At 34.8% G+C, this 115,343-nt stretch carries 84 protein-coding genes, 1 tRNA gene and 1 pseudogene (1 of these 86 cut by a window edge); 40 read left to right on the top strand and 46 right to left on the bottom strand.

Annotated elements, in window-relative coordinates:
• Nucleotides 1-264 precede the first annotated feature (264 nt).
• The 4 genes from PC_RS05470 to PC_RS05455 all read right to left on the bottom strand — a co-directional run bounded on the left by PC_RS05470 (nucleotide 265) and on the right by PC_RS05455 (nucleotide 4,179).
• The gene (locus PC_RS05470; protein WP_011175684.1) at nucleotides 265-939 is read right to left on the bottom strand and encodes a thioredoxin domain-containing protein; all 675 of its coding nucleotides are present in this window, start codon (nucleotides 937-939) and stop codon (nucleotides 265-267) included.
• A gap of 439 nt (nucleotides 940-1,378) precedes the next feature.
• The gene (locus tag PC_RS05465; protein WP_011175683.1) at nucleotides 1,379-1,858 is read right to left on the bottom strand and encodes a peptidylprolyl isomerase; all 480 of its coding nucleotides are present in this window, start codon (nucleotides 1,856-1,858) and stop codon (nucleotides 1,379-1,381) included.
• 109 nt (nucleotides 1,859-1,967) lie between these two features.
• On the bottom strand, nucleotides 1,968-2,762 hold the full coding sequence (gene proC, locus PC_RS05460; RefSeq protein WP_011175682.1) for a pyrroline-5-carboxylate reductase: 795 nt from the start codon (nucleotides 2,760-2,762) through the stop codon (nucleotides 1,968-1,970).
• A 448-nt stretch (nucleotides 2,763-3,210) separates the two neighbouring features.
• On the bottom strand, nucleotides 3,211-4,179 hold the full coding sequence (locus PC_RS05455; RefSeq protein WP_011175681.1) for an alpha/beta fold hydrolase: 969 nt from the start codon (nucleotides 4,177-4,179) through the stop codon (nucleotides 3,211-3,213).
• A 1,242-nt stretch (nucleotides 4,180-5,421) separates the two neighbouring features.
• Here PC_RS05455 and PC_RS05450 point away from each other — a divergent pair.
• Nucleotides 5,422-8,736, top strand: a complete 3,315-nt coding sequence (locus PC_RS05450; protein WP_044045020.1) for a hypothetical protein — start codon at nucleotides 5,422-5,424, stop codon at nucleotides 8,734-8,736.
• A gap of 34 nt (nucleotides 8,737-8,770) precedes the next feature.
• Here PC_RS05450 and PC_RS05445 read toward each other — a convergent pair whose 3' ends face one another.
• On the bottom strand, nucleotides 8,771-11,095 hold the full coding sequence (locus PC_RS05445; RefSeq protein WP_011175678.1) for a hypothetical protein: 2,325 nt from the start codon (nucleotides 11,093-11,095) through the stop codon (nucleotides 8,771-8,773).
• Nucleotides 11,096-12,766: 1,671 nt separating this feature from the next.
• Here PC_RS05445 and trhA point away from each other — a divergent pair.
• Nucleotides 12,767-13,435 (top strand): PAQR family membrane homeostasis protein TrhA, encoded by a 669-nt coding sequence (gene trhA, locus PC_RS05435; protein WP_052278660.1) that lies wholly within the window; start codon nucleotides 12,767-12,769, stop codon nucleotides 13,433-13,435.
• Between the two features lie 30 nt (nucleotides 13,436-13,465).
• Here trhA and PC_RS05430 read toward each other — a convergent pair whose 3' ends face one another.
• Nucleotides 13,466-14,860, bottom strand: a complete 1,395-nt coding sequence (locus PC_RS05430) for a protein kinase domain-containing protein (protein ID WP_011175674.1) — start codon at nucleotides 14,858-14,860, stop codon at nucleotides 13,466-13,468.
• A gap of 266 nt (nucleotides 14,861-15,126) precedes the next feature.
• Between PC_RS05430 and PC_RS05425 the strand changes: the two genes are divergently transcribed.
• The gene (locus PC_RS05425) at nucleotides 15,127-15,945 is read left to right on the top strand and encodes a glycosyltransferase family 92 protein (protein ID WP_181679069.1); all 819 of its coding nucleotides are present in this window, start codon (nucleotides 15,127-15,129) and stop codon (nucleotides 15,943-15,945) included.
• A gap of 553 nt (nucleotides 15,946-16,498) precedes the next feature.
• Here the strand turns inward: PC_RS05425 and PC_RS05415 are convergent.
• Both PC_RS05415 and PC_RS05410 read right to left on the bottom strand, forming a co-directional pair.
• Entirely contained in the window at nucleotides 16,499-17,506 is a 1,008-nt protein-coding gene (locus PC_RS05415; RefSeq protein ID WP_011175671.1) for a 1-aminocyclopropane-1-carboxylate deaminase (ACC deaminase), read from the bottom strand.
• 13 nt (nucleotides 17,507-17,519) lie between these two features.
• Nucleotides 17,520-18,752 carry a hemolysin family protein gene (locus PC_RS05410; RefSeq protein ID WP_181679068.1) on the bottom strand — a complete coding sequence of 411 codons (1,233 nt, stop codon included), beginning with the start codon at nucleotides 18,750-18,752 and terminating at the stop codon, nucleotides 17,520-17,522.
• A gap of 354 nt (nucleotides 18,753-19,106) precedes the next feature.
• On the opposite strand from PC_RS05410, the gene PC_RS09950 reads away from it, so the two are divergent.
• From PC_RS09950 to PC_RS05395, 3 genes are all read left to right on the top strand, one after another.
• Nucleotides 19,107-19,958 (top strand): glycosyltransferase family 92 protein, encoded by an 852-nt coding sequence (locus PC_RS09950; RefSeq protein WP_181679067.1) that lies wholly within the window; start codon nucleotides 19,107-19,109, stop codon nucleotides 19,956-19,958.
• A 368-nt stretch (nucleotides 19,959-20,326) separates the two neighbouring features.
• On the top strand, nucleotides 20,327-22,393 hold the full coding sequence (locus PC_RS05400) for a thioredoxin domain-containing protein (protein WP_044045450.1): 2,067 nt from the start codon (nucleotides 20,327-20,329) through the stop codon (nucleotides 22,391-22,393).
• Between the two features lie 138 nt (nucleotides 22,394-22,531).
• Nucleotides 22,532-24,604: a tetratricopeptide repeat protein gene (locus PC_RS05395; protein WP_044045016.1), complete on the top strand. Its 2,073-nt coding sequence runs from the start codon at nucleotides 22,532-22,534 to the stop codon at nucleotides 24,602-24,604.
• A gap of 321 nt (nucleotides 24,605-24,925) precedes the next feature.
• On the opposite strand, the gene typA is transcribed toward PC_RS05395, so the two are convergent.
• Nucleotides 24,926-26,746 carry a translational GTPase TypA gene (gene typA / locus PC_RS05390; RefSeq protein ID WP_011175666.1) on the bottom strand — a complete coding sequence of 607 codons (1,821 nt, stop codon included), beginning with the start codon at nucleotides 26,744-26,746 and terminating at the stop codon, nucleotides 24,926-24,928.
• 322 nt (nucleotides 26,747-27,068) lie between these two features.
• Here typA and mgtE point away from each other — a divergent pair, with 322 nt between their 5' ends.
• Nucleotides 27,069-28,478, top strand: a complete 1,410-nt coding sequence (mgtE, locus tag PC_RS05385; RefSeq protein ID WP_039359094.1) for a magnesium transporter — start codon at nucleotides 27,069-27,071, stop codon at nucleotides 28,476-28,478.
• Nucleotides 28,479-28,569: 91 nt separating this feature from the next.
• Here the strand turns inward: mgtE and PC_RS05380 are convergent, their stop codons facing one another.
• A complete protein-coding gene (locus PC_RS05380; RefSeq protein ID WP_011175664.1) occupies nucleotides 28,570-29,532 on the bottom strand; it encodes a hypothetical protein in 963 nt (320 codons plus the stop codon).
• A 142-nt stretch (nucleotides 29,533-29,674) separates the two neighbouring features.
• Between PC_RS05380 and PC_RS05375 the strand changes: the two genes are divergently transcribed.
• A complete protein-coding gene (locus PC_RS05375) occupies nucleotides 29,675-30,373 on the top strand; it encodes an SAM-dependent methyltransferase (RefSeq protein ID WP_052278658.1) in 699 nt (232 codons plus the stop codon).
• A gap of 41 nt (nucleotides 30,374-30,414) precedes the next feature.
• Here PC_RS05375 and PC_RS05370 read toward each other — a convergent pair whose 3' ends face one another.
• The 4 genes from PC_RS05370 to PC_RS05355 are packed head-to-tail and all read right to left on the bottom strand — an operon-like array spanning nucleotide 30,415 to nucleotide 32,972.
• A complete protein-coding gene (locus PC_RS05370; protein ID WP_011175662.1) occupies nucleotides 30,415-30,993 on the bottom strand; it encodes a hypothetical protein in 579 nt (192 codons plus the stop codon).
• Nucleotides 30,994-31,024: 31 nt separating this feature from the next.
• Nucleotides 31,025-31,987 carry a hypothetical protein gene (locus PC_RS05365; RefSeq protein ID WP_011175661.1) on the bottom strand — a complete coding sequence of 321 codons (963 nt, stop codon included), beginning with the start codon at nucleotides 31,985-31,987 and terminating at the stop codon, nucleotides 31,025-31,027.
• A 9-nt stretch (nucleotides 31,988-31,996) separates the two neighbouring features.
• Nucleotides 31,997-32,431, bottom strand: coding sequence for a tetratricopeptide repeat protein (locus PC_RS09945; RefSeq protein ID WP_052278657.1), 435 nt, complete (start codon nucleotides 32,429-32,431; stop codon nucleotides 31,997-31,999).
• Nucleotide 32,432: 1 nt separating this feature from the next.
• A complete protein-coding gene (locus PC_RS05355; protein WP_011175659.1) occupies nucleotides 32,433-32,972 on the bottom strand; it encodes a hypothetical protein in 540 nt (179 codons plus the stop codon).
• A gap of 363 nt (nucleotides 32,973-33,335) precedes the next feature.
• Here PC_RS05355 and ruvB point away from each other — a divergent pair, with 363 nt between their 5' ends.
• The gene (ruvB, locus tag PC_RS05350; RefSeq protein ID WP_011175658.1) at nucleotides 33,336-34,334 is read left to right on the top strand and encodes a Holliday junction branch migration DNA helicase RuvB; all 999 of its coding nucleotides are present in this window, start codon (nucleotides 33,336-33,338) and stop codon (nucleotides 34,332-34,334) included.
• A gap of 30 nt (nucleotides 34,335-34,364) precedes the next feature.
• Nucleotides 34,365-35,228, top strand: coding sequence for a SpoIID/LytB domain-containing protein (locus PC_RS05345; RefSeq protein ID WP_011175657.1), 864 nt, complete (start codon nucleotides 34,365-34,367; stop codon nucleotides 35,226-35,228).
• A gap of 120 nt (nucleotides 35,229-35,348) precedes the next feature.
• Here PC_RS05345 and PC_RS05340 read toward each other — a convergent pair whose 3' ends face one another.
• Nucleotides 35,349-37,361 carry a glycogen debranching protein gene (locus PC_RS05340; RefSeq protein WP_011175656.1) on the bottom strand — a complete coding sequence of 671 codons (2,013 nt, stop codon included), beginning with the start codon at nucleotides 37,359-37,361 and terminating at the stop codon, nucleotides 35,349-35,351.
• Between the two features lie 632 nt (nucleotides 37,362-37,993).
• Between PC_RS05340 and PC_RS05335 the strand changes: the two genes are divergently transcribed.
• From PC_RS05335 to PC_RS05305, 7 genes are all read left to right on the top strand, one after another.
• Nucleotides 37,994-38,497, top strand: coding sequence for a CesT family type III secretion system chaperone (locus PC_RS05335; RefSeq protein ID WP_011175655.1), 504 nt, complete (start codon nucleotides 37,994-37,996; stop codon nucleotides 38,495-38,497).
• Nucleotides 38,498-38,813: 316 nt separating this feature from the next.
• Nucleotides 38,814-39,290, top strand: a complete 477-nt coding sequence (locus PC_RS05330) for a single-stranded DNA-binding protein (RefSeq protein ID WP_011175654.1) — start codon at nucleotides 38,814-38,816, stop codon at nucleotides 39,288-39,290.
• A 256-nt stretch (nucleotides 39,291-39,546) separates the two neighbouring features.
• Nucleotides 39,547-41,046 (top strand): leucyl aminopeptidase, encoded by a 1,500-nt coding sequence (locus PC_RS05325; protein WP_011175653.1) that lies wholly within the window; start codon nucleotides 39,547-39,549, stop codon nucleotides 41,044-41,046.
• Nucleotides 41,047-41,051: 5 nt separating this feature from the next.
• Nucleotides 41,052-42,119, top strand: a complete 1,068-nt coding sequence (gene asd / locus PC_RS05320; protein ID WP_011175652.1) for an aspartate-semialdehyde dehydrogenase — start codon at nucleotides 41,052-41,054, stop codon at nucleotides 42,117-42,119.
• A 301-nt stretch (nucleotides 42,120-42,420) separates the two neighbouring features.
• Complete coding sequence (locus PC_RS05315) at nucleotides 42,421-42,654, top strand: hypothetical protein (RefSeq protein WP_181679066.1); 234 nt, start codon at nucleotides 42,421-42,423, stop codon at nucleotides 42,652-42,654.
• A 106-nt stretch (nucleotides 42,655-42,760) separates the two neighbouring features.
• Complete coding sequence (holA, locus tag PC_RS05310; protein ID WP_011175650.1) at nucleotides 42,761-43,792, top strand: DNA polymerase III subunit delta; 1,032 nt, start codon at nucleotides 42,761-42,763, stop codon at nucleotides 43,790-43,792.
• A gap of 8 nt (nucleotides 43,793-43,800) precedes the next feature.
• The gene (locus tag PC_RS05305; protein ID WP_044045009.1) at nucleotides 43,801-44,517 is read left to right on the top strand and encodes an SAM-dependent methyltransferase; all 717 of its coding nucleotides are present in this window, start codon (nucleotides 43,801-43,803) and stop codon (nucleotides 44,515-44,517) included.
• A 296-nt stretch (nucleotides 44,518-44,813) separates the two neighbouring features.
• Here PC_RS05305 and PC_RS05300 read toward each other — a convergent pair whose 3' ends face one another.
• From PC_RS05300 to PC_RS09940, 5 genes are all read right to left on the bottom strand, one after another.
• On the bottom strand, nucleotides 44,814-45,200 hold the full coding sequence (locus PC_RS05300) for a hypothetical protein (protein ID WP_011175648.1): 387 nt from the start codon (nucleotides 45,198-45,200) through the stop codon (nucleotides 44,814-44,816).
• A 17-nt stretch (nucleotides 45,201-45,217) separates the two neighbouring features.
• Nucleotides 45,218-47,308 (bottom strand): hypothetical protein, encoded by a 2,091-nt coding sequence (locus PC_RS05295; protein WP_011175647.1) that lies wholly within the window; start codon nucleotides 47,306-47,308, stop codon nucleotides 45,218-45,220.
• Nucleotides 47,309-47,520: 212 nt separating this feature from the next.
• Nucleotides 47,521-48,678, bottom strand: a complete 1,158-nt coding sequence (gene hemW, locus PC_RS05290; RefSeq protein WP_011175646.1) for a radical SAM family heme chaperone HemW — start codon at nucleotides 48,676-48,678, stop codon at nucleotides 47,521-47,523.
• Complete coding sequence (locus PC_RS05285) at nucleotides 48,662-49,120, bottom strand: hypothetical protein (protein ID WP_039359086.1); 459 nt, start codon at nucleotides 49,118-49,120, stop codon at nucleotides 48,662-48,664. Before PC_RS05285 ends, hemW begins: the two co-directional genes overlap by 17 nt.
• A 232-nt stretch (nucleotides 49,121-49,352) precedes the next feature.
• Nucleotides 49,353-51,167, bottom strand: coding sequence for a cytochrome c biogenesis protein (locus PC_RS09940; protein WP_181679065.1), 1,815 nt, complete (start codon nucleotides 51,165-51,167; stop codon nucleotides 49,353-49,355).
• 350 nt (nucleotides 51,168-51,517) lie between these two features.
• On the opposite strand from PC_RS09940, the gene PC_RS05275 reads away from it, so the two are divergent.
• On the top strand, nucleotides 51,518-52,249 hold the full coding sequence (locus PC_RS05275) for a dienelactone hydrolase family protein (RefSeq protein ID WP_011175643.1): 732 nt from the start codon (nucleotides 51,518-51,520) through the stop codon (nucleotides 52,247-52,249).
• Here PC_RS05275 and PC_RS05270 read toward each other — a convergent pair.
• Nucleotides 52,246-54,621, bottom strand: a complete 2,376-nt coding sequence (locus tag PC_RS05270; RefSeq protein ID WP_011175642.1) for a hypothetical protein — start codon at nucleotides 54,619-54,621, stop codon at nucleotides 52,246-52,248. The two genes, PC_RS05275 and PC_RS05270, sit on opposite strands and share 4 nt — an antisense overlap.
• Nucleotides 54,618-55,280, bottom strand: a complete 663-nt coding sequence (locus PC_RS05265; protein ID WP_011175641.1) for a hypothetical protein — start codon at nucleotides 55,278-55,280, stop codon at nucleotides 54,618-54,620. The genes PC_RS05270 and PC_RS05265 overlap by 4 nt, the downstream gene beginning before the upstream one ends.
• A 140-nt stretch (nucleotides 55,281-55,420) precedes the next feature.
• Between PC_RS05265 and PC_RS05260 the strand changes: the two genes are divergently transcribed.
• From PC_RS05260 to lpdA, 3 genes are read left to right on the top strand one after another with little or no spacing between them, the layout of a single operon-like run.
• Nucleotides 55,421-58,093 (top strand): 2-oxoglutarate dehydrogenase E1 component, encoded by a 2,673-nt coding sequence (locus tag PC_RS05260; protein WP_011175640.1) that lies wholly within the window; start codon nucleotides 55,421-55,423, stop codon nucleotides 58,091-58,093.
• Nucleotides 58,090-59,253 carry a 2-oxoglutarate dehydrogenase complex dihydrolipoyllysine-residue succinyltransferase gene (gene odhB, locus PC_RS05255; RefSeq protein ID WP_044045007.1) on the top strand — a complete coding sequence of 388 codons (1,164 nt, stop codon included), beginning with the start codon at nucleotides 58,090-58,092 and terminating at the stop codon, nucleotides 59,251-59,253. The genes PC_RS05260 and odhB overlap by 4 nt, the downstream gene beginning before the upstream one ends.
• 20 nt (nucleotides 59,254-59,273) lie before the next feature.
• Complete coding sequence (lpdA, locus tag PC_RS05250; RefSeq protein WP_011175638.1) at nucleotides 59,274-60,671, top strand: dihydrolipoyl dehydrogenase; 1,398 nt, start codon at nucleotides 59,274-59,276, stop codon at nucleotides 60,669-60,671.
• 147 nt (nucleotides 60,672-60,818) lie between these two features.
• Here the strand turns inward: lpdA and PC_RS05245 are convergent, their stop codons facing one another.
• The 8 genes from PC_RS05245 to yidC form a co-directional block, all read right to left on the bottom strand.
• Nucleotides 60,819-61,883, bottom strand: coding sequence for a coiled-coil domain-containing protein (locus PC_RS05245; protein ID WP_181679064.1), 1,065 nt, complete (start codon nucleotides 61,881-61,883; stop codon nucleotides 60,819-60,821).
• A 101-nt stretch (nucleotides 61,884-61,984) separates the two neighbouring features.
• Nucleotides 61,985-63,160 (bottom strand): coiled-coil domain-containing protein, encoded by a 1,176-nt coding sequence (locus PC_RS05240; protein ID WP_044045005.1) that lies wholly within the window; start codon nucleotides 63,158-63,160, stop codon nucleotides 61,985-61,987.
• A 427-nt stretch (nucleotides 63,161-63,587) separates the two neighbouring features.
• Nucleotides 63,588-64,292 (bottom strand): iron-sulfur cluster assembly accessory protein, encoded by a 705-nt coding sequence (locus PC_RS05235; RefSeq protein WP_011175635.1) that lies wholly within the window; start codon nucleotides 64,290-64,292, stop codon nucleotides 63,588-63,590.
• Nucleotides 64,293-64,428: 136 nt separating this feature from the next.
• On the bottom strand, nucleotides 64,429-64,695 hold the full coding sequence (locus PC_RS05230) for a 2Fe-2S iron-sulfur cluster-binding protein (protein WP_011175634.1): 267 nt from the start codon (nucleotides 64,693-64,695) through the stop codon (nucleotides 64,429-64,431).
• Between the two features lie 131 nt (nucleotides 64,696-64,826).
• Nucleotides 64,827-65,951, bottom strand: coding sequence for a prolipoprotein diacylglyceryl transferase (locus PC_RS05225; RefSeq protein ID WP_011175633.1), 1,125 nt, complete (start codon nucleotides 65,949-65,951; stop codon nucleotides 64,827-64,829).
• A gap of 65 nt (nucleotides 65,952-66,016) precedes the next feature.
• Nucleotides 66,017-66,091 (bottom strand) — tRNA-Pro (locus PC_RS05220).
• A 134-nt stretch (nucleotides 66,092-66,225) separates the two neighbouring features.
• Complete coding sequence (dnaA, locus tag PC_RS05215) at nucleotides 66,226-67,581, bottom strand: chromosomal replication initiator protein DnaA (protein ID WP_011175632.1); 1,356 nt, start codon at nucleotides 67,579-67,581, stop codon at nucleotides 66,226-66,228.
• Nucleotides 67,582-67,646: 65 nt separating this feature from the next.
• Nucleotides 67,647-70,160 (bottom strand): membrane protein insertase YidC, encoded by a 2,514-nt coding sequence (gene yidC / locus PC_RS05210; RefSeq protein WP_044045002.1) that lies wholly within the window; start codon nucleotides 70,158-70,160, stop codon nucleotides 67,647-67,649.
• 384 nt (nucleotides 70,161-70,544) lie between these two features.
• Here yidC and PC_RS05205 point away from each other — a divergent pair, with 384 nt between their 5' ends.
• The 14 genes from PC_RS05205 (at nucleotide 70,545) to PC_RS05140 (ending at nucleotide 89,601) form a co-directional block, all read left to right on the top strand.
• Nucleotides 70,545-72,512: a bifunctional serine/threonine-protein kinase/formylglycine-generating enzyme family protein gene (locus tag PC_RS05205; protein WP_011175630.1), complete on the top strand. Its 1,968-nt coding sequence runs from the start codon at nucleotides 70,545-70,547 to the stop codon at nucleotides 72,510-72,512.
• A 72-nt stretch (nucleotides 72,513-72,584) separates the two neighbouring features.
• Nucleotides 72,585-73,070 (top strand): low molecular weight protein-tyrosine-phosphatase, encoded by a 486-nt coding sequence (locus PC_RS05200; protein WP_232086062.1) that lies wholly within the window; start codon nucleotides 72,585-72,587, stop codon nucleotides 73,068-73,070.
• Between the two features lie 70 nt (nucleotides 73,071-73,140).
• Nucleotides 73,141-74,082 carry a 4-hydroxy-3-methylbut-2-enyl diphosphate reductase gene (ispH, locus tag PC_RS05195; protein WP_011175628.1) on the top strand — a complete coding sequence of 314 codons (942 nt, stop codon included), beginning with the start codon at nucleotides 73,141-73,143 and terminating at the stop codon, nucleotides 74,080-74,082.
• Nucleotides 74,083-74,153: 71 nt separating this feature from the next.
• On the top strand, nucleotides 74,154-75,191 hold the full coding sequence (locus PC_RS05190) for an autotransporter domain-containing protein (RefSeq protein ID WP_011175627.1): 1,038 nt from the start codon (nucleotides 74,154-74,156) through the stop codon (nucleotides 75,189-75,191).
• A 333-nt stretch (nucleotides 75,192-75,524) separates the two neighbouring features.
• Nucleotides 75,525-75,863, top strand: coding sequence for a DciA family protein (locus tag PC_RS05185; RefSeq protein WP_011175626.1), 339 nt, complete (start codon nucleotides 75,525-75,527; stop codon nucleotides 75,861-75,863).
• 35 nt (nucleotides 75,864-75,898) lie between these two features.
• Nucleotides 75,899-78,406 (top strand): DNA topoisomerase (ATP-hydrolyzing) subunit B, encoded by a 2,508-nt coding sequence (gyrB, locus tag PC_RS05180; protein WP_011175625.1) that lies wholly within the window; start codon nucleotides 75,899-75,901, stop codon nucleotides 78,404-78,406.
• Between the two features lie 87 nt (nucleotides 78,407-78,493).
• Nucleotides 78,494-81,064, top strand: a complete 2,571-nt coding sequence (gyrA, locus tag PC_RS05175; RefSeq protein ID WP_011175624.1) for a DNA topoisomerase (ATP-hydrolyzing) subunit A — start codon at nucleotides 78,494-78,496, stop codon at nucleotides 81,062-81,064.
• Between the two features lie 2 nt (nucleotides 81,065-81,066).
• Nucleotides 81,067-81,744, top strand: a complete 678-nt coding sequence (gene tmk, locus PC_RS05170) for a dTMP kinase (RefSeq protein WP_011175623.1) — start codon at nucleotides 81,067-81,069, stop codon at nucleotides 81,742-81,744.
• Nucleotides 81,741-82,850: a DNA polymerase III subunit delta' gene (locus PC_RS05165; protein WP_011175622.1), complete on the top strand. Its 1,110-nt coding sequence runs from the start codon at nucleotides 81,741-81,743 to the stop codon at nucleotides 82,848-82,850. The genes tmk and PC_RS05165 overlap by 4 nt, the downstream gene beginning before the upstream one ends.
• A gap of 612 nt (nucleotides 82,851-83,462) precedes the next feature.
• Nucleotides 83,463-84,890: a DUF7507 domain-containing protein gene (locus tag PC_RS05160; RefSeq protein WP_011175621.1), complete on the top strand. Its 1,428-nt coding sequence runs from the start codon at nucleotides 83,463-83,465 to the stop codon at nucleotides 84,888-84,890.
• 91 nt (nucleotides 84,891-84,981) lie between these two features.
• A complete protein-coding gene (locus tag PC_RS05155; RefSeq protein WP_011175620.1) occupies nucleotides 84,982-86,076 on the top strand; it encodes a DUF7507 domain-containing protein in 1,095 nt (364 codons plus the stop codon).
• A gap of 200 nt (nucleotides 86,077-86,276) precedes the next feature.
• Complete coding sequence (locus tag PC_RS05150; RefSeq protein ID WP_011175619.1) at nucleotides 86,277-87,332, top strand: chorismate-binding protein; 1,056 nt, start codon at nucleotides 86,277-86,279, stop codon at nucleotides 87,330-87,332.
• Nucleotides 87,329-88,891, top strand: a complete 1,563-nt coding sequence (gene menD / locus PC_RS05145) for a 2-succinyl-5-enolpyruvyl-6-hydroxy-3-cyclohexene-1-carboxylic-acid synthase (protein WP_011175618.1) — start codon at nucleotides 87,329-87,331, stop codon at nucleotides 88,889-88,891. Before PC_RS05150 ends, menD begins: the two co-directional genes overlap by 4 nt.
• On the top strand, nucleotides 88,891-89,601 hold the full coding sequence (locus PC_RS05140) for an alpha/beta fold hydrolase (protein ID WP_011175617.1): 711 nt from the start codon (nucleotides 88,891-88,893) through the stop codon (nucleotides 89,599-89,601). The genes menD and PC_RS05140 overlap by 1 nt, the downstream gene beginning before the upstream one ends.
• 179 nt (nucleotides 89,602-89,780) lie before the next feature.
• Here PC_RS05140 and PC_RS11225 read toward each other — a convergent pair.
• From PC_RS11225 to PC_RS11220, 3 genes and pseudogenes are all read right to left on the bottom strand, one after another.
• Nucleotides 89,781-90,516, bottom strand: a pseudogene (locus PC_RS11225) (IS982 family transposase); the annotation flags it as partial.
• 339 nt (nucleotides 90,517-90,855) lie between these two features.
• Nucleotides 90,856-95,373 carry a leucine-rich repeat domain-containing protein gene (locus PC_RS05130; protein ID WP_011175615.1) on the bottom strand — a complete coding sequence of 1,506 codons (4,518 nt, stop codon included), beginning with the start codon at nucleotides 95,371-95,373 and terminating at the stop codon, nucleotides 90,856-90,858.
• Nucleotides 95,374-95,604: 231 nt separating this feature from the next.
• Nucleotides 95,605-95,742 carry a hypothetical protein gene (locus PC_RS11220; protein ID WP_181679063.1) on the bottom strand — a complete coding sequence of 46 codons (138 nt, stop codon included), beginning with the start codon at nucleotides 95,740-95,742 and terminating at the stop codon, nucleotides 95,605-95,607.
• Nucleotides 95,743-96,809: 1,067 nt separating this feature from the next.
• On the opposite strand from PC_RS11220, the gene menB reads away from it, so the two are divergent.
• From menB to PC_RS05115, 3 genes are read left to right on the top strand one after another with little or no spacing between them, the layout of a single operon-like run.
• The gene (gene menB / locus PC_RS05125; protein WP_011175614.1) at nucleotides 96,810-97,637 is read left to right on the top strand and encodes a 1,4-dihydroxy-2-naphthoyl-CoA synthase; all 828 of its coding nucleotides are present in this window, start codon (nucleotides 96,810-96,812) and stop codon (nucleotides 97,635-97,637) included.
• A 20-nt stretch (nucleotides 97,638-97,657) separates the two neighbouring features.
• Complete coding sequence (menA, locus tag PC_RS05120; RefSeq protein ID WP_011175613.1) at nucleotides 97,658-98,560, top strand: 1,4-dihydroxy-2-naphthoate octaprenyltransferase; 903 nt, start codon at nucleotides 97,658-97,660, stop codon at nucleotides 98,558-98,560.
• 18 nt (nucleotides 98,561-98,578) lie between these two features.
• Nucleotides 98,579-99,712: an AMP-binding protein gene (locus tag PC_RS05115; RefSeq protein WP_011175612.1), complete on the top strand. Its 1,134-nt coding sequence runs from the start codon at nucleotides 98,579-98,581 to the stop codon at nucleotides 99,710-99,712.
• A gap of 8 nt (nucleotides 99,713-99,720) precedes the next feature.
• Here PC_RS05115 and PC_RS05110 read toward each other — a convergent pair whose 3' ends face one another.
• Genes PC_RS05110 through PC_RS05100 form a run of 3 tightly spaced genes read right to left on the bottom strand, consistent with a single transcriptional unit; the run spans nucleotide 99,721 to nucleotide 101,210 of the window.
• Nucleotides 99,721-100,134 (bottom strand): acyl-CoA thioesterase, encoded by a 414-nt coding sequence (locus tag PC_RS05110; protein ID WP_011175611.1) that lies wholly within the window; start codon nucleotides 100,132-100,134, stop codon nucleotides 99,721-99,723.
• A gap of 33 nt (nucleotides 100,135-100,167) precedes the next feature.
• Nucleotides 100,168-100,896, bottom strand: coding sequence for a bifunctional demethylmenaquinone methyltransferase/2-methoxy-6-polyprenyl-1,4-benzoquinol methylase UbiE (ubiE, locus tag PC_RS05105; protein ID WP_011175610.1), 729 nt, complete (start codon nucleotides 100,894-100,896; stop codon nucleotides 100,168-100,170).
• Between the two features lie 44 nt (nucleotides 100,897-100,940).
• A complete protein-coding gene (locus PC_RS05100; protein ID WP_011175609.1) occupies nucleotides 100,941-101,210 on the bottom strand; it encodes a hypothetical protein in 270 nt (89 codons plus the stop codon).
• Nucleotides 101,211-101,571: 361 nt separating this feature from the next.
• On the opposite strand from PC_RS05100, the gene PC_RS05095 reads away from it, so the two are divergent.
• On the top strand, nucleotides 101,572-102,357 hold the full coding sequence (locus PC_RS05095; protein WP_011175608.1) for a carbonic anhydrase: 786 nt from the start codon (nucleotides 101,572-101,574) through the stop codon (nucleotides 102,355-102,357).
• A gap of 91 nt (nucleotides 102,358-102,448) precedes the next feature.
• Here the strand turns inward: PC_RS05095 and PC_RS05090 are convergent, their stop codons facing one another.
• From PC_RS05090 to PC_RS11215, 6 genes are all read right to left on the bottom strand, one after another.
• On the bottom strand, nucleotides 102,449-104,446 hold the full coding sequence (locus PC_RS05090) for a DUF3604 domain-containing protein (RefSeq protein WP_011175607.1): 1,998 nt from the start codon (nucleotides 104,444-104,446) through the stop codon (nucleotides 102,449-102,451).
• 135 nt (nucleotides 104,447-104,581) lie between these two features.
• Nucleotides 104,582-106,141: a ribonuclease Y gene (rny, locus tag PC_RS05085; RefSeq protein WP_011175606.1), complete on the bottom strand. Its 1,560-nt coding sequence runs from the start codon at nucleotides 106,139-106,141 to the stop codon at nucleotides 104,582-104,584.
• 536 nt (nucleotides 106,142-106,677) lie between these two features.
• Nucleotides 106,678-108,051, bottom strand: coding sequence for a hemolysin family protein (locus tag PC_RS05080; protein ID WP_011175605.1), 1,374 nt, complete (start codon nucleotides 108,049-108,051; stop codon nucleotides 106,678-106,680).
• 373 nt (nucleotides 108,052-108,424) lie between these two features.
• Nucleotides 108,425-108,871 (bottom strand): rRNA maturation RNase YbeY, encoded by a 447-nt coding sequence (gene ybeY / locus PC_RS05075; protein ID WP_042279539.1) that lies wholly within the window; start codon nucleotides 108,869-108,871, stop codon nucleotides 108,425-108,427.
• A gap of 237 nt (nucleotides 108,872-109,108) precedes the next feature.
• On the bottom strand, nucleotides 109,109-109,267 hold the full coding sequence (locus tag PC_RS10470; RefSeq protein ID WP_011175603.1) for a small basic protein: 159 nt from the start codon (nucleotides 109,265-109,267) through the stop codon (nucleotides 109,109-109,111).
• A 33-nt stretch (nucleotides 109,268-109,300) separates the two neighbouring features.
• On the bottom strand, nucleotides 109,301-109,474 hold the full coding sequence (locus PC_RS11215; protein ID WP_162831831.1) for a hypothetical protein: 174 nt from the start codon (nucleotides 109,472-109,474) through the stop codon (nucleotides 109,301-109,303).
• 241 nt (nucleotides 109,475-109,715) lie between these two features.
• On the opposite strand from PC_RS11215, the gene PC_RS05070 reads away from it, so the two are divergent.
• A complete protein-coding gene (locus PC_RS05070; RefSeq protein ID WP_011175602.1) occupies nucleotides 109,716-111,221 on the top strand; it encodes a hypothetical protein in 1,506 nt (501 codons plus the stop codon).
• Nucleotides 111,222-111,230: 9 nt separating this feature from the next.
• Here the strand turns inward: PC_RS05070 and PC_RS05065 are convergent, their stop codons facing one another.
• The 4 genes from PC_RS05065 to rnr form a co-directional block, all read right to left on the bottom strand.
• Nucleotides 111,231-111,650: a DNA polymerase III subunit chi gene (locus tag PC_RS05065; RefSeq protein ID WP_039358900.1), complete on the bottom strand. Its 420-nt coding sequence runs from the start codon at nucleotides 111,648-111,650 to the stop codon at nucleotides 111,231-111,233.
• Entirely contained in the window at nucleotides 111,640-112,296 is a 657-nt protein-coding gene (locus PC_RS05060; RefSeq protein WP_011175600.1) for a DUF502 domain-containing protein, read from the bottom strand. The genes PC_RS05065 and PC_RS05060 overlap by 11 nt, the downstream gene beginning before the upstream one ends.
• A gap of 5 nt (nucleotides 112,297-112,301) precedes the next feature.
• Nucleotides 112,302-113,009, bottom strand: a complete 708-nt coding sequence (locus tag PC_RS05055) for a DUF502 domain-containing protein (RefSeq protein WP_011175599.1) — start codon at nucleotides 113,007-113,009, stop codon at nucleotides 112,302-112,304.
• Between the two features lie 121 nt (nucleotides 113,010-113,130).
• Nucleotides 113,131-115,343 carry the 3' portion of a ribonuclease R gene (rnr, locus tag PC_RS05050; protein WP_232086061.1) on the bottom strand. The gene runs 61 nt beyond the window's last position, so the window shows 2,213 of its 2,274 coding nt (coding positions 62-2,274); its start codon lies off the right edge, out of view; the stop codon is at nucleotides 113,131-113,133.

Below are 115,343 nucleotides of genomic sequence, written 5' to 3'. Positions count from 1 at the left end.
ACACGCCACAGGGACCTCAGAAATTTTTTTAATTAATTATTAACCGAACCGGGATTGCCGTTTAGGCTTTTACCAACCTAAGAAGCCATCCGACAACCTAGTAGAACATTGACTATTGTTAGTGAGTGCTTAAAAACCCATAATTCAGATTAATCAAGTTTTTTAATGAAAACATTTTTTGTACCCCATAAACAATTACAAATAATTATTCATTAAGATGTTAACAAAAGCAACCATGATTAGCTTCTCATGGCCTTATTAACATTAGGTTGAAAATCCAAAAATACTTTTAAACCAGGACTTTTTTTTTGGTTTGGCTTTACCTTCCAAAACATCGATTGCTTCAGAAATTGCTTCTTCTTTTGCTTGCCCACCTTTAAAAATTTCAAATTGCTTATTATTTTTATTGACAACGATCACTGAGGGAGTTGCGTCGATTTGATACTTTTTGACAATTGAATCAAAAAAATCAATTCCCTTACTAATATCTTCGTAGGCAAGTTCTTGAAAATTTAACTTATTACATTTAGCTATTTTTTCAACGTCAGAATCTGTGGGTTTTTGATTTTCTTTTGTTAAACAGATTAAGGCTTGGCGAGCTTTGAGATAGTTTTTCTTTTCAAAAATCAAAAATGAGAGGTGATAAGGAGAAAAATTAGAGCTTTGACGATTGATTGGATAATCAATGAAATAAAATGCCGCTTTATTTTTAAATTTATCATACAGATTTTCTAATCTAGGTTCTAACTTTTTACAAGACCTGCAAAACCAGTCTGAGACAATATAAATTTCGATAGGGCTATCACTTTTACCAAGGACAATACGTTGTTTTAAGTTTTTTTCACAAATTTCTTCCTTTGCTGTTAAGCCTATACTCATGAGAAGAAAGAAACTGAATATAAAATGAAGGGCGATAGACTTGAATGTGTGAAAATTCATATAACCTCCTAAGAATTAATTCAATCGTAATCATCAAAAATAATGATGACAATTTTGATAACTCAAATTTGTAATATATGGTTTATATTTGCATAAATGACAATCTTTTCCAAGAGTTATACAATAAACTTAAAATATACTCTAAAGCTTCAGGTTTTTATTGAAGTTAGCGTTAAGTTTGTAAAAACCCTTCTTCAATACGTTGACGTTAGCAAATTCCTAGCTTTAATAAACAATTAGTTTTAGCTAATTCTTAGTTCTTTTGATAACATTCTGTTTGATTGAAAAATGTCTATTTTGAAGCATAAAAGTGTAAAGACTTGTTAAAATTGAAAATAAATTTCCTATCTTAAGATAATTTCATGATCAATGAGTTGAAAATTCATTCTAATTCAGCATCGACTCAGAATTTAAGCGATGCTGAATCCTTTTACAAAGTTTACTCTTTAATAGTAATATTGATAATTTTTTGTTCTTCCACTGGACGATCTCCAGGACCTGTTTGGGTGTTTTCGATTTTTTGAACGACATCATAACCTTTAATGATCTCTCCAAAGATCGTATGTTTTTTATTCAACCAAGGTGTAGCAGCTGTGGTAATAAAAAACTGGCTTCCATTAGTTTTTGGGCCAGCATTTGCCATTGCTAATAAGCCTGGGCGATCAAACTTTACGTTATCAGAAACCTCATCTTCAAAAGGTTTATTCCAAATCGATTCCCCTCCACGGCCGGTTCCTGTGGGATCTCCTCCTTGAATCATAAAACCTTTGATTACTCGATGAAAAATAACTCCATTGTAATAACCATCTTTCGCGTGCTTAATAAAATTTTCTGTTGCTTTAGGAGCAACATCAGGTCTTAAAGCGACTTCAATTGTTCCTTGAGTAGTTTCAATTTGAGCAATAGGTTGATTAGGCATAGATTCCTCTTTAGCTTGTAGGGGGGTTAAGGTATGAATAAGAAAAGTTGAAAGTGTAAAAAAAGTAAAAGTGAATAAATTCATTTTCCCTCATTTTTAAATTGTTATTCTAATTCTTTAAAGAATCAGAAACTTGTTTTATTTTATTGAAAGAAGCAAGAAAAGTATGGATGATCCCACTTCTAACACCGTAATCTTCAAAAGTTTTTAATCCTTCAATTGTCATTCCTGCAGGTGAAGTAATTTGCCACTTTAAATCTGCTGGATGTTTATCAGTTGTTTCTAAGAGTGCTAGGCTTCCTTTAAGCATTTGGAAAATGAGGGACTTTGCGTCAGTCATTTGAAATCCCATATAAATTCCAGCTTCAATCATGGATTCAACAAGAGCAAATATAAAAGCTGGCCCAGATCCAGTTAGAGCCGTTAATGCATCAATTTTAGATTCTGGAAGCCAATAAACTGAACCTAACGGATCAAAAAGAGCTTTTAACTGCATTTTTAGCTTATCAGTTAATTGATCATTCTCAACTAATCCAATGACTCCTTTTCCGTGAATTAAAGCTAGATTAGGCATCATTCTTACAACAATCGATTGAGAGAAACGATGTTTTAATGTTTTATAATTTATTCCAGCTAAAATACTTACAATAGTTTGATGGGGTTTGAGTAGGGGAGCTAATCGTTCCGTTAAATCGTCTAAATTTTGAGGTTTGACAGCCACAAGAATTAAGTCTGCTTCTTCAATAGCTGAAAAAAGATCTGCATAAGCGGTTGCTTGTATTTGTTTAGTTAAAGATTCAGCGGTGGCAGGATAATGATCATATAAAGAAATTTGATGATTCATAGACAACCTTTTGGCAATTCCAGAACCCATATTTCCACAGCCAATAATTGTGATATGCATTTTTATCTCCTCAATCTTAATGGACATTTGCAAAGTAATTAGTTAAAAGTCATTTTGATAAACATCGATGATTTTATGAGAGGTGAAAGAAGGTTTAAAAAAAACATTGTATGAATAGCAAATTGTCACACAACATACCAATATCTAAAATTAAGATCATTAAAATTTTCGGAGAGGTAACCATGCGTGTTTTTGTTACAGGAGTGACTAGTTATATCGGTCTTGCCTGTCGCAAAAACATTTAGTTTAGAAGAAAAAATTCATACTCTTTCATTAAAGAATTAACAAAAAAGTTTTGAAATTTAGCTAATGAAATGATGTTAGATTCTCAAGTCAGTCATTCTGTATCAAACGTTTATTGAATGGACATATTCAATATGCCTTTTTTATTAGTGAAATAAAACTTCAATGATTAAGTTTGGAAAATAACTCAGCAAATAGAAAGATTTTAATCGCTATTTGAACGATCAATATGTTTGCCAAGAAACTCCAAAATCGTTTCTGTTACTAAAATGGGTTTTTCTTCATGAGGAATATGGCCACAGTTAGGAATTAAAAGGCAATCGGCTTGTGGAAATTCTTTAACAAATCTTTCATAATGGGTAATGGGAATTAATTTGTCTTTATCTCCCCAAATAATTAACAAAGGATGTTTGAGAGAATGGTATCGTTGGCTTAAATCGACTAACTTTTGTTTGTCAAATTGTTTTAAGGTTGTTAAGGACGCCTGTGTTCCGCCTGGAAATTGATATGGGAAAGAATAAGCTAAAACTTGTTCCTCAGAAACAGTATCTGGATCAAATACAATTTGCTTCAATCCAATCCTTATGACTGGCGGAGAAACAAAGGAAAACCATAAGGGGTCAAGGTGCCTTGTTAAATAAAGATAAAAAGGAAGATCAAGAGGATATCCTAAAGCATTAATTAGTGTTAAAGAGCTCACTTTTTCAGGGTAATCTAATGTTAAATTTAAAGCTAAGCCACCTCCCATCGAACTTCCGATTAAATGAGCGGAAGAAATTTGTTTTGCATCCATAAAAGATTTTAACTGTTCGATAAAGAAATCGGCATCATACGCAGCATTTAAGGGTTTATCACTTAATCCATATCCGATTAGATCAATTGTCCAAACATGATAACCAGCTTGTGTTAGAGGTTCTATTAAGTACCTCCAAGTAAAAGAATGAGCACGAAAACCGTGGATAAGTAAAAGGTGTTTAGAGCCAGATCCATGTTCAGTGTAATGGACTTGCCAATTTCCTTGCGGAGTTTGCCATTCCCAAAATAATTTTCCTTTTTTTAGCTCGTCTTGTTTTTCCGCTTCCAACAAGGAAATAGCTGTAAAAAAGTACAAGGTAAATAATACTGCCAAAATAGTAAAACTTGGAAAAATGAAACGATAAAGAAATTTTCTCATTTTATGCTCACAAACAAAAATCTTTAGTTAATCATACTTAGGGTGGCTAAATCGGATAAAGCCTTTCTTGCGATTTCACTTTCGACAGAGAGTGCAAACTTAGATCAAGAGATTTTCAAATTCGTATTAAATAAGGTTTTGAGTGTAACAAAGAAACAAGATTCTACTCTATTCAAGCCTAAAATTGTATGTATAATATTTCCAAAAAAAACACCAATCCTTTGAAGAAAAATTGACAGCCCAACAAATTATTTAAAAATTTTTATTAGATTTATTTTAATTATAATAATTCTGTTTAATATTTTAATATTTAATGCCATCAATCAATATAGAATAATTTTAAAAAACTAATACATTAGAAAAATTGGTTTGGCTTTGCGCGCTAAATGAAGTTTTCTTACTTATTTTTTTGCGAAGGAAGTCTCAATGACACATTGATATGCCTCAATTGCCAATCCATAACAGGCAAAAAGAATGGGTTCATCTATAAGAGAAAATAAAATCATTTATGTTTTTCTCGTGAAAGACAGCTCGCGATCCATCTGCAAACAAAGTGATTTCAAAAAAAAATCAGGGTGAATGCGGTAAGCATTACTTGGAAGAGTTTCATTAGAAAAAATTTGCAGAAATTTTGATGCTCCTATGTCATGGTTGTTAAAGTTTATAAATAAAATCATTAAAGCACACTCAAAGTCTTTAAATGCAAATGTAACTTATATGGAAGAGATTGAAGTAACTGAAGTTGAGCTTGATGAACAACAATGAAGCTGTAATAAAGAAAAAAAATTAAGCGTTATGGCTTGTTTACTAAGCTGTAACAAAACAATTTTTGGCGATGCATATAGGGAAAAATAATAAAAATTCGCAAAAAATTAGTTACTTTAATTTATCATCTTTTTTGGAAATTTCTAATTTTTTAGATAAAATTTTTTTCTTCTGGCTATTTTTTTTAACTATTTATTTTTTATCAATCTTTTTTAATTAAAAGATTGATAAAAAATCCTATCCATAAAAATTTCTATTTTCATAGCTTCCTACTAATAAAGAGTAAATAAATCGTTTTTTTTGCATTCAAATATTTTATTTTATAATTTATAAAAATTTTAATATTAAAAAATACAAATAAACACTTTGATAATTAATAATTTAAATAAATATTATTTCTTTAATTTATTTTTTTTAATTATTAAATAAAAAATAAATTATAATTAAAATATAACACTATTAACAAGTGGTATGTTTATGAATACAGAAAATTATTTTTCAAAAGATTCATTAAATTTATGGGACAAAGAATCTACAAATATAGGTAAGTTAGAAAAACATCAAACATTATTAGAGCCACAATCAGAAAAATGGGTAGGTAAATTAAATAAATATATTTTAGAAGGAAGTATAACATCTAAAGATGTTGATCGTATTGAGAAATATATAAAAAAAAAGGAGGGAAGAGAGAAAAATGTTTTATTAGTTTGTAATAAGTTAGTTTGTATAAGTAGAATAGCTATAAGAGAAAAGGTTATTAAAGATAATACAGAAGGAAAAAATTGTAAAGAGTTTATAGGAAAAATTTCAACAATATTGGTTGATTGTTCAATCGATGATATCTTAAAAAATATTTCGGATCCAGATTTATTCAATAAAATTATCGAAGAAAAATTAAAAGGGGAAAAATTAGACTTTGAATCAATTGAAAAAATAATTGATAAAAAAATTGAACTAGGGGATAAATCGGGAATTAACGAAAAATTGATTAGCTTAATACAGGATTTAAATACTGAAGAATTCTTAAAAATCGCAAATAAATTATTCGGATATAAGCAATTTAAAAAAGAAAATTTAGATGAAATTGTTAAATTTAAAATAACAAAAACTTCTGATATTAATGATAAAATATCTATTATAAATAAGTATAATAATAGTAAAGATATAATAGATGATGTCATTCAGCAGTTTAAACCAGCTAGTCCAGAAGAAGGAATAAAAATTGCTGAAGAATGTACTTTATCTTCAGAAAACAGATCTATTCTCTTTCAAAATTTTTTGAGTGCTAAAGAAGAAGTGAAATTAGAGGAAGCTCTTGAGTTTCACGAAAAATTAGGCTTATCCTTAGAAGATTTAGCAAAACAGCTCCCTTTGTTATTAAAAATTTGCGATATGGAAAAAAATGATTATCTTGCAAACGTAAAAATTAAAGAAGCTTTAACCAACCCTCAAGTAAATTGCCATTTTGCTTCGCATCTCTGCATTGCCAAACCACAGTTATTAGTGACCTTGTTTGGAGAACAAGGATCTTTTAAGGATATCTTCAAGATTGATAAACAATTAGAAGTTTTAAGAAATGTGGTGGCTCAAACAAAAGATTTTAAGGAATTTGAAGAAAATTCGCTACAGGATTTAACGATTGAACTTTTAGACAAAGGACAGGAAGATAAGGATTTGCTAGACGAAAATGTGTTTTCTTGTTTAGTAGCTATCAACAAAAGAGATCACATTTATTGTATTGAAAATATGGTATCATCTGATGCTATCTGTGGAATAATAGACACTCCTCTTTTGCTAGCTTTGCAAAGAGAAGAAGGACGTGCGGAAACAACTACTTATTCTGATATTTCGTCAAGTTGGAGAAAAGAAAAGAAAGAACAATACTTAGATGCGTTATTGAGCGATCCCTCTACACAGCAGCTTGCTTTGACACGTATCGATACAGGTAACCAACAAGAGCCTAGCGAAAGGATTGAATATATTTTAGAGAACCTCGATAAAATTCCTTTGGATGATGCCATTGAAGCAATCAAAAAAGATTTTAAAAAACTCTCCGACGTAAGTGATTCTTTATTGGTTAAAATTCTAACAAATTTCAATTTAAATGCGATCAAAGGTGTGAATGAAGAAACGAATAAAAAAACTTTAAACATCTTCGCAGAAGAATATCCTAATTTAGTTCCAACCTTACAAAAGCTAATAGAATCTAGTGGCAAAAATCATTATGCTTTAGCAAAAAGCTTATTTTCCATTGCCTATTTGATAGACAATATGCCAAAAAAAGGTGATCAAAACAAATTTCGGGAATTATTAGAAAAAAAAGAAATACAAGCATTAATTATCCAAATTGCCACTATGAGGAAACCGGACGAAGCTCGATTTTTTTTGATGAATCGCTTTATGGAAAATATATCGAAGCCATCTTCTGATGATGATGCATACAATTTAATAGAAGATTTAAAGGCAACTCAAAAACAAGTTGAAGCTCATAAACTAATAAAGCTACAAGTATCTCCATTTTATCATCCTTTCCAAAAAGGTTTAGGGGAGTTATTCGGTGCAAATAAAGACTTTATTAGTGATACGGATTACCTACCGACCATTTTAGAAACTTTACAAGATATTCATCGAGATCCTCTTTTAACGGAAAGCGAAAAGAAATACCTAGTAGATTTTATCCTAGGAAAAGTTCCTTCCCAAGTAATGCTCGATTCCAAACAGATAAAAAAAAATTTAAGCAGTGTAAAGGCAATTTTACGCTTAGGAGGAGCTAATTATTTATGTCAAGCAAGTTTAGAAAAAGCATTCGAAGGAGATCATGAAACATTATTAAATCGACTGGGAGGGCAGTGCTTATCTGAATTAATGAAAGGACATTTATCCGATACAGTTTCTTTACAGCTTATTGAAAAAATCAATAAGTCTAGAGATTTCAGTTGGGTTTTAAATATTGCTGTAAAATTAAACATGTTAGATTCTGATAAAAAAGATGCTCATCTCAAAATGTTCGCTGAAGCTCTTAAAGAAGATGTAGAAGGGCAATTTGTTGAAGAAAGATTCAATAAAAGTCCTCATTTATTAGCTTTAGCTAAAAAATTAGAAGAAAAAAAACAAAATGATTTTATCGAAGAGTGGAAAAAACCCCTTTCTGAAGAACCTTTAACAGTCGCACAACTGCTTGGAGAAACTGCTAAAACAGGAAGTAAAGTACTTAATGAACAGCAAGTGGCCAAGTATGAAGTGTTCTTTACTGATGACTTTTTAGATCTTGCGCAAATGGGAACTGAAGTTGTTGGAAGCTGTTTAAATATTAAAACAGGTAAATCAATAGACGTGATGACAATTCTAGGGAATGCGATTGATGGGAAAACGAGAATGTTGGCAGTAAAAACAACTCAAGATCCTCAACAACCTTTGCAAGGACGCGTGATGCTGAGACTTTTGTGGGATGAGGAAGGTAAAACTCCTGTAATTATCATGGAAGGAATTCGAACTCGCAAGCCAGGAGACCAAGAGGAAGCTCAAATTGTCGATCAGGCCTTACTAGAAGCTTCAATTAAAGTTGCTGAAAAGCTGAAGGTTCCTTTGATTTGCGGATTTACTGTTAAACCTCAGCCTGATGTTGATTATGAACAATATCCTCATCAAGTGCAATCTTTGGCTCCCAATAGATCCCCATCAGAGAAATTTGATCCTCTTGAGGAACAAGGAGAGGGAGCAGTTGAAAGAACCCCAGAAGAATTGTCCGGTTTATATACTCTCAAAAAGACAAACACAATATGGAAGCCTTAAGGAAGCCTTAGATAAGCTCTCTTGAGTTACAACATTAGTCCGGTGACCAAAGGATTTGAGTCTTTGAAATTGTAAATTTGCTACTTTGGCAAAGCTCATCCTCTCCTAGAGCTCCTACAGCATTACAACATTCAATAGGAGCTCTTCCTCCTAGAGAAAGAATAGGTCGAGGATAAGTTGGATAAGTTTGATCTGAAGAAGAGTAGGTTTTCACAAGAGAGCAGTTCATCTTTTTAGCTTTTTGAATGGCGGCAGTCATGATCGCCTTTTCCATTTGTTCATATGGAGTGGAAAATGTTTTACTTTCTTCATAAGGAAGAGAACTAAATAAAGTATCTAGTAAAAGAACACAATTTTCTTGATCGTCTATTAAAAAACTAAGCTTAGCTCTGGCAATCATTTTGCCATTCTTCCCACTTTTTTCTTTGATGCAAAATATTTTATTTTTCCCATTAAGAGGGATAGCTAAAAAACTTTGATTGTCTTCTGGATTACCTCTGACAGATAAGCAGCTTCCAGCAACTTCTGTTGTGCAAATAAAAATTTCTTCGATTTGATCCGTTTCTTCCAAAACGCATCCCTCTAGTGTTAATCTCGGAGATGCATTTAAAAAATCGGTGATTAAACCCTTAATTTGATTTTCTTGCCAAAGATTCATCAAGTTTGAATCGATCTTATGCAAATTGTGAAGGTGAGGACTCAGATTTCCTTGATATCTTTTTTTTGCGTACTCTCCAGAAAAAACATCTAAAACGAGCTCCTTAAGGGAATTTAAAATAATCTTTTTTTCTTTAGCTTTAGGTAGGTTTTGTAAATTTTTTGCGTAGACAATTAAAGCTTCTGGAATTCGAAATAACCCAAATGTTCGTATGTAATGGTCGAAAAAATCATCTAAATCTAAATCCTTTAGCCGGAGATAATTATTAAAAATAGAAAAAAATAGCTCTCTCAAATTTAAGGAGGATAAGCAGTTGTTTTCAAAAAGTTTTGGTTCTTGGAGGCTCAGTAGGTCACGCAAAGCATATACATTAAAAAGGAAAAACCGCGCAGTTGCACTAGCTTGTAAAATGCCAAAAAGTTGGTTTTTAGTCTTTGTTGTATAGCTGGTCGATAGTTGTAATGATAGTAAAGTTGATAAGCTTACGAGATGGTTTCGCTTTTGAAAAGAAGTATATAAATCTTGAGGAATTTTAAAAAGGTCGTAAATCATGAGAAATAAAGAAGGGGGTTGGTTGAGGGGATATTGATTTAAGAGCTTTTGAATAATTTCAGGTTCCATTAGATATGCTGTGAGCTGATATCTTAAAGAATGTTCAGATGATGCAATGAGAGGAACAATCGATGCAACGTAAGCTAATTCTTTTTGTGAAAAATTGCACTTTGAAATATGTTCCAAAAGAAATCCTAGCCAAATACATAATTCTTTCCTCGAATAGAAAAAGTCATTCATAAAATTGCATTGAGACAAAAGAGAACTTAAAGATTCTTTTTCTTTAAAACATTTTTCCCATTGACTTTCAAGTTTTGAAATAACGAGTTCTTCCGCTTCGCTTTCCATTTTGATTTGATCATATGTCTTAAGAATCGAGATAAAGCTCGATTGTTTAGCTAATTCTTCTCTTGTTTTAGCGAAAAAAGCAGCTTTCCAGTTTGAAATCAATCTTGGATATAAAGAAACTGCGTTAAGATAACAATCTAGCTTCTGTAACGACGAAATAGTTTTGATATTTTCAATTTTATAAAGCATTTCCTCTGGATAAATAGCTAATAAATAGCGAATTATTTCAATTTGATGACGAGGATCATCAATTTTAAGATGTTCAATGATAGCTATCAAAGTTTCGGGATGGATTTGGCTATTTTTTTTAAGCAAAGAAATCATTTGATCCGAACTTATATGCGACTTGACAATTTGATTTTGATACTTTTTCAATAACTCAAGAAATTGTTGAGGATGCATATCATTCCACACATCCAATATTTCATACATATCAGTGGATGAAAGAGAAAGATCAGATAACATTTCAAAAAAGCTAAGAGGGATGCTTTCTTTGATGATTTGCTTAAGGAGGCTGTTAAAAGATTGTAGACCATCCTCGTTTGTTATTAATTTATTTGTTGCAGCAATATTGAGAGATTTTTGCACATAAGAAATAAATTCTTTTGTATGATTAATATTTTTGGTTATTTTTCCTATGATCATAGGTGATAAATTGAGCCGATTATCTAAACATGGATTTTGTAATAGTGTCGTTAAAAAAACTGCAAAAGTTTTTTTATTTTCTTCGTTTTTTATTAAGAACTTGGGTGCCTCTAATAACAAGTGATCGATGTGTTGAAAAATCGTTGAAAACTGCATAAACCAAACCTCGTGAAGAAGATAAAAAATTTATTACAAGCCATTTAGGATTATTAATCAAGAGGGTTTGTTTTTTCGGTATCCACTCTACTTCGATCTAAATAGAGCGCTTTTAGAAGCAAATGAGAAAAAAGCACCTTAAATGACAATCTTTTTATTTAATCCATCGTTTTCTTTAAATTTATTTCCAAATCAATTTCCCTGGCATAATTAACTCAGCTTATGTCATTTTATTCTAAATTGCGATCAAAGAAATAAGAAATCCTTATGTAATAATTTCTATTTAAAAATTTAAATTTTAATTGTTTTTAATATTTGATATATCCCTATAAAAATACTTGTTTTTATCAATAGGTTTTTTAAATTGTCAGTAGGGATAAAAAAATTTATTTAATGATTTTTTTTGGAATTTTGAGTAGCATGCAACTTTTTGGAGAATTGACATGATACGTTTTATTTTTAATTTTATTTTATTTGGGATTTTGTTTTATCTCATCTATTTATTTTTCCCCGAAGCCTTTGATATGCTTGTGTCATGGGTCAATCAAATCTACATTTTTTTGAGAGAGGTCTTTATTCAATTATCTAGCAAAGTTCACACCTTAAAGAGGGAGCATATTAATTCACTTTATTTAGCCTATTTTCGCTAAGTATTTGAAATGGATTTGATAGAAGATAAAAATTTGCAGGTCTTTTATAAGATTTGCAAATTTTTATTAGGAGTTTGATAGAGATTGTATAATTTTAACTCCAGAAGTAGTGCCGATCAAGAAGTGCCAACTTCAATAAATTTTAAAGTACACTTCAAGTCCTAGCTGTCTCTAGAAGATTTAATTAGTGAAAATAAATTTTTTATAAATTGAACATCTGCAGCTGCTGCTAGGGCTGGACCAAATCCTATAGAAATTTTGACAAATGAAATTCCTTTATCCAAAGCTATTTTACAAGCCGTTAGTTTTTTCCATTATTTAGATAGCAGGTTTCTAAGATCAATTTAAGGCGAATAGGAAAAGTAAGTTCTATAAGATAGTTGAATTTGGCTTCAATTTTTTTTCTTCTAGCCAACCCAAATTCATAACAAAGTCGATTTTATCCGCTCTTTTTCATTGGCTTCTGCCAATTCTAAACATTTGAGCCTTGTTGAAGGCGTCACTTATCGGAAGATCTGCAACTGTAATAATTTTGATGGAAGAATAGGGCAGGATAAAGCGGGCAAGAAGGAATCCAGTTTAGTTAAAGACAAATACCATAAAATTTCCATGGAAGCGCTTCTCAGAGTAGTCGGTCGATATCTTTCGCGGTTGCATACGGTATCAACTGGCTATACTCAAACATTTTGGCAAAACTTTCAACATTTTGCCTATTTTATTCTTTTCAAAGCTTTTTTGTTAACATGATTCAGAATTTTCTGATATCCTTAATAATAAAAAGAAACTATAAGAACACTTCTTCCTAATAAATTGTACTTACTCTTACTATAGGAAATAGAAATTTATTTGCTCCAACTCTTCAGCATTTGCATATTTGACATTCTTGTTGTTTCTTTTTTGACATTTGTGAAGCAAAGCAAATAAAGAAAAAATTCAAGCCCTTTCTCTTCTTCATATTGGGTTGTTTTGTAAAATGTTTTTTTTATAAAAAATTTATATCAAATTTAAATTGAAGAGATTAATGAAACAAAGTGAACAAACCATTGAAAACGAAGATTATTTATGGGCTCAAGGACTTATTCTCAAAGATGAATGGGCGAATTATTTGACCCATGGACTGGGCTTAATGTTAAGTTTATTTGGCTTAATTTTCCTAATGATAAAGTCATTTTCAATGGAAGATTATTGGAAAGCTTTAAACTTTTTGATTTACGGATCTACATTAGTTCTACTTTATTCAGCTTCTACTCTTTATCATTTTTTTAAAGATCCTTCTTTAAAAAAATTATTTAGAAAAGTCGATCATTGTGCAATTTATTTACTTATTGCCGGATCTTATACGCCTTTTACACTAATAGCCTTACAGGGGTTTTGGGGATGGCTATTATTTAGTATTGTTTGGATTTTAGCCTGCTTTGGTGTCATTACTAAAGCTTTTTTTATTCAGCGATTTAAGACAGCCTCAACCTGGCTTTATCTTGGAATGGGATGGTTAATCATCATTGCTTTTGAGCCATTATTCAATTCCGTCTCCTCCGAAGGTTTATATTGGCTTTTTATTGGAGGAGGATTTTATACGGTCGGAGTCATTTTTTATGTATTAGACCGTATTCGCTTTTTTCATGCCATTTGGCATCTTTTTGTGATGGGAGGAAGTATATGCCATTTTTTTGCAATTTTATTTCTCTAAAAATTTAAGCTTAGTTTTTTAACCATTATTTTAAATGTAAATAATTTCTTCTTCACAGAAAGCTTTTTTGTGTTTCAATATGTATTTAAAAGCTTGACTTGCTGTCCAACGCGTCCTAGGATCGGGATTCAATAAGTTAAACAACAAATGGTCAAGAGGCGTTGGAGATTTTAAAGAAGTAATCGTTTGTCTAAAATCACAAATTTCTTTTTTTAAAAAGTCTAAATATTTCTCGTCAGATGAGATTGCTTTATACCAAGGATATAAACTTTCATAAAAGAGCAACCAAATAATACAAGCGGCTCCCCACATGTCTTTTTCCTGGCCAAATGGCCTTTCCAAATCTTCAAATATTTCTATAGGTAAATATTGAAATGTACCGCAGCGTCTCATTAATTTTTCTTTCTCCGTTATATGACAGGAATATCCAAAGTCTATAAATTTAAGTTGTAAATTCTTAATAAGAATATTATCGGGTTTAATATCACGATGGAGATAACCATTAGAATGGAAATCGTTTAAAAATTGTAAAAGTTGGAACATACAATTATATTTTTGATTGCTTGTGAGCTTTTCTCTCTTATCGATTAAATTGTTAAGTAATCCCCTTAAATCTTTAGGGCAATATTCCATGATAATGACTTGCCTTTCATCAAAAGATAGATTTGCTGGATAGTAATGAATGGAATACGTTTTAACGACTTGTGGATTACTAGCTAAATTTGTAAGAAAACGTTCTTCATTGATTTGCATTTCTTTTAATTTTTTTGCCTCAGGATCCCTTTTTAAAATTGTAGTAATTGCCGCAGCATATAGTTTAGGTATCCCAGTTAGTTGAAAGATTTTATAAACATTTTTGTGTCTTCCTTGACTAATAACTGTGGATGGATGAGATAAGAATAAAATAAAAATGGCATGATTGTGAATTTCTAAACAAAAATTCGTATCGAAGTAGGAATTGAGTGCGGTTAACGCGATTTGATGCCAAATAGGACCGGTTATAGTAGCTGGTTTTAATAAAGGCAGATTTTCTGAAAGAAATTCAAAAGTTGAGGTAAGTTGAGTTTTTGTTAAAGGAATTTGCAATTGAAGTAACAAATCAATGTTAGAAAACTTTAGAAAAGGAGTCAAAGTTTTTGAAGCTTGTAATTGCACATTTTTTACTGTAATCGCAGATGTAATAACTTGAATAATATGATTCCTTGAACTTTTCCAAGTTGATTGAGTTACCGAGAATTCGTTAACAATCACTGGAGCTAAATCTTTTATTTTTGTTAAAGTTTCTAAATCAGAGCTGGAATCATTACTATCAATAGAACAAAAAGAAAAGGTTGAGCTTTCGCTTGAAAGATCTGTGTAAGAAGAGCTTGTGCAATTATTCCGATGATTCATTAAAGGCATTGATAAACAATTCCGCATTTGCATACATAGATCCTTTTGACTAAAATTTAGTGTTCGAGTAATAGCAAGATTTGAGCAGGGACTGATTTAGAGTTTATTTTGAATATTTATCAAATAAGCGACTAAATTAAAAAAGTCAAACCTTATTGCACCATTAAATAATTAAAATAAAAAATTAATATTTTTTTTATCTCAATGAGATGCATATATTTAAATTAATAAATTTAAATTTTATGTTTAATAATATAAAGCGTAAATATTCAAAATTAAAATTAATATTTATATTTATTTTGTGTGCCTTTCAAAAAATTGAAGGGATCAAGGCACAAAAAAGTTTAGCTATATGTACTCTCTTTCAAAATGAATCTAAATATCTTCCTGAATGGATCGAGTTTCACGAAAACCAAGGAGTATCTCATTTTTTCCTTTACAATCATTTCTGTACTGAAGATTGGCAAGACATCCTTAAAAAATACATAGATAGGGGCTTAGTCGAAGTTATTAATTGGCCTTATGAATATGCCACCGCAGCTGATTGGACACGCATTCAATGCCGAGCCTATATGGATGCAGCACTTAGATCGAAAGGAAGATATCAATGGTGTGCTTTTCTCGATAGTGATGAATTTCTTTTTTCAGTCGAAGGATTATCTTTGTGTGAAGTATTAAAAGAATATAAATATGCTCCTGGTGTAGTGGTTAATTGGGTTATGTACGGAACCTCCCACGTTGAAAAAATTTCTGAAAGCGAAAAAATGCTCGACCTTTTAATTTGGAGAGCTCCTCTTGATTTTCCAGCAAACCTTCATTTTAAAACGATCGCAAAACCAGAAGAAATTAAAAATTGTTTTAATCCTCATGGGTTTATATTTCATAATGAAAAAAATGCTGTCGACGAAAATCACCAGCCAAAAGCATTTTCTGATTGGAATTCTTTTTCGGTCAATAAGCTTCGCATTAATCATTACTGGTCTCGTGATAAGGAATTTTTTTATCAAGTAAAAATTGCCCGAAGATTTAAGTTTTTTGAGGGAGGGGAAGAGCCAATTGCTTTTGAAGCAGCTATGAATGTTGAATATGATCCTATTTTATCATCAAAAAAAGATTAGACTATAGATTAAAAAAATGTGAATAGCTTTTCGAATTAATCATCCAGATTGCTGTTCCAAAATCGCGGGATTTCGGACAAAATGGCTAAATTGTTTCTCGTTTAAATCAATAAGTTGCGTATCAATGAGAGGGGAAAGCCTTTTATAATGAAAGCAGTGGCTATTAATAAATCCTTGCCCTTAAACGGGCCCTTCATCTTGAGTATTTTGAAAAATTCTGCAATGAATTAAGCTCTCTAGTTCTTGACGTTCGGTATCAATTATTTGAAGAGACAAAAAAAGTTTTTTTGGGAATCCACAGGTAATATTTTCACCAAATTTCGTTAAATCATTTTTTAAAAATCCTAAGCATTGAGGGATAGAAAGTATGTGTATATTGTCTTGTTTAAATCCCAAGGTCTCAAGCTTGTAAATATAATTTGACTTAGAACATTTTTATTATATATATAATATTGTTATTTTTTCGTATTAGCTGAGTTAGCAAATTTTAAATAAATTTTAATTTTAAAGTTATTTTTAACTAAAAAATAAATGCTTTTTTCAATACAAATTTTTATTCTTGAAAAGCTTCTCTTAATTGATCCTGAAAACCTGCTAGTAGGCTAAGCGTACCTCCCGAATGAATGATCAAAATAAGACCTTCTAAAGCAGAAGAGTTAATGATTTTTTTGGATTCGTGAAAAAGCTTTCCTGTGTAAATAGGATCAGTAAAAAAACCTTCAACTCTAGCTAATTGGATAATATCCTTAAAGGAATGAGAATAAAGTTGCCCAAATTTTTTACCTTGTTTGGGTCTATAGAGTTGAAAATTTGAGGGAAATGGAAGTTGAGATGTCCCTATCAATTGCTCAAAATAACGATGAAAGCTTGCCAACTGTTTGAGAAAATAAGCTTCATTTTCAGCCATTAAGACCACATGAATTTGTGTTTTTTTGCCGATCCAATAATAGGCTAGAATTAAAGCGATAGCAGAGAGCCCTGTTCCTGAGTCTATAAAAAGATGATTGAATTCTAGTTGCGTATCTGTTTCGTTTTGAATGATATCTAAAGGAAGCGTTAAAGCTCCTGGAAAAGCTTCAGGGATGCAAGCGCCTTCTGGTAAAATACAAATATTCTTTTTATCTTTAGCATAAAAATAAGCTTGTTCCAGAACACTTCTCCATTCTTCTTTTGAAAACCAATGAATAGAGGAAGCGGGGGTTAGAAGCGATGTGAAAAAGCAGTTACCTTTAAATTCTCTTTTGGGGTCACCTCTTAAGAACAAGGTAGCTTGAATTTTATTTTCAATAAGAAGTTGTAGAAAGCTAAGAACATGGTTAGAGTAGGCACTGCCAATGACAACAACTTCTTCAACTTTGTTGTGAATAAGAAAAGGGATCAAGGTTCGGTATTTGCGTATTTTGGAGCCTGAAATCCCGAATCCAAGTTCGTCTTCTCGTTTTACAAAGCAACAGCAGTTTGAAGAATTAAACGAGGACAAGGCATGAATGCGTGAATGACTTGGATAAGGCTGCTGATCAATGTTTTGAAGAATCTTTATTAGTTGTTGAATTTTCTCCATATCTATAATTTCTTTAAGAAAGATAATGAATGAGTACTTTTTCTACACGCCTTCCATTCATTTTTACAACTCGAAAGCGGAATTTTTGCCAAGTAAAAGTATCTCCAATATTAGGAATGCTTCCGATTTGTCGCATACAAAACCCACCGAGTGTTCGATAAGTTCCTTTTTCTTCTTCAGGAAGACTATCAAAATCAAATTGTTCTTTTAGTTCATCTATTGGTAGCATTCCATCAACTAACCAAGAGCCATCTTTTCGTTGAATGATTTGTGTTTCTGGTAAAATAGAAGTAGAGGGTACATCGCCAACAATGGATTCTAACACATCATGCAATGTAATAAGCCCTTGTACTCCTCCATACTCATCAGTGACAAGTGCTATATGATCAGGAGTTTTTTTAAATAAGTCCAATAATTGAACCACGCGCATATTTTCAGGTACAAACAAAGGGGCTTTAACAAGAGTTTTTAAATCAAATTTTCCAGTTTTTAAAATTTCATTGAGGACATCTTTTGTGGTAACTAGACCGATAACTTTATCTAATTCTCCATCGCAAACAGGAAAGCGATTATGTGGAGAAATGTTGATTTGTTGGAGAAGCTCTTCTGTATGATGATTTAAGTCTAACCATTCGATATCCATTCGAGGAATCATAAGAATTCCCACGCGTCTATTTCCAAGTCGAAAAATGCTTTCAACCATATCATGTTCTGCTTCTCTAATCACACCTGCTTGAGAGCCTTCTTCTAAAATAAGTTTAATTTCTTCTTCAGTAATTTTGTCATGAGTTTTACCCCTAGCAAGCAATTTCGCAATGTACTCGAACGAAACTACAAATGGATAGGTAACCCAAATTAAAAATTGTATGCAGTAAGCACTTACAGGAGCAAGTTTTTTCCAGTAAAGAGCCCCAAAAGTTTTTGGGATCATTTCAGTTGCAATTAGCATTGTTAAAGTCAATACAATAGAAGCAAAGGCTAAAGTATGATCGCCAAAAATTTCTACCACTTTCGCACCTACTCCCGCCGCCCCAAATGTGTGGGCAGACGTATTTAGAGTCAAAATGGCTGCTAGGGGGCGATCAATTCGATGTTTAAGTTCTTCTAGAATTTTTCCAGCTTTGGGTTTTTTTTTCTTTAAAAGTCCAATGTAACCATTCGTGCAACAGAGTAAGACTGCCTCTAAAATGGAACAAGTAAATGAAACAGAATGAGAAAAGACGAAATAGAATATTAGAGCTGCCATGATTATTATTTGATTGTTAAAAAGCATAGAAATTGAAAAATTAGAGTTTCAGAAAAAAACTTAAATTTTACAATCTACGAAAATTTAACAATTTGCTAATCCTCAAATTTTATTGTTTGTTTAGAAACCAGTATTAACTAACTTAGATGGATGATCCAGAGTAATAAGCGTTTTTAATGCCTATTATATAGATTGTCTATTTTGATACCATAATTACTCTTCCTCTGTAAAGAAGATGGATTGAAAGATTTAAATTGCTTAAGTCAGTCAATGAAGGTTTTTGAGATTAATTTGTTGAAACAAATAAAAGAGTTTCTTTATGTTAATCAGTTTAGTAAAACTCTAATGGCGTATATGAATTACTTTTTAAGTATTATTTTTCTATTTTTTATAAATACTTGTGAAGGTTATATTTACGATCTTTCTGTCTGCGCTATTTTCAAAAACGAAGCCCCTTATTTAAGAGAATGGATAGAATATCATCGTTTAATAGGTGTGAAGCATTTTTATTTATATAATCATGACAGTACAGACCACTATGATTGCATTTTAGAGCCTTATATTCAGTTAGGGATAGTTGAGCTTGAAAATGCCATTAATTATCCTGATTTTAATGGAACACAAGTTGATTGTTATAATAGATGTTTGATTAAAAGCAGAGGAGTTTCTACATGGGTTGCTTTTATTGATATCGATGAATTCATTTTACCAGCTTTAAATGTAGATTTAGCTTGGCTTCTTTCTCATTATATAAATTATGCAGGAGTCGCTTTAAATTGGCGCTGTTTTGGAACGTCTCAAATTGCTAATTTAAAGGAAGATGAGCTTATGATTAGTCAATTAGTCATGTGTTCGCTCCCTGACTATTCTGCAAATGTTCATGTCAAAAGTATCGTGCGCCCAGAGTTGGTCGTGCAGTTTTGTTGTCCGCATAATCCAGTTTATGTACCAGGTTATTATGCTGTAGATGTAGATAAGTTTCCTCAAGAAGGTCCTTTAAGTCAAACTGTTAAGCTTAACCAAATTAGAATTAACCATTACTGGACTCGTGATGAACATTTTTTTACTCAATATAAAAAACCTCGACGGTTGGCCTGGGGTGATTCAGAGGCTCAAATTTACTTATTTTTAAAAGATTTAAACGTTGATCGCGACGAGACTATTTTAAGGTATATTTCAAGATTGAAAATAGCAATAGAAAAGTAATTTTTTTAATCCCTACCTCACCTCACCCTCACAAAATTGATAATGATTGCTAGCAGTACAGATTCTTTAATATATAGGCCTACTCAAAAGTTTCTTAAGACCATTTTTGAAACAAAAAAAATTAATTAAGTAACCACTGTTGAGTTTATTGAAAGAACAAGCTATAAAAAAAATTCAATTTATAGAGAGTCTTTTTTCGAGGTTTATGGCTTAAATTAAATGCATCTCATTTTTGTTATGACGTCTCGCACAATTGTGAGAAACATGTTATTGGATAGATGGGATATAATCGTTTATTAAAAAGCTTTAAAAAATATCAAAAACAGGCTCATTTATTTCCTAAACTCTCTTATAATAGATGTCGGCGTATGTCAGATAAACCTCTTTATACTAATCGTTTAATTCATGAGAAATCTCCCTACTTACTACAACATGCTCACAATCCTGTTGATTGGTATCCATGGGGAGAAGAAGCCTTTCATATTGCGAAAACTCAAGATAAACCTATATTTCTTTCGATTGGTTATGCGACTTGTCATTGGTGTCATGTAATGGAACGAGAGTCTTTTGAAGATATAGAAGTGGCCGATTCAATGAACCAAACTTTTGTGAGCATTAAAGTCGATCGAGAAGAACTACCAGAAGTAGATAGTTTATATATGGAATTTTCTCAGAGTATGATGGCTGGGGCAGCGGGATGGCCACTGAATGTTATCTTAACACCTGATCTTCAGCCCTTTTTCGCGACTACTTATTTGCCATCTCATAGTAGTCATGGAATGATGGGTTTGATCGATTTAATTCAACGAATTGCGGAGCTTTGGTCAAGTGAGGAAAGAGAAAAAATCATCACACAAGCAGAGAAGATTGTTGAAGTGTTTTCGAAGGCTGTTCATACCACAGGAGAAGATATTCCTGATGAAGAACAAATTTCTATCACAGCAGATTTATTATATAAAATGGCTGATCCAACTTATGGTGGAATTAAAGGAGCTCCGAAATTTCCAATAGGTTATCAGTATAGTTTTATGTTGCGATATTATGCAAATATGAAAGATAGTCGTGCCCTTTTTCTTGTTGAAAGAACCCTAGATATGCTTCATCGGGGGGGGATTTATGATCATTTAGGGGGAGGCTTTTCTCGTTATAGTATTGATGAAAAATGGCTTGTTCCTCATTTTGAAAAAATGCTTTATGATAATGCAATTCTAGCTCAGAGCTATTTAGAAGCTTGGCAATTGACTAAAAAAAATCTTTATAAAGAGGTTGCTCAGGAAATTCTGAACTACATATTGCGTGACATGACTTATTCAGATGGAGGATTTTATTCCGCTGAAGATGCAGATTCGGAAGGGCATGAAGGATTTTTTTATACGTGGAAAGAGGAAGAGGTAAAAGAAATTCTAGGGGATCATAGCCAATTATTTTGCGAATATTATGATATCACCGCAGAGGGCAATTTTGAAGGAAGAAATATTCTTCATACTCCTTTAAATTTAGAAGAATTTGCTTCTAAACATCAGCAAGATATTGATCAATTAAGAATTATATTTGACAATCAACGGAAAAAGTTGTGGTCTGCCAGAGAAAAGCGAATCCATCCTCTAAAAGATGATAAAATATTAAGTTCTTGGAATGGACTAATGATTTATTCTTTTGCTGAAGCAGCATTTACATTTGACTGCCCCCTTTATCTAGAAGCAGCAGTTAAAGCGGCCCGCTTCATAAAGAACAAACTTTGGAAAAACCAGAAATTATTACGCCGGTGGAGAGAAGGACAAGCGATGTTTCAAGCTGGTTTAGATGAATATGCTTTTATGATTAAAGGGGCACTATCTTTATTTGAAGCTAACGCTGGAACGGAATGGTTAGAATGGGCAATAGAAATGGCGACTTTATTGAAAGATCAATATAAGGCCGAAGAAGGGGCTTTTTATCAAACTGATGGAGGTGATAAAAATCTCTTACTAAGAAAATGTCAATTTTCTGATGGAGCCGAGCCTTCTGGAAATGCTGTTCACTGTGAGAATTTATTAAGGCTTTATCAATTAACGAATGAAGAAGATTATTTAGCACAAGCTGAAGATATCTTTAAAGGTGTTAAAGAATATTTAGAAAATTATGCCCCAGGGTATTGCTATCACGTCATGAATTTGCTACGTTATTATGATGATACAAGCCCTACAATAGTCATTGCATTAAATTCTACAAGAGAACATGAACAGGCTATTAAACAATTACTTTATCAAAATTTTATTCCTCATAAAGCAATCATTTGGCAAACACAAGATTTACAGTTGGAAGAAATTATTCCTTATGTAAAAGAGCAAGAAGCGCGTGATGACCAAACAACTTTATATATTTGTTACGAGGGTGCATGTCAACAACCTATCATAGATTTAAAGCAGATGAAAGAAGCTATTGAAAAACTTTGAAACACGCCTTAAACTTTTTTCCAAGAGATGGTACTCTACAGAAAAATATTTATATTTTTTGCTTTAAGAGTTTATAATTAAACGTTTCTATAAAAACCGCAGAATTAGTATAATAGGCTTCTTTAACCATGGCGGATAATGACAGCAATTTATAAAAAACTTTTGGAAATTCAAGATGCTCAGACATTTGAACACTTGGATTATTTCAAAGATTCACAAATGTGGACTACAATGACGATTGATGAACGGTCTTTATTTGCCCGTTTATTGGTCTTGCAAGGAGCCTCACAACTTGCTGAAGGCAATCATCAAGTCTTGGGCAATTTTGAAATTGCTAATCAAGTAACTAATTATTCTCCGGCTATTCTTTATCAACAAGGACTCGTTTTTGCTGCTTATCCAGACAATTTACGCTGCCTAAATTATGCTCATCAAGCTTTTGATCAAGCAACCCAAAAGGATTCGTCTTTATTTGATGCTTGGTATCAAGGTGCCTTAGTTTTGTTAAAAATAGGTATGTTTGAAAATGATTTTTATCACTTAACGGAAGCCCAGCAAAAATTTCAAAAAGCTTCTAATATGCTTATTGAGAATTCACCTGTTGAAAAAGAATTTTATTGGAAATGGGGTCTCTGCTTAGCTGTTTTGGGTCGTTGCTGTGGCGAACCAAATGATTTTTACCGTTCGGTCGAAAAATATCGAAAAGCAGAAGAAGTGGGATCTGCTAGCGAGGAATTTTATATTGATTATGGGCATGCTTTAGCCGATTTAGCTTCTTTATTAGATCAGTCCACCTACTATCATGAAGCATTGCAATGTTTTAATCGCTCCACTCAAATAAATCCTTTGAATTTTGAGGGCTGGTACCAGCAAGCCTGTTGTTTACTTCGTCTTAGTGAAACTTCATTAGAACCTTTTTTTATCGAACAAGCGGATGAATGCTTTGCAAAAGCTTCTGAATTAGACGCGCTAAATAGTTTGCTATGGCTGAAATGGGGCCAAATGGAAATGCTTTTTGGAAAAGCAACTCGAGATTTAAAGAAAGTGGAAGAAAGTTTGAATAAATTCCAAAAAGCAAATGACATCGATCCGAATCATCCTCATGTTTTAAGTAGTTGGGCTGAAACAGAACTCTTTTTAGGAGCTCAGCATGAAAAATTAGATTGGATTCAATCTGCCAAAACAAAAATTACAAAAAGTTTGGAAATTAATCCTGAGTCTCCAGATGGGTGGTATCTTTACGGCTCTTGTTTAAATGAGTTGGGCCGCTATTTTGGTGAGGAGGTTTACTATCGTCAAGCAATTGAAAAATTTCAGTATGGTTTGTCCCTGACACGACAAAACCCACTTCTTTGGTATGGACTCGCTCTGGCCCACTTTGCGATTGGAGAGTTGAGTGAAGATCAATTATTTTTTGAAAAGGCAGTTCATTACTGTTCCCGTGTTATCGAGTGTGGCGGAGGAGTTTTTGCTCAATTTTGGAATGACTGGGGCGTCTCTCTCATGAAATTAGCAGAAATGACAGGCCAACGACATTTAGTCGAACAAGCAATTGAAAAATTTGAACGAGCACTTAAACAGCCTCTCGTTGATCTCGACATGACTGATTTAGATTTAGAATGGGTCTATAACTATGGTTGTGCCTACGATTTATTGGGTGATATCACTGAAGAGCCTCAATATTTTGAAAAGTCTATTCAAATTTTATTACAAATTTTAGAACTTGATCCCGATTATGTTCAAGCTCGATACAACCTTGCAATGGCTTATTCCCACTTGGGAGAAGCTTTGTGCGATATCGAGCCTTACTTTAAAGCGATTGAACATTTTCAGTTAATCCTTGAACAAGATTCTGAGGATGAAATCATTCATATGGATTTCGGCGTTTCTCTGATTAATTTAGCGATCTTGGTTCATGACATTCATCATATTGAAAAATCTCATGGCTTTTATAGGCAAGCTGAAAGTCATTTAATGCAATCGATTGCATTAGGCAATACGCAAGCTTATTATCAGATTGCTGGTTTATATTCATTGACAGGGCATTCGCAGCATACCATGCATTATCTTGAGAAAGCGTTAAATTCCGGAGCTCTTCCTCCGTTGGAAGATTTACTTCATGATGAATGGTTAGAAGGTGTTAGACAAACTCCCGCTTTCAAACAATTTATTAATCAACTTTCCAGTCAACATTTTAATGATGACAAATAAATGAGTTTACATTTTTTAAACTTACTAGAAGATAAATGATGCAGCTCATGTTTTTTAAAGTTTTTTCGTGAAAAAACCTTACTTTTTATCCTTATTATTAGGAATTCATTTCTATTGCTTTTAATTATCCTTAAAATTAGTTAATAATCTAGAAAAGATAGGGCAGATTTGCTAGTTGATCTAGGTTTATTTCAGTTTTTAATGAAGCAAGAGCCCAATTTCATCACGAGTTACTTTGAGCCATTAGCCTAAAAAAAGAAAGTAAGCCTTTTATTTAAAATTTTAACTCATCTTACACATGGTAAGATGAGTTAAAAAAAGTTAGGCTTTTCCACCAGCTCGTTTGCGGTCATTCTCTAAAAGATGACGTTTTCGCATACGGATGCTGTCAGGAGTGACTTCGATTAATTCATCATCTTGGATATAATCAATTGCCTGTTCAAGAGTAAACCGGCGAGCAGGGATTAAGATAATGTTTTCATCACTTCCAGAAGCTCTGACGTTTGTCAATTGTTTTCCTTTAGTTACGTTGACCACTAAGTCATTATCGCGACTATTCTCTCCAACGACCATTCCTTCGTAAACCTCATCCCCGGGAGCAACAAACATGACTCCACGATCTTGTAAATTAAAGCAAGCGTAACCGCTGGTTTTGCCTGGTCCATTAGAGAGTAAGACACCCCTTGTACGACCAGGAATAGTTCCTTTCCAAGGAGAAAAGTTTTCAAAAACAGACGTCAAAATTCCGAGACCTCTAGTCGCGGTTAAAAAGTCATTGCGATAACCCATGAGCCCTCTTGTAGGAATCAAAAAGTCTATAGCAGTAATTCCATTTTCATCTGTATCTAGTAGTTGAAGTTCTCCTTTGCGTCGGGAAAGTTCTTCAATCACTGTTCCTGAGTAGTCTTGTGGAACCTCAATATGTACCCGTTCAATCGGTTCGTATTTCTCGCCATTGACTTCTTTAATAATAACTCGAGGTTTAGAAATGCTAAACTCGTATTGTTCACGGCGCATAGCTTCTACTAAAACAGCTAAGTGAAGCTCTCCGCGACCTGATACAGTAATTTTATCTTGATCTCCGCTCTCATCTTCGATTCTGAGGGAAATATTAGCGCGTTTTTCTTTTTCTAAGCGATCGCGAATTTTATTCATTGTAACGTGTTTACCACTACGACCAACAAATGGGCTATTATTAACTGTCATATCGACGGAAACTGTAGGTTCATCTAGCTTAATACGAGGAAGTCGAACAATTTTTTTAGGATCGCAAATTGTGTCACCAATTGTCACTTCTGGAATACCTGATAAGATGACAATGTCGCCTACGCCAGCTTCTTCCATTTCAACTTTTTCAATTCCTAAATGCCCTTCAATACGGGTAATTGTGCATTTGGTTTCCACCCCATTTTCATCGATATGAATGAGCTGCTGTCCTTTTTTGACAGTCCCTTCTAAAATTTTTCCACAAGCTTGACGGCCAACATAATCATCATAAGTAATTGTAGATACATGCATTAAGAAAGGATTTTCGAGGCTACCTTTAGGCTGTTGTACGGCGTAAGTAATAAGTTCAAATAAAGGACGCATATCTTTATGTGTATCGTGCATGTGGTGCATCGCAAATCCTGATAACCCTGATGCATAGCAATAGCGGAAATCAAGTTGTTCATCTGTTGCACCAAGTTCACTAAATAGATCAAATGTTAAGTCTAATACTCTATCTGGGTTGGCATGAGGTCGGTCAATTTTATTTAAGACGACAATAGGTTTAATGCCCATTTTTAATGATTTAGAAAGAACAAAGCGGGTTTGAGGCATCGGTCCCTCTTGGGCATCTACAAGTAGTAGGACTGAATCTACCATTCCTAAAATACGTTCGACTTCACCTGAGAAATCAGCGTGTCCTGGAGTGTCAATAATATTAATTTTGAAATCATCAAAGTAAACAGACGTATGTTTAGCAAAAATAGTAATTCCACGTTCTTGTTCTTGATCATATGAGTCCATAACGCGTTCGCGAACTTGTTGATTATCGCGAAAAATTTTAGACTGTTTAAGCAAAGCATCTAACAATGTTGTTTTACCGTGGTCAATGTGCGCAATGATCGCAATATTACGGATTTTTTCAGGAGAATACATAAAGTGATCTTTTAGTTTATGAGGCTAAACTTTTCAGCCAGGTTAATAATTCAAACATTTTATATAAATCATAAATGATAAGCTTTCAGAATTTAAAAAATCAAGTTTAAAATTCCTTTTAGAGGTATTCTCTAATTTATTTTTAACTTATTTGTGTAAACAATATATCCTCATCAATTTCTTTAATTGAATTAACATTTATAAGAATGTTAAAGCCATGTATAGTTGTGCTAGGCTTATTAATTGTTTAAGGAAGAATGTGGAATTAAATCACTCAAATGAAAATGAAAAATTTGAAGAGGCGAGTGTCTCAGGAAATCTAATGGATTCTCGAAGAAGCCAATTAGACGATGTCCTCAATGAAAAGCTTGAGCAAGCCTTTCATAAGCCCACTTCTCAATTCATGCTGCATGATATTGCTAAAATTGCAAGTGAACATGATCCTATCGACCTTGCGTATGCTGTCACAAGGCTTCCTCCCAATGCACGTGTTGTTGTGTATGAAAACTTACCTGATTTAAATGCCAAGATCATTTTTATGATTAATGTTGGCAGTACGACCCGGACCTCCATTTTTTCACAAATTAATGATCAGGAAATTAAACGACTTTTAGAAAGGATGCCTCCTGATGAAGCGACATGGCTTTTAGACGATATGTCGAATCGGCGAATGAAGCGAGTATTGGATTTATTAGAACCAAAAAAAGCAATGCGCATTCGAGAGCTTTATAAACATGAAAGAAATAGTGCTGGTCGTATGATGACGAATGAATTTTTTTCATTTCATATGAACACCACAATCGGAGAAGTTGCTGCAGTCATCAGAGATAATCCAGGAATTGATTTAACACGTCGAATTTTTGTATTAGCAGATGATGAGGAACTAGTCGGTTTTGTCCCGGCCCGTAATTTGATTGTCAATCCTCCTTACATTCCAATTCGACAAGTCATGCGTCCAATCCTTCATCAAATCAACGTAGAAGATTCTCGTGATGAAGCCGTTGATATTGTGGAGCGCTATAAAATTTCTGCTTTACCTGTTGTGGATGAGCAAAATCATTTGCTCGGCGTGATTACCTATGAAAATGTTTTAGAAGCTTTAAAAGATATTGCTGATGAAACCATTGCTAGTTTTGCTGGTACAGCCGAAGATTTCAGTGAACATGAACCTATTTTTAAAAGATTTTTGTGGCGCGCTCCCTGGTTAATTGTAACATTGTGTGCAGGGCTTGTCACAGCAACAGCTTTATCACACTTTAAAGACCGAAATTGGTTTACTTTTGTCGCTCTCTTTGTCCCTTTAATTGCCGGAATGTCTGGCAATGTGGGCATTCAGTGTAGCACAATTTTAGTTAGGGGAATGTCTACTGGAGAACTTTCGCATGGTTCTCGCCGAGAAGCCATTCTTGAAGAACTTAGTATTGGTGTCTTAATTGGAATTATTTTCGGTTTAGTTTGTGGGGTATTTGTTTACTTACTTAATCGTTTCGATGTTCATTATGCTGGCTCAAGTCCGCTTGTGTTAGGCGCAATCGTCAGTTGTGGATTACTCGGAGCCTGTTTGATGGCGACACTATTAGGTTCATTATCGCCGTTTTTCTTTGCTCGTTTTCGCATAGATCCAGCCGTTGCTTCTGGACCTATTGTTACGGCCTTTAATGACGTTTTATCTACTCTGATGTACATCTTCATTGCCAAAATGATTAGTACATTTTTTCTCCCAACAATGTAATTAAATTAGTGTTGATTAGAAAATGATGAATTCGAAACTAAGCGAAAATGATGTTTTCGCTTAGAAAAAAAGCATATTTTTATCTAGCAATTTAAGCTTGATTGAGTTGAATATCTGTGATATCAGTCGGGTGGTAGTTAGGCAAAGTCACAGGTGTTTTGTAAGAAGCTACTTTCTTTTGAAAAGTAGAAAGATGATTTAAAAAATCGTTTTTTCGTTCTTCAAAATGATTATTCGTTAAAGCAGCTTTTTTGAATTTTTTTAGCTCTACTTGCAAATTTTTTAAGTTTTTTTTTGCAATATTTGTTCGTAGTAATTCTTTTAAAATCAAAAATTTAGCATCTATATTGGCTAGATCTTGTTTTGGAGTGCCGATTTTCCTAGCTTCATTAGCAAAATCAGTAAAAAGATTAACATCAGCTTCTCCCTGGCAAAGATTTTGATAATGATTTAAGTAAGTGTTAAAACTTCTTCGAATCTCTCCAAAATAAGGAGATAAGGTTGCTTCTCGAAAACAATCCATTATTTCCCGTAATTGTTCGATATCTTTTTTTAGATGACTAAACTCCGGTCCATCAAGTTTTTTTAATTCATCCTTCATTTGAATAAAATACTTTTTTCGACATGTTGTTCCATTGCCCAAATGCCTTAAATTCTCAACAACGTGCCAAGCTTTTTCATCGTAATATTTATCAATGCGATGCTTAGCAAAGGTACAAGCCCCTAACAAGAGTGTAAAACCGGTAATAGTTGAAAGAGCCGCCATGGCTTTACCAAATATAAGCGGTATTAACACAGCAATTGCTAATGCTAAACTAGTAGAGGTTGTTAAAAACGTAACATCATGCTTATTTAGGGCGATAATATTTCTCTCATACCATCCCTTAAAATGTTTAGGCCACACATCATCTTGGATCCAAGTTTGCAAGGAGTTGAATGTCTTTTGAATCCACTGTTTAGAAATTATTGTATAATTCCTTACAAATGTATATGCAGTTTGTAATCCATGTTGCACATTTGTTTGCGTTTGACTAATTAAAGATGGGACTGTCATTATTTTTCTCTTATAATAAAGTTGTTAAACACCAATACCATTTATTTCTAATTTATGATAAAAATTGTCCTTTTCGTTCACCTATTTATGACAAAAATGAAAATGTATGATCCATTAAATTAAAATTTCTTTGAGATTCCAGATGTTTCAGCAATTCAAATCGTTAGATGAGATAGTGTATCTTACTTGGATTAAACTAAAAGTTATAGTGATTAATTTTATTGAATTTATGCGTGTGATTTTCCATTATTACGGTGAACTCAAATTTTTAAAAATAGATCTCAAGCTTATCATATCTTACTTTTTTAACAATCCTTATCAAGTGAGCAAACAATTTTTAAGTTCCAAAAGATCTAAAAATCTTTATGCTTATGGGGAAACCCCTTTGACAACTTTAGAGTTAATCGCTAAAGAATGCCAATTATCTGTAAGAGACACTGTGTTTGAGCTGGGATGTGGAAGAGGACGTACCTGTTTCTGGCTTCATCATTTCATCGGTTGCCAAGTCGTTGGAATTGATTATGTACCGCAATTTATTGAGCGAGCAAATGAGGTTAAAGCTTTATTCCATCTTTCTGGTATCGAATTTCGTTTAGAAAATTTTTTGGAAACTAACTTTTCTCGCGCAACTATTATTTATCTCTATGGATCTTGTTATTCTACTTCATTTATTAAACAACTGGTTTCTCATTTGGAAACACTTCCCCTAGGAACAAAAGTCGTGACGGTGAGTTATCCTTTGACCAATTATCAAAAAAAACCTTCATTTAATTTGCTCAAGCAATTTCCGGCCAAATTCACTTGGGGAGTTGCTGAAGTTTATTTACAAATTAAAAAGTAAACCTCTTTTAAAAACTATTTTTAAAGAGGTTTACTAACTGCTTAAGCCGCGTTAGCTAATTGTTCAATCACACGCTGAGAAGCTTGATGAGCACGATCAGCAGTAGATAGAGCGCGATCAAACTCTTGATTTTCCCGCTGAAGTTCTTGAGAATGGTCTTGAATTAAAGCACCCACTGTCTGATACTGGTGATCATGGTGTTCAACTCTTCCCCTAGACTTATTATCAAGATGTTCACGTGTTGTACTAATAGTCTGACTGATTCCTTGTCCAATTTGAGCTCCTGCTCCCCCAGCAAATGCTCCAGCAATCGCTGCCACACCCGCAAAAGCTGCAGTTACGATAGGAGCGCTGCGGTCATATTCAGCTAATTTTTTTTCCACTTTTTCTGTTTGACGATCTTTTTCAATCAAACGTAGTTGATAAGACAGCCTTTTATTTTGGAGGCGTAGTTGACCTTCAGCCATACCAAAATCTAAAAAAAGGATATCAATGCTTTTTTTTCCCATTTCGTTAATTAAAGCAGGGCTTAAGGTGATTAAGTGTTGGTATTGACTTGGGAGGTTTGTTCCTTGACCTACTTCAGTCGTCCTTGTAATACTTTCAACTTTAATAGTCATAAAGACTCCTTATTTTATCATTAAATTAATTTTAAGTTGCAGAAACATTTCTTCTCATTCTTTCCAGACTTTTGATAAGTTTAATTAACATTTCTTTGAAATAGGCGTCAGTTTCGGCGATAGTGCCCATTTTTTCACGGTAGTCGTCCGTCCAACCTTTTGTTAATTCAATATCATGTTTATGAGAAGTTAATACTCCTTTTGTTTGGTTGCTCTTTGCATTGATATAGCCTTTTCCACCAGCTGAAAAAGCAGTCAGTAAACCTGTGAAGAATGCTCCCATTTTGGCGGGTATAGCCAAAGCTGTTGCGGCCCCGGTCAAGATGGGCATGCTAAAACTCAGAGTGATAACCATCGCTGCCACCCCACAGATAAAAGTCGCTGCAATCGCTATTTTTTGTGCTGTATCTAAATAACCCGCAAGCTTTTCATCTTTTTTGAGTGCTTCTTTAATTTCCTCTAACGTTCGTTCTTGAATCTTGCGTAGGTTTTGTAATTGATCAAAGGAGTTTTGCGAAATTTCTGCCTGATCTCTTTCCAGTTCTAGTTGAGCTTTTAAAACAATTGCCATCACTTGATCAATTGTTTTACTTTCCATTTGTGCCAAGTTTCTAAGTAAGTCTTTGGAAGGAAGATTTGATATTTGAGAATGACTCGTTATTTTAGGCACAAATCCCTCTAAACTTGCTTCCTGAAAAAAAGCAGGTTTATCTATTTCAGGAATAGGATGGATGGGGGCAGCTCTACGAATATCCTCATCAGATGGAGTATGGGTCGATTGAATGTTCATGGCTTTTGAAAAAAAACATTGATAGCTAACTTGTTCAGTTGCCTTCAAAGAATCTGTGTTTTCGCCGATCTCCAAAGTATCTGAATGAAATAATTCATGAATAGTTTTGCTTTTTCTGTGGTTAGTCTGGGATTCACCAGATTCAATTTCAGTAGAGTGAGTCACATAAACAGATGATAGAAGCTCAGATTTTTTAACTGACATAATAAAATCCTAATTGTTTTTAGGGCTGCTTTCCCATTGAGTTTTCATGAGAGCGACATGTTTTAATATTTGTGCATTTTGAGGAGCACTCAAACGAGCCGCTTCTAACGCTTTTAAGCCATCATCAATTTGATTGAGAGCAAAATAACAATCAGCTGCATAAATGTAAAGATAAGGATCTAATTGCTTATTGTAAAGGGATTGCGTGTGAATATAACAATTTAAGGCTTCAGAATAATCTTGCTTCATTTGTAAGCAAGCACCTAAGCCTTTCCAATATTTTGGCTCATTATGATTTACCACCGTCAGCAAACGAAAGAAGAGTGAGGCTTCTTCATATTGCCGGTCTCGATAAAGATGATAGGCCATATAATGCAAATTTTTAGTTTTTGCCATTATCTCTTTTTTTTCAAGGTCGACTAAGCGGTAATTAGATGCGGTCATCTTATCTTCCCATTGCAGCGAGGGCCGCCCTCTTGGGTTTGTCTTCGTACTTCATCGCTTGTGTCGCTAAAGTCAAATAACGATTAGATTCATCTAGATACATTTGCATTTTTTGGGTATGTTGCTTGTTTTCTTTATCCCATGCATCAGCAGATAAACCTAGATTTTGCAAAAAACGCTCCCTTTCTTCGGCATTAAAATGGGCTTTGGGATGCTCAGTTTTGGAATCCATCGGTATATTGATGCCCATTCCTTTTGCAGTGTTTAATTTTTCTAGAAATTCGGCTTTGTTTCTTAAGTCCACTTTTCCCGTCGACGGATCTATGGAGTTATTAATTTCTTGAATAATTTCATTAACAAACTTGATTCTATCTTGTTTTTGGCTAACTTCTGCTGCAAGATGATCAATTTTCTTTTTGATTTTTTCACTTTCAGAAGCGTAGAATACAACGGCTTCTAAAGTGACTGGGGTGGATAAGATATCATGGTTGGGAAGTCGAATAGCCAAATCTTCTTCGATCATTTTGGTTTGTTGGGTCATAAAACCTCCATTTTGAAAAAATTTTAACTTAAAAGGTTAGTATTATTATAATTAAGATTAATTATATCACATCCGTCTAATTAGGTAAATATTTAACTTTAATTTTAAATTTTAATTAAAATATTTCCAATCACTATAAGTTTCTTATTGAGTGGACAGTTTTTTAGGCCTAATCTCCATCAATAAAAGGAATAAAAAATATTTTAATCTAATCCTAATTAATTAAGTGAGTTGAGTATACTTGTGTATAATCCCTTCAATTTTGTATCTTATTCTCATCCAGATCAAATTCAATTCTTATTTGAAAGCTTTGCATAGGCAATCAGAATTGAAAAGTTTTAAAGCTTGAAGGCAACTCCATTCATGAATAAAAATTTTATTGAATCTAACCTAAATAAGCAAGAGCTCTCTTTTGAAGTTCCTTTACGCCCTCAGTGTTTAACTGACTTTGTCGGTCAAGATTCAATTCGTGATCGATTAGAGGTTCATATTGGAGCCGCTAGGCAACGAGGAGAGGTTCTAGGGCATTGTTTATTTAGCGGTCCTCCTGGGCTTGGTAAAACGACTCTTGCTTCTATTCTTTCTAAAGCAATGGAATCAAATTTAGTTTTAACTTCTGGGCCTGTTATTGAGAAGGCAGGAGATTTAGCCGGTATTCTAACCAGTCTAAAAACTGGGGATGTATTATTTATTGATGAAATCCATCGTTTAAATCGGTCCGTTGAAGAATATTTATATCAGGCAATGGAAGATTTTGCGTTAGATTTAATGATTGATAGTGGTCCCAATGCACGCAGTATTCAGGTAAAACTTAACCAATTTACCTTAGCAGGCGCTACAACTCGTTTAGGATTGCTTTCAGAACCTCTTCGTTCCCGATTTGCTTTTACATGTCGTCTTGAATATTATGATCCCATGATTTTACAAAAAATTTTGTTGAGAACAAGCCGAATTTTAAATGTCAAAATTGATTCGGAAGCTGCTTTGGAAATTGCCAAAAGATCTCGAGGAACTCCTCGGGTGGCTAATCATCTGCTTCGCTGGGTTCGTGATTTTGCTCAAATAAAAGCTAACAACTACATTGATCTTTCTGTTGCCAATCGAGCTTTGACCATGCTTTCCATTGATGAAAAGGGACTGGATGAAATGGATAAAAAAATGTTACAGACAATGATCGATCATTACAGTGGAGGGCCTGTAGGAATTAACGCTATCGCCGCATCAATTGGGGAAGAGCCTTCAACTGTTGAAGAAGTTTATGAACCTTATTTAATTTTGCAAGGGTTGTTAAAACGAACTCCCAGAGGACGAGAAGTGACTTCCTTAGGCTATCAACATATCGTAGGATCTTCACAAAGATAAAATAAATGACAAATAAATAGGAGAAAGAAGATGGTATTAATGAGATTTCTTCTGCTTGCTTTAACGGTTTTACCGTTAACTGTTCAGTTACAAGCGGGAATTTGGAGTGATGTTGTCGAGACTTTTAAAGGGAAAAATAAATCTACTGCTCCCACAACACGCATCTTAATTACGCATGATGTGGAAAGGGTTAATTTAGAAGTCAAAGGGAAGTATAGTTTATTTGACCCCTACACAGATTCTTTTATTAGCTCTCGCTTTATTGGAAAAAATCGAGTGGTAGAAGCATTAAGAGATGGGCTAAAATGGGGGGAATCTTTTCCGGGTTTATATCAAATTAAAATTAGGCCAGACGATACCGCTACTCGCATAATCATTAACAATAAAGAATATAAAGGTTCGATCTACATCTATGATATTGGAGGGAGTATCAGTATTGTGAATCAAGTTCCAGTAGAAGATTATATTTGTCAGATTTTATCTGTTTATGAAAATAATCAAATCCATCCGGAAGCCTTATCTGCACTGGCGATTATAGCTCGGACTAATGCCTACTTTCAAGCAGTAAACCCTAAAAATACTTATTGGGCGGTGGACGCTCAAAAAGTAGGTTATGAGGGAACAGCTTTTGTGCCGGCTGAAGTGGAAGATGCTGTTCGTTTAACACGTTATATGATCATGAGCCGCACAGGCGTTTACGAAGGAATTGCTACCCCTTTTGCAGCTCAAATAAACGGACAGTTATTTGGCGCACAGGCAGCCAAAGAAATTGAATCAGCCAAAATTTCTTTAGAAGAAGCTAATAAAATGGCTGAAAATGGATCCCATGCTGCCCAGATTCTTGCCAAAGCATTTCCTGGTACCACGATTATGTTAATCGAATATGCCAACTAATTTCTTTTTGCCGATGTTGGTTTGGTAACCAGCATCGACTTTCCTTTCTATCTATCTACTTCTTCTTTTAGCGCAATAGAAGTATATGAAGGAATTTTAAGTGTGTTTGAATTGACACGTTTACGACCTATCTACTTCTGCTTTTAGCGCAATAGAAGTGTATGAAGGAATTTTAAGTGTGTTTGAATTGACACGTTTACGACAACTTTCTTCAAAAAAATCTCCTGGAGCCACGTTATGGGTATTGACTAACCAAACCCAATGCATTCCTTGCCTTGCAGGAGGAATAGTAACTGTTAAAACAACGTGAGAGGCATTGAAAGCAACATAGAGATCAGGGCCTTCATGTGGAATATTAAGTGAAAAAGCAATGAATTTATTGTCATTTTCCCAATCGGGGTTGAAAGGCACTTGCCCATGCCAAGTGACATCCGTTTCTTCTAAAAATGTATCACGTTTAAGGAGAGGATAATTTTTTCTAAACGTGATTAATGATTTAAAAAATCGGAAAACACTTTGTTTCTCCAGAAGTTTATCCCATAAAAACCAATTCAATTTATTGTCTTGACACCAGGTGTTATTATTTCCATCTCTTGTATGCGCGTATTCATCACCCATTAATATCATGGGGATTCCTTGCGAAACCAATAAGGCTAATAAGAAATTACGAATTTGTCTTTCTCGTAAAGCGACAATTTTTTTATTATTAGAATGCCCCTCTATTCCACAGTTCCAGCTATCATTGTGATCAAATCCGTCTCTATTCTCTTCGCCATTATCTAAATTGTGCTTGTCATTGTATGTTACTAAATCTGCCAGGCTAAATCCATCATGAGCTGTGATGAAATTAATGCTACAACAAGGAGTTCCTCGCCAACCATAAAGATCTTGTGATCCGCTTAATGCTGTCGCAAAAGCTGTTTTATGGCCTGAAGTTCCTTTAATAAAACGCCTCACGATATCTCGATAATGACCGTTCCACTCTGCCCAACGTTGGCCGGGATAAAATCCACCGACTTGGTATAAGCCACCTGCGTCCCAGGCTTCAGCGATCAATTTGGTTTGTGATAAAATGGGATCGTGTGAAATTGCTTCGATGAGTGGGGATGGATTGAGTGGCGTGCCATTTTCAGACCGGCATAAGATGGAAGCTAAATCAAAACGAAATCCATCCACTCGCATTTCTGTCACCCAGTAGCGAAGCGATTGGATAATAAATTCTTTGACGATCGGATGATTGGCATTAAAAGTATTTCCACAACCTGAAAAGTTTAAATAATTTCCTTGTTCATCGATCATATAATAAGCATGTTTATCTAACCCTCGAAAGGATTGGATGGGTCCCATTTGATTTCCTTCAAATGTATGGTTATAAACTACATCTAAAATGACTTCAATTCCATGACGGTGAAGTTCTTTAACCATTGTTTTAAATTCAACTAACGTTTTGTTTTCTTGGATTTCACTTGCATACCTATTCATCGGAGAAAAAAAATTTACTGTAGAATATCCAAAGTAATTCACTAATTTTTGCTGAGTTTTTGGATTAATTTGTAAGGCTTCTGATTCGTTAAATTCGTAAATAGGCATTAATTCAACAGCATTTATTCCTAACTCTTTAAGATAAGGGATTTTCTCAATCACTCCCAAATAAGTTCCTGGGTGGGAGACTTGACTCGACTGATCCTGTGTTAGCCCCCGTATATGCATTTCATAAATAATTAAATCTTTTGAAGGAAGTTTAGGAGATGGTATGCCTTCCCAATCAAAAGTTGTTAACGGAATAATTCTACCAAGAGGGGAGTACGGTTTCGCATTTCCCCAATCAGGAGAGCTATAAATAGATTTTGCGTAAGGGTCTATTAATAAATAATTTGAGTTTTCTACAGGTACTCTAAAAGCATACAATGTGTAAGGAGGAAGCGATTCAATTGCTATATGCCAAACGTTTCCTGTTTTATTTAATGAAGGCTCCAATTCTATTTCTTTAAAAGGATTTAAAGGATCATTTTCGTTGAATAAACAGAGAGAAATTTTCTCAATATTTTTAGCATAAAGAGCAAAATTAACCTTTCCTTCTTGTATATTTGCACCAAAAGGAAAGGGGGATCCAGGTGTTATTTGTATATTCATCTGAGTTTTGGGGGGAAAGAATTAAAATATTTATTGACTATCCTTTTCATACAGGATCAAAAAATTTATTCCAACAGATTAAAGATGATGAATTTAAGCTAAATTATAAAAATTGTTAAAATTAATAATTAATAAATTAAGTTTGTGCTTATCTTGTTTGTTTATATTATTGATTTTTAAATATTTAAAAATATTTAATTTAATTTTCTAAATTTTAAATTATAAAAGAATTTGATTCAAATTTTTATTTATTTATATAATTACAGAAAGAATGATTAATATTGATTTGCTTGGTGTGCACAGTTGAGTAAAATAAAAATAAAAATAACAAAATTTGGATTATTTTTTATTTACTTTTAAAGTACAGTCAAGCATCTTAAGATTATTCATTCAGACTCTTTATCCGGATTTCCGTTATAAAGCGCCAACCTAGAAGAAGAATAGGTAAAGCATTGCTTTTGTCATTAAATATTCATCAAAAATCTAGCAATAGATGACGTGATGATTGTTTAACCTGATAAACATTGTTGTAAATGGTTGTGAATTTAATATAATAAAGAGTCAAAATAGTAAGTTAAAATTAGATAACCCGTAGAAAAAATCGGTGTGTTATCTAACCTGAGGAGGTTATTATGTCGTTTGAAAATGCAAAAGAAAATCTTAAAGAATTCGGGAAAGAACTTGGCTTAGAGGGATTAGAATTTGATGAAAATAATACGTGTATTTTGGGAATCGATGATGAGTTTTCGCTACACTTAACTTATGAGCCAAATTCTAAACGTCTATACCTTTACTCCCCTCTTCTTGATGGTCTCCCAAGAGATGAAAAAACGAAATTAAGGCTATATGAGCGTTTATTAGAAGGTTCTATGCTAGGTGGTCAAATGGCTGGTGGTGGAGTTGGAGTAGCAGTAAAAGAAGAACTCATTCTTATGCACTGCACATTGGATATGGAACATGCAGTTTCTTCTGCATTAAGAGCTTTTGCTCCCCTTTATGTTGAAACAGTCGAAAAATGGCGCAAAATTTGTAGCGAAGTTTCTGAAGGTCGTGATGAGGGTGCAAATGCTTCCAAATCCCTCCCTCCACAAATTACAGGTGGCGGAAAACAAGGTCAAGGATTTATCAAGATTTAATCCTAAAAAGGGGTACTTACTCCAAATGACATGAAACCTCGAGGAGTTGCTATTAACTATTTAGTTAAAAGCAGCTCTTTTTTTTAGAAGGGTTTACTTTAAATTTATTCCTAAGAATTTTTCTTTCCAACACCCTTTGATACTTGACCGCAGTGCGGTTAGTAAACTTAGATTATTCTCTATTTCCTCATTTTATTCCTATTTTCTCATTTAAAGTTTTGAGTTTTTAAATACTCAAAATTAAGATTTGTGATATCTTTATTATCTCAAGGACGAAGTCTATTATTTGAACATATAAATAATGAGGGAATGAGATATGTTTATTGTAAATATTGCCGGTCGTTTAGGTAAAGATCCTGAAGCACGTTTTACGCCCAGTGGACAAAAAGTGACTGCTTTTACCATTGCAACCAATCATAGAAAGGGAAAAGAGGACATTACTATCTGGGTGCGTGTTACTGTTTGGGGGGATCGTTTAGATAAAATCATTTCTTATTTGAAAAAAGGAAGTGCTGTTATTGTTGTTGGTAAAATGAATCCTCCTTCTAGCTATACAGATAAAGAAGGGCGCACACAAATTAGCTTAGAAGTGACAGCTGATATGATTGAGTTTAGTCCTTTTGGAAATCCTGATCGTGCTGAACAAGGTAATGTTGCTACGCAAGGCTCTGAGCAAATGCCTTATGATCAAAACGCTTATAATCGCCCACAACCTAATTATGGATCTTACTCAGCTACAGGGCAAGGGCATAGTCAACACACGACTATTGATGATGATGCTTTACCTTTTTAAAAGGTTTTTGCAAACATTGCGAATGATGACAAAAAAATTTGTATCATTCGCATATAATCTATAAATAAAATTCATCTTACTGATTTTCTCATTAATAAAAATAAATTTTAAAGTTGAGCTAGTTTGTTTTTTAAGATCATTTTGCAGGCAGATTGTTAAGAAATGATGCAGGAAAATTCACCTTATAAACGGTTCGAGTTTGCAAATTTACTTTTGGTATGCGATATAGATTTTTCTTTAACCTTTGGAGTATTTCATGGAATTTGCCTTAACTTTACACATTGAAAAAAGAAAAAAAGCTGATGTTTTAGTACTTCCTTTTTGGAAAGGCACATCTCAGCCAGAAGCAGCGATTGCTTTGCATCCTTTAAAATTATCATTAGATTCTGTGTTTAACACAGGAGATTTTAAGGGAAAGGAAGGGGAGACCTTATTTTTATATGTAGAAGGATTAGTAGAAATGCGAGTGGCTTTGCTCGGTCTTGGTGAGAAAAATAAAGTATCAACCGAAGCTTTAAGAAAAAGCTATGGGTGTCTAGCAAAAGCTTGTTTGGGAAAGAAGTTAAAAACGCTTAATATTTTAATGCCTGAGTTTAATAAAACAGAAGAGGATGCATTTATTAAAGCAATAACAGAAGGTCTTTTATTACCTAACTACGTTTACGATCGACTGAAAAGTAAGCAAGAAGAGGATGATGAAGTGACTTTATTACAGAAAATTAACTTTATCAGTTCGAATAAACACGTTTTAGCTCTTGCTGAAGAAGTTGCTGCAATTTGTGATGGTGTTTATTATACGAGAGATTTAATCAATGGGAATGCGGATGAAATTACTCCTCAATACTTGGCCAAATGTGCCCAGGGTTTATCCCAAGAGTATCCCCAAATTAAGACCACCGTGTTTGATAAGAAACGATTGGAAAAAGAGCAAATGGGCCTTCTCCTTGCTGTTAATCGGGGATCAAATTTAGATCCAACTTTGATTATTATGGAGTATAAAGGAAATCCTAAATCAAAAGATCATACCGTAATTATTGGAAAAGGAGTTACTTATGATACTGGTGGGCTTAATATTAAGCCAACGGGAGGAATAGAAACCATGAAATGCGATATGTCGGGCGGTGCTGCTTGTTTTGGGACTATGCTAGCTGCCTGTCATTTAGATTTAAAGGTGAATTTAACAGCCATTATTCCAGCAACAGAAAATAGCGTGGATGCTGCGAGTTTTAAACCTGGTGATGTTTATCGAAGCTATTTAGGTAAAACTGTTGAAATGACCAATTCAGATGCGGAAGGACGTTTAATATTAGCTGACGCCTTAGCTTATGCGAGCCAAAATTTGAAGCCTTCTCGTTTAATTGATATCGCTACATTAACAGGTGCTATTGAAATTTCGCTAGGTTCAGAAGCTTCGGGATTGATGAGTACAGATGACCAGTTAGCGAAAAGTTTGATTCAGGCAGGAGAAAATACACATGAGCGTCTCTGGCGTATGCCTCTTTATGAAGGATATCAAGAAAAACTTAAATCAGATATTGCCGATCTTAAAAGTTGGAATGGCCGTTCAGGAAGTTCCTGCGTAGCAGCAATGTTTCTCAAAAATTTTGTTGGAAAAGATATTCCTTGGGCACACTTGGATATTGCAGGAACAGCTTATGTGACAGAACCTAAAAAATACATGCCGAAATATGCATCTGGAGTTGGTGTGAGATTACTTGTGGAGTTTTTAAAGCAGCTTTCAATGGTAAAAAATTAATTTTTATGATGAGCGGAGATTTCTTCTTTCGTAACAAAATTCCTGTTGCGATTTTAGGGGCCACAGGTTGTGTAGGGCAAAAGTTCGTGCAACTTTTAAGCAAACATCCGTGGTTTGAAATTTTTGCTCTATGTGCTTCTGAAAAATCAGCTGGGAAAACTTATCAAGAAGCTGTTCATTGGACTTTGCCTACTCCAATTCCAGACGAAGTCAAACAAATGCAGGTGCTTACTTGCGAAACTTCTTTAGATTGTCAGCTAGTTTTTTCTGCTCTAGACTCATCGATTGCCGGATTTATTGAAACCCGCTTTGCTGAAGCTGGCCATCTTGTCATTTCTAATTCTCGCAATCATCGAATGGAAGCGAATGTGCCTCTAGTGATTGGAGAAGTCAACCCAGAGCATCTAGAGCTAGCCAAATCCCAACCTTTTCAACGAGGCATGATCATTACCAACCCTAATTGCTCCGTTATTGGAATGGTTATGGCTTTAAAACCTTTGATGCCTTTGGGGATAGACGCTGTTCATGTTGTCACCATGCAAGCAATTTCTGGGGCTGGATATCCTGGTGTGGCAAGTTTGGATATCAATGATAATATTATTCCTTTTATTAAGGGGGAGGAAGGCAAGCTTGAAAGCGAACCTTTAAAAATTTTAGGGGATTTACAGGGCACTACTCTCCAGCCTGCTTCGATTAAAATTAGTGCTCAATGTAATCGTGTACCTATCATAGATGGGCATGTTGCATGCTTATCTATCAAATTAAATGGCTCTGCATCTCCTGAAACTATCATTCAAGCGTGGCGTGAATTTTCTGGTGAGCCACAAAAATTTCAGTTGCCTTCAGCTCCCTTACATCCCATTTATTATTTTGATGATCCTTTTTATCCTCAACCCAGATTTCATCGACTTTTAGATAAAGAAATGGCTGTTTCTATTGGTCGTTTACGTCCTTGTTCTCTAATGGATTATAAATTTACTCTGCTTTCTCACAATATGACTCGAGGAGCAGCAGGATCGGCTCTACTCAATGCCGAGCTTCTTGTTAAAAAAGGCTGGGTTTACTGGTCTTAAATCATAATCATTTTATTTTCAAATACATATAAATTTCTTTTTTACGTTGCTTTTGTTGGCACACGCTTTGCATTGCTATATCCAAGTCCTTGAATTTCTTTTAAAACCTAAGTTTTAGACATCGCATAAGGAGGTGCCAGATGGCTAAAAGAAAACTAGGTTGAAAAGATTACTTAAAAGGTAAGTGGAAAACAGGAGTCAGAAAAATTTAAGAAAGAGGAATTAGAAAGCTAATTAATTTTTTTATCTGACTCTCCTTCAACAATCGTCCATCAGTAAGATGAGCTCATTCAGGAGGTGTATGATGGTTGTCAAAAATTTTGTTCAGGCATCGACAGAAAATAAACAGATCACAAAACTTACTTCCAAAAATGAAATAGGTATAGAAGCGACTATTGAAGAACAAGTGAATGAAGTTTTGGAAATAAAAGGACAAGATGCTTCAAAAAATCTTTCTAGATCCCATCGCATTCAAACAGCTGAAGGATGGAAAAGAGAGCAACTTCGCCGACGATTAGAAAAGCGAAAGGTCTGAGGTTGAAAGTTTTTCTCTAATGAGCTATCCTTACTCTTCTTAATTTGTTAACAGATCAGCTATTGTAAATTTATAGATAGCGTAGAGTAAGGATCTCTCATTTATTGTGAAATACGATAATAGCCGTGCTTTTGAAAAACATTTAGAAGGAGCGGCTCCCCACCATTTTAGTCGGCTATACTTTATTTTAAGCAAAGATCCTGTTGAGCAGCAGGAAGCCGTTGAACATACTCTTCATGCCTTACACCCCTCTCCAAATGTTTTAGAAGAATCAATTGAGATAATAGATGGAACGCAAACTACGTTAGATATGTTGTTTTCAGAGCTCTACTCGCATAATTTATTTGCAGATAAACGCCTTTTTTGGATTCAAAACGCAGATAAGTTAAAGAAAAATCTTATTGAGGCTTTAGAAAAATATTTTCCCCAAATTCCTTCCTCACAATATTTAATTTTGAGTGCTCCTAGCTGGAATAAGCAAACTAGTTTTTATAAGGCTGCGGAAAAAGAAGGGATTATTTTAGAATTAACGGAACCAAAACCCTGGGAAAAAGAGAAGAAATTAATCGAATGGGCGTCTAAACAATTATCAGCTAAACGAAAAATTATCCCTTATCAGGTCTGCCAGCTTTTGGTTAAACAAACAGGCTTAGATTCCTCTCTCCTCATACAAGAAATAGAAAAATTGCTTTGCTATATTGGAGATCGAAATGAAATTACTCAGCAAGATATCATTAAAATTTGCAATTATCAACCTTCCGATACTATTTGGCAGTTAGGAGAAGCTCTTTTTAAACGGGATGGTTTGGCAGCGATTTTGATTGCACAATCGCTTTTGACAGAGGGACAATCACTTTTACCTTTACTTCGACAAATTCGCTCTCAGTTTCAAACGCAATTTCATATTTGCGTTATGTTAGCTAATGGGAAAGCTGCCCAGGAAATCTCTCACGAATTTCCTTATTTAAAAGGAAATCTTTTAGATCGAACCATTCAGCAAGCCCAAAGATATGGATTGGATTCACTGAGACAAGGAATTTTATTTATTGATAATACCGAAATGCGTGTAAAAAATTCGCATGCTGATGAAAAATTATTGATGGAACTATTAATGATTCAATTAACCCGCACAATTTAGTGATATTTATGAGTGATAAACCTGCTTTACTTCTATTACCTAACCTTTTAGGTGATCATCGTCATGCTGAAGTTTTTTTACCAGCTAGTGTTTCGAAAGCCGTTCAATCCATTGATGGCTTAATTGCTGAAAGCGAAACAGAGGGAAGACGTTATTTAAAACGATTTGCAACCAAAAAACCAGCAGTTGAAATTCCGATTGCTTTGTTTAATGAACATACTCCCGATGAACATATAGACTTTTTTTTAGAACCAATTTTAAAAGGGGAACGATGGGGATTAGTTTCTGATGCAGGACTTCCTTGTATTGCAGATCCTGGTTCAAAATTGGTGCATCGTGCCCGCCAACAAGGAATACACATTCAAACTTTTGTAGGGCCTTCTTCTTTATTAATGGCGCTTATGCTATCTGGGTTACCAGGTCAAAAGTTTTTCTTTCATGGTTACTTAGACAAAGAACCTACTAACAGGCAAATTCAGTTAAAAAACCTTGTTCACAGAGCACAACAAGATCAGGCAACTCAGATTTTTATGGAAGCCCCTTATCGAAATGCCCACACACTAGAATCGACTTTAAAATCCTTGCCTGATCAGGCTTGGTTATGTATTGCCTGGGATTTAACTATGCCTACACAAGGAGTCATTTGCCAAACGATTGAAAGTTGGAAAAAAAGCACTCTTCCTAATCTAGAAAAAAAACCAGCAATTTTTCTTGTGCATGTTTAATCTATTTTTGGTTTTTTAATAAACTGATTAATCGACTATAGGTAGATTTAAGAGAAAAAGAAAAGTTACGATTTTTAAAACTTTTTAGTGTCAATCATAGCATGCCTTATTTATTCAATATGGCTGTGCTTTTTGTTACCCATGATTTTTTAAAATCTTGATTTTTTTCTCTTTTTTCTTTATGGAAAATACTTATGAAAACCAATATTGATCTATGTACAAATGCTACCATTTAATAACCCTTGTTACATTTTTTTAAGTATTCATTCAAAAATCTTGTCAACAAAGTAAAGCTATTATTCTTCATGCATTTTTTTAGAAAATTTTTCTAAATAATAATTTTGAAGTTCGCTGTCCTGTGAAAATTTGAGAGAGCCTCCAACTTTGTCAGCAATTTTTTCTTTGAATAATTTTGTTGTGAGGTAAGTAAAAGTAATCTCTTCTTCATTTTCTCCAATCAATTTAAATTGTCGAGGAGGGACTTTCTCAGAATCCTCGTCTATAAAATTGGCTGTTTCATAATAAAAATAAGCTCCGCGATCTGTATCAAGCCATTCGCAACGTTGCTCAGAATAATTTCTAGTTTTATAGGAAAAAAACTTAGGTTGAATGGCAACAGGATTATAGGCTTTTCCAAGATCGGAAGACTCTACATAATAGACAGCATCAAATATTTTATTCATAAAGCACCATTCCTTATTTATTTCCACATCTCACTGGTAAAATATTTCCCCACAACAAATAATTCCTCAATACTTTTACTCTTATAACCTTTTATGTAATGTTTTCCTTTTTCTTCTATAATAAGATTTTTATCTTTTAAGTCATCAATAAGCATTTGTTTTTTATTTTCGCTTGAAAAAAGTATTTTATGAAGTTTATCAGGTGGGAGCCGATCCCGAATCATCACTTCATTTTTTATACTATTTTCGTCTAATGATTTTGTAAATTCGATGAGGTTATTTCGTTTACCATAGTGTTCTATAGACTTACTTCCATAGCGATCTTGATTATAGGCATAAGCTCCAGTATTAATAACTGAAAGATCATAAAGTAACTGATATTCTCCGTAATGTGGATAGCGTTGGATAAGACTGCTAGGCCTCTCTTCATAACTTCCAGTCGATTCTATCAATTCTTCCCGAAGTGTATTTACCATTTTTTGATTAATTAACCGACTAAAAACAAAACCTGCTCCTCCATGTCTATGATCTTGTCCAGCACTTGTTCCATCAAAGTTATGGCCTTTCTCAAATCTTTCCTGAGAACATAAAGAACCTTGGGTCAGCACAGATACTAAAACTTCTGGATCACCTGTAAAACCAGCCATTAAGCCAATTGCTCCTTCGTGACGCATTAAATCTGCTAAATTAGATACGCTCCATACAGAAGCATTGGGAGCAATTTCTACTTTTTTCATCCTTCCTTCACCTGATAAATAATCTTTAAAAACTTCCTTCATATCTGGTTGTCGGTCAATTATCATTTGTTTAAGGCTTTCGATAGAAATTTCGTATGTGTCTTGCAAATTCTCTAATGGATAGGCTTCTTGAGGATAAAATGTACGAAAGAGCAACATAATCTTTTTTCTTTCTTCTTCTTCCAAACTTTCAACTCCAAAAATAGGCCCTAATCCCATCACGGTGGAAATTTCGCTCATTTGTTCTAACCCTGAAGAGGTGTTTTTATTAACTTCAATTACGATACGATCACGCATAGAGTGAAATTCATTATCTGCAGCAACGCGAATCACTCCAATATCTTTGAATTCAATTTCTATTGCTTTTCCTAGCCTCATCCCTTGACTGATGTCACTGCTGTAGACATCGCTTATTTTTTTAAAATATCCATTATCCACATCGCGTATCGTTAACTGGCTTTTCAAATGTTCTGGCAAGTTTTTAATAAATTCTTCTTTGTTTTCGCGAATAGCTTTTATCGTGCTGAGTAGTTTTTCCTTAGCAAAATGACTGATATGGAAATTAGCCACTAATTTTTCTTTTCCATCCAAATTACGTTTTCTAATGGATAACATTCCACGCTTTAATATACCTGAATCTAAATGATCAAATTTAGCCCCATCATCCGGAGTAATATTAGCGTTTTTTACATAGTCATCAACTTTGGATTCTAATTCATAAAGAGGATGGGTATGGGGGATTGTTATTTCGTTTGCAATTTTTGCGCGAATTTCAAAAGCTTGGCTATAATTTTTCTTTTTTTCGTATAATTCCGCAGCTTTTTCCCAGCATTGATGCGCTCTAGTGAGAAGCTCTAGCTGTGTGGGATTTTTTTGATATAATTCAACTAAAGATTGACCCACCTCTAGGAAAGATTCAGGAAGAACGTTCTCTTTTTGCCATAACTTATCAAAAAGGACATAGCTATTGCTGAGTTCATTTTTTGGTTCGGTTGTATGCAATGAAGAAGGCATGTGGCTTTGAAGAATTTGTAGAGATAATTGATAACTTTCTTGTGCATTTTGAATGAGTAACCTGCTAGAATCTAATGCTGTGAAAATATCTTGAGAATTCGCAGTATTCCAAACTTTTTTAGATAACTCGTCATCTTTAGAAATTATTTTAATTTTTTCGATATCTTCTTTAAGTTTTGCCATGCTATGGTCTAACTTTGTTAATGCATCATGCATGATAACAAATTCTTTACTGTTTTTTGATGTTTTAAGTTGTTCGTAAATCTTGTCGAGTTGAATTTTATTTTGAATCACATGCTCGCAGTTAGTCTGATAGCTACGAGGAACATCTGAAAAACTAGAATCGTTTTTTATCATGGTTGTTTGCCTCTTTTATTTCTTATTCAGAAATGCAAGTTGCATGCCATTTTGTAAAATTTGCTGATACTAGAATAAGCAGGGATTTTTTCTTTTACATTTTTAACTTAAAAATCGATTGAATTGAAGCTAGTGAAAATGATTTAGACGCTCTTTATTGAGTTCTGAATTGGTAAATTGTGCTTAAGTAAAACAGCAAATTTTCATAAATCCTAAATCAATTCAGAAGCCACTGTGTCATAAAAAAGAACACCTTTTTTTGTTAAGCTTAAAATTTGATTCGATTGGGTGAGAAAACCATCCAAAATGAATTGTTCTATTGTTTCTAACGTTTCTTGTGATAGTTTCCCGTGCCTTTGCTCGAAATCTGCGATAGAAATTCCTTGGCAGAGCCGAATTTGAATGACAAACAATTCCTTTAAATGGGCAATGGGATCTAATTGCTCATTAAAATCAATCGGGGATTGATTAAGAGTTAATGATTGATGATATTTTTTTAAGTTAGCGACATTGCGAAAACGTTTTCCTTCCCAATAACTAAATGCAGAGGGACCAAATCCTATGAAGGGGCGTGCTAACCAGTAGCCTGTATTGTGTTTAGAATAGAATCCTGGCTTTGCAAAAGCGGAGATTTCATATTGTTCTAATCCAAAACTAGTTAAGTGCTCGATGGCAGCATTATACATGGCTAAACTGGTCTCTTCATCGGGTAATAGGGGACGTACAAAATTTTGTTTTTTAAAAAAGACTGTAAAAGGTTCGATTGTGAGATTGTATAAAGAAAGATGAGATAGAGGAAGGGTACCAATCTCTTGTAAAGTCATTTCCCAATGTTTGAGGGACTGACGCGGTAAATCGTACATGAGGTCGATAGAAAGATTGGTGATGCCTGCTTCATATGTTTCTAAAACGGATCGTTTTGCTAAGGAAGGACTATGCAAGCGGCCTAATAGATGAAGAAGTTCTTGATCTAGAGTTTGAATGCCGATGCTGACTCGATTAATTCCCGCCTGAGCGTAAGCTCGCATAAGGGAGAAATAACCATTTTCAGGATTTACCTCCAAAGTAATTTCAGTTGTTGAGTAGTCAAAGGGGAGATCTTGATGTATCGTTTCTAGTACAGCCTGAATGCGATCTGGGCTGAATAAGGAAGGAGTTCCCCCACCAAAATAAATAGAGATAATACATTTATTTATTAAGAGAGGAAGCATACGCTTCCACTCTAATTTTAAAGCAATCAGTAATTGATTTTTTAAAGGCTCTTGATCAGGAAGGACATAAAAGTGGCAGTAATTACACTTTTTTGTACAAAAAGGGATATGAAAATAAAGACTGATTTCCGATGAAGTGGGGTTACCAATCGTTAGCATCTGGGTCTACGATTCCTCCACGCCGCCATCGATTGCGATCACTGAAATAGGATTCGTCATCTTCATCATCCTCTTCCTCATTTTCGCCATCTTCATCATCTTCCCTTGCGCCAATTGTATTTTCAACTTCAATGGCATCTGTTTCCATATCGAAGCCAGTTTCATTTCCACCCATCGTTTCCCCAATGTCAATATCTGGGATTGTAGGCATATCATTGTAACCGGCTCGACCAGGGATTCGCTTGGGAGTGATATATTCTTCCGCTTCTCCACTTTCTTTAAGAAATTGCAGCCTTTCTTTTTCTTCTTCGATTTTTGTCCTAACAGCTAAAATTTCTTCTTTGTGTTTATCTACATCTTTTTTGGGAACTAGTCCAAGTTTTAACCATTGTTCGAGATCATTAAGCTCTGTCTCGAGTTTTTTTAATCTTTCACTTTTGATATGTTTCATGATACTTCCATTAATTAAAATCTGTCCACGTTTCCACATTGTTTAAAGAGATAGCCATTAATCTCAAAAAAACCAATTTATGCAGATAACGAAATGACGTGGAACGGAAATAGTAGGGTTTTTGGCAACTTTTTTCAATCTTTTTAAATAAATAATGAAGGAATTAAAAGAAAGGCTTCTCTTTTTAAAAAAAAATTCCAGGAGAAACTAGAGAGGAAAAAAATCAAGGCTTATCCTCCTTTTTATTTGAATGAATTGATCTAATTTTGAGAATGGATAGTGAAATTAAGAAAAGAATTTCACTTAGCAAGAAACTGTAGTAATATTTCTCTCCTCCAGAACCAAATCCATAGCTATGAAGTCCTGTCCCTAAAATGTAGTTGACTCCATACCAAGTAAAGCTAATCGCTAAAAATCCAATGACAGCCCCAAACGCTAGACCAAACTCTCTAATCTGATGAAAACGATAGGCATGAATACAGATGAGATATAAACAAATCGAAATAAATGCCCAAGATTCTTTGGGATCCCAGTCCCAAAAGCGGCCCCAACTCTCAGCTGCCCAAACACCTCCTAAAATTGTACCTGTAATTAAAAAAGCTGTTCCCACATATAAAGTTTGTAAAATTAACTGTGCTAAAGTGCGCATGGTTGAAGTTTTGGAAGAATGCATCAAAGCTAAACAGAGATAAAAATGGCCTAATACAGAACCTAAAATAAAGATACCGTAACTTCCTACAACAATTAAAACATGAATAAGAAGCCAAAACTGTGAGTCTAAAACAGCTTGTACTTGGTCTAAACTTTGATTGAGATCGGTAACTTCAAGGATAACTAATAAAACAAATGAGGAAAGTGAAGCGCTAAATAAAACAAACGTATTTCGTCGTAAAAAAGCTAAAGTAAGGCTAAAGAGAGTTGCCACCCAAGGAATGTAAATGACTGTTTCAAACATATTTGTCACGGGAGGGCGATTTAGAATATAGCAACGACATAGTAGTAAGCCAGTATGAAGCATAAAAGTAACAATTAAAAGCATAAGAATGCTTTGTTTTACTTTTGGATTTAAAATATTTTTAAAGCACATCAAAAAAATAGCTGAAAAACCGTACAAAACAATGAGCAGTTTGATCCAGGGGAATTGATAATACGCATATTCAGCATAAAGTTGATTCAATGTCGGATAATAGAGCGCCTTACCCGCAGCTTCCTGATAAGGGTGTCCCGCAATTGTTGCATACGCTTTTTTTAAAGAAAAGCCAAGATAATGGTATGTTTTTTTTTGATCATTGAGATTTTCATGGCTGACAGCTTTTTCCCATGCAAAATAGGCATCGCGAATTCTCTCAAAGTTTTCGTTAGAATAAAGAGTAAAATTACCAATAGGTTTTAAGCAGTTGGTTCGTTTGTCAAAAATTTTAATTTTAAAAGCTTTTAAAGAGATCCAGTCTCCCTCTCCATATTTTCCTGGAAGGGCTTTAAATAGCGTTCCTGCTTGTTTTAAACGTTCAACCAATGGAAATTCTTGTTCTAAAGTAGCTTCAATTTGTTGAGGGGATAACTCTTGTACTTGCAAAGACTTTAATCGTTCTTGAAATAGCTGTTCTTGTGGGTTTTCTTGCTCAATCAAACTAAATTGTTTGAGCTTCTGAACTAGTTGAGAAAACTCTGCCCCTTCTTTATTTGTCAGATTTAAAGAGAGAGTAGGAGTAAGAGAGTTCAGTTCTTGATAATTAAATCGATTACTTAAGATATCTAAATTCGCTAGTTGTTTAATTTCTGCTGAAGAAATCCAAAAAAGAGGGGTACATATAAACGATTGATGTCCTAAGCGATCTAACCGCCAAAGAAAAGGTAATGCGGAAGAACAAGGAGTGCGAAAAGTTTTTAGATCTTCATTTTTAATCGATTGCGAATGATAAAAATCGTATAACCATAGCCTGGCGTAAACATCAGCAGGCCGAAAACGCCCTTTATAAAGGACTGGAAAATCTTCTATTTCCCCTTTAAGATCTCCATATAGGCTTATTCCACTCATTAGAATTAGCCACAATAAGCTTATTTTTAGTGAGTTAGGAAAATTTTGAAAAAAAATTATAAATTTATTTTTAATAATCGAAATATACAAACTTATCCTTATCATATGGCTAATTTTTGATTAAAGACTTGATAAAGCTCGTGGAGAAAAATAAAAATTTATTTCTGTTTAAATTTTTGGATTCTAGTTAGAAAAAGAGCTTCGAAAATAATTTTTAAATATATTTAAACAAGTATTGCTGAAATAGCAATAAAAAGTGAATATTTAAAGAGCTTAAGAAAGCTAATTCTCTTTAGGTACATTAAAAAAATAACAAGTATTAATTTTTATTTAATGAGAAAGGGTTTGCCATGAAAGATCGTGAAATCGTCTATGAGGTAGATAATCAAATATTCAAAGGATATTTTGTTAATTTTTCTGAAACAAAACAAAAAAAACCGGCTATTTTAATTGCACATACATGGATGGGAAGAAATGCGTTTGTGTGCGAAAAAGCTCAAGAATTAGCTAAATTAGGGTATATCGGTTTTGCAGTGGATTTATATGGTGAGGGAAGAGTAGCGCAAAATGGGGAAGAAGCTGGCGCATTGATGAAGCCTCTTTTCATGGATCGGCAACTTCTGCAAAAGCGTATTTTTGGTGCTATGCAGGCTTTAGTTCAACAACCGGAAGTTGATGCAGGAAAGGTTGGCGCAATTGGATTTTGTTTTGGAGGGTTGACAGTGATAGAACTATTACGTAGTGGGGCTGATGTGAAGGGTGTTGTCAGTTTTCATGGTATATTAGGAAGTCAAAAAGAGGGGAATAATGTGAAAACCGCTTCGATTGCAAAATCTATAAAAGGTTCCTTATTAGTGTTGCATGGATACCACGATCCCTATGTACCTGTAGATAATGTACTCCATTTGCAAAAGGAAATGACCGATGCCAATGTAGACTGGCAATTTAATACTTATGGAAATGCTGGGCATTCTTTCACAAATCCTGAAGAGAACGATAAAAAAGGTGGAAAGTTTTATGAGCCTAAAACGTGTGATCGAGCTTGGCTTGCCATGAAAAATTTTTTTGAGGAAATCTTTTAATCCCTTTTCCGGTAAGGTTTCAGCCAAAATAGAAGAACTGTCCCTATGGTCACGATTAATCCACCTGGATAAGTTAAAAGATATTTAGCTGGATCTTGATTGACAATGATTTGCACATGATTAGCCGTTTGTGGAGAAGCTGTTGTCATTCCCGCCAAGTAAAAGCGAAATCCGTCCCAGGTTTCATAAACCTTATTCATGCTCAAGGTTAAGGCCTTTTCTTCTTGATTATTATTAGTAATTAAAACATCCCCCTCATAACTATAAGTTTGTTGCGTATGAGGATAATTAATTTGCCTTGCTTGTCGAAGCCTTAAGCGATAAGGAAGCGAAATTTGTTGAGGTTGAAAACGAATAAGGTACTGTCCATTTAAAATGGGCCATTTCAATCCAGTTGCTGACTCATCGTAGGCGAGGGAAACAATTTGTTTTTTTTCATTTTCTATAGCCTCTAAGAAAAGAGCTGGGCGATTATTCTCTTTTTTTTGCAGGGGTTCTTTTGTTTGATGATAGTAAGTCAAAGGTGTCTCTAATAAAATTTTTTCTTTCGCTGTAGGATGCATCGCGTGTAAACGTTCATAATTTTCTTCACCAACTTCTCCTCTTTGAATTAAAGTATGATAATCAATGTCATAGGCTTTAAAATAAGCCGAGAGTAGCTGGGCTTGATAGAGCACACTTTTTTCTTCAATGAGGGGAGGGGGTAAATAAGAGGAAGCAGAAAAAATTTGTTGGGTAAGATGAGTTAATAAAATTTCCTTTTTGCTTTCTTTTGTTACTAAAGTTTTCAAACCAGGCCATGATTTTTCATGCAGAATAACAAGCAAATCTTGATCAGCTTGTAAAGTTTTTTGAAGATCTTCAAAAAAAAGACACGTCCATTGACATCCATGATAATCCTCTTTTGGAATTAATTCCCAATTTAAATGAGAAAGGGACTCCTGTAAAGTGGGAGACGCTAGAGATAAAGAGGAAAAAAGAGGGGTGTGGCTGTCATTCCAGACATGCAAAAATTCCACAAAGGCATTAACAAAGTTATGCCCAGACCGTTGGCAAGCTTGTTGAAATAATTTTAAAGGAGGAATAAGCGTGTTTGTTGAAGAAAAAACTTGTTGAAGTTGATTCTGTAAAAAATATTCATCAGCTTTTTCTTTGTCTAGGCGACTTGCCGGGAAAGAAGGAAATGGAATTTCTGCTTGAACAACATAACCTCCATGCCCTTGTGCATAAGCAATCAAGTTATAAAATTGATTTTGTTTAAACGATTCTTCATGAACTCTCCCATATTTATCAAATGCAAATAAATAGGTATTTTTTTGCCGATCTTCTACGATGAGAAGGGCAGGGGTTGGGCGAATCAAATCAACATTGAAAGGAGCGGAAAGAGTCCATGAGTTTTTATATTGCATATAAAGTGAATGATTGCCTTGAAGCGCAATTTGAATGGATTGTTCTATATCGGAAGGTGTTTTCCAAGATAAATTAAGCGTTGGAGGCGCCAATCCTTGAATGGAAGAAAAGTTCAAATTCAAATCAAAGTGAATCTTTCTTTGTTCAAATAAAATTCCTTTTTCTAAAGCAAGTTGCAAAGGAATCTCTAATTCAATGTCTGGTTGGGTTTTGGAAGTGAGTCGAACTGTTAAATTTTCCAAATAAAAATTCTTTAAACTTTCTTTTAAATGATCTGTTCGTAAAGCTAAGGCTAGCCAAGCAGAAGTAGAGGTTGATAAAGGAAGGAGAATCCCTTTGGGAAAAGGAATGTCTGTCTGCCAGCTTTGAATAGGAAAAGGAGGAATACCTGAAAAATAAGCTTTTTCTCCTTTAATCCAGGTTTCCCATTGTTCATTGACATGAGGAGCATGTCCTAAAATTTTTAATTTTAAAGTGGGAAATTGCTCGAATTGATGGAGATGGGGTCCTTCTTCTAAAGCCACTTTGCGAATCTCTTGACGAGATGTTTCAAAAGGAGGATTTAATTGTTCTACTTTCAGTGCGAAAGTATGGGGAATCAAAAGCGTTTGGCTTCCACTTCCTTCTGTTAAACTTAGATTTCCTTGTATTCCCATTTGTTGTTTAATTATTGTTCCTCCAATGACCATCAATAATCCAAGATGCGTAATGAGAAAAGGAATATGCTTTTTTTGAAAAGGCCATCGGCGAAGAGCAGAAATAAGGATATTGACAAACATCAAACCCAGTAAACTTAAAAAGAAAGGGCTATGATAAGTCCATTCAGCGGCGAAGAGGTGAGAATTAGTATAAGTTTCTAAAATTGTACCGGCAATCACAATTAAGGCGAGAGCACTAATCAAAAAAATCGCCAGATAGACGCCGCCTAAAAAATGAAAACAACGTCTAGTCCAATTGTTCATGGGGAAGGAAGTTCTTCAATAAGTTCAAAACTATTAGCAAACTGAAAAAAAGCTTTACGTTGTTTATTAATCAAAGAAGCCGGGCCAACAATTTTTATGGTATAATCTGCTCTCATCAAGCGGTATTTTAATTGATCTTTTCGATTATTTAATTGCCTGTCATATTCAGGAGATAAATGCATACTCCAAGCCAACATTTTTTGCAATTGCCCTTGATAAGTTCCTTCTGCTTCTAAGCAAAGTCCAATAAATCCTCCATGTGATTGGGTTGTCACATTGACAGACAAAAGGTCTAAATCTTCAAATTGTTTTTTCCAGCGTTCAATTTGGGCCAGGGGAGGAATTCTTAATTGTCGTTCATTAATAGGAAATGTATGAATTGTGATACGTGCTTGATCATTGCCTTCTTTAGCATAAAACTCGCAAATAGACAAAGTCGTATCGATTAAGGAGTCTTTTAAAGAAGGGTCTTGACGTATCCAAGATTGAGGAATAAGCGCTCTATAAAGAAGAATTCTTTCTTGGCCTTTCATCTCTTCACAGGCACAAAACGTTTGCCAAAAGTAAGAAGGAGGTAAATGCGAAGTTGATCGAGAACAACTACAAAAGAAAATTAAAAAAAATAAAATCCAAGCGCGTGGTTGAAAAAAGTTAGCCATTGTTTTTAATCGTTATATTTAGGACTCAGAGTTTATTCTTTCAAAATATTTATCACTAAGCTAAATCTTTAAATAATCAGAGATATTTCAAAAAACTGATCAGATTGGGCGAATACAAGGATTTAGATAGGGGATGATGAATGGATGGCCATCCAATCGTTGAAGGGGAGCTTGCAAATATAGAGCTGCTTGAAAATTTATATCAAGATTACCAAAAAAAATATGACAGCTTAGATCCTTCTTGGCATCGTTATTTTCAGGAATTAGAAACAGCTTCTTCTTTCACAACTACTAATAAACAATCCTCTTCTTCCAATCATGTGGATCATGTAATTGATGTATTGCGCCGGGATGGTCACTTAATATCTTCAGTAAATCCCATATCATTAAATCCTTCTTCATTTACATTTTCTCTAACAGAATATCTAAAGCCATGTGTTGATACACAAGCTATTATTCAAACTTCCAAGTTTGAATATTTACGTAAGATTTATTGCGACCGCATCGGATTCGAGTATAAACATCTTAATGATAAAAAAATGGAAGTATGGATACAAGACTTTATAGAACAGCAATTTTTTAAGCAAACTTTGACCAAAGAGCAAAAACAACATGTTTTAGCATGTTTAAGTCGATCCGAACTTTTTGAAACTTTTTTACACACTAAATATATTGGGCAAAAACGGTTTTCTTTGGAAGGGGCAGAGACCTTAATTCCTATGCTAGATCTGTTGATCGAAGCAGGAGCTGAACAAGGAGTTCAAGAGTTTTTAGTTGGAATGGCCCATCGAGGACGATTAAACGTTTTGGCGAATATTCTTAACAAATCTTTAGATACTATTTTTTCCGAATTTGGGGAAGAATACATTCCGACTTCTTTAGAAGGAATGGGAGATGTGAAATATCACAAAGGATATACTGGGGAAAAAATTAAAACCCGATTGGGTAAATCAATCAAGATTTCTTTAAGTCCAAATCCTAGCCATTTAGAGTCTGTCAATGCAGTTGTTGAAGGAAAAACACGAGCTAAACAATTTTTAGCTGGTGGTGAAAAAGCCCGGAAGAAAATTATTCCCATTTTAATCCATGGAGATGCTGCCGTATCTGGGCAAGGTGTCGTTTATGAGACTCTACAGCTCTCCCAGTTAAAAGGCTATGAAACGGGTGGAACCATTCATTTTGTGATTAATAACCAGATTGGATTTACCACTATCCCACGCGATTTGCGTTCAACAAGATATTGTACAGATATTGCCCGCGCATTCGGCTTGCCTATTTTTCATGTAAATGCCGAGGATCCCGATAGCTGCGTTCAGGTAACTTTGCTAGCTTTAGAAATTCGGCAACGATTTCATTGTGACGTTTTCATTGATTTGAATGGATATCGAAAATATGGGCATAATGAAGGAGATGAACCTGCTTATACCCAGCCTCTAGAATGTCGTTTAATCAAAGGTAAACAATCGATTCGGAAAATGTATTACGATCAACTGTTAGTTCAGGGAATTTTGGATCCTCAAATGATGGATCAGCTGGAAGCAGCTTATAAAGCAGGATTGCGGGAAGTACATGAAAAAATAAATCAGCCACAGGCAATTTCTTCTGTCGTTAAACAGCCCTTCTCAATTCCTCAAAGTTTTTTTCAATCTGTTGAAACTGGCGTTAACTTGGAAAAACTCATATCATTGGCAGAGCGTTTTAGTCAAATTCCTCAAGGATTTACCCTTCACCCTAAAGTTGACTATTTGGTAAAAGAAAGACTTCGTCAAGTGAAAGAAAATAAACTTATTGACTGGGGACTTGCTGAGCATCTAGCTTATGCCTCTCTCTTAGAAGAAGGAGTATCAATACGCATATCTGGCCAAGATTGTTGTCGTGGCACTTTCAGTCATCGCCATGCGATTTGGGTCGATCAACATACAGAAAAGGATTATTATCCACTTGCTCATCTAAAACAAGGACAAGGTAAGTTTGAGATCGTTAATTCACCTCTCTCGGAAATGGCCGTCTTGGGCTTCGAATATGGATATAGTGTCGTTTGTGTAAAAGGTCTAAATGTATGGGAAGCTCAATTTGGTGACTTTAATAATGGAGCACAAATAATTATTGATCAATTTATTGCAAGTGCTGAACAAAAATGGGGACAAAAGTCAGGATTAATTCTCTTTCTTCCTCATGGACTTGAAGGGCAAGGGCCTGAGCATTCTTCAGGGCGACTTGAGCGATTTTTAACTCTTGCAGGACATGACAATCTTCAAATCGTTAATACCACAACTCCCGCTCAGTTCTTTCACTTACTCCGTAGACAGGTGAAACATCAATTTGAAAAACCTTTGATTGTATTTACCCCTAAAGGTCTCCTTCGCTATCCGAAATGTGTCAGTGCATTGCATGAATTCACACAAGGTACATTTCGAGAAATTATTGATGATGTTTTTGCCAATCCATCAGAAATTAAACGTCTAGTTTTATGTTCGGGAAGAATTTATTATGATTTATTAGCTGAAAGAGAGAAATTGAATCAAAAAGAGATAGGTTTTATCCGCATTGAGCAATTGTATCCTTTGCATATGGAAGAGCTAAAAAAATTAATTTTTCAATATCCTCATATTCAAGAGGTTGTTTGGGCTCAAGAAGAACCTCAAAATATGGGGGCATGGAGCTTTATGTTTCCTTATCTTAACGAGTTAATTTCATCTTCTATTCAGCTAAGTTACGTAGGTCGGGAGCGAAGCGCCACTCCAGCAACCGGATCTTATTGCCTTCACAATCAGGAACATGCAAACATTTTAAAACAGGTCTTCAAAACATGAGAACTGACATTAAAGTCCCCTCTATGGGCGAGTCGATTACAGAAGTAATGATTGGTCAAATTTTAGTGACTAATGAAACTTTCGTTAAAACTGACGCCGAAATTTTAGAGCTAGAAACCGATAAGGTTAATCAAGTGTTATTTGCCCCAAAAACGGGAGTAATCACCTTATCTGTACAAACTGGAGATCGCGTTAAAATTGGAGCTTTGATTGGATTTATTGAGGAAGAGTCTCAAATAGAAAAGAATGTCCCTCAAAAAGAGGACAAAGAAATTTCTGCTGAAATTCTTGAACAAAAAGATAGTATAACATCTAGCAAACCTTCTTTTGAAACTGTAGAAAAGGATGCGTTGGGAACTTTGCGGCTAACGAAAGAATCTTATCTTTCTGATTTACAGATAGAAGAGCTTTCACCCTCGCAAATAGCTCAAGATTTGGAGCAAACTGCAAAAACTTTTGAACGTCAAGAAACAAGGCAACCATTGTCTAAAATTCGACAAGTGATTGCAAATCGTTTAATAGAAGCTCAGCAAACTATGGCGATGTTGACAACGTTTAATGAAGTAGATTTGTCAGAAATCATTTCTCTAAGAGAAAAGCATCAAGAGATTTTTATAAAAAAATATGGAATAAAATTAGGCTTTATGTCTTTTTTTGTAAAAGCTGTTGTCTCTGCTTTAAAAGCTTTTCCCACAGTCAATTCCTACCTCGATCAACAGGACATTGTAGAAAGACATTACTACGATATAGGAATTGCAGTTGGAACAGAGCGAGGAACATTTGTGCCTGTGGTCAGACAATGTGATCAACAAAGCTTTGCTCAAATTGAATTAGCGATTGATCTTTTTGCTAAAAAAGCAAGAGATGGAAAAATTGCTATGGATGATCTTCAAGGAGGTGGTTTTACGATTACGAATGGAGGTGTATATGGCTCTCTTCTTTCCACTCCCATTTTAAATCCACCTCAGTGCGCAATTTTAGGCATGCATAAGATTGAAAAAAGGCCGGTTGTCATGGAAGATCAAATTGTGATTCGGCCGATGATGTATCTTGCTTTAAGCTATGATCATCGTTTGATTGATGGAAAAGAGTCTGTCGCATTTTTAGTTCATATTAAAAATGCTTTAGAAGATCCTTCTCGCTTATTGTTAAATCTTTAAAATGTAAGGAAATCACAAATATGGTTGAACACTATGATTTAGCAGTTGTTGGAGCTGGGCCAGGTGGGTATGTGGCAGCTATTCGAGCCGCTCAAATGGGTTTAAAAACGATTTGTATTGATAAACGAGAAACGCTAGGAGGGACGTGTTTAAATGTGGGATGCATTCCCTCTAAAACTCTTCTCCATTCTACAGATCTTTACTCAACATTGAAACAACATGGACTCGAACAAGCCATTGAAGTATCTGATTTAAAAGTCAATTTTACAAAATTGATGGAACGTAAAAGAAATGTTGTCAAAGGATTGATTGAAGGGATTGCTTTACTTTTTAAAAAAAATGGGGTGATTTATTTAAAAGGAGAAGCGCAATTTTTGGATGCTCATACGCTTCAAGTGAAAAATGGAACTCATATAGATGAAATTAAAGCTAATTATATTTTATTGGCAACAGGATCGGAGTCTACTTCATTACCTCATTTGCCTTTTGACGAAAAAAATATTGTTTCTTCAACAGGGGCTTTAAATCTCGCTACTGTCCCTCCACGCTTACTCGTCATTGGAGGTGGAGTGATTGGGGTAGAACTCGCTTCTGTCTACAATCGTCTGGGGTCTTCAGTGACAATTATTGAAATGTCAGATCGTCTTTGTCCTGCCATGGACATCGCATTATCCAAATACCTATTCCAAATTCTCAAAAAGCAGGGGATTGAAATTAAGTTGTCGACGAAAATGATGACAGCTGTTTTGCAACCTAATGAAACGATTTTAACCATTGAACAAAACGAACAATTGCAAAATATTAGCGGGGAAGTGGTATTAGTTGCTGTTGGTCGAAGACCCTATACCCAAGGATTAGCTTTAGATAAAGTTGGAATTCAAATAGATAAAAAAGGATTTATTCCCGTTGATGGATTTTTTCGTACATCTCAACCACATATCTTTGCGATTGGAGACCTTATTGAAGGTGTAATGCTTGCTCATCGAGCTTCTCAAGAAGGAATCACTGTTGTGGAATGGCTAAAAGGGGAAAGGCAAAGTATCAATTATCTAGCTATTCCAAATGTAGTCTATACGAATCCAGAAGTTGCTTCTGTGGGACTGACAGAGCAAGAAGCTAGCGAATCAGGACTCACTCTTTTAACAGGAACAACCTATTTTAGAGGCAATTCTCGGGCTCGTTGCACGGATGAAATAGAAGGATTTGTGAAATTGATTGGCGAAAAAAAATCGGGCCGTCTATTGGGAATGCATATCATAGGGGCTCATGCATCTGAGCTCATCGCAGTAGGAACTCTTGCCATTCAAAAGCAAATCAATTTAAAAGATTTAGCCGAAACCGTGCAAGCTCATCCGACCCTCAGTGAAACTATCAAAGAGGCTGCTCTGCAGGCTCTGGGAAAAGCCGTTCATGGGTAATATTTGAAAATTATTAAACCCTGTCTGTTGAAAAGTTAATAATCTGGGATGACGGACTTTGAAAATTAAGGTTTTTTTAAGAAGTTTTATAGTTGTATAAAAAAACAGCCAAGGTGTTCCACCTTGGCATTAGTTATTACTAAATAGTTAACCCAGTTCTTTAGAATCAACTGGTATTGGGATTTTTCTTGCCCAGATATTCGAAGTCCAGATATTCGAAGTACGACGAAATAAATGGTGATGATTAAAGTGATTTAAACAAATTATCTTGAAGATATTCCATTTAAATAGAGACCGAAAAAAACTAAAAGTTAAAATATTTTTTGAATTTGATCTATCAAAAGAACTCTCTGAAATTTGAGGTAGACTTGTTGACTGTACAAATTTATCCTTATTCATCTGAGCTGCAAGTTGATCAAATGCGACTTGCATTTTTTCTAATCGATCCGCAATAGCTTTGTTGCTAATATCTTCTCGACGGTCCAATTCTTCTATTTGGGCTCTAATTACTCGAAAATCTTGAGTTAAGCTGTTCATCTCTTCTTTAAAACGTTTAAAATCTTGTCTAATGTCTTCAAGATCCTTTCCCATGTAGTCTAATTGATTTTTAATAAGTTCTAAATCTTTGCGAATTTGGCCAAATTGTTGCTTAAGAACTTGAAAGTCTTTGAAGTGTTGCTTATATTCTTGTCCAAGAAAGTGAAAAGATTCTTTTATTTTTTGGACCTGTTCATTGAGTTGACCAAGTAATTGCATATCCTGCTTATGAGATAACTGTAAGTCATCACATTGCTGATGCATTCTTTTGAGTTCATGAAGTTGTTTAGCATCATTTTCGCGTAACTTGGCAAAAGATTGAGAGATAGAAGCTACTTTTTGATCTGCTTCTTTTTTAAACTGCGCATGATCTTCGCACTCCTTTTTACACGCAGCTAATAACTTCTCGCTTATTTTTATGATTTGTTGTAATTCCTGCTGACTTTTGTTTTTCAATTCCTCATTTTCAATTTGCTTACCAGTTATATTGCACTTGATATCTGTCAATTGCTGAGTAAGATTTTCTTGGTCTTTTTTTAAGAAAAAATTTTCCAGAACTAATTCTAGTTGTCGTTGTCTTTGTTGAGTAAGAATTGCATTAGGTCTTAAAAAAGTGTCTATAGTTCCTTGTAAATCAGTTGGAGTAAAAAAATAATCTTTTGGCTTGGGAATCATAATAATACCTCTTAATTGGTAAATTATTGGTTCACTTAATTTTAAACTTTTATTTTTAAAAAAACCAGTCCTGGTTCGCAAGTTGGTTTTTCCTAATTGAATTATTTTCGCAAATAACCTAATACTGTTATACCACCGCCAACTATACCAAGTATAAAACTTAAAGCATTAAGGGTCTCAGTTCTCATGCCAAAAATGTTAGGATTTTTAGCACTTTGCTTTAATTGGCTGACAATTCTTATAATTTCGGGATTAATTTCTCTTAGTCTTTCTTCTGGGAGATTTAACAAGCGTACAGTGTCTAATAAACACTGTTGATATTTGTCCAAATTTTGTGGGGTTAACGGTAAAGTAAAAATCTCCAGCAATTTGTTTTTTAAATTATTCAGTTGAAGTTGGTTATTGGAATCAGTAGTAGAAAGATTGTTATATTTCCTTTGCAATTCTTCTAGCTGCTGATTAAATCTCAATTCATTATCTATAAGAGCATTTTGCTTATTATCTACTTGCTGTACCAAACTATTTTTTTCTTCCCGAAGTTGGTTTAGAGTTAGTTCTAGCTCATTTTTTGACTCTCGAAGTTGCCAATTGTCACGATTAAGAAGTTGATTTTGATCCAAAAGTTGTAAATTATCGTTAGTAGTTTGATCCTTCTCTTGTTGAAGCTGCTGTTTTTCAGCAGTAAGTTGGCCATTTTCTCTTTCTTTATTTTTATTTTCATTTGTTAATCTGACAATTTCTTTTTGTAATTCATCAATCGTTCTTTGCTTTGCATCTCTTTCATGTGTGACGTCCCTTAATTGTCCATTGAGCTTATGGATGACTTCATCCTTTTGATGATTACTTCCTTCCAATGTCTTTTTTTCTTCCGATAACTTTTCAATCTTTGCATTTAGTTCATCACGCTCTTCATAAAATCTGACAAACATATTCTCCATTTCTCGTAATTGAGTTTGGACCTCTTCATACTTATCCTTTAATGTCTGATATTCTGTAGAAATTTGTCGATTCTCTTTTACTACTTCTTGCTGACCTTCTGTTAAATGAATAATTTGCGAATGTAAATGTTCATTATTAGTTCTCAATATGCCATTCTCTTTTATGATTTTTTCTATAACTTCACTTTGCGCGGTAATTATTTTATCTTGTTGTTGGGTTTTATCTGACAAAGAATTTAATCGAGCGTAAACGTCTTGCATTTGTTCCTGAGGAGACATAATATGCCAGTCATTTCCTAAATCCCAATTAGAGGTTGTAGTAGGGCTGCTTAAATTCATAAAAATTCTCCTAAATTTAATCTAAAAATCGCCTGTTTTTAGATTTGTTAAAACTAAACGTGTTTAAATAAATTAAACATCTTTCATTTCTTTTTGGAAAAATATATATATTTTTAATTTTGCGCCTCCTTACTAAATTTTATGTGCTTTATTTAAAATTCATTTTAACCTTTTTCTTTATTTAAACTTAAAAATAGCTTAACCATTTCTTAATTTAATTGACTAGCTATTTTCTTTATTTTTTAGGAAAATTAATCATAAGCCTTTGATTATAAAGTGATTATAAAATAGTTATGCGACTGGTAAAAGGGGAAAATAAATTATTTAAATTATATTTAATATCTAGTTTTATACATTTTGATATAGAAAAACTAATTTTTTTGAATACATTTGAAAGACCACTCAGAACAGAGTGGCCTTAAGAATTTTAATAGTTGTGAGAACTTCCGCATCCGCAAGAAGAGCGAACATTAGGATTAGAAATTTTAAAGCCTGATCCGCGAAGACCGTCAACAAAATCAATTTCTGACCCTAAAAGTCGGGGAACCATTGCTTTTTTCACATGAATTTCAATTCCGTTGGAAGAAAAAATTTCATCTTCAGCGTCTGCTTTTTCAGAAAAGTCGAGCACATATTCAAAGCCATTGCAGCCAGCCATTTCTTCAGCAAAGCGCATGCCCCAGCCTTGCTTATTTTCATCCGCTAAAATTTCTAAAAATTTAGAAGCTCCCCGTGGTGTGATGCAAATAGAGGATTGATCGACAGGTTCTTGTAATAAAGCATTTAAGCGTCGAACGAGCTCATCAATTTGTGCATCTGTTTTACCATGGGTCATCATTCCAGCTTCTAACGTTTCCCATACGGCCGCGTGACAACCCACACAATGAAGCCCAGCATTCGTAATTTCTTGTGAAAGTTTTTGAGCTTTGTAAGGAAACATGCCTAAAATATCTTCAATGGTCATAGAGCGAGAAATTTCAGTCGCTGCTTTTTTCGGTTGTTGAGAACAGCATCCTCCAGAATGTTGATGCTCTTGCGGGGAAGGAGCAGGCGAACAACAGCCTCCAGAGTGCGAATGGGAATGAGAGTGAGAATGATGATCATCTTGGTGGGGTTTTGAACAACAAGACATAGTATTAACCTCTTTGATAACAGTTAAAGTGTCTTCAGATTCTAAATTAAGACAGGCAAAATCTGAATCGGCACTTAAATAATTTTAACCTGAGTTTTTTAAGTAGAAGAATCCTATGTTCTTCTGAAATGTTTAATTAAAAAATAATACGCACGCGACCTTGTTTAATGCGACATTGGCAAGCTAAACGTTCATGGCAAGTCCCTTCTCCAAGGAAATCTTCTTCTTCTTTGGTGGGAGGAGAAAGATTTTCTTTTCCCTCTTTAACTTCTATTACACAAGTTCCACAAACACCTTCTGTGCAAGCAAAAGGGACTCCGGCTTCTTCGCAAATTTCAGCTATCGGTGAATCATCTGGTAATTCGATTTCTTCTTCATTATGGTCAAAGACTAGCGTCGCCATGCTTGTTTACTCCTAACAACAATTAAAACTTAATAAATTCGTAATTAGTTATTTAATATAAAAATTATCGGTTAATTTAGTTATAAAATCAAGGGGTTTATGAATCATGCTCAGTTTAAATTTACACCTAACTATCTGTGACAGCAAAATAAATTTTGCCAGTTTTGTTTTCTCCAAACAAGACAAATCCCAAATAATATGAAAGGGATGCTAAGCAATTGTCCCATTTGCAAGATAGGGTTTGTTAAAATGGAATCTAAGTTGGCTTTCCAAAATTCTAAAAGGAAACGACTAGAAAAGTTAAAGATAAATAGAAAACCGGCATAGGTGCCTGCCGCGAGACAAGTGTTGCATTTTTTCCAAAGAGTAAATAATAAGAAAAAAGTCATTAAGTAAGCAAAAGCTTCATATAATTGTACAGGATGTCTAGGGATGGGTAAGCTGCCATCAGCTGGTTGAGCAAATAACACAGCCCAAGGATAGGCAGAAGGAGTTCCTATAATTTCTTGATTAAAGAAATTTCCTATTCGAATAAATACAGCTGTTAATGCACTTGGAATAGCGACAAAATCTAACACCCTAAGGAATGATAAAGTTGGCGTCCATTTTTTTATATAACTAGTATAAAAAAAGAGGGCTAACATCACTCCCAAGGCTCCACCATGGCTTGCTAATCCCCCTTTCCAAACTTCAAAGATTTCTAAAGGATGACTTTTAAAATAGTTCCAATCATAAAAAAAAACAGCGCCTAAACGAGCTCCAATCAATGTTCCGAAAACAATGAACCAGCAAAGACGATCTGCTAGAAAATAACTTATTTGTTTGGCAGAAGTTATGGCTCCTTGAAAGGCTTGTTCTAAATCTTTTCGTTGAATTGAGTTTTCTTTTAAAATGGTATTTAATTTGATTAACAAAGCATTTTTGAGATCGGAAGAGATGTTTAATGGCTGAATTTCAGAGTTTAATTTTTGTCTCTCTTGTCTATTTAATGCATTTTGACATTTTTGAATTAAGGGAGAGGAAGAAGTTTTTAACTGATTAACTAAGGATCTCCAATCTTGAATATCCATGGAGCTTAGATGTTTTGATTGATTGACAAACAGAGCAATAATGGGGACAATAATAAAATAGCCTAAGATAAAACCAGTAATAAAACAGATGCCATACCACATGACAGGATGATCAATAAAAGGTAGAGTAAATGCTTCTCGAGGAGGATTCCAATAAAGCCAAGCAAGCCAGTGTTCAGTTAACATGAACATCCTTGAAATAAAAGAGTCAAAAAAAAAGCCCTATCTTTGTTTCCAAAGATAGGGTGGGATCGGAGTAGAGGGATTCGAACCCCCGACCTACTGCTCCCAAAGCAGCCGCGCTAGCCAAGCTGCGCTATACTCCGATTTTTCTCAAAGAGAATAAAAAATTAGCATAAGATTGAATTTTTTGACAAACGAAATTGTATTTTTTTAAGAATCTTTTTACATAAAAGTAAAATTTTTTTTAGCGAATTTATGTTTTTTTTTAGAAAGAAAACTATCCTTGTAGTTTTTTCAAAATGATATGACAAATTCCTGAGATTTCTCGATCATCTTGCTCTAATGATTTTTGTATACTCTTCACACTTGACATCACGGTGGAATGATCTCGAGAAAAAAGATCTCCAATTTTCATGAAAGGCATTTTTAGTTGTTCACGACATAAATGCATAGCTAGTTGACGAGGAAGTGCGCATTCTCTTGTTTGAGCCTTACCTAAAATATCTTCTGTACGAATGCCGTATTGTTCAGCAACTGCTTGAATAATTTTTTGAGGGGTAATCGCAGTTTTCTGTTCTTCTTCGATTAAATCGATTAATAGTGCTTTAGTTGCTGTTACAGATAGGGCTGTTATGGAATGTTTTGCGTCCAGATGCAGTCGGAGAACGAGGGCTTCCAAACCTTTTATTAATGCTTTGGCATTGCTTTTGAATGTTTCGATAAGATAATCGGCAATCTTTAAGGGAAGTTCAAAATGTAAAGCTTTAGCTTTAGCTATAAGAAGATTGCGCATTTCCCCAGGCCTTAACGGTTTTAAAGGAAGAACAATTCCCCATTCAAAACGACTAACCAAGCGCGGTTCAATGAGCTGTAGATCTTGAGGGGAACATTCAGAAGCTAAAATAATTTGCTTACCTTCTAAATGCAATGTATTAAAAGTATGGAAAAATTCTTCTTGCGTGGCGCCTTTTCTAGAAAAAACGTGAACATCGTCCACTAGCAAGACATCGATATTGCGATATGCTTGTCTAAATACACTCATTTCTCCTGCACGGATGGCGGTAACGACGTGATCAGTAAATGTTTCTGCTCGAACATAAATAACCTTTAGCCCCTGTGCTTTTAAAGCATGAGCTAAGCTCATCAATAAGTGAGTTTTACCCGACCCTCCGCTCCCATACAAATAAATGGGGTTAAACGTGCCAAGTTGGGTTGAATGAATTTGCGGAGAAAGACCGGCAATTTCTAGAAGTAATTGATGAGAGAGGAGATTTTCTTCCGTTGAAATGAAATAGGGAAATAAACAAAGTGGGTCTAATTCATCGAAGGTTAATTCAAAAGGAGCTTTAAAATCTTTTTCTTTATTAGCCGTTTTAGTTTTTTTTGCTCTTTGGGGGGTATTAGCAACGGAAAGATGAATTTTAATTCGTTTATTATTTCCATTAATAAATTTTTGTTGAGCTTTATTGCGAATATGTTCCTCAAACCAGAGTGCTTGAAAGGAATCTTTGGCTTCTAAATAAAGATTACAAGCATCAAATCGTTGTATTTTCAACGTTCTGAGCCATTTTTGAACCGTTTCTAAACCAAGTTCAACTTCTTGTGCCTTTAGAAATTCTTCCCATGCTTGCATAGTTTTTACTCTTGTCAATCTCTCAAAATTAATTAGAGGAAGAAAATTCTTCCTCTAAAATTGTTCTAACGAGACCGAGCTTTTTTAGGAACAGTTTTCACTGCAATAGGGTTAGGCGTTTTTTGTATTTGTTTAGATACAAACCATTGTTGTACCATTCCTAATAACATAGAAGAAAGCCAATAAATATTTAATCCTGATGGGAAGTTATAAAACATGACAGCAAAAACGACTGTCATCATGGTTCCCATTGCTCGTTGTTGTCTTTGCTGATCTGTCATCTGACTTAGGTCTTTAGGACCAGAAGACATAAAACGTTGTTGAAGGAACATGACTAAACCTAGCAATATGGGCAGCAGATGAAATTCTGTTCCAATAAAAAAAATAGGCTTGCTCCAGCTAAATAAAACATCGGGAGCTGTCAAGTCGTCAATCCATCCAGAAATAAATGGAGCACCGCGAAGAGCGAAACTAGATTTTAAAAGATCAAACATTCCAATCAAAAAAGGCATTTGAATCAAAAGAGGTAAGCATCCAGAAGCTGGGTTGACTCCTCTTTCTCGATAAAGAGACATGATTTCTAATTGAGCTTTTTTGGGATCTTTCTTATATTTTTCTTGAATAGCAGTAACTTGTGGTGCTATTTGTTGCATGCGAACCATAGATTTAGTGGACCAAGTATTCAATGGATAGAGCATCAAACGCAAGCTAACCGTAAGGAGAACAATGGATAGTGCCCAAGAGTTCGTTAAATAATGAAAAAATTTCATTAAAATTAGAAGAAACTTGGCAAACGGTTCAGAAATAAAAGTGAACCATCCGTGCATTGTTTGACAAGCAATATAGTCGGGGTTATAACCTGTTTCAGAATTGGAATATTTAGCATCGATCGTTTTTAAAGTTTCATCATCAAATGGCCCTGCAAAAAACCGGAAATTCATCAATCCACCTTGAGATTTCAAGGGAAGATAAGCCATGTAGCCCGGTAAATTAGCAGCTTGATAAAGGTTGTATTCTTGATCAATTTCTATTAATCGAGATGGGACATTTGTTCCTGAAATTGCTTGAATTTTAAATCCGGGATCGATTTCTTTGAGAGGATCTAAAATCATTCCTAAAAATCCATTCGAATTGCAAATCCAATCAGGATAGATGGAAGTGATTGTTGACGCATCTTTAGGTAGATCAATCTTTTCCACTTCAGATTTTTGGTTACGAGTGATGCGATATTTTAAAGAGGGGGCAGGTCCACCAGAAATCCATTCTACCTCTGGAACCCCTGACGTTAACCATAAACCTCTCGAATCCCCATCAATTTGAAGGGCAAGATTAAGGCAATAAGGCCCTTCTTGTAAGGAATCACCAAAAGAATAAGTTTTAGTAATGCGACGTTGATTTTGGACAGCTTCAAAAGTAATGGATCGATTGTCAAAATGAATAACTTCGTAGATAAGCTCAGCTAATTCTGGATATTCAGATACAATATTCAAAGCATAGTGTTGAGGTTTAATTTGAACACTTTTTCGAGGAGAAATTTGGATAAGATCGCGTCTAAGTAGGGGATAGTATCCTCCTAATTGTCCTTTTTCATGAAAAATAAAATCTTTTCCTTGATCTTTTGCGTGAGTATAATAAGCGTGGCTAGGGAACAAGGCGTTATAAGGGTGATGTTTAACCATATTGCGATCAAATTCAATTTCTCTGACAACACTTGCTTGATTTTCGTCTGTTCTAAAAGGAAGATTAATCTCTGCTAGTGCCCCTCCATAGTTTGAGAAAACTAATTGTTGGTAATTATTTTCTAAGACATAAAATTTTTGTTCTCTTTTACCATTGGTTGCAGAATTGATTTGAGTGTCTTGAGTCGGAGCGATAAAGGAAGACAATTCTTGTATTTTATTAAAGCGAACAAGTGATTGACTAGTGAAATCATAAAATCCAACTGGTAAATAGCCTTGAGAAGTTTTTAATAAAGCAATTGCGGCATAGTAATTTTGTTGAGAATTTTTATTTTCTTTATCAATCTGTAAATTTTGCGGATTTAAAATAGAAAGGTGTCCATCTGTATACTCTCCAAGTGCAATGTGTGCAGGATATTGACTATCAGAAGAATTAAATGAAACGAGTTGTAAATCATAACGTCCAAAATCGGGAATGTTTGCAATGGGTAAAAAACTTGAGCTTGACTTTGTTTTATAAATAGCAGGAGTTTGTTGTTCCGATTCATTATAGATTAATTCATAAGCTTGCATTTCATTCGAGGGACTAGTACGAATGTAAATTTCCGTCGGAAGATTTTCACTCCAGCGGAAAGTTAAAAGGTAATTATCTTTCACTAATCCACGTGCAATCGCTTCTTTTTGCTCTCCATCATAAATAGTTGTTAAAGAAAAGGACTCAGAATTAGCTGTCCGTGATTTGATTTCTTCTTCTAATTTTTTACTTTTTTGAATTTGTTTGGCTTGTTGCTGTGTAACCCATTCTTGCTTTTGCTGAGTATTTTGATGCTGAAAGAAAAGATTCATTCCAAATAACGTTAAAGAAAGAGCTATCACGAACAAGGTGGTGCGTTTATCCATGAACAAATAACCTGTAAATTTTTTAAATAAAATTGTAAAACGAAAGTTTAAAAGGAGGAGGTTAGCATACCTGACTGAAAGAGACAAGAAAAACTCAAGTTTACTTTGTTAGTACGGTCGCACAAATTTATCATTTCTTTATTAGCTGCCATCTTATTTGGTCAGGAAATTTAAATAATTTGAAGGGGTTTTTGCTTATGTCATTATTAATAGACAATAATCATCAAAAGTTATTGTTTAAATTTTTTTGATGAGAGCTGTTTTCAAGAGGTTTGAAATTAATTTAAAGAGAGGTTATCTTTTATAACTTATGTAAGATTTAAATAAGACCAAAACTTTAAATTAAAACTTACACATCTAAGAGTTAAGATAAAAGGATTTAGCATGGAACAGCGTATTTTAGGCGATTACATAATCATAAAATCGATTGGGCATGGAACTTTGGGGGAAGTTTATTTAGCTGAACACCGTTTTATGAAAACTCAATATATCCTTAAGATCCTTCCGGAAGAATTGTCTACAGATCGTAGTTTTATTCAACGCTTCCAAGAAGATATTAGTTTTTTATCTACGCTAGATCATCCAAATATTGTTAAAACACATAATATTTCTTTTGCTCAAGGGGTTTATTTTCTAGTCACTGATTGTGTTGTAGATCAAATGGGAGAAATGACAAATCTTGCTCAATACTTAATGGAGCTCGACCGGAGATTAGAAGAGGATGAAATTATTAATATTCTCATGCAAATTGCAGAAGCTTTAGATTACGCTCATAGTAAAAAAATGGGAAATAGAGAACTGATTCATCGAGGGTTAAAACCTAACAATATATTAATTGGGAAAAGGCGTCAAAACTTAGAAGTCCATTTGTCTGATTTTGGTTTGTCTTGGATAATTGGACCAGGTGCAGTTTTGACCAGAACTTATAAAAATGTGGCAGAAGCCCTTGAGATTGGCTCCCAAAATTTATGGCAAAAAATGGGCCAAGATCGCTATCCTAGTCCCTCTATCGATTCTCAAAAATTAATTCCTTTACATGCTTCTTTTTTACAAACGCATGCTTTTTTTGCTCCAGAACAAAAAAGGCTGGATTTTCCCCATTCGGTCAGCATGAAGACAGATGTGTTTGCATTTGGTGTGTTAGTGTACTATTTATTGATGAACGAGCTACCGGAAGGTATTTTTGAAATGCCTTCCAACTCTTCACGTTATCGTTATCAATGGGATACTTTATTAGAAAAATGTTTACAAAATCAACCTGCTAAACGAACAGATTCTTTAGTAACTGCTTTAAAAGAAACTCTTCAAGAGCCAAAATCAAAAAATGCCAAAATTGAAGAGTTAACTCTTGGTAAAGAAGAGTTTTTTTTCAATAATGAAGCATCAATTATTTTTGAAGAGGGAAAATGCAATGTTCAAAAAGGTGTTAGCGAGTCTCTAGTTACATTAAAAATAGAAGAAGCTCCACCTGTGATTGAGGAGGCTGTTTCAACCTTAAGACCAGTATTACAAAATCCATTACTCGAACGCCCTCAAACTGATCACGATCCTGCAGCAATTTTTCAAATTAGTTCAGCTGTAAAAGTTTATAACCCCGAAAGAAAAGATGTGACCAATGTTAAACCGATTTTAACTGATATGGTTATCATTGAAGGAGGGAATTTTTATCGAGGAAGTCAAGATGGAAATCGCGACGAAATGCCAAGGCATCAAATCACTCTTTCAAGTTTTGCTCTGGATGTCCATCCTGTGACTAATGAGCAATTTGTTCGTTTTCTAGAAGTAATGGGAGGAGAAAAAGACAGCAACCATAATGACATTATTCGTTTACGTGACTCACGTATTAAAAGAAGTGGAGGTAAGCTTAGTATTGAATCTGGATATGCGAAACATCCAGTTGTTGGGGTGACTTGGTATGGAGCGATTGCTTATGCTAAATGGATAGGGAAACGCCTTCCAACTGAAGCTGAATGGGAAATTGCAGCTAGGGGTGGACAAGAAAATGTTCTTTATCCGACGGGTGAGGAGATTGAAAAAACACAGGCCAATTTCTTTAGTTCAGATACCACGACTGTGATGAGTTATGCTCCAAATAATTGTGGCCTTTATGATATGGCAGGTAATGTTTATGAGTGGTGCCACGATTGGTATGGTTATAATTATTATGAATTATCCATGCAAGAACCAGATTTTCCTCAAGGGCCTTTACAAGGCGTTTATCGTGTTTTAAGGGGAGGCTGTTGGAAGAGTTTAAAAGAAGATCTTCGATGTTCTAGAAGACATCGCAATAATCCCGGCACCGTTAATGGAACCTATGGCTTTCGCTGTGCGGCTGATGTGCAAATTTCTTAATAAATTGATTGTAAAGAAGAAAACCAAAGCTACAGCGATACTTTATAGTAAATTTTAATTAGGAATAGATGAATGATGGAAACAATAAATGTACTCTTTGTCTGCATGGGCAATATTTGTAGGTCTCCTGCTGCGGAAGGAATTTTACGTCATTTTGCAAAGAAAGAGCCCGATCTAGCCTTCCATATCGAAAGTTGTGGAATGGGAGATTGGCATGTTGGTCATAGTCCTGACGTACGGATGCAAGAAGCTGCGAAATCAAGAGGAATCATTTTGACTAGTCAAGCTCAGCAATTTCAAAAAGAATTTTTTAATCGATTTGATTATATTTTAGTGGCAGATAAAGAAGTACTTGAATCACTTTATCAACATGCAAAATCTACTGAGCAAAAATCTAAAATTATGTTCATGACAGAGTACAGTCAATTTTATCAAGGACAGGAAGTCCCAGACCCTTATTATCAACCGGGTGGTGCTTTTGAATTAGTCCTTGATATTTTAGAAGATTCTTGTGTGGGTCTACTAAATCATATTCGAGTGAAAGAAGAAAAAAAATGATAAGGATTGTCAAATACTCCCATTTTCTTTATGATTCCCCTTCTAATTTCAAGAGATGTTTAGGTTGAAAATGAAACTGTTGTTATCTAAGCCCCGCGGTTTTTGTGCTGGAGTCGAGCGAGCGATTGAAACAGTTGAAAAAGCTCTTCTTCTTTGGGGATCTCCTATTTATGTCAAGCATGAGATTGTTCACAATCGACATGTTGTTCAAGGCTTAAAGACGAAAGGAGCTATTTTTATTGAAGATGTAGAAGATGTACCAGTGGGAGCTAGGTTGATTTATTCAGCACATGGTGTATCACCTGCGGTCAGAGAACAAGCTAAAAAAAGACAACTGATAGAAATAGACGCCACATGTGGCTTAGTAACTAGAGTTCATTCTGCAGTAAAACGATATGCTTTACAAGGCTATCAGATTATCTTGATTGGCCATCATAACCATGTCGAGATTATTGGAACCGCAGGTGAAGCACCTGATGTAACAACAATCGTAGAGTCTGTGGAAGATGTCAAAAATTTAAATTTCTCTTCTCAGGACAAACTTTTTTATATTACACAAACAACTTTGAGTTTGGATGATGTGAAAGAGATTACGCAAGCCCTAATTGTTAAATATCCTCATGTAGAAACATTACCGAGTTCTTCCATTTGCTATGCGACAACAAACCGCCAAATGGCCCTTAGGGAAATTACTGACCTAACAGATCTTGTGTTAGTCGTGGGTGATCCGCAAAGTTCCAATTCAAATCGATTGAGAGAAGCTGCTTCGACAAGAGGAATAGAATCTTATTTAATTAATGATGAAAAAGAAATTCATCCTGAATGGCTATTAGGAAAGCAAGTCATAGGCTTGACTGCTGGTGCATCAACTCCTGAAGAAATTGTTCAAAAATGCATCCAGTGTTTGATAGAATTAGGTGTAAATGAAGTGGAAGACATCGTTTATACTCACGAAGATGTTGTCTTCCAATTACCAAAACCTATTGTTAACGCACGTTTTAGTGTTGATTAATTCTAGAATTTATTGTTAAAGTGTATTTTTTTAAGATCCCTGAACCATTAAAAATCATTAAGAGGACATATATGCGCAAAATCCTTTTGACAATTATGGCATCCCTTTTAAGTTGTTCTGCTGCTCAAGCATTTTGGCCTGAAGCAACAGATTCATCTTTAGAAGTTGGCTTTGGCTATCGTAGAGATGAACTTAAGTGGAAAACCCGTACTGGTCTCGACAGCTCAGATAGTGGCTATTCGGCAGCATCACCATTTGGAGCTCAATCGACATTAAAATGGAAAAATTTAAATATCTGGCAAATCGAAGCTAGAGGTGAGTATGTCACTTGTGACAATGTTTACTTGCGTGCTAGTGGAGATTACGGTTGGATCGTAAGTGGTAAGAATAGAGATTCTGACTACATTAATGCAGGCGAAGAGTCTCAATTAGAAATTTCTCGCACGCATGCTAAAACAAGAGGTCATGTTTACGATGTAGACGTTGCTCTTGGATATCAATTTAAATTGTGTGACGATAGCTTTTCTGTTACACCAGTCGTTGGTTATTCTTGGAAAGGCCAACACTTGAAAGATCGTCATTTAAGATTTGCAACTAGCCCTATAGGTGAAAGCAGCAGTAGCAGCGGCCTTCTTCGTGCTTCTAGCGACTACTACGATTACAGCTCTTCTTCTTCTTCTTCTTCTAGTTCAAATTTCCATAACCGTTATAACACACGTTGGAATGGACCATTTGTTGGAGTTGATTTTGACTATCGTATTAGCTGTGATTTAGAATTGTTCTTAGATTATGAATTTCATTTTGCAAAATATCATGCAAAAGCTGATTGGAAATTACGTAATGATCTTCCAAATGGTTTTCACCACCGCTCAAAAAGTTCTCAAGGTCATGTACTTGACTTTGGTGTGAAATGGGATTTGGATGAGTGCTGGACGCTTGCTTTAAAAGGTGGAATTCAGTATTTCCATGCAAGACGTGGACATGATCGTTCTTTAGTTACTAAAACTGAAGTAGGTAATGTTGACACAAAATGTTTCGTATCAATCCCACTTAGAGATGTTAAGTGGTGCTCTGGTAGCGTTACATTTGATGTAGGAATGGCATTCTAATTTCTTTTTTCTCTTTGTTTCTGAGCCTCATTAAGTTTTCTTGATGAGGCTCTTTTTTTTATGCTCAAAATTTAGCAATTTTTTTGAATTCAAAAAAATTTAATCAATTTAATAGTGCTAAGGAGAGAGGTTGGACTTTGACAGAATTGAATAAAAATTTTTGGGTTTTGCTTTACTTCAGCTCTATTTACATATAAGTATGAGTTAAAAAGTTTGTTTATTTGATAATAATAGAAATTAATCATAAAAATGTTGTTTCAGACAGGGGTTTATGATATTATTTGGCTTTAATTTTTCTCTTAAGAGCTTTCAAATCAAGGCGGAAATAAAGCTGTGAGCAAGCCCTATTCTCGCACATCTAGAAGTTATGATGGAACAGAGGTGACGAGTCATCATATCAACGATTTACTGCCAAATGTTCTATCAAAAATTGGTAAAGCTTATGAACAACGATCTGATTTGATTTTGGCGATGTGGCCTATCATTATTGGTCCCAAGCTTTCTGCGTTGACACAAGCCGTTTCTTTTTCATCTGGAGTGCTTGTTGTTAAGGTGAAAAATTCAACTCTTTATAGTTTGCTAAGTCAAAATGATAAGCCGCGCCTCTTAAGCCAGCTTAGACAAAAGTTTCCTCGAGTAGAAATCAAAACGATTTTATTTCGAATTGGTTGATACAGAGATAAAGTTTCAATATTTAAGGTAATCGAATGTCTCAAGATACACTTAGTTCAGATAAACCCAAGATTCAACTCAAAGAGTACGATGCTAGCTCCATCACTGTTTTAGAAGGACTTCAGGCTGTTCGAGAACGCCCTGGTATGTATATTGGTGATACAGGTGTCAATGGTCTTCATCATCTTGTCTATGAAGTAATAGACAATTGTATAGATGAAGCAATGGCTGGTTACTGTACAGCTATCGACGTTGTTTTACATAAAGATAATTCTATTAGTATTGAAGACGATGGACGAGGGATTCCAGTTGAACGCCATGAGAATGAGTCTCGCAAGCAAGGAAGAGAAGTGTCTGCCATAGAAGTTGTTATGACTATTCTGCATGCCGGGGGTAAGTTTGATAAAGATACTTATAAGGTTTCAGGAGGCTTGCATGGCGTCGGTGTTTCTTGTGTGAATGCTCTTTCAAAAAAAATGATTGTGCAAGTTTGTAAAAATGGCCTTATGCACGAAATTGAATTTTCTCAAGGGAAGGTTGTTAAACCAGTTCAAGTAATTGGAGAAACGACAAAACGAGGAACCAAAGTTTGGTTTTGGCCTGATCCTGAAGTGATGACAACAATTGACTTCGACTATGACATTTTAGCTAAGCGATTCAGAGAATTAGCTTTTTTGAATAAAGGAATTAATATTTTTTTTAGAGATGAAAAACATGCTGAAAAAGAAGATGTCAATTTTTGCTATCAAGGGGGGTTAAGCTCATTTGTTTCTTACCTCAATGAAAATAAAGAACCTCTTTTTTCTAATCCTATTTATTTTCATGGGGTAAAGCCTGGAGATGATGCTCCGATTGAATTTGAAGTTGCAATGCAATGGAATGATGGATATTCCGAAACCATTTTTTCTTATGTAAATAATATTCCAACAAGGCAAGGTGGGTCCCATTTAACTGGTTTTTCTACAGCTCTTACCCGTGTTTTGAATAATTACATTAAAAATCATAACCTTTTGAAGTCGGATAAAATCTCCATTAACGGAGAAGATATGAGAGAGGGATTGACAGCTGTAATTTCTGTCAAGGTCGCTAATCCTCAATTTGAAGGACAAACAAAACAAAGACTTGGTAATAGTGATGTAGGTTCTGTTGTCCAGCAAATTGTCGGAGAAGAGTTAGCGATATTTCTCGATGAAAATCCTTCCATGGCTAAATTAATTACTGATAAAGCTATCATAGCGGCGCAGGCACGTGAAGCTGCTCGCAAAGCAAGGGAATTAACTTTACGTAAATCGGCTTTGGATAGTGCGCGACTTCCTGGAAAATTGACTGACTGCCAAGAAAAAAATCCAGCTCTTTGTGAAATTTATATTGTTGAGGGGGATTCTGCGGGTGGTTCTGCTAAATCTGGAAGAGATAGGCGTTTTCAAGCAATCTTACCGATTCGAGGAAAAATTCTAAATGTTGAAAAAGCACGTTTAGAAAAAGTATTACAAAATACTGAAGTAGGAACCATGGTGGCTGCTCTTGGTTGCGGGATTGGGAAAGACGGCTTTAATCTGGAAAAACTTCGTTATCATAAAGTCATTATCATGACGGATGCGGATGTGGACGGATCTCACATTCGTACACTCCTTTTAACTTTTTTTTATCGTCATATGCCGGCGTTGGTAGAAAACAATTTTATTTATATTGCTCAACCTCCTCTTTATCGTGTGTCCCGTAAAAAAACGAGTCGTTACATACACTCGGAAAGAGAAATGGATGATTATTTACTAGAGCTTGGATTAAGCGATATACAAATAAAGCTAGCTTCCCGAGAAAATATTTTAAGTCTGGAAGAAACTAAAAAACTAGTTTCTACAATTTTGGCTGTTGAGATTTTTATAGATCGCATAGAAAAAAAAGGAATTCCTTTTAGAGAATTTTTAGCTTTAAAAAATGAGAACGGTCTACTTCCTCGTTTTCAAATGAATTTAATGGAGGGAGCTCGTTTTGCTTATTCAGAAGATGAATTTGTAGCTTTGAGACAGTCTGAAGAAGAGAGTCAGCGTCAACGACATCAAGAAACGCTAGCTTCCATTCCAGCAGATGAAATTACTCCTGAAATGCGTACTTTTAAACCTAGTCGACTTCATTTTATTGAGCTTTATGAAGAAGGTGGAATTGAAGAAATTCAAGAACCTTTACAAGAATATGGACTGGATTTTAGTTACTACATGTGTGCAAATGGAGTGATCTTGGACATTGTGGAAGAAGGGGGAAAAACTTACACTTATTACACACTACGCGAAGTCATTGATTTTTTGCGAAATAATGGACGTAAGGGAATTGAAATTCAGCGTTACAAAGGTCTTGGTGAGATGAATGCGGACCAGCTTTGGGAAACCACGATGGATCCTGTTAAGAGAACTCTCATTAAAGTGACGTTACCGGATGTAATTGCAGCCGATCACATGTTTACGATGTTAATGGGAGAAGATGTTCCTCCCCGACGTGCTTTTATTGAACAACATGCTCTGTCAGTTAAAAATTTAGATGTTTAATCGTGAATCAGTTCACTTTCTTTTAGTCACAAAACTTGTTGATGCGAGTGATAAAGGAATTTTGCAACTGGCCTAAATAGAGGTTATATGTCCTACACTAAAGACGAAGTCATCGTTTCTCGAAACGTAGAAGATGAAATGAAAGATAGCTATTTACGCTATTCAATGTCAGTCATCATTTCTCGCGCTCTTCCGGATGCACGTGATGGTTTAAAACCCTCTCAGCGTCGAATTCTCTATGCTATGCGACAACTTAATCTAGGTCCTAATGGAAAGCATAGAAAATGTGCCAAAATTTCGGGTGACACGTCGGGTGACTACCATCCACATGGAGAAATGGTCATTTACCCAACTCTCGTTAGAATGGCTCAGAAGTGGATTATGCGATACAATTTGGTAGATGGACAAGGAAACTTCGGTTCTGTTGATGGAGATCCTCCGGCTGCGATGCGTTATACTGAAGCTCGTTTGACAACAGCAGCTGTCCAACTGATGGACGACTTGGATAAAGACACTGTTGAAATGGTTCCTAACTATGATGAGACTAAGAAAGAACCTACTGTTTTTCCTTCTAAATTTCCTAATCTTCTTTGCAACGGTTCATCTGGAATTGCGGTGGGGATGGCTACGAATATTCCTCCTCACAATTTAAATGAGTTAATCAAAGCAACTTTACTCTTGTTAGAAAATCCTACAACTTCAATTGATGACATTATGAAGGTGATGCCCGGCCCAGATTTTCCAACAGGAGGGATGATTTGCGGTTATCGGGGGATTAAAGAAGCTTTCCATACAGGAAGGGGAAAGCTCATTTTAAGAGGAGTCATTCGAGTTGAGGAAAACGAAGATAATCCGGATCGTTCTCGTTTAGCCATCGATGAAATTCCCTACAATGTAAATAAATCCCGTTTAATCGAACACATTGCAGAACTCATCAATAATAAAACGATTACAGGGATTTCAGATTTACGCGATGAGTCCGATAAAGATGGAATGCGTATTGTTATCGAATTAAAGCGTGGAGAAGTTCCAGAAGTTATCATCAATCAGCTTTATAAGTTTAGTGATTTGCAAATTACCTTTGGATGCAACATGCTTGCATTAGATAAAGGTTTACCTCGTACCATGAATGTTAAACAGCTAATTTCTGTTTGGATTGAACATCGCATTGATGTGGTACGTCGACGTACTCGATTTGAGCTTAATAAAGCAGAAGCGCGAGCTCATATTCTAGAAGGATATTTAAAAGCAATTGATCATTTAGATGAAGTTGTTCGTCTGATTCGTGCAAGTAGTAATCGGGATGAGGCTCGCATTGAATTAATAAAACAATTTGAATTCACTGAACGTCAAGCCAATGCAATTTTAGATTTAAGACTATATCAATTAACTGGGCTTGAAAGAGATAAAATTAATGATGAATATCAAGAATTGTTAAAAAAGATTGATTATTTACGAGCCGTTTTAGCAAGCGAAGCAATGGTTAAAGAGATTATTCGTGAGGAGCTATTAGATATTCAAAAGCATCATAAATCTGAGAGACAGACACAAATCATTGCGGCAGAAACTGAAGTCAATATGGAAGACTTGATCGCAAATGAGCCTGTGATTATTACAATTTCTCAAGATGATTATATTAAGCGTATGCCTGTCAATACATTTCGTGAGCAACGAAGAGGTGGCCAGGGTGTGACAGGAATGCAGCTCAAGCGAGAAGAAGATGTGATTAAGGGTCTATACGTTGCAACAACGCACGATTATTTGCTTATTTTCACTAATCTAGGTCGTTGTTATTGGTTAAAAGTATGGCAAATTCCAGAAACGGGACGCAAATCCAAAGGAAAACCTCTTATTAATCTTTTAGAAGATATTCGCCCGGAAGAAAAAATTGCGACTATTCAACGCGTCTCTTCTTTTGAAGAAGAAGCGTGCATTTTGATGGCTACTAAGCGTGCTGTTGTTAAAAAATCGCTTCTCAATGAATTTAGCAACCCCAGAAGAAAAGGGATTTGGGCTCTTGACATTGATGAAGGAGACGAACTTGTTGCCGCTCGCCTTGTTAAACCTGAGCAGCAAGTAATGCTTTTTACTCATCAGGGGATGGCAGTCCGTTTTGAAGAAAGCAACGTTCGCCCAATGGGAAGAACAGCACGCGGAGTCAAAGGGGCAACCTTACGTGGTGAAAATGATTATATCGTAGGATGTGAAGTTGTTAACGGTGATGAGTCTATCTTAGTCGTCTGTGAAAATGGCTTCGGTAAACGTTCTCAGGTAGATGATTTCCGCCAAACAAATCGAGGTGGTGTAGGAGTTCGCTCTATTATTACAAGTGAACGTAATGGGAAGGTAATCGGAGCTCTCTGTGTCACAGATGAAGATGGCATGGTTATGATGTCTGCAACCGGGCAAACAGTTCGTATTAATATGAATGATCTTCGGGTCATGGGGCGCAATACGCAAGGCGTCAAATTAGCAAATTTAAAAGAGAATGATTATCTTGTCGCTATTCAGAAATTACAAGGTAGTGAAAATCAAAGTGAAGAGTTATTAGCTTCAGATACAATTGAACTTAACGAAAACAACGTTTCTTTTGAATCACCAGAAATTAAAATGTCAGTAAAGCCCAGCTCAGAAGAAATTACTGATCAATCGGAATAGACATGCCTTCAACGAAATTTAAGGGGTATTTTATCACAATCGAAGGAGGAGAGGGATCTGGTAAATCGACCCTTCTCAACCAATTAGGAGACTATTTTCGGAATAAAGGGTTTGAAGTCATTCAAACACGTGAACCTGGAGGAACAAAGCTTGGTGAATCAATTCGACATTTGTTGTTGAATCATGAGGATAGCATCTCTATTGGACACCAAGCAGAATTATTATTATTTTTGGCTGCAAGAGCTCAACATATTGAAGAGTTAATTCAACCAGCGCTTAAAGCTGGAAAAATTGTGCTTTGTGATCGTTTTAATGATTCTACGATTGCTTATCAAGGAGCAGCACGAGGATTAAATGCTAAAAAAATACAAGAGTTTTGCCAACTTGTTTGCGCAGAAATACTTCCTAATTGGACATTATTTCTAGATGTGTCTCCAGAGATTGGCTTAGCACGTACTCAAAAAATTCAAAAAGTTCATGCGCAAATGGGGCAATTAGATCGCATCGAATCCGAAAAAATTGAATTTCACGAACGTGTTCGTCAGGCTTTTTTATCTCTTGTCCAGCAAGAACCTCAGCGAATATATCGTATTGATGCTAATGAAAGTCAATCAAAAGTTTTACAAAAAGCGCTTGAATTTTTAGAAGAGCAGTGGTCTGACTCGGAGTTGAAAACTTGAACAAATTTCCCTCTTCTTTTTCTTTTCTCGTTGGTAATGATCCTATTAAAATTTATCTGCAAAGAATGCTTATAAAAAAAGCTATCGGAAATTCTTTACTTTTTGCTGGACCAAATGGCGTTGGGAAAGGGCTGTTTGCCTATGCATTGGCGAGTCAATTAATCTGTGAACAAGAAGAAAAAAATAAGTATAAAATAGAAAATGGGTTGCATCCTGATATTCATATTTATCGTCCTGAAGGAAAGTTAGGCCTACATGGTATTCAATCGCTTAGAGAATTAAGTGAAGAAGTTCACTTACCTCCTTATGAAGCCTCTTGGAAGATTTTTATTATTCATGATGCTGAACGCATGTTGAGTGTTAGTGCTAACACGCTATTAAAAACTTTTGAAGAGCCTCCACCAAAAACGGTGATCATTCTACTAAGTCAATCACAAGCAGCGCTTTTACCAACAATTGTCTCTCGTTGTCGAACCCTTCATTTTCAACCAATTCATGCAAGTGAAATTGAAAAAGTATTAGTCGAACGAATGTATTTAGAAACTGAATTTGCTCAAAACATAGCAAGCTTATCACAAGGATCTTTAGGAAGAGCTGTTCAATTGATTCAAAAAAAAGGGGATGAAAGTCGTATTTTTCTATTGAATACACTTTCCCAGTTGCCTTTAACGAGTTATAAAGAATTTACTCAAATTGTTGGAGAATTGGTGGCACAAATTGAACTTTCTAAAAAACTCTTTGAAGAAAAAGCCAAAGAGGAATTTCTAAAGTTATTTAGTGAGCAATTATCCACAGCGCATCAACAACATCTTGAAAAAGAAATCGAGGGAAGGTGCACGCAGATTTTTCTACAAGACGTAGAATCTTTATTTGATCAACTTTTCGCTTGGTATCGGGATTTGCATCTCTTACAACTGACTCAAAACAAATCATTGTTAATTCACAGCGATTATGCTGAAAGCATTGAGCAGATATTACAAAGAGGAAATCTTTTACCCTTAGAAATAGTTCAAAAAAGTATTGAAGAAGCCCGTCTATCACTTCAACGTTCGACATCTTTAAATATTTGCCTAGAAAATTTATTTTTAAAATTGGCTTGGATTTAAAACCTTTGACCTTTTTTCCATCATTTCATACCTAGAGAAAGTTTTTAAGTTAAAAGTTTGATTATAGAACTTTAATGTTTTTTGTTAAAATTTATTTTAAATTAGAAAAATGAACATTAATATTACCTTTGTAGATGGAGTATAATTCTAGGGAAACTGATTATTTTTAATGCTCTCCTAGCTACTGTGATGGCTTTGTCCAAACGGTTTTTCACGGATAGAGATTTACGAGATTATCGTACTTTTAATAGTTTTTTAAAACAAACTGGATAATATAGCTGTATTGAAATGAAAAATTTCCTCTGCAGAAGAAGTTCCAACTGGATATAAAATTTTTTCCGATGTTGGGTTAAAGAAACTTGTTGTCAAAGTTTCTGGTTATCAGATAACAGAGTATTGTATTCATAAATGCCACAAACACCGGTCTTATACCTATTACATTACATGGTTATGGTTTCAGAGGGCCAATTTGGAAAAATGTCGGCGCCGATTTCAATAAAAATTTATAGCAAAAAAATAATTAAACGAAGAAATTAAAGTTGAAATTTGATATGGGTTTTCAAAAGCTCCGTATACTTCGCGAAGCTAAAAAATCCATATCAAAGGTGAACAATGAAAACCTATTTCATCTATCCAATCAAATCATCGACTTTTTTATTATTTTGGATAAGTCTATTTCTTAATCAATATTTGAGTGCTTCAACATCTGCGCTTGAGACAAACCACCCTTTATTAGACTCCAAATCCTATCTTGAGCAAGAAGAGCCTTTCAATTTAACGATCACTGCCGATCATTCCACTTTTGTAAAAACGGGTCAGGTCATTAATTTTACTTTTGTTGTATCAACAACTTCACCTACTTTGACTTTCAAAGATGTCAACGTCACTTGTCAGTTGTTGGGGTGGGTTGTTCTGCTTGACCAAAAGACAGTTAGCCTTAACCAATCAGCAACAGGTTCTGGTCTCTATCTTGCCTCGGCAGAGGATATCAACCAACAAAAAATTGTCATCACTGCACTAGCGGTAGGTTCTACAGAGTCGGGTGAAACATTTACTGCGTCGGCTTCTCTCACTTTACCCTATCTTCCGCTTAATTTGACAAAGGAGGCTAGTCCTATGCTATTTTCTACTATTGACGAGAAAATCACTTATACTTATCAAGTCACAAATTTAGGAGATGAGAACTTTCAATCCGTTGAAATTGAAGACGATAAATTAGGAACTATGAAAATCGCCGCACTCTTAGAAGCAGGTAAATTAGCGACTTTAACGCAAACTTATCATGTGACTCAATCAGATTTAGATGTTGGAGAAATCGTTAATGTTGCCCGAGCATCGGGTAAAAATCAATTTGAGGATGAAGTATTTTCTAACAACGTGACATGCGTTGTCAATGCTCAAAAAAAGTTTGATTTTGCATTAGCTAAGACAGCTGTTCCGGCAGTTATCAGCAACAAAGGAGAGATTATTAATTATCGATATGATTTAACCAATCAGGGAAATGTGACCCTTGAAAATATTGTAATTGAAGACGATAAAATCTCATTTGTCAATCTTCCTGCTACAACATTACTCCCTAGACAATCTTTGACAACTACTGCCTCTTATGTAGTCACTGAAAGTGATATTTTGCAAGGAAGCATTACGAATACGACAATTGCTAGAGGAACTAATATGCGTTTAAACTCGATTCAATCTAATTTAGCAACAACGACTGTGATGGTTGATGAAACTCAGACAATATTACCACCTAGAGATTTACGAGGTTATCGAACTTCTAATCAATTTATCAATCAAACGGATTATATTGACGTGTTGCAATGGCAAATTCCCTCTGGAGGAGAAGTTCCAACTGGATATAAAATTTTTTCCGATGTTGGGTTAAAGAAACTTGTTGCCAAAGTTTCTGGTTATCATATAACAGAGTATCGTATTTATAATCGCCACAAACATCGGTCTTATACTTATTACATGGTCTCCGAGGACCAATTTGGAAAAATGTCGGCGCCGATTTCAATAAAAATTTATAGCAAAAAATAATTAAACGAAGAAATTAAAGGTGAAATTTGATATGGGTTTTCAAAAGTTCGTATGTTTTGCTAAGTTAAAACATCTATATCAAAGGTGAACAATGAAAACCTATTTCATCTATCCAACCAAATCATTAACATTTTTATTATTTTGGATAAGTCTATTTCTTAATCAATATTTGAGTGCTTCAACATCTGCAATTGAGGGAAAGCACCCTTTATTAGACTCCAAATTCTACCTTGAGCAAGAAGAGCCTTTTATTTTAACGATTAATGCTGATATCCCTTCTTTTGTAAAAGTGGGCCAAGTAATTGAGTATACATTTATTGTATCTACGACATCATCAACACAAACGTATACAAATGTCACTGTAAGTTGTCCATTGTTGGAAGGAGACATTCTTCTTGACCAAACAACAGTCAAAATAGATCAACCCGCAACAGGAATGGGCGAATACGTCGTGACACAATATGATATTGATCTAAAAGAAATTGTTTGTGGTGCAATAGCAGGGGGGGACATAAGTAATGATAATACAGCGGTTGCAAACTCTTCAATCACTTTGCCATTTCTTCCTCTTAATTTGACAAAGAAAGCTAACCCTACGCTATTTTCTGCAGTTGGTGAGCTAATCACTTATACTTATCAAGTAACTAATTTAGGAGATGAAGAGATTGAATCTATAAAAATTGAGGATAATAAAATTCCCTTTGTCAGTCTTCCTAGCACGACATTATTCCCTAATCAATCGTTGACAACTACAGCCTCTTATGTAGTCACTGAAAGTGATATTTTGCAAGGAAGTATTACGAACACAGCCATTGCCCAGGGAATTAATTTGAACTTAAATTTGGTCAATTCTAATGAAGTATCAGCAACTGTGACGGTCAATCAAAACCAAGCAATTTTACCGCCAAGAAGTTTACATGGTTATCGAACTTCTAATCGATTTGTTAATCAAACGGATTATATTGACGTGTTACAATGGAAACTTCCTTTAAGTGGCGAAAGTCCTATTGGATATAAAATTTTTTCTGACGAAAATCTGAAAAAATTGGTCGCGAAAATTCCTTATAATACCACTGAGTATTATATTCATAATCGCCGTAAACAGAGTTCTTATACCTATTATATTGTTTCCGTCGATCAGTTTGGAAGGGTGTCGTTACCTATTTCAGTAAAGATAAAACCTTAAAATTAGTTGATTGATGCCTAAATTAATTGGTAAAACATAAAAAATATGTCGTTAGGTAGAATTAGGAATTTTTTTCCTCGTTGAAATTCAGTATTTATGCTGATATTTTGATAGAATCAACTTTTGAAAATAGTGATTGATTCATAACCTGAATAATCCTTTGGGTTATGATCTTTAAATTGATTCTTCAGAGGAATTTTGTGATAATAGATCAACGGTTTTTGAAGTCAGGAGCTATCGCAAGTCTGAGTCCAGATTTGATTTTGTTGGCTTTTGGCTCTCGGCAATCATATGCTTCTTCTAAAGATTTGGATCTGACTGTGCCGGCTTTCTATTATCCCGATTTTTTTTTGAAGACTTCTTTTCCTTGGCTTCAATTTTCTGATTGGAAAATAATTGAAACTAAATACTTAATCAACCTTTTGAATCCACCCGCTATTTTACGGTCGGAATGGATGATTGAAAATCAATTCTTATTTCAAGAAAACTTCTATCAATTAAAGCAATTATTTGAACAAAAACAATTAGAAAAAGCCGTTCCCTATATTTTTGCCCACTCTCATACAAAGATGACACTAAATCAATTAAAAACATCTCTTAAAAAAGCATTAGAACAGCTCTCTATATCATCCGTTTATTTATATGGATGTTGGGATAGCGAAAAAGGTATCTTAGGTCTAACTCCGGAAATATTATTTGAATGGAATAACCAAAATACCCATTTAGTCAAAACAATGGCTTTGGCAGGGACGAAAAAATTGGAAAATGCAAATCCTTTTTCATTAGATAGAAAAGAGTTGTTTGAACATCAGGTAGTTGTTGAAGGAATTTGTGAAAGTTTAGCATCGCTTGGGAAGGTTTCTATAGGACAGCGACAGCTTTTACAACTTCCTATATTAACTCATTTAATGACCCCTATTGAAATGTCTCTATATCAACCGACTTCTTTTGAAGTTCTAGTTAGAGCTTTGCATCCAACACCTGCTCTTGGAGCTTTTCCGAGACAAAAAGGAGAGGAGTGGTTGTGCCACTATCAAAATCAATTGGATCGAAATTCGTTTGGAGCGCCAGTCGGGCTCAGTTTTCCAGAAAAAGGGATTAAAAATTGTTATGTTGCTATACGCAATGTCCAATGGAATGATCAAGGAATGAAAATAGGAGCTGGTTGTGGTGTGGTATCAGAAAGTCAGTTAGATCAAGAGTGGGAGGAACTTTGTTTAAAATTACAAGCTGTTAAAAATGGATTGGATTTATGAATCATGAGTTGGCTTTACACGTTATTGAACAAGCCCTTCAATATGGAATCAAAGAATTTTGTGTAGCGCCCGGGGCTCGTAATGCAGCTTTCGTTTATCTTTTAGCGCAAATTCCAACTATTAAAGTTTATTATTGGAGTGAGGAAAGATCAGCGGCATTTTTCGCTGTGGGTCGAATTAAAGCTACTCATCAACCTATTGCTGTCGTGACAACTTCAGGAACAGCTGTTGCAGAGCTCCTTCCAGCAACCATTGAAGCGTATTATACAAGCCTACCTTTACTGTTGATCACAGCTGATCGTCCAAGGCGATTTCGATTGTCTGGAGCACCTCAATCCATTGAGCAAGTAGGAATTTTTAGTTGTTATACAATTTTAGAGAAAGACTTAGCAGAAAATGAGTTTTTTCAACTTGATCAATGGTCAGGTAGAGGCCCTTGTCATTTAAATGTCTGTTTTGAAGAACCCTCCAAAAATGATAACCAGGAATGTGCTCGAAGTTTTTCGATGGGAATTTTTACTCCAAAACCTATTTTGTGTGATAGTCATTTACTCGATGAATTTATTCAAAAGTGTCAGTTTCCATTGGTGATTGTTGGAGCTTTAAATCAAAATGAAACAACACCCATTCTCTCGTTTTTACGCCATTTAAAAGCACCAGTGTATTTAGAGGCGCAATCAGGTTTAAGAGAAAACTCTTTGTTAGAAAATTTGAGAATTGAATCGGTGGAAGATGTCTGGAATTGTTCGAGTCAGCATGGTTATCCTATTGATGGAATTCTTCGGATTGGAGGAATTCCAACAGCGAGATTATGGAGAGATTTGGAAGAGACAAATAACGTGAAGGTTTGCTCTATTAGTGAAAATCCGTTTGCTGGATTAACGAACGGAAATATTATTCATACCTCTTTAAGAGAATTTTTTAAAAACTATAGACTCAGTTTTAAACCTATTTATTCTTTTCAAGCTTGGAAAGATGCTAATCGATCGTATCAATTGGAATTATTGAAACTTTTTGAAGAAGAGCCGCTTGCTGAGCTAAGCCTTTTTCATTTACTATCTAAAAAAATTCCGGAAGAATCGAAAATTTATGTAGGTAATAGCCTTCCGATTCGAGAATGGGATCAAGCTGCAGACTGGACAAATAAGCACTTCCAAGTTTTTGCTAATCGAGGTGCCAATGGAATTGAGGGACAGTTATCAACATTTCTTGGATTAGCAAGTCCTGAGCAAAACAATTGGGCAATTTTGGGAGATTTAACCACTCTTTATGACATGATTGCCCCTTGGGTGATCCACCAAATTCAGCCACTAAAAGTGAATGTTGTGGTTGTCAATAATAGTGGTGGACAAATTTTTGCACCTAAATTTGCTCATCTGTCCTTTCTTAACTCCCATCAATTAAATTTTAAAGCTTTCGCAGATTTTTGGGGTTGGGAATACGATTGTTGGCATGAAATTCCTACAACTATTCTTGGTAGTCAAACAAGTCGATTAATTGAACTTGTCCCTGATCCCTCTGCTACAGATCGATTAAGAAAGAAAATGCAGAGGATGTAATGGGGAATCTTCCTTATATTTTATGGGCAATTCCCGGCTTTTTAGGCCTCCCATCGGATTGGGACCTGTTTAAATTTACACAAATAAAAAAAATCGATGTGAACTCTTTTTCGTGTACAGATTTATCGAGTTGGGCAGAGCATTTTAATGCATTTGTTAAAAAACAACCTCCTCATTTTCCTATTTTGCTCGGTTATTCGATGGGGGGAAGATTGGGATTACATGCGTTGTGTCAAGATCCAGATTTATGGAAAGGAGGGATTCTGATTTCTACCCATCCAGGTTTATCTCAAGAAAACGAAAAAGAAGAACGGTTGGATCAGGATGGAAAATGGGCCGGTCTTTTTGAAACTGAAGAATGGGAATCTTTAATAAAGCAATGGAATGCACAAGATATATTTGCGAAAGACCTCATTTTTTATCGTTCCCATAATGATTATCAGCGGTCGAATCTAGCTATGCACCTAAGAAATTTTTCATTAGGGAAACAAGAAGATTTAAAAGAAAAAATAGGCCTACTTCCTTTTCCCATTTTATGGATGACTGGTGAGAAAGATAAAAAATTTTCTCAATTAGGCCAACAGCTTTATTTTAAACATCCGTTATCTTTCCACTTATCTGTTAAAGGAGCGGGGCATAGAGTTCCTTGGCTCTGTCCTGATATCTTTAAATCGCAGTTATCAATTTTTATTGAAGCATTGACAATTTGATTTTATTCATAAGTTTTAATCAATTGTTTTGTAAGTAGAAAATTTCTTTCCATTTTCCTGAGCGATCAAGTGCAGAAAAAAATTGAAGAAGGCAAAGATGAAGGAAATAGTGATGAGTAGCCAAATTATTTGCTGCAATACCTCAATTTATCCAAATAAATAACCTGTATTTTTGGTTTTTAGGCAGCCATTAACAATAGACGCTGTTGTTCTGATAATCTTATAAATGGCTGTTTAGATTATTGAGTATAAATGGAAAATCCCGGCTAAAAGTTTAATTAAAAAATTTCCGGTATTTCTGTGGCATCTCTGTTCAATTTGAGAAATATTTTTTAATTGATCATTTACCGTTTCAACTACAGCTAGTTTTCCAAGAAGAATTTTGTCTGTCAACTTCATCACCTTCTGTTTCCTATTCAAACTTATGGTCGTCAATAGTTCAAGACTTTGTTTTAAAAGCTTCTTTGCAAGTTCTGCCGAAGTATATCCCTTATCATCAAATAGCTTCCTAAAAATTCCTTTCGATAAGGTTTCGACCACAGCTACATCAGAAACATTTCCAATCTCATTGATAATTAGTTGTAATTTAAATCCGAAAAAAACCGTCTTGAGGTTATTTTCCCTCTCTTTACCAAACCTTTGAAGACCTTATTCCTCTCAATGCGTTTGTTTATGATGGCAAACATCTATTGCTGTAGAATCAATAAAAACATTCTTTAAAAGCAATTCCTGTTATTTCGCCTCTTATGCCTAGAAGGTAAGCAAATAAAAGAATAAAGAGATTCTTCTTTAAATAAACAAAGCGACTATAGCTCATTAAGCTTGGAAATTTTTTGTCTAAGTACTTACAACCTATTCATAGAAGGACTTAAATATTCAATAATGCGATTGATAAAATAAAATAATAATCCTCATTTAAACATTGTTTGTTAAAAATAAATATTTGAGAAAGAAATTTTAAAAATTGATAATCATATTCAGCAGCAGCTTTCTTTACAGCCTTTATCTAGACAGCAGGTGGCAGCTAAAAATAGAGGCTTATCAATAGAGAATTAAATTTTAGTTCTTTAGTTTATATTGTCCATTTTTGTTCGCCTTAAAATGCAATCAGAAGTTCTAGCCATACACCTTAATAACTTTACAGCAACTATTTAAATAACAAATAAGGAAATATGGACTTGTCAATTTAAATTACACCTCATTTAATAGTGATAGCTATTATTGAAGTGTTTCGATTGTTTTGTAACAACCGTTTCAATTAAATCGCAATACTCGATAGCTTCCATCAAAAATAACTTCATGACCTAGCTCAGCAAGAGCTAGTCTTCCTCTTTTGTTTAATGGATTACCGTAAAAATAAAACGTACTCAGAGTAGTATTGGAAGTAAGAGCCTGGGCAAGCGCTTCGGCTCCACTATCGCTGATTTGATTATTTTCAAGATAAAGTATCCTCAGAGCAGTATTGGAAGTAAGAGCCTGAGCAAGTGCTTCGGCTCCACTATTGCTTATTTGGTTATTACTGAGATCAATTGTTTTAAGAGCAGTATTGGAAGCAAGAGCCTGAGCAATTGCTTCTGCTCCCTCATCGCTTATTTGGTTATTTCCGAGATGGAGGTGCCAGAGAGCGGTATTGAAAGCAAAAGCCTGAGCAATTGCTTTTGCTCCCTTATCGCTTATTTGGTTATTTCTGAGATCGAGTATATTAAGAGCAGTATTGAAAGCAAGTCCATTAGCAATGACTTCCGTTCCCTCATCGCTTATTCTTTTGTCAAAAAAGTTAAGTATGGTGAGGTTCGAATTATTCATATAAAGTTTAAATAATCGTATATGGTCAATTTCTAAAGTTTTTATTTCTCTTAAAGTTTTGCTCACTACTTCTTTTTTGATTGTTTCTAAATCTAACGCCGGACATTTTGTGAAATTTCCTCTGACATAGGGAGCAAATGCTTTGAAAAAAAGCATTTTTAACTGGGGATTTTTATCTGCTTTTAGGGTATGCAAAAGAGGGGCATCTAACTGAATCGAGACAAGCGTCTCACACCGCGTGAGTTGCAATTCTTGTAATTTGGCAAACTGCAAATAGGTCGGTGTGAGGGGAAAGCGTGATTTTTCAAAAGCACGCAGTTGGGCGCAGCGGTTTAAATAAAGCTGTTTGAGGTTAGGACAGCTCTTTTCAATTTCTTGAATGATTTCTTCTTTAATAAGCGGGCAACCGCTTAAATTTAAATCATCAAGTTCAACGTGCAAGAAAGGTTTTAACGTAATGTGATCTAAAACAGCGCAGTTCATCAAAGTCACTTTTCTGGGTCGAAACTTTTTATTTTTCATTAAAAAAATTAGGGCATTTAAAACGAGGCTTTGCCGCTCTCGATCGAGAGTTTTCCCTTTGGCCATGCGTTTAAAATCTGCTTCAATCCATTCCCCCTCTTTGTTTTCGCCAAACAGAACATGGGAAGTGCACCGACTTAAGGTAAAAGCAAAAAGCTCGCTCTGGGCTTTCTCGGGAGAGTATTCTTCGCGCTGTTGAATTTCTTCAAACGTTGGGGGCTTCCCAAAGCTGGCTGCGTCGGCTTGGGCGGAAGTGAGAGAAATGTCTACCTGACGATTGATCGCTTGTTGCAGCCTTTGTTTGGGATTTAAGCTGCTTGCGTTAGCTTGCCTATATTTAGAGTAAACCCAGCGGTCTAAAGTTTGCTTTTGACTTCCCCGTAAGTTGACGAGATAGTGTAAAAGATCGAGAGGGATGAGATCCTTTTTGTCTTTTAAGGCTTGGTTCAAGCAGTCTTGCAAATGGTAAAATTGAATAAGTAGATTCGTCAACGTCCCGCTGCGTAAAAGAAGCGTTCCTTTAAAGCGATCTTTACGATCTTCCTCATATAAATTTTTTTCCTCTTCGGTGGTAAAAAGGTGAAGAGTGCGATAAGTCTCGTCTTTTTTGATTAAGTCTTCGAGCCAACTATTGAGGATGAGGTTAGGCTCTAAACGAAGAAAAGCCTGCAACACTTCAGGATCTAGGTGGTAGTTAGAAGGTAAGCAAAAAAGAGCTGAGGAAAAATGGACCTTATGTCCGACGAAGTGGTGGATGACGGGTTCTACAAAAGAAATATCGTTATCCACGCAGAAAATGCGTTGCGTCTCTTCTTCGACGACATAGTTCGAGAAGCGACCATCCCCAGGACGTGTCAATAAGGCAACAAGGCAAGCCCAGGTCAGTTGCTTGATTTCTAGCTGGTCAACGTTTTCTAACGTTTGCCCTTGAATTGTTTTTGAAATTAAGACGGGATACATCCGTTTTTTTCCTTTTACTTCGACCTCAAAGCGTGCCAGCTCAGTTGGAGGACTTAAGTGCCCCGCAATTCGTGCCGTCAGCGCATGGATGGCATATTCCAGCAGAGGATGCGTCGGTTTTTGTTTAAAATGCAGCTGGTAGCCGCCATAGGAGGCACTCGCAACGGGGTGAGCGCTATTTTTGTATTGACGTTTGAGATTGCCTGTTTCTTCTAAAATTTGCTCGCTTACTGCTTGTCTAAGATACCGGGCGTCAGGCACTGTTGGACAGCGGATTTTTACTTGAAAAGGACCGTCCGGTTGGTCGCTTGTCATCGCGAGAATCGCTTGTTGAAATTGCTCTTCTTCCAAGCGCTGGCTTTGTCTAACTCCGCTTGGATTAGGGATAGAGGCAAGATGAGCGCTTAACGCAGCCAAGTTTCCCTCCTCTGCATAACTATTCAAAACATTAAGATAGATTTCTCTTAGAGGTTCTGTAAATGTCATCTGGGAAAGCCTTTGATAGTAAACTTCATGCCAATGCCAAGCCTGATCAAACGCATTAGCTCGCTGTCTGGAAACTAGATGATGCACGAAATGAGCGATCCAGGGCTTTAGATTTTCTATTTTATCGGGGTGTAGCTCCTCTTCGTAATAAGCCTCTTGAAGTAGATCGATTTGCTGAAAATGAGAGCCCAGATCGGAAATACAATGCTTTAATTTGCGGTAAAGAGGGCGCAGCACAAGCCAATAAATTTTTACAAGGATTCCTTTTTCACTACCAAAATCTCCTATGCTAACTTCTTCTTTTTGTTCCTCATAAATAAAATGCAGACCCACTCTTTTTAGGTAAATGGCAGCGGCCGCTTCTTGCAATAAGAAGCCACTTTCAGCCGTTAGAATTTCTTTTTTTACAAGTGCGTCGATGAGATCGAGTGTATTGGATTCTTCCATGCCGAAATAAAGAGATAAATCATTTAAAAGATGATGGAGTAGCTCCATATAGCTCTTTTTTAGATCGATGAATTTTTCTTTAAAGGGTTGACACCAAATCTCTTCATAGGTCTGCAGTCTATCTGTCAGCATCTGTAGCGCCTGGCTCTTGCGCCTGATTTCTCTTGCTTGTGGCAACTCTTCATCGAGATAGGTGCGCATTTTCGTTTGGTAGAGGTCAAAGAGCGTAGGGGTATTTTGATGTAAAGAAATTGTCTTACGCAGCGTATTACTAGGCGAATTAGAGGAATAGTCCTCCATTTTTTGCATCCGAGCCAATCTATCGGGCGTGTTAATAAGGTCGATGACAACAGCTGGATTACCGCCAGAATCGATATGCAAACCGGAGCGGTGTTTAGCTGCGATGCAAGTAAAAACGGGCAAACCTTGTGCTGGATCTTCTCCTAAGCCTATTATCTGTAGTTCTAACAGGCGGGCCAATTTCACAAAGTAAGTTCGATGCTCAATCCTTTCAATGAGAATGCACCATTCCAAGTCTGAGCGGGGACAAACCTCTTCTTTTGCCAAAGATCCCATCGCCCGTAAATTATATAAGCAAGGAGGATCTCCTAAAATGGCAAAGGCATCCTCGATTAAAGCGTGCAGAAAAATGATCAAACGCGTAGAAACTTTTCTTTGAAAAGCACGTACCTCTTCTATTGTGAACTTTTGCGGATCAATCGTCTGATAGAGCGTATGAAAATCTTCGCGATAAGTATCTAGTTCTTTTCGATATCTAGCCGTGACAAAACAATTAGTGGGAAGAGAGTCACTTTCTAAGTAATGACGCATCGTTTCATGCAGAGTACGCAGCCCACTTGTCTCTATCCGTTCTGGTCCCCGTGTTATTAACGTATGCGAGACAACTGCATGCACTTGTTTATAGAATAATTTAATAAAAGCATACTTTTCACTCGTACAGCAGATAGGTTCAAAGCGCGTTTCGAGATTTGTGACGAGTTGCACGACTTGCTGGCTATCATTTTTCCCCACCGCTTGTTCTAAACGCTGCTTAAAAATGCCAAGAGACGTTGAAGCGGCTTTAAAAAGGCGCGAAGCTAAATATTGGAGATCTGAGGAATCCTTCGAGATAATCTGAGCTTTTCCTACATAGTGAATGGCATCGATGAAATATTTAATTTGTTTATTCTCTTGCTTCTCTTCTTTTCCTTTTTTATAGTGCCACTTGGCCAGTTCGATAGCCAGCAGCTGTTGGTGTTGTGTAAAACAAGAGCTTGATGTCATATAGAGTAGTAAACGTAAACTCTCTTCTATCTCTTGAGGAGCATTTATAACAGGGATGAGCGTGCAGAGGCAGTCAAAAGCCTTTTCAAGCACTTCTTTTTCTACATGAAGCGGTAAATAGGCCATGAAAACATTAAACTGCTCGATGGCTTGGGAATATTTTTTCTTTGTGATAGTCGCCGCAATCGCATCGAGGCTATCTAAGTATCGAAATTTCGATGGCTGCTCACTAAACGATAGGGGTGAGAGAGAATAAGTGCTTTGCATGAATTGACTATCCTTTGGTTTTTATAAAGAAATTTGAGCTGAAAGAACAATATCAAAAAAATACCCTGATTAATTTAAAATTTGAAAAATTTACTATGAAAATTTAACCACAAAGTGAAAAAACTTAGATCGCTAGAATTTCGTTTAATTGTTAAAACTTGTGAATCTAGCCTATTAATCGATCAACCCAAAATTCTATCAAGCTAAAAAATAGAAATTTTATTCAATATTTTACTTTTCAATTTCATTTTGTGACAAACCTTCTGAAATTCCTTCGCAGATAAGAGATGGCTCTTTCAACTTCCCACCTCTACTTTTAACTGAAACACTTTTTTCAATTACCCATCTGGGCTTTTTACGCCTATACATATACATCCAGGGATAAATTTTACCCTTTAATAACTTGTCTTTTAAGTGCTCAGTATCATCACATCACCCTTCTTCAAAAACTGGGAAAAACTCTAGCTAATTTCTAGTATTATCTACACGCTTTCCACCTTAACAGTTAATGTTAATTTTCAATTTCTTTTTCAGTAATCATATTTGATTGAATTTTTTCAACTAATCATACAAATTGTTTAAGAGCTTACGTAAACTATGGATTTAGGCTAACACAATTTCTTCCCGATTTTTATTAAACGCTTGCTGAGCTTGAGCAAATAATTTTTGAGCTCCTTCATTAAAGATTAGAAGCTTTATTCTTTTTGTGATTCAAATACACGCCCACTTTCAGATACTAATAATTAAATATCAAATAGTTGCGCTCTTAACTTGTCCACACTCGGAAATATAAGCATAAAATTATCATTAATCTTCTTTAAAAATTCTCGATTGGCTTCTTCTAGTATCTAGAACATTTTTGTCCCAGCTTGCGCAACTGAATAAACTGTCAAACTTTAAATTGGTTATTGACCTGATTATAAATCCTAAAAATTTACTTCCGACTAAGACAAATGTTTTATTTTACTCATGAGAAAATCTTCAACAAAATTTTTTTAACACACTTAAAAAAGCGGTACTTGTACGTAAAATACAAGTGCTATATTGGCTGATAAATTTATTGCTTTTTCTAGGCAAATAGCAGCCAAGCAAGTTTTTCAGCTGCATTATTATAAATGCGTTAGGGAAGAAAATGCCTTTTTTTATCGATTTTTCAATTAGACTAAATTTAATTATGTTTATTTTATCTTTTTTGATTCTATGTAAACAGGATAATATTAAAATTTAGTTATATAAACTCAGATTGTTTAGTTGTTATTTTATAAAATAATATATTAACATTTTTAAAATATATAAAATTACTTTTAATTTTATATTGGAAAACAAATTCAAGTATTTTGTGTATAAATACATAAAATGATATAGATCTTTTCAATCACAGATAATTCCATAGGAATTGTAATTTCATTTTTAGCACTTTAAGGATATGAGGGGATATGTTAGCGACAGTAAATTGGGAAAAAGTTAAAACTTATCAGGATATTAGGTTAGAAAAAACAGAAGATGGAATAGCAAAAATTACTATTAATAGACCTGAGGTGCGAAATGCTTTTCGTCCTGAAACGGTTCAAGAAATGCAAGAAGCTTTTGATATCTGTCGTAATGACTCAACGATTGGCGTGATTATATTGACGGGAGAAGGGCCTCACGCATTTTGTTCAGGAGGTGATCAAAGAGTTCGTGCAGAAGAAGGCTACATTGGACAAGACGGTGTTCCACGTTTAAATGTCTTAGACTTGCAAAAACAAATTCGCTCTTTGCCAAAACCTATCATTGCCATGGTGGCTGGTTATGCAATTGGAGGTGGGCATGTCTTACACATCGTTTGTGATTTAACAATTGCAGCAAATAATGCACGTTTTGGGCAAGTTGGGCCAAAAGTTGGATCATTTGACGGTGGATTGGGAAGCAGTTATTTAGCTCGTATTGTAGGGCAAAAAAAAGCGCGAGAAATTTGGTATTTATGCCGTCAATATGATGCTAAAGAAGCTTTAGAAATGGGACTTGTCAACTGTGTTGTCCCTTTAGAGCAGCTTGAAAAAGAGACTTTAAAATGGTGTCGTGAAATTTTACAGCATTCTCCCTTAGCTCTTCGTTGTTTAAAAGCTTGTTTGAATGCTGATTGTGATGGACAAGTAGGTCTTCTTGACTTAGCAGGTAATGCGACCATGCTTTATTACATGACTGAAGAAGCTCAAGAAGGAAAACAAGCATTTTTAGAAAAACGGAAGCCTAATTTTAATCAATTTCCTCGGTTACCTTAAAAAAGATAAAGGTGTTTCTAATGATTGATCAATTGACAAGGCTAAAGCCATGGATGTTGGCAAGCAGGCCAAGAACTTTACCGATTTGTTTAGCGCCTATCATGGTAGGAACTTTTTTGGCGTTTGCTATTGTGCAGAGAATCGACTGGTTTTTAGCAACTTCCTCATTTTTAAGTGTACTATTCTTACAAATTGGAACGAATTTAGTCAATGATGCCCTTGATTTTCCAAAAGGAGCGGATACAAAAGAGCGTTTAGGGCCGAAAAGAATGACTCAAGCGGGATTACTGTCATTTAAACAAACTTTTAGAGGTGGATTGATATGTTTTGGAGTAGCCATCTTGATTGGTACTCCTTTAATGATAACGGGGGGATGGCCCTTTGCCGCTATTTTATTTTTTTCTACTCTGTGTGGTTATCTTTATACGGGAGGTCCCGTTCCATTAGCTTATTATGGCCTTGGGGAGCTTTTTATTTTTATTTTCTATGGACTCGTTGCCATTCCCTCTGCTTTTTATTTGCAAACAAAGTTTGTCAATCAAACAGTATTTATTGGTGCGATTCAAATGGGATTTTTAGCCATGATTCCTAATGCCGTGAATAACTTAAGAGATAGACAAAGCGATGCGAAAGTTGATAAAAAAACGCTTGCGGTTCGTTTTGGAACAACATTTGCATGTTGGGAAATTACTTTCTTTGCAATAATTCCTTTCATTGTCGGCATTGCTTGGTGGTTTGTTAACCAACCTTATTTAACACTATTTCCTTTAGGATCATCGCCCCTCGCTTTTCGATTAATCAAAACAATTTGGGAAACTAAACAAGGAACTTCTTATCAAGCTAGTTTTGCGCAAAGTATTTTGTTAATTTTTAGTTTTGGTTTATTGTTGGCCGTAGCTTGTTTGATGCGTATAGCCGAATGAACGTTGGAAATAATTTGTATGAAAATTGATTGGATAAGTTCCGAATCAAGAGTTTTTTTAAATCCCAGTTATGGCGTTGAAAAACAACAACTTTACTTAAAAATACTCAAGAAAACTAAAAATCTTGATAGTCACTTTTGGCTTTCTACGTCAGGTTCCACTAGCCAAAAATGGGTTGGTTTATCCAAAAAAGCAATTTTAGCTTCCGCTGAATCTGTGAATAAACATATTGAAGCCAAATTTTGTGATCGTTGGGTGACTGCCTTACCCGATTTTCATGTCGGAGGACTTGGAATTTGGGCTAGAGCCTTTTTGAGTGACTCTCAGGTTTTTGATTTTAAAACAATTCAAAATGGGAAGTGGGATCCTAAAATTTTCTGGAGTTTTGTAAGGGAAATGAAAGGAACTTTAACGGCTTTAGTCCCGACTCAAATTTATGACTTAGTGCAATTAGCTTTACCAGCTCCCAATAGTTTAAGGGCCGTTATAGTAGGAGGTGGTAGGTTGTTACCTGACTTATATAAGAAAGCTGTTGAATTAGGGTGGCCTTTAATGCCAAGTTATGGTTTGACAGAATGCTGTTCTCAAGTCGCGACAGCTACCCTTGGAAGCTGGCAGTTTTCCACTTATCCCTCTTTGCAAATTCTAACTCACATTAGTGTGAGAGAAAGAGATGGACATTTGGAATATAAAAGCCCTTCTTTGCTTACCTGTTATGCCTATTTTGAGCAAGATCAAATTTATTTACACGACCCAAAAGTTGAGGGGTGGTTTAGATGTGGGGATCTAGGCAATCTACAAGGGAATATATTGAATGTGAAAGGTCGCTCTGATCATTTGCTTAAAATTGGGGGGGAAAGTGTTGATTTGAGTCAATTAGAGGCTCATTTGGAATCAATTTTACTAAAAAATTCTTCTGCTGGAATGGCTGTTTTAGTGGCGGTACCAGATGAAAGATTAGGAAATATTTTATATTTAGCTGTTGAACAAAATAAGCGGGAGATATTAAAGCCATTAATAGGCCTTTATCAGCAAACAGTTCTTCCTTTTGAGCGGATTCGAAACGTTATTGCTGTTGAAAATATTCCCCGTTCACCTCTAGGAAAAATATTAAAAAGCGAGCTGATTAAATTAATAACTTTGAACGAATAAACAAATCCTCAAAAATATAATTCTAATTGGCTTTTAATTTCATTGGGGATTAGAAGTTTATCCTTACTTTGTCGATTACAAAATACGTGAATGGTTTTGACCATACAACAAAGTTGATCATTTTGAATAAATTCATAATGAACAGAAAAAGAGTTTTGTTTAATTTCTTCAATGCTTAGTTGAACTTGACACGAAAGTCCTGCTAATAAAGGAGCTTGGAAAGAAGCTTCAGCGTTTTTGATAGGGACAATCCAAGAGGGATTTTGAAACCATTGTGCCCATGAGCAACAAAGTGCTTGTACGACGAAGCTTTCAAAAACTTGATGAGCTAAAGTAAAGGTATGTCCAAAAAATAAAATCCCTGCGGCGTCTACATAATGAAAAGGAATGAAAATTTCTTGTTTAAAACTAACAGAGGGCATCTTTTCTCAACATGGAATATGTTTATATATCGTTTATTTCATGGGTTTAAAACCAGTAATGATCGTTGCAATACCTCCTGCTAATGAATAACGACCCGTATTAATGAATCCCGCTGTTTTTACAAGTTCTTCCAATTCACCTGGGGGAATGAAAGTATGGATGCTTTTTCTTAAATATTGATAAGCATTTTCATTGGCCGTTAGCCATTTTCCTAATAATGGAAGTAATGTTTTTAAATAAAGTTGATGCCCTATTTGAAGAAATTTATTTTCGGGTCGTGTTAATTCTAAAATCCCCAGGCAACCACCGGGCTTTAAAACTCGATAAGTTTCTTGAAGAGATTGAAGAGGGTGGTGAATATTACGAATTCCATAAGCCATCGTCGCACAATCCATTGTTTGATTCGAAAAAGGAAGGCGCTGAACATCTGCTAAAACGTATTGAAATGAATGAGGTGTTTTCCCAAAACTTTTTGCTTTTTCTTCAGCACAAGCTAACATTTCAGAAGAAAAATCAACTAAATAGGCTTGACAAGGGGCTGAAACTTGGTTGAGATAGCTAAAAGCTACATCTCCTGTCCCTGCACAAAGATCAAGCAAGGTATGAGAAGTTTGTTGGGATTGAACTTTCTTGACAAGTTCTAGATTCCATCGTCTATGAAGACAGAAGGAAAGAACAGCATTTGTCCGATCATACTGTTTAGCAATACTATTAAACATGATTTGGATCGTCTGAGGGCGATTTTTATTGTAGGTCGACATGAAAATAGCCTCGTATTTAAAAAATCTAGGAAACAATCATTTTTTTATTGTTTGGATAAAGGATTATTTAATTCATCGGAGGTTTCTTGTAAATTTTCCTTCGTTTCAAGAATGTTTTGTTCGAGGGAATTTGAACAAAGATCGCACGAAAGTACTGATCCACAAGTATCCTCTCGTTTTTGATGAGGATCTCTACCGCAAGCTCCTCTTTCAATTTTTGTCTTGCCTGTAATCAACCAACCAATAGCTAAACAAGCAATTGCGATAACAATCACTACAAAAGCAATGACTAAAGTAACAAATAAATTGGACACTCAAATCTCCTGGTAAATTTGAAGATAAGATAGCAAAGGAGGGGATAGTGTGCAATCTTGAATCTTATAGCTTGGCCATTTCTTAGGAATTCTTTTTGCTTTAGCAATCTGTGTTTAAATTTTTTTGCTAAAATTTAGTTTTTTCTGACATTGTAAAATACAATTGAGGCATAGATAGAACGTTTTAGCTTGCATACTTAATAAATTTTTTTTATTTAATAAATTAGTTTTAGAAATATTTTATTTCGCTTTAATAGGTGTGTTGAATAGCATAAATTTAGTTCGAATTTGTTTTGAATAGATAGCAATAAGTATAAGATGATGACTATCAAATTTTATTATCCCCAAACAGAGGAAAGGTATGAAACTTCAGCTATTTTTATTTGCAACTATTTTGAATATTTTGCCGCTAGTTTATGTGTCCGCAACTGAAGAAAAAAAGCCTGCCAATAGTGAAATACCACAAACCCAAGATCTGGTTAATCAAGTCCTTACATTTGCAAGAAATCATCAAGACTTTAAAAATCTTTATTTTAAAGAACATGAGCATGAATTTATTCGTTTAGCTGAACAAGGGCAAAATCCCCATACGTTATTTATTGGTTGTAGCGATTCTCGCATGGTACCAGATTTGATTTTAGGGACAAAGCCTGGAGAATTATTTGTTATTCGTACGGCAGGAAATTTTGTGCCTCCTTATGATCAAAATGGTTGGGATGGTGTTTCTGCCACTATTCAATATGCTCTTGAAGCTTTAGATGTTAAGCATATCATTATTTGTGGTCATTCGCATTGTGGAGCTATTAAAGGTTTATTTCAGACAATTAATTCAACTCAGCTTGGTATTTTAAAGCGATGGCTTCAATTTGGTAATGAAGCTAAAGAGACTACAATGAAAATTGTTAAACCGGAAACGTCTGAAAAAGATTTGTATACTGTTGCAGAACAAATTTCAGTTGTGTATCAACTAGCACATCTTATGACATTTCCCGCTATTAAGAAAAAAGTAGATGAAAAAACTTTAGACTTGCATGGTTGGTATTACAAAATAGAAACAGGAGAAGTTTCATATTATGACCCAGAAACTTTTGTTTTCAAACCTTTAAAAAAGTTAAAAGCTCAAGCCCTTCAGTCAATATTGAATTAATTTCATTTTATCAAAAAAAACTCTGTTTAGATTCAATTAAATCTAAACGGAGTTATATTTGAATAATTAAAGTTAGGAGATGACTTAGCTTTTATTCTTCATAATCATCAAAATCGTCGTCCTCATCATCTACATCAAAATTCTCTTCTATAAGAGGTTTTTTTGGAGCTATTTTTTGGTTTATTTTTTTTGCTGCTTTAGGGATAGCAGACAAGGGAATGTAATCAACCCAAATAGGAGAGCTCCAAGCGATATGACCGTCTTCTTGTATTGCTCTGAGGTAATAATAAACAAACGGTGGTTTTTTATCTTTTGCGTCAACGCAAATTTTTTCTAATGAAGATAAATCATCAAAAGTAAATTCAAAATGATAATCATCAGGCTCGTATTGTTTTAAAGCTTTACCATTACGAATAATTTCTACTGTTTTCAATTTTGTGGTTCCGGCTACATAGCCTGATAAATGACGGTTGACTGCTAAACCAGGTTTTTCCATCGTACTAATCTCTTTACCCATTGGAATTCCGGCTAAATAAAGACCAACAATCATTCTTTCCCCAGTTGTGGCGTAACATGAGCGTTGGTAGAGGGCTTCAGCTAAAGCTTCTCGAGAATGGGAAGAAGCAATGATAGCTGTCAAACCAGGAGAGTACTGCTCTTGATCGCTTTCGTATAATCCGCTATAAATGCCTCTATCATCTAATCCACCTGCTGTAAATCCAAAACGACAATTCTTTAAAAGAGCTTTTTGAATCGATCCTTCAGCTGTCTCTTGTACTCCGTTTGAATTCGACTTAATAGGGCGAGTATTTCCTTCTTTTTTAGTGGTTTCTGAAGAACCCCAGGCGTTATAAATTTCAACTACTCGCTCATAATCTGGATCGAAATTCTCAAAATTATACTCCATCCCTTTTGCCATTGTAAAACAAGGAATTGAAATTAATTCTTTTGGAGAAAAACTTTTGTAGATTTTTTTGAGAGTATTATATTTTAAATCTTTTTTTCGAAGAATAGGCTTATTTTCTTTTGAGTAAACAAATAATCTTATCCCTTCTGACTTGTTTTCCCCACTCCATTGAAAGCCTAATAGTGTGGAAAACCGTTCGTCTTCATCAAATTCTGAAACGTTTTGAGAAATCAACTTCCACATATCGTTAGAAGTCTCTTCTTGACTTTCAAATGGAGATACTCCGAAATAGTTAAATGCTTTATCGTCACGAAAATGTCGCATACAGTTTTCTATGTTTTCAGTCGAATCAAAGCGATCAGATTCTCCATGTAGAAGGCCCCAGAATAAATATTTATTATTTTCTGAAAAACATCTAATAGGCGCAGAGCGAAAAATTTGTTTAGTTTTTGTATTCAATAGTTGGATTGTATAGATTCCTTCTTCATTAAAATAAAGATTGGGGAGAGTGATAAATCCCGTTTCAGGAATAAATAATTTCCAATTTAAATTTTCACGCAAATGTTCATGAGATAATTCAATTAAAGTGTCTTCAGGAGCATTATTAGTCAGATTTCCATATTGATCTTCAAATCGAACAACAACATCGAAGCGTTTATTTTTAACTACAAATGAAGGTGTTAAAACGCGTATATTAGCTAAATCTCCTCCTCGAATGTCCAGTGAAAAAGTTTCGGGTTCATCATAATTGCCTTTACCAGTGGAATCTACGTACAGGAAAAAAGGTTTTCTTCGTTGCGCACTTGTTTGAGCACGAATTGTTCCTTGCCCTTTTTTTTCAACTTCGCCATCTTTCGCTCCCAGTATAATAGTAAGGTGTTCACCCGCTTCTAGAATAGTAGGGAGAATAAATTCATAGTGAGGTGCAAAACTATCAGGAACCTCAATTTCTGTGGCTTGAAGAATTTTGCCATTCTCCATTTTTGCATAGATAACGCCGCCATTCTTTTTCATATTTACGCTAGGAATTTCCCAGTCTATTTCTCTTCCTTTGGATTGGAGATCAAACTTAAAGCGGGTTCCTTTAGGCAATTTAATGGAAGGTGTATAGATAAATTTCCATGTTCTAGTTTCACCTGCAGATGCATGTGCGGGTTCGCAATAACAGATCGATCGACGCATGAAAGATGAACTCCCTTTAGATCTTAAATTGAAAGTATTTTGCCTCAAAACTAATTGTTTTTCAAGTAATACCGATTAGTTGATGCTGAATTAATTGTTTGAAAATAAATTTTTTATTCGGTCATCATATTTAGTTTAGACAGCGTATTCAACAACTCTTTTTTCCCTAATAACTGTCACTTTAATTTTTCCTGGATAACTTAATTCTTGCTCTATTCGTTTTGTAAGATCGCGAGCTAAATTGACAACGCCTGCATCATCAACTTGGTCAGGTAGGACAACAATGCGTATTTCTCGGCCTGCCTGCATCGCATAGGCTTTATCAACACCTGCAAATTCAAGAGCGATTTCTTCCAGTTTTCTCAATCGTTTAATGTATTCTTCAACCGCCTCTATTCGAGCCCCTTCCCGGGAAGCTGAAATAGCATCTGCAGCGCTACATAAATCCGCTTCAATGGTTAAGGGTGCCATTTCATGATGGTGACAACCTATTCCGTTAGCAACTTCTTTATTTTCGCCTAATTTAAGAGCCAAATCATGTCCAATAATTGCATGAGATCCTTCAATTTCATGAGTAACAGCTTTTCCTAAGTCATGTAATAAACCAATTCTTTTTGCAAGTCGAATATCTAATCCGAGTTCCGCTGCCATTAAACCCATTAAATGGGATACTTCAAGGGAATGATCTAAAACATTCTGACCATAACTAAAACGGAATTTTAATTTTCCTAATAAATTAATCAGGTCGGGATGTAAGTTCATCGCCCCGGCTCTTAAAGCCGCGTCTTCACCATATTGCTTAATTTGTTTATGAACATTAATAGTCGCTTTTTCCACGACTTCTTCAATTCTTGTTGGATGAATCCGTCCATCTTGAACAAGTTCTGTTAAAGCCATTTTAGCAATATGTTTTCTAACCGGATCGAAACCTGACAAGACAACTGCACCTGGCGTATCGTCGATAATAAAGTTAACGCCTGTTTCTCTTTCTAAAGCTCGAATATTACGACCTTCACGTCCAATAATACGACCTTTCATGTCTTCATTTGGAATAGTGACTGTACAAACAGTAGATTCAGAGGCACAAGAAACAGCCAATCGATTAATGGATGTTGCAATAATTGTTGAAGCTATTTTCTCAGCTTCTTCTTCAGCTTCTTTTCGAATTCTACGAATTAAATTAGCAGATTCAGTTTTAACTTCATTACTTAAACGTGATAAAAGTATTTCCTTAGCTTCAGAAGAAGTTAAGCCAGAAGCTTTTTCTAAAATAGAAAGTAGTTTTGAGTGAGATTCAATTGTTTGTTTCTTTTCCTCATCCAATTGAGCTTTGCGCCCAATTAATATGGCCTCTCTTTTTTCAGTGTCCGACAATTTTTTTTCTACGAGATTCATGCGACTTTCAAGCTTATCTTCTCTTTGCTTTAAACGCTCTTCTTCTTGTTGAAGTTTTTTTCGTTCTTGCTGCCACATCTGTTCAAGTTCACGTTGATATTCCACTTGTTTTTGTTTTAGGCTTAACTCGTTTGTTTTCCTCAGCTCAGATGTTTCTTGTTCGGCTCGACTGATTATGTCTTTTGATATGCGTTTGAAACCTCCTAAGGCAAATCGATGATAAGCCCAAAAGGTTAATACTCCCAAACCAATTCCAACCAGAAAAATCAGGAGATAAAAAGGGACTTGATTTTCAATCATTGATTGTTGTGTCCTTAATCATCAAATCAATTTGAATGGGCAATTCATGTCTTATGTTATAGGCGATGCAAAAAGCCGTCTAAATTAAAAGTAATTGTGATTAGACTCGTATTCGTTAGGTCTTTTAGCTCAAAATTCTGTTATTCATCAAATATGTATGAGAATAAATCAACTAATTGATGCGAAATTAGGCCTTGTTTAGTCAGAAAAAAGATTTGTCTTTAGCTGGTATAGACCATATTTAGAAGAAAAATCTATTTTTTTCAGTTCAACAACTAAATCTACCACTTCTCATTTATATGAGAAGCACTATCACACAAACTAGACATAAACATTTACAAATGATTCGATTGTTTAAATTTAAATAATTAATTGGATTTATCTCTATTAAGTCTTGGATTTATCGTGATTCAAGATAGATGTAGCATAAATAATTTTGATTTCCAAATCTAGTTTAAACCTAAAGGGATTAATCTGAACTTTTTGAGATTTTGCTAAGCAAAAAAATTTTATTTTGGAAGAGGGAAAACCAATAGCTATGATGAAAATTCATCCTTTTCTTCCGAATCTAATCGAATTGATCTGATTTTAAGTTTTTCTACACGCCTATCATTTGAGCGAATTACTTTTAATTCGAAATTTGGTTTTGTTAAAACAAATCCTTTAGAAGGAATATTTCCTGTTTCATGAAAAATATATCCTCCAATTGTATCGTAGTCGCCATCTTGAGCAATTTCAATATCAAATTGCTCTTCGATATCAAAAATAGTCATTCTGGCATCAATTAACCATCCTCCTTCAGGTAAAGCAACAAAAAGAGATTCTTCACTTTCATCATATTCATCAGCGATATCTCCAACAATTTCTTCTAAAATATCCTCAATAGTGACAATTCCTTCTGTCCCTCCATATTCATCAACAATGATTGCAAGGTGAACTTGTTTTTTGCGAAATTCTTGTAAAAGATGGGAAATTTTCTTTGTTTCAGGCGTATATAAAACATTTTTAACTAAACCTGAAATAGGTGCTTGTAAGATTTTAGTATCTTGCGTGCGAGAAAATTCCATATACTTAGCTAAAACATCTTTGTACATTAGGACACCGATGATGTTATCAAGAGTATGTTTAAAAACTGGTATGCGGCTATAGCCTTCATTATATATTAGAACTGCGGCCTGTTCTATTGTTGTGTCGTGGGCTAAGCTAAAAATATCCACGCGAGGAACCATCACTTCTCGAGCAATGCGATCTTTAAAATCCATGACCCCTTCAATTAATTTTTTGTCATGGGGGTCCAGGCTTGCTGTAAAATTGGATTCTTCAATGATTTCTATAATTTCTTGTTTGGCCTTAGAAGCAGTTTCAGATAAAGGATTAAAATAAATAGTTCGTGCAAATGCTTGAGAAAATTTCAAAAACAAAAAAGTTAGTGGAAAAATAAGAGTCATAAATAGAGAGGACACTAGAGCACAGACCTGAATAGCTATTTCAGGATAACGTCCACCAAGAATACGTGCGAGATAGTCTCCTACAATAAAAAAAAGGAAAAATAAACTTATTAAGCACAACAAGCCGGCAGGCCAGTTAATGATCAAAGATGAGCTGTGTGTTATAGGATTGACTAACCAAGAAATCAAATTTAATTGGATTAAAATTGTTAATGAAAATATGACGTAAATAAAGCGCAAAATATTTTGCGCAAGGGTGGTTATAAAAAATAATTCTTCTGCTTCTTGATTACGGAAGAAAATAGCGTGAAAATGTCGATAGAAGAAAAGTTTACCACTTAAATTCAGTTGTTTTTTTGAGTTCTTTTTATGGAGTCTACGAAGAGCTGTATTAATCGCTGTAAGACAAAACAGTCCGATGATTAATATAATAAGTAAGAAAAGGGTGAGATTGAGAGGCAAATCGATTCTCCTGTTAAAAGGAACCTTGTTATAAAGTTTAATAAAAATCTAAAAGTTTTTTAAAAGTTCATTTATGTAAAAGAATGAGATACAGTAGATTAAAAAAACTTCAGTTTTTAATATTGCATTTATTATTTTTTTTCGTTCAAAGTATACAAAGTTTATTTTGTGATATTCGGATCACTTTAACCTGTTTCCTAATATAAAACATTTAAAATTTTAGAAAATATAAGCCAGTCAAAAGAGATGCTTTTTTCTTTAAATTAGTTGTTTTATGAAGAAGGTAAAAAGAGGGAGAATTTATAGTTAATTTTTCAAAAACTAGTTCTTTTAAAGTAATGGCAAAAATTAAATTTCGCAAGTTAAAAATCGATTACTTTATATATAGCTCAAGTTTTTTTAAATGGGTCATATGTCTTATCTCCGCTTCTTTCATTATGAGGAAATCATTTTCTTCTAAATCATCATATCCCATTAAATGCAATAGGCCATGAACAAGATATAGCGTTGTTTCTTCGTACGGGTCTAGTTCATGGGAAAGAGCGTATTCAATTGCGGTTTGAGGGCAAACAAAAATTTCCCCTAAGATCTTATAGGGAGAATTTTCGTCTTTATCCATGGGAAATGAAATGCAGTCTGTGGGTGTGTCATCATTAAAATAATCTAGATGAAGCTTACAGATAGTAGCAGTATCGACAAAGTAAATATTGACTTCATCACATGTTTGCTGCTCTTTTTGGATAACTTCTTTAACAATAGCATCTAAATTTGCAAGCGAAAATTTTAAATCATGCTGTTCGTTGGAGGCGTTAATAATCACAATCAAAAAAGATTTGTTAGTTTATAAAAAAATTAATTTAAGTTTATGGGTAGAAAAATATCAATAACCAGGCGAGAAGTTTAACCAGAGTTTTGTATTTCTTTTTGATGTTCCATATTTTCTTTTGGCAAATCGAAAAATCAACTTAATAAAAACTATTTTTTAAGTTTTCATAGCGAATTGGGTTCAAAAAGAAAAACAAAACTCTGGTTTCTAAAAATTGAGAAAGATAGACAATTATAGAACAGGTGTTTTAGGAAGGCCTGTAATTCGCTTGTTTTCTGAATCTTTCCAACGGCCAATTTTCTTCAAAACATCAATTCTTTCAAAGCGTTTAAGTACATTACGCTTTGTGGCAGTTTTTCCTGCCTTACCAAAACTTGGGTGTCTAGACATTGTTAAACCTTATTTCTGTTTTTAAGCAGTCAATTATTTAATTTTTGGAATAAAAACGGCTGCAGCAAGATCACCTTCGATTGCATTAGTATGATCTTTAAAACCATTTGGCAAATTGTCTTTAACTGGGCCTGTTTTAGTGCTGGGCTGACGATGTTTGCGAGGAAAACGATTTCGTCTTTCGCCTTGTTTACTCATGCGGGTCATGTGAATTCTCCTTATAAATACGAGGATTCATTATAAGGAAGGTGATTGAAATGCGCAAGATATTTTTCTTAATAATCTGAATAATCAAATCATTTGAACTTTTCGTTTCATCTTCTCTGTTTGTGAATTTTTTTTATTTTATGTTATTTTTGAATTTAGCAAATAAATTTTTGATAACATTTAATTACATAGTTTAAAAAATCAATTAAATATGTTATTATTTTAAAAAAAAGGAGCTACGGTGGGAATTTATAAGACATCTGATCGTTTAACACAGTGTGATCCTCAAATTTATTCCAATTTCTATGATGCTTCTAAAAGGATAGATCTTCGACATTCATCGATTCAAAGTACTGAATCCATCCGTAAAGACACGTGGGAACTGAGTCGTGAAAATTTAAAAAAAGAGGCACTAAATCGATTACGTCATCATTCAAAATATACGATTATACACACAGGATTTATGCGGATTGGAAAATATTTATTTTTAGCGGTAGCTTTTCCTCCTTATCTTGTGATTTATGGTCTGCCTAAATGGATCTTTGTAGAAGGAATCCCCGCCCTTGTGCATACCTTATCCACATTCTTGAAAAAAACTAAACAAAAAGTACAAAAGCAAGTAAATGCTTTAAAGCAGAAAATAAAAGAAGTTGTTTTAGTTATGCAACAAGCTCTGCAAAAATTGATTAGCCCGATTATTCGTTTAAGTTTAGATATCAATCAAGCGCTTCAACGTTTACGATTAAAAATACTTGCTCAAGTAAAGCTGTGGAATCATCAATTAAAAAAAATAACTTCAAAACCAGTATTAAACCCTTTAAAAAAGAAAACGGAGCATTTCTTAACAATATCTTATGAAATAATAATAAAAGGAATAAAAAAAGCACAAAATTGGAAATTACAATCAGTTAACACTTTCCAAACTTTATTATCAATGCTCCAAATTTCAAAACTAAGTGCGTATACATTTTATTTCGTGAATAAACAAGCTTTTGCATGGAAGGAAAAATGGCACAGTAAATATGAGTTGGCTCAAACTTTTGCTCAAAAATGGTTAGGTACATCAGAGAATTTATTAAAAATGGGCTTTCAAAAGACTGCTTATCAGTTTTATCCGATCAAAAAAATTTATTTGCAATCTATCAAACCTTTTTGGGATAGTTTGAAAGTAAGTTATTTTAAAAAACAACAACAATTATTGAATTGGACGGAAGAATATCATCAAAAATTTTTGCAGTATCTAGCAGATCAACAAGAGCAATTAAAAAATTTAACATTTGAACAGGTTAAAGATTATATTTTACTGTATTTAGAGTTTAATTTTTGGCCTCACTTTTTGCGAAGAAATTTTCAACGCTTCGCCAAGAATAAATTCATTGAATTTATTCTAAGGAGTGTATTTAGAAGCATTGCTTATGGAATCTACCTCTCTTTAAAGGGAAGTCGCTATTTTATTAAGGTCATCAGTAAAGGAATTCAGGTTATCAATAAAGGATTAGGAATTTTATCCCGCATAATTAATTATATTTTCAATTTTCTTTATAAAATTTACACTCTTCTCTCTCGTTGTTTAATACTACTCCTCAATCATGGAAGAAAATACCTAGGAAAATTCGTTTACTCATGTTTGCTTGTTTTTATGATGGTCAGCATTGTGACAATTTGGGGGATTAGTTTATTAGGTGAGCAAATGTCTTCTTTAGTCAAATTATTTCCACGCGCCACAAAATCAAGTGCCGATTGCTAAATTTAAAGATTATTTGAGAAGGGATAAAGCCAGCCCCCAATCTTGGTAATTCTTAAAACGTAATTTAGAATTTTCTAATTTTTGAGGGTGGCTTTCGTCGTATAATTCGTAAATTTCTGCGAATAAAGAAAAATATTTGATGGGGTGAGGACAAAGATTAAGCAAACGAGCAGCTAAATTAAGATTCACAGTTTCCTCTGTTGTAATTACAATCCATTCAGGAGATAAATTTGTAGTCAATGTATGAGTTAAAAAACTGTCTTCGGGATAGCGCCAAAGAAGCGAATCAATATATTGGCCCGCTTCTATTGTTGGGACGAGGATTTGTAGTCGTTTCTCTTGCTCAAAAGATTCCTTTGCTTTTGAGCAAATCAAATGAATTTTAGCTTGGTTATCTTTAACATTAAAAAAATAAACTTTAGATTTCATGGCATTTATTTGGGTCGAGAAGTTTAAAATCATGCGTTATAGTTCCAAAAGATATCACAAATTTCATTGCTTCATCAATCTTCATATCGAGAAAAAGAAGATCCTTCTTTTTAAATTTTAACGTATATCCAATAGAAGGATTAGGTGTTCCGGGGATGAAGACAGAGATTAAACGTTCATGCTCTTGAAAATTTAAAAGACTTTTCGAGACAAATCCTAAGCTTAAATGGTTTACAGAGGGATATGGAGCTAGTACTACATAAGCAAAGGATTTAGAGTGGGAGGAAAACAAACTGAAGACAAATTCTTGAGAAAACTTATAAATTTTATTGATGTAGGGGATGGCTAAAATTAAGGTATTCCCTAATTTTAAAATATAATTAATTAAAAAAAGTTGCCCTAGTAATCCAACGCCAAAAATAATACCTATTAGTAATCCTAAAATTAATAATTGACTGATAAAATGAGTGATCCCTAAATCTGCAAATAGAATAGAATAATTTTCATACCAATTAAATTGATTTAACCAAAATTTAGTAAGGTTCAAAAAAGGATAAGTCAAAAAGTTGATGAAAAAGCCAATGATAATGATAGTGAGTATCACGGGAAATAAAATAGCAAAACCAGTCAAAAAACTTTTTTTCATATCTCTTATGTTTCTTGAAAAGAAATTGGAGGAGAATTTAATTCGTAAGAAGGGGTGCTATCGGGCTTTTTTTGAATAGGATGGAATGAAGGTGTAATCATTCCGCAAGAAATAATATATTTAAATGCTTCTTCAACTTTCATGTCTAAATAAAGGATGTCCTCCTGACGATAGACTAAAAGAAAACCAGATGTAGGATTAGGTGTTGTTGGAATGAATACTATAGAGGAATTTTCAAAAGGAGTGTTGTGAAGGCCTAGCAAACCTTCTTTCGTGATAAATCCAATCGAGTAAGTAGAAGGATTAGGAAAGCGGACAAGCACGACTTGTTTAAAGGAATTAGCCTTTGAATTAAAGAGCGTTTTAATCACGTCTTTACAGGTATTATAAATTGTATTAACTAAAGGAATATTTTTAAAAAGATATTCGGCAAATTTTATTACACTACGAAAGAAAAACCACCTTCCAATTAATCCAAGCAAAATTGTGATAAAAAATAGACTAGTTAAGATTAATATTTGTGCCAAAATATTTTGGAGTTGCTCAGAATTCAGAAATAAAAAACCTCTCTCGAATAGACCATATTGTTCAAATACTATTTTAACAATCCCTAAAAATGGCGTCGTCAATAGATTAAAGATAAAAATAACGACACCTAAGGTTAGAGCGGCAGGAAGGAGAATGACTAGTCCCGTGATAAAATATTTTTTCATGAGTCCTATATATTAAATACTTGGATAAAATCATTGTAAACAAAAATGAGATAATCGAATAGTTTAAAACATTTGTTATCAAATGTTTGAGCTTTCATCATCTTGCTTCTCTTTTAATTTTTTATCTTTTCCGTTTTTTCTTCCCAAGTTTAGTCATAGAAGCCGCTTGTTTTTTTTTGAGATTATATTTGCCGGTTGAGCATTTCTTATTTAAATGTTTTTGATATTCTTTGGACGCAGATCTTTTACGTGCAATGGATTTCTTAGGTGTAGAAACGGATGGTAAAACATACCATTTTGTTTCCTGAGAAATAAAATCGATTTTTTCTAACATAACAACGAGATTATCGCCAGGAGAATATCTTGCTCCGTGTTTAGCACCTCTCAAAAGCATTTTTTCTTCTTCATAGACAAAATAATCTTCACCCAAATCGGAAATATGAATAAATCCTTCCAAAAGAAGATCAAAGATCTCAAAATAAATGCCGAAATTTTTGACTCGAGTAATGATAGCTTGATACTCATGTTCCGGGGCCTTTTGATGTCTTTCTTCTAGGAGTCGAAGTTTTTTTAATATCACAACGCTATTTTCAGCTTTTGCGCTGATTCTTTCTTGCTCCGAACAATAATTAGCAATTTCTTGAAGATCATCAAAACGATCACTTTCGCCAAATAAAATACGGTGAACAACTAAATCAACGTAGCGTCTAATGGGGCTGGTAAAATGGCAGTAATGGGTTAAGCTTAATCCATAATGACCAATATTTTCTGCTGAATAAGCAGCTAAACGCATTCGCCTAATGTAGCTCGATGCTAAATAATTACTGTAAGCTGTCTCTGCAGCTTTTTCAAATAATTTTTGAAGATCTTGAGGAGTTGGAAGATCAGGTAATTTGAATCCAAAAGCGGCAGCTAACGTGGAAAAATCACGAAGATTTTCTTCTGAAGGTTCATCGTGAATACGATAAGTCAAATTTTTCCCTTTTTGGCTTAAATCCCACGCAACGATTTCATTAGCCTTCAACATGAATTCTTCAACCATTTGATGTGTAATATCATAAGTAATATATTCGGTTGAATAAGGCTTTCCTTTTTCATCTACTAAAATAACGAGTTCCGGTAGAGAAAATTCAATACTACCGCGTTCGTAACGTTTTTGTTTTAATAAACGACATAATTCAACCATTAGTTCTAAATGCGGTTTATAAGGGCTGTTTTTTTGCCCATCTAAGACTTTTTTGGCTTCTTTATAGGTAAAGCGTTTCGCGCTTTTAATCACAGAGCGAGTAAAACGATAATCAAGTAAATTTCCCGAACTGTCAATGCGCATTAAAACAGAAACAGCTAACCGGTTTACATTTGGTCTTAAGCTACATAAATTTTCAGATAATGCCCCAGGAAGCATGGGGACGCAATATCCTGGAAAATAAGTAGAGTTACATCGTGCTTTAGCTTCTTCATCGAGAGCAGTTCCAGGCTGCACATAATGAGAAACATCGGCAATGTGAACGGCTAAATTATAGATACCTTCTGCGTCACGTGTTAAACTAAGAGCATCATCAAAGTCTTTTGCTGTATCTGGGTCAATAGTCAGAGAAATTAGTTCTCTTAAATCTTCTCTATTTTGAATATCTTTTTTAGAAACACTCTTTCCCAGGTTATTAGCTTCTTCAATCGCAGCTGTTTGAAAATCAGACCTTAACTCAAATTCTTCAATTGCTGCATAGACATCACATGAAGGATCTGAAATGTGACCTAAATAATGAGAAAAGCGACAGATTGTTTCTGTTTCTTTTGACCCCCAATCGATGACTTCCATGACAATGCGATCACCAATTTGCAATTGATGTTCTTCGGTTGGATGAACGACAACTCGTTGTTGAGTACCAAGTAGCGGAACATGAGCAATGAACATCCTATCTTTATCAAGCTGGCGGATGATTCCAGCCATATGAGTTCTTCCACGAGAAAGAATAGCAACAATTTTCCCTTCAGGTCCCTTATCAGAGATAACTTCTTGGTTAAGGATAACTTCGACAACGTCTCCGTCTACACCATTTTTTGTTAAATGTTTGGGAATAAAAATGTCTTGTTCAAAATTTTTAGGAATCGTAACTTGAACGAAACCAAATCCTCGGGGATGCATTTTTAAAATTCCCGTCACCACATCTGCTTGGGATTTTTTCCATTCATATTTCTCTTCTTTCGATTCAATTAATCCCTGTTGCTGTAATTTATTAAGAACTTCTTGAAAAATTTCCTTGTGTTGAGGAGGAAGGGCGAGACGTTGCATCAAAACTTCTAGGGATAAAGGCATAAAGCTTTTACCGCGCA

This window comes from Candidatus Protochlamydia amoebophila UWE25 (assembly GCF_000011565.2).
Taxonomy (GTDB): domain Bacteria; phylum Chlamydiota; class Chlamydiia; order Chlamydiales; family Parachlamydiaceae; genus Protochlamydia; species Protochlamydia amoebophila.
Note: the sequence above shows the minus strand (reverse complement) of the source record. Positions and strands in the feature narration are given on the sequence as shown.

Coding starts and splice junctions, on each gene's coding strand:
- PC_RS05445 (WP_011175678.1), bottom strand. CDS start 11,095: ATGCAGTTTTCAACGATTTTTCAACACATCGATCACTTGTTATTAGAG.
- PC_RS09945 (WP_052278657.1), bottom strand. CDS start 32,431: ATGACCGCATCTAATTACCGCTTAGTCGACCTTGAAAAAAAAGAGATA.
- PC_RS05265 (WP_011175641.1), bottom strand. CDS start 55,280: ATGGCTAACTTTTTTCAACCACGCGCTTGGATTTTATTTTTTTTAATT.
- ispH (WP_011175628.1), top strand. CDS start 73,141: ATGAAACTGTTGTTATCTAAGCCCCGCGGTTTTTGTGCTGGAGTCGAG.
- PC_RS05345 (WP_011175657.1), top strand. CDS start 34,365: ATGGTATTAATGAGATTTCTTCTGCTTGCTTTAACGGTTTTACCGTTA.
- dnaA (WP_011175632.1), bottom strand. CDS start 67,581: ATGCAAGCATGGGAAGAATTTCTAAAGGCACAAGAAGTTGAACTTGGT.
- lpdA (WP_011175638.1), top strand. CDS start 59,274: ATGGTTGAACACTATGATTTAGCAGTTGTTGGAGCTGGGCCAGGTGGG.
- tmk (WP_011175623.1), top strand. CDS start 81,067: ATGCCTTCAACGAAATTTAAGGGGTATTTTATCACAATCGAAGGAGGA.
- typA (WP_011175666.1), bottom strand. CDS start 26,746: ATGTATTCTCCTGAAAAAATCCGTAATATTGCGATCATTGCGCACATT.
- PC_RS05065 (WP_039358900.1), bottom strand. CDS start 111,650: ATGAAATCTAAAGTTTATTTTTTTAATGTTAAAGATAACCAAGCTAAA.
- menB (WP_011175614.1), top strand. CDS start 96,810: ATGTTAGCGACAGTAAATTGGGAAAAAGTTAAAACTTATCAGGATATT.
- hemW (WP_011175646.1), bottom strand. CDS start 48,678: ATGCTAACGATTGGTAACCCCACTTCATCGGAAATCAGTCTTTATTTT.
- PC_RS05275 (WP_011175643.1), top strand. CDS start 51,518: ATGAAAGATCGTGAAATCGTCTATGAGGTAGATAATCAAATATTCAAA.
- PC_RS05205 (WP_011175630.1), top strand. CDS start 70,545: ATGGAACAGCGTATTTTAGGCGATTACATAATCATAAAATCGATTGGG.
- PC_RS05130 (WP_011175615.1), bottom strand. CDS start 95,373: ATGCAAAGCACTTATTCTCTCTCACCCCTATCGTTTAGTGAGCAGCCA.
- PC_RS05155 (WP_011175620.1), top strand. CDS start 84,982: ATGAAAACCTATTTCATCTATCCAACCAAATCATTAACATTTTTATTA.
- PC_RS05415 (WP_011175671.1), bottom strand. CDS start 17,506: ATGGAGAAAATTCAACAACTAATAAAGATTCTTCAAAACATTGATCAG.
- PC_RS05340 (WP_011175656.1), bottom strand. CDS start 37,361: ATGAATATACAAATAACACCTGGATCCCCCTTTCCTTTTGGTGCAAAT.
- gyrB (WP_011175625.1), top strand. CDS start 75,899: ATGTCTCAAGATACACTTAGTTCAGATAAACCCAAGATTCAACTCAAA.
- PC_RS05470 (WP_011175684.1), bottom strand. CDS start 939: ATGAATTTTCACACATTCAAGTCTATCGCCCTTCATTTTATATTCAGT.
- ruvB (WP_011175658.1), top strand. CDS start 33,336: ATGAATAAAAATTTTATTGAATCTAACCTAAATAAGCAAGAGCTCTCT.
- PC_RS10470 (WP_011175603.1), bottom strand. CDS start 109,267: ATGTCTAGACACCCAAGTTTTGGTAAGGCAGGAAAAACTGCCACAAAG.
- PC_RS05055 (WP_011175599.1), bottom strand. CDS start 113,009: ATGAAAAAATATTTTATCACGGGACTAGTCATTCTCCTTCCTGCCGCT.
- PC_RS05200 (WP_232086062.1), top strand. CDS start 72,585: ATGATGGAAACAATAAATGTACTCTTTGTCTGCATGGGCAATATTTGT.
- menA (WP_011175613.1), top strand. CDS start 97,658: ATGATTGATCAATTGACAAGGCTAAAGCCATGGATGTTGGCAAGCAGG.
- mgtE (WP_039359094.1), top strand. CDS start 27,069: ATGGATTCTCGAAGAAGCCAATTAGACGATGTCCTCAATGAAAAGCTT.
- PC_RS05400 (WP_044045450.1), top strand. CDS start 20,327: ATGTCAGATAAACCTCTTTATACTAATCGTTTAATTCATGAGAAATCT.
- PC_RS05335 (WP_011175655.1), top strand. CDS start 37,994: ATGTCGTTTGAAAATGCAAAAGAAAATCTTAAAGAATTCGGGAAAGAA.
- PC_RS05240 (WP_044045005.1), bottom strand. CDS start 63,160: ATGAATTTAAGCAGCCCTACTACAACCTCTAATTGGGATTTAGGAAAT.
- menD (WP_011175618.1), top strand. CDS start 87,329: ATGAATCATGAGTTGGCTTTACACGTTATTGAACAAGCCCTTCAATAT.
- PC_RS11220 (WP_181679063.1), bottom strand. CDS start 95,742: ATGTATAGGCGTAAAAAGCCCAGATGGGTAATTGAAAAAAGTGTTTCA.
- PC_RS05395 (WP_044045016.1), top strand. CDS start 22,532: ATGACAGCAATTTATAAAAAACTTTTGGAAATTCAAGATGCTCAGACA.
- PC_RS05305 (WP_044045009.1), top strand. CDS start 43,801: ATGAGTGATAAACCTGCTTTACTTCTATTACCTAACCTTTTAGGTGAT.
- PC_RS05115 (WP_011175612.1), top strand. CDS start 98,579: ATGAAAATTGATTGGATAAGTTCCGAATCAAGAGTTTTTTTAAATCCC.
- PC_RS05245 (WP_181679064.1), bottom strand. CDS start 61,883: ATGATTCCCAAGCCAAAAGATTATTTTTTTACTCCAACTGATTTACAA.
- PC_RS05465 (WP_011175683.1), bottom strand. CDS start 1,858: ATGCCTAATCAACCTATTGCTCAAATTGAAACTACTCAAGGAACAATT.
- PC_RS05370 (WP_011175662.1), bottom strand. CDS start 30,993: ATGACTATTAAAGTTGAAAGTATTACAAGGACGACTGAAGTAGGTCAA.
- PC_RS05110 (WP_011175611.1), bottom strand. CDS start 100,134: ATGCCCTCTGTTAGTTTTAAACAAGAAATTTTCATTCCTTTTCATTAT.
- PC_RS05300 (WP_011175648.1), bottom strand. CDS start 45,200: ATGAATAAAATATTTGATGCTGTCTATTATGTAGAGTCTTCCGATCTT.
- PC_RS05095 (WP_011175608.1), top strand. CDS start 101,572: ATGAAACTTCAGCTATTTTTATTTGCAACTATTTTGAATATTTTGCCG.
- PC_RS05355 (WP_011175659.1), bottom strand. CDS start 32,972: ATGACCCAACAAACCAAAATGATCGAAGAAGATTTGGCTATTCGACTT.
- PC_RS05450 (WP_044045020.1), top strand. CDS start 5,422: ATGAATACAGAAAATTATTTTTCAAAAGATTCATTAAATTTATGGGAC.
- PC_RS05225 (WP_011175633.1), bottom strand. CDS start 65,951: ATGTTAACTGAACACTGGCTTGCTTGGCTTTATTGGAATCCTCCTCGA.
- PC_RS11215 (WP_162831831.1), bottom strand. CDS start 109,474: ATGACCCGCATGAGTAAACAAGGCGAAAGACGAAATCGTTTTCCTCGC.
- PC_RS05190 (WP_011175627.1), top strand. CDS start 74,154: ATGCGCAAAATCCTTTTGACAATTATGGCATCCCTTTTAAGTTGTTCT.
- PC_RS05140 (WP_011175617.1), top strand. CDS start 88,891: ATGGGGAATCTTCCTTATATTTTATGGGCAATTCCCGGCTTTTTAGGC.
- PC_RS05270 (WP_011175642.1), bottom strand. CDS start 54,621: ATGAACAATTGGACTAGACGTTGTTTTCATTTTTTAGGCGGCGTCTAT.
- PC_RS05455 (WP_011175681.1), bottom strand. CDS start 4,179: ATGAGAAAATTTCTTTATCGTTTCATTTTTCCAAGTTTTACTATTTTG.
- PC_RS05365 (WP_011175661.1), bottom strand. CDS start 31,987: ATGTCAGTTAAAAAATCTGAGCTTCTATCATCTGTTTATGTGACTCAC.
- PC_RS05295 (WP_011175647.1), bottom strand. CDS start 47,308: ATGATAAAAAACGATTCTAGTTTTTCAGATGTTCCTCGTAGCTATCAG.
- PC_RS05375 (WP_052278658.1), top strand. CDS start 29,675: ATGTTTCAGCAATTCAAATCGTTAGATGAGATAGTGTATCTTACTTGG.
- PC_RS05060 (WP_011175600.1), bottom strand. CDS start 112,296: ATGAAAAAAAGTTTTTTGACTGGTTTTGCTATTTTATTTCCCGTGATA.
- PC_RS05090 (WP_011175607.1), bottom strand. CDS start 104,446: ATGCGTCGATCGATCTGTTATTGCGAACCCGCACATGCATCTGCAGGT.
- PC_RS05235 (WP_011175635.1), bottom strand. CDS start 64,292: ATGTCTTGTTGTTCAAAACCCCACCAAGATGATCATCATTCTCACTCT.
- PC_RS05330 (WP_011175654.1), top strand. CDS start 38,814: ATGTTTATTGTAAATATTGCCGGTCGTTTAGGTAAAGATCCTGAAGCA.
- trhA (WP_052278660.1), top strand. CDS start 12,767: ATGAAACAAAGTGAACAAACCATTGAAAACGAAGATTATTTATGGGCT.
- PC_RS09950 (WP_181679067.1), top strand. CDS start 19,107: ATGAATTACTTTTTAAGTATTATTTTTCTATTTTTTATAAATACTTGT.
- ubiE (WP_011175610.1), bottom strand. CDS start 100,896: ATGTCGACCTACAATAAAAATCGCCCTCAGACGATCCAAATCATGTTT.
- PC_RS05260 (WP_011175640.1), top strand. CDS start 55,421: ATGGATGGCCATCCAATCGTTGAAGGGGAGCTTGCAAATATAGAGCTG.
- PC_RS05430 (WP_011175674.1), bottom strand. CDS start 14,860: ATGCAAATGCGGAATTGTTTATCAATGCCTTTAATGAATCATCGGAAT.
- proC (WP_011175682.1), bottom strand. CDS start 2,762: ATGCATATCACAATTATTGGCTGTGGAAATATGGGTTCTGGAATTGCC.
- PC_RS05380 (WP_011175664.1), bottom strand. CDS start 29,532: ATGACAGTCCCATCTTTAATTAGTCAAACGCAAACAAATGTGCAACAT.
- PC_RS05325 (WP_011175653.1), top strand. CDS start 39,547: ATGGAATTTGCCTTAACTTTACACATTGAAAAAAGAAAAAAAGCTGAT.
- gyrA (WP_011175624.1), top strand. CDS start 78,494: ATGTCCTACACTAAAGACGAAGTCATCGTTTCTCGAAACGTAGAAGAT.
- PC_RS05315 (WP_181679066.1), top strand. CDS start 42,421: ATGATGGTTGTCAAAAATTTTGTTCAGGCATCGACAGAAAATAAACAG.
- PC_RS05160 (WP_011175621.1), top strand. CDS start 83,463: ATGAAAACCTATTTCATCTATCCAATCAAATCATCGACTTTTTTATTA.
- rny (WP_011175606.1), bottom strand. CDS start 106,141: ATGATTGAAAATCAAGTCCCTTTTTATCTCCTGATTTTTCTGGTTGGA.
- odhB (WP_044045007.1), top strand. CDS start 58,090: ATGAGAACTGACATTAAAGTCCCCTCTATGGGCGAGTCGATTACAGAA.
- PC_RS09940 (WP_181679065.1), bottom strand. CDS start 51,167: ATGAGTGGAATAAGCCTATATGGAGATCTTAAAGGGGAAATAGAAGAT.
- PC_RS05410 (WP_181679068.1), bottom strand. CDS start 18,752: ATGGCAGCTCTAATATTCTATTTCGTCTTTTCTCATTCTGTTTCATTT.
- yidC (WP_044045002.1), bottom strand. CDS start 70,160: ATGGATAAACGCACCACCTTGTTCGTGATAGCTCTTTCTTTAACGTTA.
- asd (WP_011175652.1), top strand. CDS start 41,052: ATGATGAGCGGAGATTTCTTCTTTCGTAACAAAATTCCTGTTGCGATT.
- PC_RS05230 (WP_011175634.1), bottom strand. CDS start 64,695: ATGGCGACGCTAGTCTTTGACCATAATGAAGAAGAAATCGAATTACCA.